Annotated in this window: 95 protein-coding genes (1 of these 95 cut by a window edge); 50 read left to right on the top strand and 45 right to left on the bottom strand. The window is 44.0% G+C overall.

The genetic code is table 11. From position 1 onward, the window contains the following. Positions 1 to 1,006 carry the 5' portion of an anaerobic sulfatase-maturation protein gene (locus tag I2F54_RS06890; protein ID WP_195500835.1) on the bottom strand. It extends 227 nt beyond the left edge of the window, so the window shows 1,006 of its 1,233 coding nt (coding positions 1-1,006); the start codon lies at positions 1,004 to 1,006; its stop codon lies beyond the left edge, outside the window. Positions 1,007 to 1,138: 132 nt separating this feature from the next. On the opposite strand from I2F54_RS06890, the gene I2F54_RS06885 reads away from it, so the two are divergent. The 27 genes from I2F54_RS06885 (at position 1,139) to I2F54_RS06755 (ending at position 32,793) form a co-directional block, all read left to right on the top strand. Next, the gene (locus I2F54_RS06885; protein WP_009120537.1) at positions 1,139 to 1,891 is read left to right on the top strand and encodes a DUF4369 domain-containing protein; all 753 of its coding nucleotides are present in this window, start codon (positions 1,139 to 1,141) and stop codon (positions 1,889 to 1,891) included. A 70-nt stretch (positions 1,892 to 1,961) separates the two neighbouring features. Further along, positions 1,962 to 2,876, top strand: coding sequence for a tyrosine-type recombinase/integrase (locus I2F54_RS06880; RefSeq protein WP_022219718.1), 915 nt, complete (start codon positions 1,962 to 1,964; stop codon positions 2,874 to 2,876). Positions 2,877 to 3,439: 563 nt separating this feature from the next. Beyond that, positions 3,440 to 3,982: a UpxY family transcription antiterminator gene (locus I2F54_RS06875; RefSeq protein WP_195500834.1), complete on the top strand. Its 543-nt coding sequence runs from the start codon at positions 3,440 to 3,442 to the stop codon at positions 3,980 to 3,982. Between the two features lie 27 nt (positions 3,983 to 4,009). Then, positions 4,010 to 4,588 (top strand): helix-turn-helix transcriptional regulator, encoded by a 579-nt coding sequence (locus I2F54_RS06870; protein ID WP_195500833.1) that lies wholly within the window; start codon positions 4,010 to 4,012, stop codon positions 4,586 to 4,588. A gap of 26 nt (positions 4,589 to 4,614) precedes the next feature. Continuing rightward, positions 4,615 to 5,484: a hypothetical protein gene (locus I2F54_RS06865; protein ID WP_195500832.1), complete on the top strand. Its 870-nt coding sequence runs from the start codon at positions 4,615 to 4,617 to the stop codon at positions 5,482 to 5,484. 6 nt (positions 5,485 to 5,490) lie between these two features. Continuing rightward, a complete protein-coding gene (locus I2F54_RS06860) occupies positions 5,491 to 5,916 on the top strand; it encodes a BT0820 family HAD-type phosphatase (RefSeq protein ID WP_129618941.1) in 426 nt (141 codons plus the stop codon). Positions 5,917 to 5,955: 39 nt separating this feature from the next. Beyond that, positions 5,956 to 6,750: a polysaccharide biosynthesis/export family protein gene (locus tag I2F54_RS06855; protein ID WP_087413474.1), complete on the top strand. Its 795-nt coding sequence runs from the start codon at positions 5,956 to 5,958 to the stop codon at positions 6,748 to 6,750. A 13-nt stretch (positions 6,751 to 6,763) separates the two neighbouring features. Continuing rightward, positions 6,764 to 9,196: a GumC family protein gene (locus I2F54_RS06850; protein WP_195500831.1), complete on the top strand. Its 2,433-nt coding sequence runs from the start codon at positions 6,764 to 6,766 to the stop codon at positions 9,194 to 9,196. 13 nt (positions 9,197 to 9,209) lie between these two features. Continuing rightward, a complete protein-coding gene (gmd, locus tag I2F54_RS06845) occupies positions 9,210 to 10,274 on the top strand; it encodes a GDP-mannose 4,6-dehydratase (protein WP_195500830.1) in 1,065 nt (354 codons plus the stop codon). 189 nt (positions 10,275 to 10,463) lie between these two features. Further along, complete coding sequence (locus I2F54_RS06840) at positions 10,464 to 12,011, top strand: lipopolysaccharide biosynthesis protein (RefSeq protein ID WP_195500829.1); 1,548 nt, start codon at positions 10,464 to 10,466, stop codon at positions 12,009 to 12,011. After that, complete coding sequence (locus tag I2F54_RS06835) at positions 12,008 to 12,907, top strand: acyltransferase (RefSeq protein WP_195500828.1); 900 nt, start codon at positions 12,008 to 12,010, stop codon at positions 12,905 to 12,907. Before I2F54_RS06840 ends, I2F54_RS06835 begins: the two co-directional genes overlap by 4 nt. Positions 12,908 to 13,424: 517 nt before the next feature. Then, a complete protein-coding gene (locus I2F54_RS06830; protein ID WP_195500827.1) occupies positions 13,425 to 14,690 on the top strand; it encodes a nucleotide sugar dehydrogenase in 1,266 nt (421 codons plus the stop codon). Positions 14,691 to 14,871: 181 nt separating this feature from the next. After that, positions 14,872 to 15,927: a glycosyltransferase family 4 protein gene (locus I2F54_RS06825; protein ID WP_195500826.1), complete on the top strand. Its 1,056-nt coding sequence runs from the start codon at positions 14,872 to 14,874 to the stop codon at positions 15,925 to 15,927. Then, a complete protein-coding gene (locus I2F54_RS06820; protein WP_229097148.1) occupies positions 15,848 to 17,155 on the top strand; it encodes a cytochrome P450 in 1,308 nt (435 codons plus the stop codon). Before I2F54_RS06825 ends, I2F54_RS06820 begins: the two co-directional genes overlap by 80 nt. Before the next feature lie 26 nt (positions 17,156 to 17,181). Further along, the gene (locus tag I2F54_RS06815) at positions 17,182 to 18,030 is read left to right on the top strand and encodes a glycosyltransferase (RefSeq protein ID WP_195500825.1); all 849 of its coding nucleotides are present in this window, start codon (positions 17,182 to 17,184) and stop codon (positions 18,028 to 18,030) included. Further along, positions 18,027 to 19,352 carry a hypothetical protein gene (locus tag I2F54_RS06810; RefSeq protein WP_195500824.1) on the top strand — a complete coding sequence of 442 codons (1,326 nt, stop codon included), beginning with the start codon at positions 18,027 to 18,029 and terminating at the stop codon, positions 19,350 to 19,352. Before I2F54_RS06815 ends, I2F54_RS06810 begins: the two co-directional genes overlap by 4 nt. Then, on the top strand, positions 19,349 to 20,419 hold the full coding sequence (locus I2F54_RS06805; RefSeq protein WP_195500823.1) for a glycosyltransferase: 1,071 nt from the start codon (positions 19,349 to 19,351) through the stop codon (positions 20,417 to 20,419). Before I2F54_RS06810 ends, I2F54_RS06805 begins: the two co-directional genes overlap by 4 nt. A 21-nt stretch (positions 20,420 to 20,440) precedes the next feature. Continuing rightward, positions 20,441 to 21,538 (top strand): glycosyltransferase, encoded by a 1,098-nt coding sequence (locus I2F54_RS06800; RefSeq protein WP_195500822.1) that lies wholly within the window; start codon positions 20,441 to 20,443, stop codon positions 21,536 to 21,538. A 29-nt stretch (positions 21,539 to 21,567) separates the two neighbouring features. Then, a complete protein-coding gene (locus I2F54_RS06795) occupies positions 21,568 to 22,101 on the top strand; it encodes an LbetaH domain-containing protein (protein ID WP_195500848.1) in 534 nt (177 codons plus the stop codon). Positions 22,102 to 22,105: 4 nt separating this feature from the next. Then, positions 22,106 to 23,026, top strand: coding sequence for a glycosyltransferase family 2 protein (locus I2F54_RS06790; RefSeq protein ID WP_195500821.1), 921 nt, complete (start codon positions 22,106 to 22,108; stop codon positions 23,024 to 23,026). A 179-nt stretch (positions 23,027 to 23,205) separates the two neighbouring features. Continuing rightward, positions 23,206 to 23,766: a WcaF family extracellular polysaccharide biosynthesis acetyltransferase gene (locus I2F54_RS06785; protein ID WP_195500820.1), complete on the top strand. Its 561-nt coding sequence runs from the start codon at positions 23,206 to 23,208 to the stop codon at positions 23,764 to 23,766. Positions 23,767 to 23,803: 37 nt separating this feature from the next. Then, the gene (locus I2F54_RS06780; RefSeq protein WP_195500819.1) at positions 23,804 to 24,853 is read left to right on the top strand and encodes an acyltransferase family protein; all 1,050 of its coding nucleotides are present in this window, start codon (positions 23,804 to 23,806) and stop codon (positions 24,851 to 24,853) included. A 31-nt stretch (positions 24,854 to 24,884) separates the two neighbouring features. After that, positions 24,885 to 25,562 carry a hypothetical protein gene (locus I2F54_RS06775; protein WP_195500818.1) on the top strand — a complete coding sequence of 226 codons (678 nt, stop codon included), beginning with the start codon at positions 24,885 to 24,887 and terminating at the stop codon, positions 25,560 to 25,562. A gap of 4 nt (positions 25,563 to 25,566) precedes the next feature. Further along, a complete protein-coding gene (locus I2F54_RS06770) occupies positions 25,567 to 28,515 on the top strand; it encodes a hypothetical protein (protein WP_195500817.1) in 2,949 nt (982 codons plus the stop codon). A 60-nt stretch (positions 28,516 to 28,575) separates the two neighbouring features. Further along, entirely contained in the window at positions 28,576 to 31,275 is a 2,700-nt protein-coding gene (locus I2F54_RS06765) for an amidohydrolase family protein (RefSeq protein WP_195500816.1), read from the top strand. Then, complete coding sequence (locus I2F54_RS06760) at positions 31,268 to 31,690, top strand: NUDIX domain-containing protein (protein WP_162609580.1); 423 nt, start codon at positions 31,268 to 31,270, stop codon at positions 31,688 to 31,690. The genes I2F54_RS06765 and I2F54_RS06760 overlap by 8 nt, the downstream gene beginning before the upstream one ends. Then, on the top strand, positions 31,666 to 32,793 hold the full coding sequence (locus tag I2F54_RS06755; protein ID WP_087413456.1) for an SDR family oxidoreductase: 1,128 nt from the start codon (positions 31,666 to 31,668) through the stop codon (positions 32,791 to 32,793). The genes I2F54_RS06760 and I2F54_RS06755 overlap by 25 nt, the downstream gene beginning before the upstream one ends. 7 nt (positions 32,794 to 32,800) lie before the next feature. Here I2F54_RS06755 and I2F54_RS06750 read toward each other — a convergent pair whose 3' ends face one another. From I2F54_RS06750 to I2F54_RS06740, 3 genes are all read right to left on the bottom strand, one after another. Next, positions 32,801 to 33,244 carry an N-acetylmuramoyl-L-alanine amidase gene (locus tag I2F54_RS06750; RefSeq protein ID WP_087413455.1) on the bottom strand — a complete coding sequence of 148 codons (444 nt, stop codon included), beginning with the start codon at positions 33,242 to 33,244 and terminating at the stop codon, positions 32,801 to 32,803. 4 nt (positions 33,245 to 33,248) lie between these two features. Then, positions 33,249 to 33,353 (bottom strand): smalltalk protein, encoded by a 105-nt coding sequence (locus tag I2F54_RS06745; RefSeq protein ID WP_022219745.1) that lies wholly within the window; start codon positions 33,351 to 33,353, stop codon positions 33,249 to 33,251. Between the two features lie 63 nt (positions 33,354 to 33,416). Next, complete coding sequence (locus tag I2F54_RS06740) at positions 33,417 to 33,950, bottom strand: HU family DNA-binding protein (protein WP_022219746.1); 534 nt, start codon at positions 33,948 to 33,950, stop codon at positions 33,417 to 33,419. Positions 33,951 to 34,139: 189 nt separating this feature from the next. Between I2F54_RS06740 and I2F54_RS06735 the strand changes: the two genes are divergently transcribed. Next, positions 34,140 to 34,382, top strand: coding sequence for a DUF4248 domain-containing protein (locus I2F54_RS06735; RefSeq protein WP_087413486.1), 243 nt, complete (start codon positions 34,140 to 34,142; stop codon positions 34,380 to 34,382). Between the two features lie 246 nt (positions 34,383 to 34,628). Here I2F54_RS06735 and I2F54_RS06730 read toward each other — a convergent pair whose 3' ends face one another. Next, positions 34,629 to 36,752: a BT4734/BF3469 family protein gene (locus I2F54_RS06730; protein WP_195500815.1), complete on the bottom strand. Its 2,124-nt coding sequence runs from the start codon at positions 36,750 to 36,752 to the stop codon at positions 34,629 to 34,631. A 482-nt stretch (positions 36,753 to 37,234) separates the two neighbouring features. Here I2F54_RS06730 and I2F54_RS06725 point away from each other — a divergent pair, with 482 nt between their 5' ends. The 6 genes from I2F54_RS06725 to I2F54_RS06700 all read left to right on the top strand — a co-directional run bounded on the left by I2F54_RS06725 (position 37,235) and on the right by I2F54_RS06700 (position 44,740). After that, positions 37,235 to 38,005 (top strand): glycosyltransferase family 2 protein, encoded by a 771-nt coding sequence (locus I2F54_RS06725; RefSeq protein ID WP_195500814.1) that lies wholly within the window; start codon positions 37,235 to 37,237, stop codon positions 38,003 to 38,005. Between the two features lie 11 nt (positions 38,006 to 38,016). Beyond that, positions 38,017 to 39,087 (top strand): nucleotidyltransferase family protein, encoded by a 1,071-nt coding sequence (locus I2F54_RS06720; protein ID WP_195500813.1) that lies wholly within the window; start codon positions 38,017 to 38,019, stop codon positions 39,085 to 39,087. A 97-nt stretch (positions 39,088 to 39,184) separates the two neighbouring features. Beyond that, positions 39,185 to 40,591 carry an undecaprenyl-phosphate glucose phosphotransferase gene (locus I2F54_RS06715; protein ID WP_195500812.1) on the top strand — a complete coding sequence of 469 codons (1,407 nt, stop codon included), beginning with the start codon at positions 39,185 to 39,187 and terminating at the stop codon, positions 40,589 to 40,591. A gap of 48 nt (positions 40,592 to 40,639) precedes the next feature. Next, positions 40,640 to 42,394: a hypothetical protein gene (locus tag I2F54_RS06710; protein WP_195500811.1), complete on the top strand. Its 1,755-nt coding sequence runs from the start codon at positions 40,640 to 40,642 to the stop codon at positions 42,392 to 42,394. Positions 42,395 to 42,585: 191 nt separating this feature from the next. Continuing rightward, positions 42,586 to 43,026, top strand: a complete 441-nt coding sequence (locus I2F54_RS06705; RefSeq protein WP_195500810.1) for a S24/S26 family peptidase — start codon at positions 42,586 to 42,588, stop codon at positions 43,024 to 43,026. 10 nt (positions 43,027 to 43,036) lie between these two features. Continuing rightward, positions 43,037 to 44,740: an ABC transporter ATP-binding protein gene (locus tag I2F54_RS06700; RefSeq protein ID WP_229097145.1), complete on the top strand. Its 1,704-nt coding sequence runs from the start codon at positions 43,037 to 43,039 to the stop codon at positions 44,738 to 44,740. On the opposite strand, the gene I2F54_RS06695 is transcribed toward I2F54_RS06700, so the two are convergent. From I2F54_RS06695 to I2F54_RS06640, 12 genes are all read right to left on the bottom strand, one after another. Then, positions 44,695 to 45,789, bottom strand: a complete 1,095-nt coding sequence (locus tag I2F54_RS06695) for an RloB family protein (RefSeq protein WP_195500809.1) — start codon at positions 45,787 to 45,789, stop codon at positions 44,695 to 44,697. The genes I2F54_RS06700 and I2F54_RS06695 overlap by 46 nt on opposite strands. Further along, positions 45,776 to 47,083, bottom strand: coding sequence for an AAA family ATPase (locus tag I2F54_RS06690; protein WP_087413448.1), 1,308 nt, complete (start codon positions 47,081 to 47,083; stop codon positions 45,776 to 45,778). The genes I2F54_RS06695 and I2F54_RS06690 overlap by 14 nt, the downstream gene beginning before the upstream one ends. A gap of 266 nt (positions 47,084 to 47,349) precedes the next feature. Beyond that, positions 47,350 to 47,628: a PqqD family protein gene (locus I2F54_RS06685; RefSeq protein ID WP_009120546.1), complete on the bottom strand. Its 279-nt coding sequence runs from the start codon at positions 47,626 to 47,628 to the stop codon at positions 47,350 to 47,352. Between the two features lie 99 nt (positions 47,629 to 47,727). Next, positions 47,728 to 49,305: a hypothetical protein gene (locus tag I2F54_RS06680; protein ID WP_195500808.1), complete on the bottom strand. Its 1,578-nt coding sequence runs from the start codon at positions 49,303 to 49,305 to the stop codon at positions 47,728 to 47,730. A 19-nt stretch (positions 49,306 to 49,324) separates the two neighbouring features. Continuing rightward, positions 49,325 to 49,552 carry a hypothetical protein gene (locus I2F54_RS06675; protein WP_195500807.1) on the bottom strand — a complete coding sequence of 76 codons (228 nt, stop codon included), beginning with the start codon at positions 49,550 to 49,552 and terminating at the stop codon, positions 49,325 to 49,327. 492 nt (positions 49,553 to 50,044) lie between these two features. Beyond that, the gene (locus tag I2F54_RS06670) at positions 50,045 to 50,806 is read right to left on the bottom strand and encodes a lysophospholipid acyltransferase family protein (RefSeq protein ID WP_195500806.1); all 762 of its coding nucleotides are present in this window, start codon (positions 50,804 to 50,806) and stop codon (positions 50,045 to 50,047) included. Positions 50,807 to 50,853: 47 nt separating this feature from the next. After that, on the bottom strand, positions 50,854 to 52,083 hold the full coding sequence (locus tag I2F54_RS06665) for a metallophosphoesterase (RefSeq protein ID WP_087413443.1): 1,230 nt from the start codon (positions 52,081 to 52,083) through the stop codon (positions 50,854 to 50,856). Next, positions 52,071 to 52,697: a hypothetical protein gene (locus I2F54_RS06660; protein ID WP_195500805.1), complete on the bottom strand. Its 627-nt coding sequence runs from the start codon at positions 52,695 to 52,697 to the stop codon at positions 52,071 to 52,073. The genes I2F54_RS06665 and I2F54_RS06660 overlap by 13 nt, the downstream gene beginning before the upstream one ends. A 3-nt stretch (positions 52,698 to 52,700) precedes the next feature. Further along, positions 52,701 to 53,186 (bottom strand): RNA polymerase sigma factor, encoded by a 486-nt coding sequence (locus I2F54_RS06655; protein WP_009120554.1) that lies wholly within the window; start codon positions 53,184 to 53,186, stop codon positions 52,701 to 52,703. 69 nt (positions 53,187 to 53,255) lie between these two features. Then, positions 53,256 to 54,149, bottom strand: a complete 894-nt coding sequence (locus I2F54_RS06650) for a vitamin B12 dependent-methionine synthase activation domain-containing protein (protein ID WP_195500804.1) — start codon at positions 54,147 to 54,149, stop codon at positions 53,256 to 53,258. Positions 54,150 to 54,590: 441 nt separating this feature from the next. After that, positions 54,591 to 55,952 carry a dihydroorotase gene (locus I2F54_RS06645; RefSeq protein WP_195500803.1) on the bottom strand — a complete coding sequence of 454 codons (1,362 nt, stop codon included), beginning with the start codon at positions 55,950 to 55,952 and terminating at the stop codon, positions 54,591 to 54,593. A gap of 4 nt (positions 55,953 to 55,956) precedes the next feature. Then, a complete protein-coding gene (locus I2F54_RS06640; protein ID WP_195500802.1) occupies positions 55,957 to 56,709 on the bottom strand; it encodes a polyprenol monophosphomannose synthase in 753 nt (250 codons plus the stop codon). Positions 56,710 to 56,818: 109 nt separating this feature from the next. On the opposite strand from I2F54_RS06640, the gene mfd reads away from it, so the two are divergent. After that, complete coding sequence (gene mfd, locus I2F54_RS06635) at positions 56,819 to 60,205, top strand: transcription-repair coupling factor (RefSeq protein WP_195500801.1); 3,387 nt, start codon at positions 56,819 to 56,821, stop codon at positions 60,203 to 60,205. A gap of 1 nt (position 60,206) precedes the next feature. On the opposite strand, the gene I2F54_RS06630 is transcribed toward mfd, so the two are convergent. From I2F54_RS06630 to nagA, 7 genes are all read right to left on the bottom strand, one after another. Further along, the gene (locus I2F54_RS06630) at positions 60,207 to 60,839 is read right to left on the bottom strand and encodes an HU family DNA-binding protein (protein ID WP_009120560.1); all 633 of its coding nucleotides are present in this window, start codon (positions 60,837 to 60,839) and stop codon (positions 60,207 to 60,209) included. A 374-nt stretch (positions 60,840 to 61,213) separates the two neighbouring features. Further along, positions 61,214 to 63,019, bottom strand: coding sequence for a YgiQ family radical SAM protein (locus I2F54_RS06625; RefSeq protein WP_195500800.1), 1,806 nt, complete (start codon positions 63,017 to 63,019; stop codon positions 61,214 to 61,216). 26 nt (positions 63,020 to 63,045) lie between these two features. Then, positions 63,046 to 63,258: a sulfurtransferase TusA family protein gene (locus I2F54_RS06620; protein WP_009120563.1), complete on the bottom strand. Its 213-nt coding sequence runs from the start codon at positions 63,256 to 63,258 to the stop codon at positions 63,046 to 63,048. Next, complete coding sequence (locus I2F54_RS06615) at positions 63,255 to 63,578, bottom strand: hypothetical protein (protein ID WP_009120564.1); 324 nt, start codon at positions 63,576 to 63,578, stop codon at positions 63,255 to 63,257. The genes I2F54_RS06620 and I2F54_RS06615 overlap by 4 nt, the downstream gene beginning before the upstream one ends. A gap of 117 nt (positions 63,579 to 63,695) precedes the next feature. Next, entirely contained in the window at positions 63,696 to 66,623 is a 2,928-nt protein-coding gene (locus I2F54_RS06610) for a golvesin C-terminal-like domain-containing protein (RefSeq protein ID WP_195500799.1), read from the bottom strand. Between the two features lie 89 nt (positions 66,624 to 66,712). After that, positions 66,713 to 68,704 (bottom strand): glucosamine-6-phosphate deaminase, encoded by a 1,992-nt coding sequence (locus I2F54_RS06605; RefSeq protein ID WP_009120567.1) that lies wholly within the window; start codon positions 68,702 to 68,704, stop codon positions 66,713 to 66,715. A gap of 101 nt (positions 68,705 to 68,805) precedes the next feature. Further along, entirely contained in the window at positions 68,806 to 69,972 is a 1,167-nt protein-coding gene (gene nagA / locus I2F54_RS06600) for an N-acetylglucosamine-6-phosphate deacetylase (protein ID WP_195500798.1), read from the bottom strand. Positions 69,973 to 70,618: 646 nt separating this feature from the next. Here nagA and I2F54_RS06595 point away from each other — a divergent pair. After that, entirely contained in the window at positions 70,619 to 71,320 is a 702-nt protein-coding gene (locus tag I2F54_RS06595; RefSeq protein ID WP_009120569.1) for an SIMPL domain-containing protein, read from the top strand. On the opposite strand, the gene I2F54_RS06590 is transcribed toward I2F54_RS06595, so the two are convergent. From I2F54_RS06590 to I2F54_RS06580, 3 genes are read right to left on the bottom strand one after another with little or no spacing between them, the layout of a single operon-like run. Then, a complete protein-coding gene (locus I2F54_RS06590; protein ID WP_195500797.1) occupies positions 71,292 to 72,131 on the bottom strand; it encodes an amidohydrolase in 840 nt (279 codons plus the stop codon). The genes I2F54_RS06595 and I2F54_RS06590 overlap by 29 nt on opposite strands. A gap of 30 nt (positions 72,132 to 72,161) precedes the next feature. Beyond that, a complete protein-coding gene (locus tag I2F54_RS06585) occupies positions 72,162 to 72,716 on the bottom strand; it encodes a 1-acyl-sn-glycerol-3-phosphate acyltransferase (RefSeq protein WP_009120571.1) in 555 nt (184 codons plus the stop codon). A 5-nt stretch (positions 72,717 to 72,721) separates the two neighbouring features. Then, positions 72,722 to 72,991 (bottom strand): hypothetical protein, encoded by a 270-nt coding sequence (locus I2F54_RS06580; protein ID WP_009120572.1) that lies wholly within the window; start codon positions 72,989 to 72,991, stop codon positions 72,722 to 72,724. A gap of 303 nt (positions 72,992 to 73,294) precedes the next feature. On the opposite strand from I2F54_RS06580, the gene I2F54_RS06575 reads away from it, so the two are divergent. The 6 genes from I2F54_RS06575 to I2F54_RS06550 all read left to right on the top strand — a co-directional run bounded on the left by I2F54_RS06575 (position 73,295) and on the right by I2F54_RS06550 (position 84,793). Continuing rightward, a complete protein-coding gene (locus I2F54_RS06575; RefSeq protein WP_195500796.1) occupies positions 73,295 to 74,545 on the top strand; it encodes an efflux RND transporter periplasmic adaptor subunit in 1,251 nt (416 codons plus the stop codon). A 7-nt stretch (positions 74,546 to 74,552) separates the two neighbouring features. After that, on the top strand, positions 74,553 to 77,663 hold the full coding sequence (locus I2F54_RS06570) for an efflux RND transporter permease subunit (protein ID WP_195500795.1): 3,111 nt from the start codon (positions 74,553 to 74,555) through the stop codon (positions 77,661 to 77,663). Between the two features lie 35 nt (positions 77,664 to 77,698). Further along, on the top strand, positions 77,699 to 79,078 hold the full coding sequence (locus I2F54_RS06565) for an efflux transporter outer membrane subunit (RefSeq protein WP_195500794.1): 1,380 nt from the start codon (positions 77,699 to 77,701) through the stop codon (positions 79,076 to 79,078). A gap of 179 nt (positions 79,079 to 79,257) precedes the next feature. Beyond that, on the top strand, positions 79,258 to 82,014 hold the full coding sequence (locus I2F54_RS06560) for an AAA domain-containing protein (RefSeq protein WP_195500793.1): 2,757 nt from the start codon (positions 79,258 to 79,260) through the stop codon (positions 82,012 to 82,014). A gap of 137 nt (positions 82,015 to 82,151) precedes the next feature. Further along, complete coding sequence (locus I2F54_RS06555; protein ID WP_009120576.1) at positions 82,152 to 83,798, top strand: diphosphate--fructose-6-phosphate 1-phosphotransferase; 1,647 nt, start codon at positions 82,152 to 82,154, stop codon at positions 83,796 to 83,798. 125 nt (positions 83,799 to 83,923) lie between these two features. Then, on the top strand, positions 83,924 to 84,793 hold the full coding sequence (locus I2F54_RS06550; RefSeq protein ID WP_129618869.1) for a glycoside hydrolase family 25 protein: 870 nt from the start codon (positions 83,924 to 83,926) through the stop codon (positions 84,791 to 84,793). A gap of 124 nt (positions 84,794 to 84,917) precedes the next feature. On the opposite strand, the gene prmA is transcribed toward I2F54_RS06550, so the two are convergent. Then, positions 84,918 to 85,760, bottom strand: a complete 843-nt coding sequence (gene prmA, locus I2F54_RS06545) for a 50S ribosomal protein L11 methyltransferase (protein ID WP_195500792.1) — start codon at positions 85,758 to 85,760, stop codon at positions 84,918 to 84,920. 204 nt (positions 85,761 to 85,964) lie between these two features. Here prmA and I2F54_RS06540 point away from each other — a divergent pair, with 204 nt between their 5' ends. Next, positions 85,965 to 87,302, top strand: a complete 1,338-nt coding sequence (locus I2F54_RS06540) for a hypothetical protein (RefSeq protein ID WP_195500791.1) — start codon at positions 85,965 to 85,967, stop codon at positions 87,300 to 87,302. A 32-nt stretch (positions 87,303 to 87,334) separates the two neighbouring features. Then, positions 87,335 to 88,999 carry an OmpP1/FadL family transporter gene (locus I2F54_RS06535; protein WP_009120581.1) on the top strand — a complete coding sequence of 555 codons (1,665 nt, stop codon included), beginning with the start codon at positions 87,335 to 87,337 and terminating at the stop codon, positions 88,997 to 88,999. 152 nt (positions 89,000 to 89,151) lie between these two features. On the opposite strand, the gene I2F54_RS06530 is transcribed toward I2F54_RS06535, so the two are convergent. After that, the gene (locus I2F54_RS06530; protein WP_009120582.1) at positions 89,152 to 89,709 is read right to left on the bottom strand and encodes an NADH peroxidase; all 558 of its coding nucleotides are present in this window, start codon (positions 89,707 to 89,709) and stop codon (positions 89,152 to 89,154) included. Positions 89,710 to 89,735: 26 nt separating this feature from the next. Then, entirely contained in the window at positions 89,736 to 90,170 is a 435-nt protein-coding gene (locus tag I2F54_RS06525; protein WP_195500790.1) for a Fur family transcriptional regulator, read from the bottom strand. A 194-nt stretch (positions 90,171 to 90,364) separates the two neighbouring features. Between I2F54_RS06525 and I2F54_RS06520 the strand changes: the two genes are divergently transcribed. After that, positions 90,365 to 92,296 carry an NAD(+) synthase gene (locus I2F54_RS06520; protein ID WP_195500789.1) on the top strand — a complete coding sequence of 644 codons (1,932 nt, stop codon included), beginning with the start codon at positions 90,365 to 90,367 and terminating at the stop codon, positions 92,294 to 92,296. Positions 92,297 to 92,370: 74 nt separating this feature from the next. Here I2F54_RS06520 and I2F54_RS06515 read toward each other — a convergent pair whose 3' ends face one another. After that, positions 92,371 to 93,186 carry a transporter substrate-binding domain-containing protein gene (locus tag I2F54_RS06515; RefSeq protein WP_129618867.1) on the bottom strand — a complete coding sequence of 272 codons (816 nt, stop codon included), beginning with the start codon at positions 93,184 to 93,186 and terminating at the stop codon, positions 92,371 to 92,373. A 14-nt stretch (positions 93,187 to 93,200) separates the two neighbouring features. After that, positions 93,201 to 95,285 (bottom strand): putative porin, encoded by a 2,085-nt coding sequence (locus tag I2F54_RS06510; protein ID WP_195500788.1) that lies wholly within the window; start codon positions 95,283 to 95,285, stop codon positions 93,201 to 93,203. Between the two features lie 185 nt (positions 95,286 to 95,470). Between I2F54_RS06510 and I2F54_RS06505 the strand changes: the two genes are divergently transcribed. From I2F54_RS06505 to I2F54_RS06485, 5 genes are all read left to right on the top strand, one after another. Beyond that, positions 95,471 to 97,372, top strand: coding sequence for a tetratricopeptide repeat-containing sensor histidine kinase (locus I2F54_RS06505; RefSeq protein ID WP_195500787.1), 1,902 nt, complete (start codon positions 95,471 to 95,473; stop codon positions 97,370 to 97,372). A gap of 104 nt (positions 97,373 to 97,476) precedes the next feature. Next, positions 97,477 to 98,130, top strand: a complete 654-nt coding sequence (locus I2F54_RS06500) for a response regulator (RefSeq protein WP_118046048.1) — start codon at positions 97,477 to 97,479, stop codon at positions 98,128 to 98,130. 28 nt (positions 98,131 to 98,158) lie between these two features. Further along, entirely contained in the window at positions 98,159 to 98,896 is a 738-nt protein-coding gene (locus I2F54_RS06495; RefSeq protein ID WP_009120589.1) for a hypothetical protein, read from the top strand. Between the two features lie 34 nt (positions 98,897 to 98,930). Then, positions 98,931 to 99,692 carry a hypothetical protein gene (locus tag I2F54_RS06490; RefSeq protein WP_022217794.1) on the top strand — a complete coding sequence of 254 codons (762 nt, stop codon included), beginning with the start codon at positions 98,931 to 98,933 and terminating at the stop codon, positions 99,690 to 99,692. Between the two features lie 14 nt (positions 99,693 to 99,706). Continuing rightward, positions 99,707 to 100,675, top strand: coding sequence for a hypothetical protein (locus I2F54_RS06485; protein ID WP_195500786.1), 969 nt, complete (start codon positions 99,707 to 99,709; stop codon positions 100,673 to 100,675). A gap of 118 nt (positions 100,676 to 100,793) precedes the next feature. Here I2F54_RS06485 and I2F54_RS06480 read toward each other — a convergent pair whose 3' ends face one another. The 13 genes from I2F54_RS06480 to I2F54_RS06420 all read right to left on the bottom strand — a co-directional run bounded on the left by I2F54_RS06480 (position 100,794) and on the right by I2F54_RS06420 (position 115,343). After that, positions 100,794 to 101,336, bottom strand: coding sequence for a 2-oxoacid:acceptor oxidoreductase family protein (locus I2F54_RS06480; protein ID WP_195500785.1), 543 nt, complete (start codon positions 101,334 to 101,336; stop codon positions 100,794 to 100,796). 22 nt (positions 101,337 to 101,358) lie between these two features. Beyond that, entirely contained in the window at positions 101,359 to 102,120 is a 762-nt protein-coding gene (locus I2F54_RS06475) for a thiamine pyrophosphate-dependent enzyme (RefSeq protein WP_009120593.1), read from the bottom strand. A gap of 12 nt (positions 102,121 to 102,132) precedes the next feature. Further along, positions 102,133 to 102,306 (bottom strand): hypothetical protein, encoded by a 174-nt coding sequence (locus tag I2F54_RS06470; RefSeq protein WP_009120594.1) that lies wholly within the window; start codon positions 102,304 to 102,306, stop codon positions 102,133 to 102,135. A 61-nt stretch (positions 102,307 to 102,367) separates the two neighbouring features. Then, a complete protein-coding gene (locus I2F54_RS06465) occupies positions 102,368 to 103,453 on the bottom strand; it encodes a 3-methyl-2-oxobutanoate dehydrogenase subunit VorB (RefSeq protein WP_009120595.1) in 1,086 nt (361 codons plus the stop codon). Positions 103,454 to 103,464: 11 nt separating this feature from the next. Continuing rightward, the gene (locus I2F54_RS06460) at positions 103,465 to 103,692 is read right to left on the bottom strand and encodes a 4Fe-4S dicluster domain-containing protein (RefSeq protein WP_009120596.1); all 228 of its coding nucleotides are present in this window, start codon (positions 103,690 to 103,692) and stop codon (positions 103,465 to 103,467) included. Between the two features lie 17 nt (positions 103,693 to 103,709). Further along, positions 103,710 to 103,985: a tetratricopeptide repeat protein gene (locus I2F54_RS06455; RefSeq protein WP_009120597.1), complete on the bottom strand. Its 276-nt coding sequence runs from the start codon at positions 103,983 to 103,985 to the stop codon at positions 103,710 to 103,712. Between the two features lie 171 nt (positions 103,986 to 104,156). Then, positions 104,157 to 105,560, bottom strand: a complete 1,404-nt coding sequence (locus tag I2F54_RS06450) for a glycoside hydrolase family 28 protein (protein ID WP_087425749.1) — start codon at positions 105,558 to 105,560, stop codon at positions 104,157 to 104,159. 141 nt (positions 105,561 to 105,701) lie between these two features. Then, the gene (locus I2F54_RS06445; protein WP_195500784.1) at positions 105,702 to 108,176 is read right to left on the bottom strand and encodes a glycosyl hydrolase 115 family protein; all 2,475 of its coding nucleotides are present in this window, start codon (positions 108,174 to 108,176) and stop codon (positions 105,702 to 105,704) included. A 409-nt stretch (positions 108,177 to 108,585) separates the two neighbouring features. After that, complete coding sequence (gene rpiB, locus I2F54_RS06440) at positions 108,586 to 109,023, bottom strand: ribose 5-phosphate isomerase B (protein WP_039950196.1); 438 nt, start codon at positions 109,021 to 109,023, stop codon at positions 108,586 to 108,588. 88 nt (positions 109,024 to 109,111) lie between these two features. After that, positions 109,112 to 111,121 carry a transketolase family protein gene (locus I2F54_RS06435; protein ID WP_195500783.1) on the bottom strand — a complete coding sequence of 670 codons (2,010 nt, stop codon included), beginning with the start codon at positions 111,119 to 111,121 and terminating at the stop codon, positions 109,112 to 109,114. 559 nt (positions 111,122 to 111,680) lie between these two features. Next, on the bottom strand, positions 111,681 to 112,835 hold the full coding sequence (galK, locus tag I2F54_RS06430) for a galactokinase (protein ID WP_087413060.1): 1,155 nt from the start codon (positions 112,833 to 112,835) through the stop codon (positions 111,681 to 111,683). A 47-nt stretch (positions 112,836 to 112,882) separates the two neighbouring features. Next, positions 112,883 to 114,193, bottom strand: a complete 1,311-nt coding sequence (locus tag I2F54_RS06425) for an MFS transporter (RefSeq protein WP_009120602.1) — start codon at positions 114,191 to 114,193, stop codon at positions 112,883 to 112,885. A gap of 52 nt (positions 114,194 to 114,245) precedes the next feature. Next, positions 114,246 to 115,343, bottom strand: a complete 1,098-nt coding sequence (locus I2F54_RS06420) for an aldose epimerase family protein (RefSeq protein WP_195500846.1) — start codon at positions 115,341 to 115,343, stop codon at positions 114,246 to 114,248.

The raw sequence follows: 115,343 nt of genomic DNA, 5'->3' as shown, positions 1-115,343 counted from the left end.
TAGGGAGTGATTTTTGTTTCATCAGTCCGAAAGCCTGCTGTTGCTCGCTGTACATCATTTCAACCAGTGTTTTCTGATAGATGTTTCCTAATTTATATTCCGGAAATACAAAGTGGTCGCAGGCATATACATCACCGTTGAACTCCATTACGCCGGCATGACCGCAGGTCTTTGCCATAGAGCATACGCCCGGTTGCTCACCCACCCAGTTGGCAAGGGTGGAGTCGAAGAGCTGGATATAATAAGTCCCCACATCTTGTTTCACCCATTCATCGAACAGGGCGCAGAGGAAGTTTCCCCATTGTTCCGGACTGACGGAGAAATCAGCCAGTTCGGCAGCCTTCTCCTTGTCGGCCAGTGAAGCCAGATGACGTCCGTCTTGATGCGGTGTAATCCGTTCTACGATAGGAGCGAACTGGATATAGCGGGAACCTATCTCTTTAAAGAAATTATAGAACTCACGGGGATAGTCGGCGTTGAAGTCGTTTACTACCGCCATCGCGTTCCATTCCACCCCATGTTTTTTCAGCAGGTTGATGCCTTGCATCACTTTGACGAAAGAAGGCTTTCCAAGCCTGTTTTTGCGGTACTCGTCGTGAAACTCCTGCGGACCGTCGATGGACACGCCTACCAGCCAATTGTTCTCTTTGAAGAACTCGCACCATTCGTCGGTAAGCAACGTACCGTTTGTCTGTATGCAGTTATCAATCGTCCGGCCGTTGGCGTACTTTTTTTGCAGTTCCATAGCCTTTTTGTAGAAGGCCAACGGGCGCATCAGGGTTTCTCCGCCATGCCAGGTGAATAATACTTGCGGCATCGTTTGCGAATTGATATATTCTTCAATGAACTTTTCCAGCAGTTCATCGCTCATCACATGTTTGGGATTGTTTACATACAGTTTGGACTTCTCCAGATAATAGCAATAATCGCATGCCAGGTTGCATACAGCCCCTACGGGTTTGAGCATTACATAAAGAGGTTTAGCGAAAGGAGCATAGGTTGACATGTATATTTCTCCGGTTTTATGATTTATGATTGTGCAAAAATACGTAAACCAAATGAAAATTCCTTTCTTTCTATCCGGTTTATAAGGAATATTAATACCTTTGCCGCGTGTAATTCATAAATCGTTTCCTGCATGATTAGAATGAATGTAAACTATATCTTGCCTTTTTTGTTGTTACTTGTGTCTTTCTCTTCTTGTAGTCGCAAATATAAGATTGAAGGAAATTCTTCGGTAACCAGTCTCGATGGTAAAATGTTATTTCTTAAAACACTGCAAAACGGGCAGTGGGTAACAATTGACTCGTCCGAGGTGGTTCATGGACTATTTTCGATGAAAGGCCCCGTAGATTCGGTAATGATGGTGACGCTGTATATGGATGACGAGGGTATTATGCCTTTGATTCTGGAGGATGGCAGGATTGAGATAATCATTTCCAATTCACAGCTGTCGGCTAAGGGAACCTTGTTGAACAACGCGTTGTATGAGTTTATAGAGAAGCGTAATGCAATGGAAGTTGAAATGGGAGAACTGGAGCGAAAAGAAGCGCGTATGGTGTTGGATGGCGCCAACTTGGAAGATGTACACGAACAATTGGCTAAGGAGGAAGAAACATTAGCCAAAGAGATGAATGATTATGTGAAAGACTTCATCATTGAAAATTATGAGAATGTGCTTGGTCCGGGAGTGTTTATGATGATGTGCAGTACACTGCCGTATCCTATAATGACACCCCAGATTGAAGATATAATGAGAACCGCTCCCCTGATTTTTAAGGAAAACGCTTTTGTAAAAGATTTCCTTTCCAAAGCCAAACAAAACATGCAGCTGCTGGAAGAACATAAGCGCTTGCAGCAGAGTTCGGAAACCACGGCCATGCAACATTAGTACTTTCACTCATCTTGCCGATATTCGAGAGATTTGTTACATTTATGTAACTAACAAATTAAGTAGAAGTATGGCAAGAATAAAAAGTACGAATGTTCTTTCGTTTTTTAAAGAACAGATTACACTGCTCGAATCGAGCAATAAATTGGGTACGGCAAGGAATTACCGTCGCACCCTCAGTAGCTTTTCCCTGTTTCTGGAAGGCAGGGATATTCCTTTTAGGCTGCTCGATGAGCCGCTGGTTATCCGGTATGAAAGCTGGCTCCGGTCAAGAGGCGTTTTACGTAACAGCTCTTCATTTTATATGAGGGTTTTGCGTTCCGTATATAATAAGGCGGTTACAAAGCGGCTGGTCAAGCAAACTTTCCCTTTTCAAAATGTATATACGGGAGTGGATAAAACCCGTAAACGGGCGATAGACGAACAGCACATACTGGATTTGTGTAAGTTGAGTTTACCGGCATTATCTCCATTGGCCTTGGCCCGCGACTTGTTTCTTTTCAGTTATTGTACACGGGGAATGGCATTTGTCGATATGGCGTTCCTGTGTAAAAAGAATATACACAACGGCTATATCTGCTATACCCGTAAAAAGACCGGGCAGCAACTTGTCATCCGTGTCGAGCCTCTTATCCAGAAAATCATCAGCCGGTATGCCGGACAAACGAAGCGTTCGCAATATCTTCTTCCCATCATTTCCTCGGAAGATCCGGTGATAGCGTTTTCCCAGTATCAGACGGCGCTGGGGTATTACAATAAGCTGTTGAAGAGGATTTCCAAGATTCTTGACCTTGATATATCGCTGTCTTCCTACACCGCGCGCCATTCATGGGCTACGGCGGCACGCAATCATAATGTGCCGATTTCGGTTATTAGTGCAGGAATGGGACATACTACGGAGAAAACAACACAAATTTATTTAGCCAGTTTGGAAAGTTCCGTTATCGATCAGGCTAATCAAAGCATATTATCAGCTTTGGTATAGGCTTGCGGCCTACATTGTATTGTTCGATATAATGTATAAATCTATATCGTTTCTATACAAGAGACGTTACAGATTTATCGGCAAAAGTAAACCTTTTCTGATAAAGATGAGAGTAATTGAAAGGTATTTTTTGATACATTAACAAACAAGATTGCTTGATAATTTGTTGTAGGTGGTTTTTGGACAAAATTTATAGGGCTGATTATTATTGATTAATAGAGATTTAGCTGGCAGAGGCGAGCTGAAAGCGTTAAGTAAAACACTCCTGTTTTATGATTTTCGGGAAGAGGGTTATAACTGCTTAGCCAATCTATGTCTTATTCTTTGACTTCTGTGTACAAAGCATGCGGAATTATCATTTATTAATAGTACAAAATACATCTACACGTTTTGTATAAGATTGATTATTAGTAATTTATTGACATGTGCTATTTCTTGTATAGAAATGGTATAACGGATGTATTGAATAAAAGTATCTCATAATCAATTGATATATAAAGTGTTAGTTCGATGTTGAGGAGCCAAGAGTATATCCGCTTTTCTTGTTTTGATAAATACTTTACATGAATAATGATGAAGAAAATATAGTATGGTTTGCTATGCGCGCTCCTTTTTGCAAGGAGCTGGAAGCAAAGCGGCTGTTGGATAAACAGGCTATAGAAAACTTTGTTCCCATGTGCTATAAAGTATTTGAGAAGAATAACAAGAAAAGGAGAGAACTGGTGCCCGCCGTTCACAATTTGATATTCGTTCGTACCACCCGGCGGATTATCAGGGAAACCAAAAGAACTGTTTCGTTTCTGCAATACATCACGATGCCGGATGCCGGTAAAAACTCTCCTATAATTGTGCCGGATATACAAATGCAGCAGTTTATTTCCGTATCCCGACTGCATAATGAACGTTTAATTTATCTAACTCCGGAAGAAATTAATTTGGCTAAAGGTACGCGGGTTCGTGTGTTGGGCGGTCCGTTTGACGGTGTAGAGGGAGTGTTTGTAAAGGTAAGAGGCTGCAGGAGCAAACGTGTTGTCATACTCATACAAGGTATTCTTGCTGTTGTCGTTGCGGAAGTGAAACCTGATCTTATAGAAGTCATTGGCTGATGACTGTTGTTTTAAAGAGATGAAACCATGACATTCATTACTTTGTTAGAAGCGGTTATTATTATTTATTTGGCGGTATACAATATTCGTATCATCCGTAAGATGGATCGCTTGAAGAAGCAACTCCGGAGTTCTTCACCGGATAAACCGAATCCAAAAGAAACTTTGGATACTCCTCTACCTGTTATCCAAGAGACGGAACCGGAGAATAAGAGTGCAGAACCGAAAGCCGATGGTGAAACTAAAGTAACGGATTCTACAAAGGACAAGAAACTCTTTGAGCGGATAAACCGTACTATTATTGATGAACAATTATTTCTCGACCCGGAATTCTCAAGGGAGAAGTTTATCAGGCTCGGACTCATCAATAAGAATAAAGTGGCGCAGTTGCTTCAGCAATACGCCAATACCAATCTCAACGGCTATATCAACAGCCTGCGTTTGGAATATGCTTCGAAGCTGATACAGACTCAACCGGACATACCTATCAAGGCTGTTGCCATAGATTCCGGTTTCAATAGTTCACGTACGTTTTACCGGCTTTTCCAGCAGAAGTATGGAATGACTCCGGCTGAATATAAAGAGTCTCTTCACGGAGTATCTTGATGTTGATTTTTATATACTAAGTTTATATGATATTACAAATAGCAGATTGGCTGATGGAGGTATCGTGTGGCAATGAAGTCGCAGACCGATTACAGAACCTGAAGCCGTTTCTCCTGCCGGAGATGCCCGTATGCTCCCGTTCCCATATATGCCGGTTGGAGTTGGGTTGCAAGTTTCCCATTAAAGAAACCGGTCCGGATGCAGTGCACCACCCGGACGGACGGACAATACGTATATGGCTTACCGCCGATTATTGCTACATTGCGTTAACTCCTTACGGGAGCCCTCATACCTATTGGCTGCGTACCGACCGCCGGTGGAGAAATGTACAAACCGATTTGCTTCCGGAAACTTCCGAGGATTATGCGCTCCTGAATGATTTTATCATGATTTCTTTTATTTATAGCGCAGCGTTTCATGGGGGAGCATTGATACACGCGTCTTGCATAGCCGTCGATGATAAGGGAGTGGCTTTTGTGGGACCATCGGGCATTGGCAAAAGTACCCACTCGCAGTTATGGCTGAAACATATACCCGGCGCGCGTTTGTTGAACGATGACCAACCTATACTGCGCCTGATGCCGGGAGGAGAAGTAATGCTGTTCGGCTCTCCCTGGAGTGGAAAGACTTCCTGCTATATCAATGAAGGTGTCAGACTGGAAACCATTTTCCGTATGGAGCAGGCCGAAGAGAACCGTGCGGTTCGCATGGACGGGATAGAAGCTTTCCGCATGCTGCTGAGTTCCACTTCCCTTATCGGGCGGGATAGTTTGAGCTTTGCCGTTATCAGCGGTACGCTTGCACAGATTGCAGGAAGTATCCCGACATTTACTCTATACAATAAGCCCGAACAAGAGGCTGCCTTGCTGAGCTATAATATCTTTAAAGATAAATAGGAATATATGATTATTGCTGTCGATTTTGACGGAACTATCGTCGAGCATCGCTATCCGGCTATAGGTAACGAAATACCTTTTGCCATCGAAACGTTGAAGCGCCTTTCCGAGGAGCGCCACCGGCTCATCCTGTGGAGCGTTCGCGAGGGCAAATTGCTGGAAGAGGCTGTCAGTTTTTGTAGCGACCGGGGGCTGAAATTCTATGCCGTCAACAGTAACTATCCGGAAGAGAACAAGAACCATGAGAACTTCTCCCGTAAGCTGAAAGCCGACCTCTTTATCGACGACCGTAATGTGGGCGGATTGCCCGATTGGGGACTTATCTACCGTATGATACACGAAAAACTGAACTATGAAGATATATATCGGGAAGCCTGCCGTTCGGCAGAGCATCCCAAACCCAAAAGTTTTATAAAACGACTCTTGGGGTAAGTAGGCCGAATCAAACGAAACATTAAACAAAACAAGTATATGAATATTAGAAGAATTCTTCTGTTACTGTTGCTCCCGCTGTTATTTTCAGCTTGTACGTCTTATAAAAAGTCATTGTATCTTCGAGACGACGAAGTCTTGGAGATGGTGCCTCAAAAGGGTATGCTTTACGAGTATCGTATTATGCCTAAGGATGAACTGACTATCTTGGTCAGTACTTCCACTCCCGAAGCTTCCGCACCGTTCTATCGGAAGATAGGGCAGACGAAAGACCAGCCTATACAGAATCAAGGCTTGGATAATGCGAAGCTGTTAGCTTACTTGGTAGACAATGACGGTTATATCGATTTTCCGGTATTAGGCATGATTAAGGTCGTAGGACTTACCAATCGCGAATGCGAGGCTTTGCTGCGTCAGAAACTTCGCCATTATCTCAATGAAGACCCTAACGTTACGGTACGTACTTCCAACTATCAAATCAGTGTATTGGGTGAAGTTGGCAAACCGGGTACTTATACTATCAGTGATGAAAAAGTTACAATTTTCCAGGCATTGGCACAGGCGGGAGATATGACTCTTTTTTCTGTCCGTGATGATGTGCAACTCCTGCGTGAAGATTCTGTGGGCAGACGCCGTGTCATTCACTTAGACCTTACTGCTGCCGACATCTCTCTCTCTCCTTATTATTATCTTCAGCAAAATGATGTGGTTTATGTAAAGCCCACTAAAGCAAAAGTACGTTCCAATACATTCAGCAATAATTCATCTATTTGGATTAGTCTGTTGAGTTTGGCTACTACTCTTGCCTCTCTAATTGTAGTAATTGTCAAATAAGTATTCTATTAAGATGAAAGAAGAACAATTTAATGAATTCCTTCAGGACGAAGATAAAAAAGTCGATTATAAAACTATTATTTTTGAATATCTGCTTTATTGGCCTGTTATCCTTGCTTTTCTTGTAGTTACTTTAGCGGGAGCCTATGTATATCTCCGTTATCAAGCACCGGTTTATAGTGTCAGTTCCACGGTTCTGATAAAGCAGGGAGATAAAACGAAGTACAGCGCATCTTCATCCTTGGCTTCCATGCAAGACTTGGGTATGCTTTCCATGGCCAATAATTTTGATAATGAGTTGGAAATACTCCAATCATATACATTGGCACGAAAGGTGGTGGATGCCTTGAATCTCTACATCACCTATAAGGAAGATGGCAATTTTGGTTACGACCATATTCTTTATAAGACTTCGCCGGTACAGGTATGGATGGCTCCCGATGAAGCGGAAAAACTTCTTTCCGCTCTGCAGGTAAAGCTGGATTGTACACCCGATGGTAAAGTAGGAGCTACGCTTACTTATTCTGTGGAAGAAGAAGAGCGAAGCATCGGTAAGTCATTCGATAAACTGCCGGCCGTATTCATTACTCCTATAGGAACGTTGAACTTCTCTGCTGCTTCGGACAGTGTTGTGGCTCATATATCTACTCCTCGTACACTGACTGCTACAATTATCCCCCCATCGGTAGCAGCCGATGGATATAAGAAACGTTTAAGTGCGGAACCTACAAGCGAGTATACTTCTATCGTACGCCTCACTTTCTATGACAGTAGTATCCGTCGCGGTATGGATTATCTTGATATGTTGGTAGCTCTCTATAATAGTGATGCCAACGATGATAAGAATCAGGTGGCAAGCCGCACCGCCCAGTTCATTGACGAGCGTATCCATATCATCAATACGGAACTCGGCACTACGGAAAGCGAACTGGCGGATTATAAGCAGCGTGCCGGTCTCACCAATCTGAGCGCCGATGCGCAGCTTGCTCTGCAGGGAAGCTCGGAATACGACCAGAAGCGTGCCGAGAACACCAATCAGCTACGCCTGATAAATTTCTTGCGAAGCTATATTGACAATCCGGACAATAAGTATGAAGTAATCCCCGCCAATGTCGGTTTGACAGATGCCGGACTGACTAATGTGATAGCCCAATACAATGAAATGCTCATTGAGCGTAAACGCTTGTTGCGCAGTTCCAATGAGAATAATCCGATGCTCATCAATCTGGACACTTCCATCTCCGCTACCCGTAACACTGTGCTCACTACTGTGGAAAGTGTAGAGAAAGGATTGCAGATAACCCGCAACAATCTGGATTTGGAAGCACGTAAGTATCAGGCCCGTATCAGCAATGCCCCGCAGCAGGAACGTGAACTTATTAGTATCACCCGTCAGCAGGAAATCAAAGCGAATCTTTACCTGATGCTTTTGCAGAAGCGCGAAGAAAATGCTATTACTTTAGCTGCTGTAGCCAATAACGGACGTATTGTCGAGGAGCCTCGGGCTAAAGGACCGGTTGCCCCCAATGGCCGGAAGATTTATATGATGGCGCTGGTTTTGGGCTTGGCGTTCCCCATAGGATGTATCTATCTTACTCGCCTGCTTCGGTTCAAAATAGAGGGACGTGCGGATGTGGAGCGTATCACCAATGTCACGATAGTAGGCGATGTGCCCCAAATCAAATATCCGGAAGGGCACCCCATTGTAGTGAATGAGAATAAGAATGGACTGATGGAAGAAGTATTCCGTAGCGTGCGTACCAATATTCAGTACATGCTGCAAGAAGGTCAAAAGGTTATTCTTTTCACCTCTACTACTCCCGGAGAAGGTAAAAGCTTCAATGCGGCAAATCTTGCTGTCAGTCTTGCTTTTATGGACTGTAAAACAGTTATTGTCGGTATGGATATCCGTAAACCGGGACTAAACCGCATGTTTGCCCTATCTCATAAAGAAAGGGGAATTACTCAATATTTGGCATCTCCCAAAGATACGGATTTGCTGTCACTTTGCCAGCAATCTTCCATTTCTCCCAATCTTTATATCCTGCCGGGTGGAGCGATACCGCCTAATCCTACAGAACTGGTGGCACGCCAATCCCTCGATCAAGCTATTGAGATATTGAAAGAACATTTCGATTATATCATTCTCGATACGGCGCCTATCGGTATGGTTACTGATACCCGATTGATAGCTCGTGTGGCAGATTTAAGTGTTTATGTCTGCCGTGCCGACTATACGCATAAGAGCGATTATGAGTTGATTAACGAACTGAAGCATAATGAAAAACTGCCTAATCTGTGTACACTGATTAATGGTATCAACATGGATAAACGCAAGAATGGCTACTATTATGGTTACGGCAAATATGGCAAGTATGGAAAATACGGTTATGGTAAGAAGTATGGTTACGGCTATGGCTACGGTTATGGAAAGGATAATAAATAATAAAAAGTAAAAAATGAAGAAAGTCGCATTAATTACAGGTATTACGGGGCAAGACGGTTCATTTCTTGCCGAGTTTTTGATTGATAAAGGATACGAAGTTCACGGTGTTCTCCGTCGTTCTTCTTCTTTCAATACAGGGCGTATCGAGCATCTTTATTTGGATGAATGGGTACGCGATATGAAAAAAGACCGTTTGGTAAACCTGCATTATGGAGATATGACGGACAGTAGTTCACTGATTCGTATTATCCAGCAGATACAACCGGACGAAATATACAATCTTGCCGCACAAAGCCATGTAAAAGTGTCATTTGACGTCCCTGAATATACGGCGGAAGCCGATGCGGTAGGTACGCTCCGTATGCTGGAAGCTGTTCGTATTCTCGGATTAACCCATAAGACTAAAATTTACCAAGCTTCCACATCAGAACTATATGGTAAAGTACAGGAAGTTCCCCAAAAGGAGAGCACTCCTTTTTATCCTCGTAGTCCTTATGGTGTGGCAAAGCAGTATGGCTTTTGGATAACAAAGAACTATCGTGAGAGCTACGGTATGTTTGCTGTCAATGGCATACTTTTTAATCATGAAAGTGAACGTCGTGGCGAAACTTTTGTCACAAGAAAAATTACCCTTGCAGCTGCGCGTATAGCACATGGTCAGCAGGATAAACTATACCTCGGTAATTTGGATGCCCGTCGTGATTGGGGTTATGCCCGCGACTATGTGGAGTGTATGTGGATGATTCTTCAGCACGATTCTCCGGAAGACTTTGTGATAGCTACAGGCGAGATGCATACAGTTCGTGAATTTGCAACATTAGCTTTTCGTGAAGCGGGTATGGAGCTTCGTTGGGAAGGAGAGGGTATTGAGGAAAAAGGTGTTGATGTAAATACTGGTAAAGTATTAGTAGAAGTTGATCCTAAGTATTTCCGTCCTTGCGAGGTAGAACAGTTGTTGGGAGATCCGACAAAGGCTAAAACATTGTTGGGCTGGAATCCAATAAAAACAAGTTTTGAAGAATTGATACATATAATGGTGGAACATGATATGCGGTGGACAGAGCGGAATCTTTTCTGAAGTTTGAACTATATGGTTGGTTAATGGTATATTAATATAAGGAATTTTTGATCACAATAGAATTGTCTTTTAAGACGACAGAATATAGTTCTATTTTGGCATTATGAAATTTTGTATCATATATGCTTGTTCTTGTTTTTTTAACATATACTGATGTTAAGTTAGTGTTTATGGATTTTGAGAATTTCAATGGTTGCAGAAAATAGTATTTCAAATAATAAACGGATAGCAAAAAACACAATCTTTTTATCAATTAGGATGTTATTCTCAATGGCTGTATCGTTATATACAACGAGAGCTATTTTGGAAATACTAGGAGTAACAGACTTTGGTATATATAATGTTGTTGGAGGCGTTATCGTTTTTCTTGGTTTTTTAAATCAAACAATGAGCACAACAACAGCAAGATTCATAACTACTGCTTTGGGCAAAGGCGACCAGGATTATTTACATGGAATATTCTGTATGTCTATGAATTTTCATATGATATTATCAATACTGACGCTGATAGTTGGAGAAACAATAGGATTGTGGATAGTTAGTGAGAAACTTATTATTCCGGCTGACAGAATGCCGGCAGCAATGTGGTTATATCAAGCCTCTATTCTAAGTGCTTGTATTGGAATCTTAAACGTCCCATATAATTCTACAATAATAGCTCACGAACGTATGGGAGCATTTGCTTATATCTCAATAATGCAGGTTATTGCTAAATTGTTAATAGTATTAGTTTTGCCTTTTTTTATGTGTGATAGACTAATTCTTTTTTCATTGTTGATGGTAATTGTTAGTATAATAATACAAGTGGCATATTGGCAATATTCGTATCGAACTTTTGAAGAGGTTAAGTATAAACCGATTTGGAATAATGCTATTTGGAAAGATATAATTGGTTTTACGTCATGGAATATTTCGTGTGATTTAGCTTTTATGTGTAATACACAAGGGTTGAATATATTATTAAATATATTTTTCGGTCCTATAGTTAATGTTGCAAGAGGTATTGCTGTTCAAATAGAAAGTATCATGCGGCAATTTGTGGGGAATTTTCAGACTGCTATTAATCCACAAATCACAAAAAAATATGCAGGGGGACAGATTGATGAATCACTATATTTAGTATTAAGGGTTAGCAGGTTTTGTTTCTACATTATTATGCTTATGGGAATCCCTTTGTACTTTGAAATAGAATATTTGCTTAAAGTATGGCTTGGTAATATTCCAGAATATACTATTTCCTTTGCGAAGATAACTATATTGATGGTAGTTATTGATGGTCTATCGAATCCTCTTCATCTATTAATATACGCATCGGGTAAGGTTAAAACATATCAAATAATTTTGTCTAGTATTTATCTTACATATTTACCGCTTTCTTATTGCTTGATAAAGTTCTATAGCGTATCTCCTGAAGTTATTCTCATTATGCTTCTACTGTTTAAGACAGTAATGGTGGGAGTGAGAATCAAACGTATAAATTCAATAGTAGGAATGAAAATTCAACAATATCTAACAGAAGTTTTGTTCCCCATAGTGTTATGTCTCTTTTTAGCAGTAATAGTTCCGATAATTATAACCGTATTATTTGAACAGTCATTTATTAGGTTGATGGGGACTACTGTATTTACAGTATTATCTTCATTACCAATAATCTATTTTGTCGGTCTGAGGATTAGTGAACAAGAACTTGTAAAACAATATATAAAAAGAATAGTATTTAAAGTAAACTGTTTATGAATAGATTAAGTGATTTATATAAGAGGTATTCGATATTAAAACTATTAAAGAAGGTTGATGATAGATATGGAGTGCAGGCTTTTGTTAGGGTGATGAACTCTCATTGGTTTAATCCCTTAGCTACTATTTATGTTAATTTACTAAGTTTTCCTTTTAGGAAGGCAGTCAAATTACCGATTTTTATTTATGGTAGTCCTAAAATATACACTTTAGTGGGTGATATGGATATAATTGGCAGTGTATCAATAGGTATGATATCTTTTAATAAAACAAAAAAATTAATGCCTGGTTTTCAGAATTTTGACAGTGAATTATCTAATGTCGGTTCTATAATCTTTCATGGTCCATGTTCTATAGGATGTGGTAATCGTATATTGGTACAGAAAAATGCTACTTTGGAAATAGGAGAAAAAGTTATTATTGCAGATAATGTTAATATAGGATGTCATCAATCTATATCCATCGGAAAGCAATCTCGAATAGCACATCGTTGTCAAATATTGGAGTCAAATCATCATTTTATGCTGAAAGTGAAAGATTTTACAATTTCTCCAGCAACACATCCTATTAAAATAGGTAAAGGTTGTTGGATTTGTAATAGTACAACTATTACAGGGGGGGTAACCATTCCGGATTTATGTATTGTAGCATCAAATAGTTTAGTGAATAGTAGTCTTGGAAATGAAGGCTTTAAAGCAGATCCGGGTTCCATAATAGGTGGAATCCCAGCAAGATTGATAGCTTCTAAAGTCGCTTTTCGAGTTTTTAATCATGAACTGGAAGGATTTTTATTCCAGTGGTTTGCTAAACATAAAGATGAGAAATATATTCTTCCTGAAGGTATGACAATTGAAGAAGTAACGACAATAAAAATGCAAGATGAAAGAAAGATGTAGCGAAATTGAATTATTGCGAATCTTTTCGATGATTTTAATTATTGTTACACATCTTATTGTGTAAGGATACTAGTGATGTGATTCTATTATTTATAATGGGAGGTGTTGTGTTTTTAATAGGGTTTATAATGGATATGTTATAGTCTAGATTATGTTCTCCGGTTTTATTATATTATTAGATAATAAGTTAAGAGGAAAATTTTGATAGCTACAGGCTAAATGTATACTGTTTGCAAATTTTCCATATTGGTTTTCTGTGAGGTAGATATGGAACTTCATTGGGAAGGAAAGGGTGTTGAAGAAAAGAGTATTGATGTGAAAACTAACAAAGCATTGGTGGAAGTCAATCTTAAATATTTCTGTCCATTCGCGGTAGAGTAGCTGTAGGCTAACTCAACAAAGGCTAAAACATTGTTTGGATAGAATCCTACTAAGATAAATTTTGAGAGATTAGCACATATTATGGTAGAGTGTGATATGAAGTAGACGGAACATTATTAAATAGAGATGTAATTATATGGCAGAGGTAGTAAAAATAGCAGTAGCCGGAACAGGTTATGTAGGATTAAGTATGGCGGTTTTGTTAAGTCAACATCATCAAGTAACCGCAGTAGATGTAATTGCTGAAAAAGTAGAGCTGATAAATAATCATAAGTCTCCTATACAGGATGAATATATAGAGAAATACTTGATTGAGAAAAAATTGAATTTGTATGCTACGCTGGATGGCGCAAGCGCATATAAAGATGCAAGTTTCATTATAATAGCAGCACCAACTAATTATGATCCGGTTAAAAATTATTTTAATACGAGTCATGTAGAAGAAGTAATTGATTTGGTACTGAAGGTAAATCCAAATGCAGTGATGATAATAAAAAGTACTATTCCTGTAGGCTATTGTCAATCGCTTTATGCAAAATATGCAGTTAAAGGTATAAAGAAAATGAATTTACTTTTTTCACCGGAATTTTTGCGTGAAAGTAAGGCTTTATATGATAATCTTTATCCTAGTCGTATCATTGTAGGGGTTGATATGAATAATTCTCATTTGGTAGAGGCTGCACATACATTTGCTGAATTATTGCAAGAGGGTGCTATTAAAAAAGATGTAGATACTTTATTTATGGGGCTTACAGAAGCTGAAGCTGTAAAATTATTTGCTAATACATATTTGGCTTTACGTGTTAGTTATTTCAATGAGCTTGATACGTATGCTGAAGTGAAGGGGCTTGATTCCTCTGCTATTATTAATGGGGTATGTTTGGATCCGCGTATTGGTGCGCATTATAATAATCCCTCTTTTGGATATGGAGGCTATTGTTTGCCAAAAGATACTAAACAGCTTTTGGCTAATTATTCAGATGTGCCTGAAAATTTGATTCAAGCTATCGTAGAAAGTAATCGTACTCGCAAGGATTTTGTTGCAGATCGTGTGCTTCGGCAGGCAGGCTATTACGATTATTATAATCGGGGGGATTTTAACTCTAATGAAGAACGACATTGTGTAGTAGGTGTGTATCGTTTGACTATGAAAAAGAATTCAGATAATTTTCGTCAGAGCAGTATTCAAGGCGTTATGAAGCGCATTAAGGCAAAAGGGGCAGAGGTGATTATTTATGAACCTACATTGGAAAATGGAAGTACATTCTTTGGGAGTCGTGTAGTAAATGATTTGGAAAAGTTGAAAGAACAAAGTGATGTGATTATTGCAAATCGGTGTGACACTTGTTTGGAAGATGTAAAGGAGAAGGTTTATACGAGAGATATTTTTAGGAGAGACTAATCTTATAAATGATATTTAATTAGAATAGTTATAGTTAGCGTTTAAGTTATTTATGTCCATTCAAAGAAGGTTATTTTATTTTTTCTTGTTTTCTCTCTTTTCTATTTACCATATTATGTATAACTTTTTGGGGATTGAATCATGAGGAGAAAAGAATTTTAATTTAAAAATTTACTCGATAATGAAGAAAGAAATATCTACAAAAATAATAATAGATGGTCGTAGTATGACTCGGCAATTAAGTGGTATTAGTAGGTATATTATGGAACTTACAAAAGGATATGTACAGCAATATGGTGAAAATAGTTTAGTAGTAATAGTGAATTATTATATTAAAGATTTACCTTTCCAGCAATTTGTTTGTCCCTATGGGAGGCATACTTTTGTGGACAATGTGAAATTTTCAATTTGGCTTTCTAAACAAAGCTATGAGATTTATCATTCAGGAGATTTGATAGGTCCATTTTGGCATAAAAAAAAATCTATGCATATAATTACATGTCATGATTTAATGTTCTTGATGGTCACTGGATTTTTTCAGATGAATTTTATTAAAGTAATGTTGCGTAAATTACGTATAAGGTTGTTTTTTAAATATGTAATTAGAGATGCCAATTTAATTATATCCGTATCTAAGACAACGCATGATGATTTGAAGAATATATACAATACTGAATCGGTTATACTACGTGAAGGTATTAATAAATTGGAGTTTAAGAATATTGAAGAGGAATATGCTGACTTAAAAAAGGATTCTTTTTTCTTGTATGTAGGTTTAGGAGCTGCACATAAAAATATAGATTTTATGGTGAGAGCTTTTCTTGCTACAAATACGGAAAAAAAGCTGGTGATTTGTGGTAAAGGGCATCATCTTATTAATTCGGATCGTATTATTTATACAGGTTACATAGAAGACAAATATTTGGATTATTTGTACCGCAATTGTTCAGCTTTCATTTTTCCTTCCAAATATGAAGGATTTGGACTTCCTATTTTGGAAGCATTATCATATCATTGCAAAGTGTTTTCATCGAATGCGGGGTCTTTAAGTGAATTTTCATCAAAGGTTGTATCTTTTTTTGATCCTCAAAAAGAGAGTGAGTTAGTTTCATTAATAAATAACTGTGATAATATAATTCTTGATAATGAGGCAATAGATGAATATCTTAAGCAGTTTGATTGGAAAATTATATGGCAAGAATTCCACAAAACTTTTGCAGAGCATGTATCTTATTAGTAAAAAGGAAACAATACTATTCATAGCCGCATTATTGTTTATGAATGTACGTATAGATTTAATAGGATCTATATCTTTGACTGAATTATTTGTATTAACTCAAATACCACATTTACTTAGATGGCTTAACGTTCAAGGAAAAAGAATTCCGAACTTGCATGACATATCAATAGGCTTTTATTTGCTTATAGGGGTTCAGATTTTTGCGGAATTTATGGTGCAGAATACTATCATAAATGCACTAAAAGGTGTATCTGTTACTTTTATGGCTTTTTTTTTGATGCTTTTCTTTTTAGAGAAACTGGTAAGAAATATATCATTAATAATATGGATACCTATATGTAGTATTTTAGGGTTAATAATCTTTGGAGATCAATTTGGATTTTCCGAGCAGGGAGATGATACTTATTTTAAGTTCTATATTGCACCGATCACCGTTTCATCTGTTTATGTAATTGTATTAACAAAATGGAAATGGATACAACGTTATTTGTTTTTATTATTATTTAGTACTTCTATCTTTATTATTATTGGTGGAGCTAGATCTTTAGGTTTCTCTATGTTTTTTACAACCTTTGCATTGCTGCTATATGATAAATATAAAACGATAAAATTTAAAAGGATTCTGCCAGGGATGATAGTGATAGTTATTATAGTACAACTATTTTTATCTTTAGTTTATATGCCTAAGGTTAAACGTGGAGAATGGGGAACAACTCAAAACCGGACTCAATTTGAAAAAATAAATTGGAATTCTAATATTTTTATGATATTATTATCTGCAAGAACGGATTTTTTTGTTTCTACTATTGCTTTCTTAGACAAACCTTTGTGGGGGCATGGTAGTTGGGCGATTGACTACACCGGAAAATATCATTTATTGCAATTAAGAATGTTGGATGATAAAAGTAAAGTAAAAACAGAAACTTTAAAATTGATTCCATGTCATTCCGTTGTGATGGGAAAGGGAGTTTCAAATGGTATAATTGCCTTTGTTGTTTTTTTATGGATTTTTATCAAAGTCTATAAGTTAGGATTGAAAGGTTTGTCTAGTAGAGAATCACCATATAATGTTTATCTTTTATGGACTATAATATCTTCATTTCAGCTTCTTTTATTTGGTCCTCCCGCTGTTTTAAAAAATAATGGAAGTATTGCATTTGCTGTTATGTTAGCACTATTTTATTTAAATTATTTGCAGTCGCGCAAGCCCTTTTCTATGAATTGATTTTAAATTATTATCGATTTATTCAAATGAAAAAATACAAGTTATTAATAGTTACGGTCACATATAAGCCTGACAAGAAAGAACTAACTCTCTTTTTGAATTCTTATCATAGATATAATGATTTAGGTGATAAAGCTAAATTGATTATTGTTGACAATTCTCCACAAAACTCTTGGGAATGGAGAACGTTTATACAAAAATATCATGATATAGATTTTATTTCTAATCCTTCTAATCCAGGTTTTGGTGCTTCTAATAATATTGGATTTGCAAGATATGAAAGTGATTACGTTCTTTTTATCAATAATGATGTAGAATTTATAGAACCTCTTTTTACATCTCTGCTGAAAGAGTTTGATAAGGATACTTCTATTGGTTGTATTGGTATTCACCAGAAAGGAGGTGCACCTTCATTTTTTCTCAAAATGACTGCTCCTGAAGGGGCGAAAGTGGATGAATTCAATCAAGAAACACACTTTATTAGTGGAGCATTCATGCTTTTTAGAAGTGATCTATTTGTAGAAATAGGAATGTTTGATCCTAATTTATTCATGTATTTTGAAGAGTTTGATTTGTCTGAACGTCTATTGCTTAAAGGATATAAGACTGTTTTTCTAGATAAATATCATTTTTTACATAAGGCAGGACATCGTACTAAACAAAACGAATTTGCAGCTCAAAAAGGGTCTGATTCTTTTTGTTATATATGTAAGAAATATGAATTAGACTACAAGGCTAAAAATGATGCCTATATAAAACGAATGCTGAAAATGATAATTTACAATTTACTTTTTTTGAATATAAAAGAAGTGTTAAAAATAAGAAGGATTATTTGTTATAGAAAAAAAGTTATAAAAGAAAATTTTGAATTATGAAATATGAAATAATTAAAGCTACATCAGGACCTAAACATCATCTTTTTGGTTTTCATGATATCGTTGCTTTTAATAAATCAGGAGATAAAATATTATCTGTAGAAACGGATGTGATTAACCGTCCTCCCTTAGCTAATGAGGAATTTGGAGTTGGGTATGCTCTGTGGGAAGAGCAACGTTTTATAGAATTAGGGAAAACAGTGGCTTTAAATTATCCGCAAGGTGCGCGGCAGCAGTGGTTAAGTGATACTGAATTTATTGTGAATAATCGTATTGGTAATCACTGGGGAGCTGATATTTATGACGTTACTGTTGGAAAGAAAATTGGTTCAATTGATAATACTGCACATTGTGTTACTAAGGATGGGAAATGGGCTTATGGAATAAATTATGCGCGATTATTTCGTTTAGGTGGATATGGATATAATGGTCTTCCTGATAAATTCATTTCTGAAGCAATACCCTTAAAAGATGGTATATACAAAACAGAAATAGCAACAAATCATTCTGATTTGTTAGTATCAATAGGAGATGTTGCTCAGTGTGATGCCGAGACTAGTGCAAATAATGGCTCACATCATTATGTAACACATTTGCTATTAAGCCCTAATAATAAACGTATAGCTTTTCTTCACCGTTTTTTCTTGGCAGATGGCGGTATTCGTACAAGGTTGATGACGGTAGGAACAGATGGCAGTGATTTGCGTTGCCTTGCTTACGGATTTCTTAGCCATTATGATTGGCGCGATGAGAATAATATCTTCATTTGGGGGCGTGCTGGTAGTAGCATTGATGTTATGCGTACTAATCCATTGTTTTCAAATCCTCTTGTAAGACCCTTATTGAGAGGTGTAAAATCGTTGGTGCGCATAGTACTAGGGCATTCCAAAAGCATTAGTAAACATTTTCTTATGGTAGGTGATACTGATGATAAAAGCATTATTCCTTTTGCTGAAGATATTCTTTTAGAAGATGGTCATCCAATGTGTTGCCCAACAAATCGGAATATAATGATTTGTGATACTTATCCTCATAAAGAAACTAACACAAGGACTTTGTTTTTTTATGATTTTACAAAGAATGCAAAGAATGAAATAGGTGAGTACTATATGGGTAAGGAACAGGTTGACATGACATTAGCAGAACAGTTTCTTGCAGGAATAGATGAAAGTGTTTTGTCGTTTGTTTCTATAGAACAAATGAGTTTTACGCGTAGTGGATTGCATTGCGATCTTCATCCGCGTTGGGATGCCTATGGTAAAATGGTCGCATTTGATTCTATACATGAAGGAACGCGGCAAATTTATATTGTAAAGAGATGAAAAAAATAGCATTACTTCAACCAGAAGTACCTCATTATCGTGATGATTTTTTTTCTTTATTACGTAAACAATGTGAGTGCATGGATATTTATATCTATAATTCGATGGATGATGCAAAGAAAAATGGATTTGACATACATGTAAAGAATTTGATATCTATATCCAATATAAAATTTCATGGTTTCTTGTACTATAATCCTCAAATAATATTGAGAAAAAAGTATGACACATTGGTTCTGATGTTGCATTTTGCTCATCTTACTACTTGGTTATTGTTGTTCACGAAATTTATTCATCGAAAGAAGATTATACTTTATGGGCAGGGAATTTCGGTGAAACGTTATATCCATGAAGAAAAATATCCGGATTGGAAATTAAAATGGATGATTGCATTAGCTGATGGAATATGGGTATATATGCCGAAAGAGGAAAGACAGTGGAAAGCTATTTTTCCTAAAAAGAAAATTGTTGCATTGAACAACACAGTTACTGGAATGAAGGATATTTTGAAGTATCGTCCTGATTGTGATATCTGTCTTTTGAAGAATAAGTACAATATCAGAGAAGAACGTGTACTCATTTTTTGTGCCCGTTTTACTTCGCCTCACCGTAGAGTAGATTTATTGTTGGAAACCATTCAGAAGTTAGATGCTAAACGTTTTGGTTTTATTATAATAGGTGATGGAATTAATAAACCGGACTTTTCAAAATATAGGAATGTACACGATTTTGGGGCTGTGTATGATGTGGATGTAAAGAGGGATCTTTTTGCAATTGCAGATATCTATTTTCAACCTGGTTGGGTTGGACTCTCAATAGTGGAAGCCATGGGATATGGTTTGCCTATTTTCACTTTTAAACGTTCTGAACATACACTACAATGTGTAGAGTATAGCTATATAGTGAGTGGAGAGAATGGGATGCTGTTTGAAGATATGAAGCAATGCATAGAAATACTTACTGATATTTCTCATGAAGAATTAGTATGTATGGGGAACAATGCAAGACAATTGGCAAAAACACTTTTACCTGAAAATATGGTTGAGAAAGCTTGTTCTGTGATATAGTTGCTATTTTTATAGGCAAAAATGAAGATAATACATTATATTCCCAGTATTGACCGCACTTCGGGTGGCACTACTGCGTATATGCAGTTATTAGCCAATGAACTTGGCAAGTTAGTGGAACTACATATTGTTTCGCATGTTAGTCTTAATCCAGTAGGTATTGAAAATAGCCAAATACACTACATATCTTCTTCTGTCTTGAATGGAATGAAGAAAGAGTGGCAGGCGCTGTTGAATAAAATTCAACCGGATGTTATTCATGTAAACTGTTGTTGGATGCCTCAATGTGCTTTTGCTCAAAAATGGGCACAACAGTTAGGGTATAAAGTTGTATTGACTCCTCATGGGATGTTGGAACCGTGGATTATAAAACGGCATTATTGGACTAAAAAAGTGCCTGCGCTTTTGTTGTATCAAAAGAATGCTGTAGTAAAGGCGGATTATCTCCATGCTACTGCTGAAAGTGAGAAAGAAAACTTATTAAAGTTGGGATATAATCGAAAGATTGAGGTGATAGCAAATGGTATAGATGTTGATAGTGTTGTAATGAAAACTTCATGGGAACGAAAGAAGGATATTCTTTTTCTTTCGCGGATACATGTCAAGAAAGGGATAAACTTTCTGATTGAAGCTGTTGCCGTAATGAAGGATGAGTTGAAAGGGTATAAAATTAATATTGCCGGCGAGGGGGAGGAGGATTATATTGGTGAATTGAGGCAGTTGGCTTCTCGGTTGGGAGTGACTGATAATATTCGGTTCATTGGTGGTATATATGGTGATAAAAAATGGGAATTATTCCGTAATGCAGATTTGTTTGTGCTTCCTACCCATAGTGAAAATTTTGGTATAGTAGTGGCAGAGGCATTGGCATGTGGCACTCCTGTAGTAACGACGAAAGGTACGCCTTGGCATGAGCTAAGAACAGAAAATTGTGGTTGGTGGACAGAAGTTGGTACAGAACCTACCATAAATGCATTAAGGGCATTCCTACAATTGACTGTTAATGATTTAGGCAAAATGGGACGTAATGGACGTCGGTTAGTTGAACGTAAGTATTCTTCAAAAAAAGTGGCAGAAGACATGGTTGCTCTATATAAAAAAGTAATAAACAATATATAACTAAAATGCAAAAAGAAAATATAGATTACATGCATTTTGTATCTCCATATACCACAACCAATCGTATTAAACGGATGCTATGGGAGGTATGTTGGACTCTATTGGCTCGTCCTTTTCCTAAAAGTACACTAATGCCTTGGAAGCGTTTTTTGCTTCGTATGTTTGGGGCGAAAATTGCAAGTACGGCAAATGTGTATACTTCTGCAAAAATCTTTATACCTTGGAATTTGGAAATGAAAGATTATGCTTGTATAGCATCGGGGGTAGACTGTTATAATGCGGCTCCTATCACTATTGGTATAAATGCTACTGTTTCACAGAGGGCTTATCTCTGTACAGCTTCACATAATATATCTTCATCTCGGCATGAACAAATAGAAAAACCTATTATCATAGAAGATAGGGCGTGGGTAGCGGCGGAAGCCTTTTTGGGACCTGGCGTTAAGGTGGGTGAGGGGGCAGTAGTTGGTGCACGTGCTTGTGTATTTAAGAATGTAGAACCATGGACTGTAGTAGGAGGCAATCCTGCAAAGTTTATAAAAAAGCGGATTATAAAAGAGTAAAGATATGCTTGATATTTCTGTTATAATTTTGACTTACAACGAAGAAATTCATGTTGAACGTTGTTTGAATAATGCGAAGAAGTTTGCAAAAGAGATTTTTATAGTAGATTCATTTTCTACGGATAAAACGGTGGAAATTGCGAAAAAACTGGGAGCCAAAGTTTATCAGAATCCATGGATAAATTATTCCAAGCAATTTAATTGGGGATTGGAAAATCTGCCAATAACTACAGAATGGGTTTGGCGTATGGATGCTGATGAATATCTTTCAGATAAGTTGATTAATGAATTACATCAGCGTTTACCTCAGATATCTTCTGATGTAAATGGTTTTACAGTACCATGTTTGCGTATATTCATGGGTAAACATATAAAGCATGGTATTATTCCACTTATCCTTTTACGTTTATTCAGAGTGAAATATGCAATGTGTGAAAATCGCTTTATGGATGAACATATTCAAATTTCAGATGGAATAGTAGAAAAACTCAATCATCCTTTTTACGATGATAATCTTAATGGATTGACTTGGTGGACAACAAAACATAATGGATACGCAACGAGGGAAGCTATTGATTTATTATTGACAGAATATGGAGTGTATGAGAATACTGTCGTTAATTCCGGGGAGCATTCAAGTGCTATTCGTAAGAAGAAGTTGAAGTATATTAAAATGCCATTATTTTGGCGAGCTTTTGCCTTTTTCTTTTTACGATATTTCATTAGATTGGGTTTTCTTGATGGAAAAGAGGGCTTTTTATGGCATTTTTTACAAGGATGGTGGTACAGAACTTTGGCTGATGCAAAAGTATATGAGATAAAGCAAATGTGTTATTATGATAAAGAGTTGATTATGAAATATTTAGAAGAAAAATATGATATACTAGCTAATGAAATGTTAACTAATATTAACGGGGGGGGGTAAAACAAGTATATAGAATCTCTGTTTCTCGCTCCATTGGAAATTTAGAGTGGAGAGGAGGGAGATGTGCATAATACTTCTACCGTAACCTTTATTTCTACTTGTAATGAAGAAAATCATATAGTTGGTTGCGTCATTTTATTGAAAAGCACTTGTAATATTTTTCATAAAATGACAAGCAAATGAACCGGATAAATTTGCAAGCTTTTACTGCAGGAGATTTTGACAAAGGGGCCGGTAAGTTGAAAATCACGGCATGGTATTTCGTGAATGCCTTATTGGTAAGAGCCTCATGGAATCCTTTTATGGGGATAAAGGTTGCATTACTTCGTACTTTTGGTGCCAAAATCGGAAAAGGATTAATTATAAAAAATAATGTGATAATAAAGTTTCCTTGGAAACTGACTATAGGTGATAATGTCTGGTTGGGTGAAAACTCTTGGATTGATAACTTGGATTATGTAACCATAGGTAGTAACGTCTGTATCTCGCAAGGAGCATTACTACTGACAGGAAATCATGATTATTCTGTGCCCTCTATGCCTTATCGCAATGCGCCAATTGTGATAGAAGAAGGTGTGTGGGTAGGAGCTGAAGTTGTGGTTTGCCCCGGTGTTACAATGCATATCAATTCAATAGCTACAGTAGGAAGTGTGATAACAAAAAATACTGAGGTAGATGGAATTTATCAAGGTAATCCGGCAGTTTTAGTTAGGAAAAGAAGAATTGGTATTACAGTTTAAAATACACTATATATTTCAAAGATTAAATATCCCATTTATGAATCAATATTTCAGTGAAAAGATAAAAGTAGTATCTTTCTTTTCTATAATCTTGGTCTTATATATTCATTCCGGTTTCCATGATTATCCCCATGAAATAGCAGGAATGCAATTCAATTTCTTGCTGCAAGATATTATATCGGGGGAAATAGGACGGTGTGCAGTGCCTATGTTTTATATGATATCTGGTTATTTGTTCTTTTTGAATGTGGGGAGTATCAATGATGTTTATCATAAGATGCGAAAAAGGGTGCATACTCTTTTAATTCCTTATGTGGTAGCATGCTTGTTCTTCCCATTATTTTATCTGCTTTTAGAAGTTGTTTTTGGAACCAAACAGTTTGTCAATAGTGCTTCTTTCTCAGAACAACTACAACAACCGATAGCAGATATTCTATGTTCTCTTTTTTATAAAGTAAAAGACGGCGGTTCTCCTTATGCTTTTCACCTTTGGTTTTTGCGGGATTTGATTCTGTTGGTTTGTATTTCTCCTATTTTGTATTATCTGCGTAAGCATATACATAAGGGATTGATTGTTGGGTGCTTATTTTTACTGACCTTAACAGAAATCAGACAATATGTTCCTGTTTTTGCTGCATTTTGGTTTATGGCAGGAGATGCTTTACTAATTGATTTGAAAAAGCATAAATCAATAATTATCTTATTTTTATTCCTTGGTTTTTCTATAGCGAAATTAAGTTATGATAGTGTGGCTTGGCGATGGTTGAATATACCGATTACGGCGTTAGGAGTTATAGGCTTATGGAATTTATATGATTGTTTGGTAGGAGTGAATTTCAAGTTGAAGGAACATTCTTTACTGAAAATGGTATGCGGTTTTACTTTTTTCATTTATCTGTTCCATGAACCTGCTCTGAATATTGTTAGAAAATTGCTGGTTGTTATATTGGGAAATTCTTCTTTTGGTTTTGCGGTTGCATATTTATTATCACCTTGGTTGTTCATCTTGATAGCAATACCGATAGCTGTATTACTGAAAAGATGGTTACCACGATTCTATATGCTTTTAGTAGGTAGTAGGAATTGAATGACTTTGTAAATAATTTGTTAGGTGAAATATGATTTCAAGTGTAACTAAAATAATTGATAAGATAGGTGAAATATTCACAGTCTTTGATTTCTCTTATATCGTTTCGGGCATAGCTTCGTTCTCCATTATTTGTTATGGGTTATGGCAGAATGATTTATTAGGTAGTTTTGGTAGCACTTCGTTGAATGTGATTGCTGCTATTATTTTTACTTATTTATGTGGTTTACTTTCGTTTACTATAGGTAAGACTATTAGAGCGACAGTCATAATGTATAGGCGGAAGCATTATGTGTTATTGGTGAAAGTGGAAGAAACAAGATTCATGACCTGCTTTAAAGAAGCGGTAAGGTATGCTAATAAAAAAGAGAAAATTTTGGCAGATTATACAGACGAAGATGATTGTAAAATGTATTATACGGAAATGTGGACCTACTTGCGGGAATGTGAAAATGCCGCTGCTACGATGGCATTTATCAATAAATATTGGGTAATGCAGGCGGTTTATGAAGGGCTGATAGCATCTTCCTTGATAGGATTGATAGTAGGATTCATATTGTATCAAAGTGGGTTCGGTCTTGTTTGTATCCTGCTTTTTTTAGCTTCAGGTTTTGCTTGTTGCTTTTGCTGCCACGAGGGAACCCGTTATGCGGAAGTACAAATAAAGGAAATTGTAATAGCATATAGATACTTTAAATTAAAAGAATAATATTATGGGAGAACAGAATGAAAAAAAGATGTATGATCATAGCTTTATTTTAGGAGAAGAGACTCGGCCTAAAATAGAAATTTTTACTCAAGAAGATAGCGACATAACAGTAAAGAATTCTATCTTTTACAAACAATATCGTCAGATCTTGTCTGCCATTGCTGAGCATCTCTTGCTTTGTAAGGAAGGAGAGAAGCAGGATGCCATTTATTCTTCTTGGGAATTTCCCAATAATATATTTGTTTTTGCAGGAGAAAGAGGTTCGGGTAAAACTTCGTGTATGTTGACAGCGAGGGAACTACTGTGTATGCAGAAACGGGATCATAAGGTTGTGCTTGATGATTTGTTTGAAATTGAAGATAGTGTAAAGAAAAACCAAGATAAAGCAAAAATAAAGGAAAAGGAGATAGATATTTATAAAGATATTTTGAAAGAAACTTCTTTTTATAGATGTGAGGTGATTGATCCGCTCTTCTTTGACAGTAACCATAATATCTTGGAATTGTTTATTGGGACTTTGTTCCGTGATTTGATGAAAAAGGAAGAAAAGGAACCACAATATAGACATGACAGGAAGTTGCTTTTGTCCCGTTTTGCAGAGATTAGACGGATATTTCCATTGTTGGGAAAAAAACTTGAATTTTCTGAATTTGGTGACCTTGAACAATTGAAAGATCTGAGTGCATCCCTTGAATTGAAAGAAGTTCTTAGAGAGCTGGTACGGGACTATCTGGAATATATTTATAAAGATACGAATGGCAAATTGGTGTTGTGCATTGACGATATAGATTTGGATATGAAAGATGGTTATGGATTAGTGGAGTGCATTCGTCGTTATCTCAATATGCCGGAGTTGATTATTTTGATGGCGGTTAAGCTGGAGCAGTTGGGGAATGTGATTCGGATTAAATATACAAAAGATTTTCGTCCATTGCTTGAGAGAGAGGAAAAATATATTGAAAATAAGACTGTTAAAGGGGATGATAATTATAATGAGGTGGTGAATCATATAGTAGAACGGTATATTACCAAACTGCTTCCTCTAAACCAACGTATTATAATGCCTTCTGTAAAGGATTTATTTGACAAAGATATTCAGGTTTGCCGTAAGCAAGGAGGGAAAGTAAGGAAAGTCAACATACTCTCTCCGATGAAAAACGGTATATTGGAGGAAATCTACAAAAAGACCCGTTTGTTATTTTATAATACAAAATCGCAAGTCAATTATATCATTCCCTATAATTTACGTGAGTTTTGTAACTTGCTGCATTTGCTGTATAATCTGGATGACGTGGAAAGTCATGAGGGAGCATTACCCAATCTTATTCCTTTTAAGGAATATTTCTATGGAGTATGGTGTACGAATAATTTGGATAAAGGCGGACTCTCAATTATACAAAAGCTGCGGGATATACAGGATTATGGGCTTATCAATCAGACGGTAATAAAGCATTTGAAACGGAGGTTTGAAGTCTTAAGGAATATAGAAATCAGTAATGACCCTAAAGATGCTGCAAAAGATAAAAAAGAGACCAAAGAAAGTAGATTGAGTGATAGCAGTATGAAAGAGTTGCAGAATATTCTTGATGAAGAGAATATGATGTATAATATATCATTGGGAGATGTACTGGCATGTTTGGATTGGCTGGGTAAAGTTTCATACCAAGAAGACGATCGGAAACTTTTCTTTGCTATGAAAACATTTTATACTTTTTCTTTATATGAGACTTTCCGGAAAAGAGAGGAGATAGCAGAAGAAAAGAAAAAATTGACTCAAAAGGAAGTTATAAATAAGGAGATATTGACTAATAATGAGATTGTCTATGGAGATATTGTTAATGGTAATTTTTTGAATTCTGAGTATTTGAATGTAGCTCCTTATGAGAAGATAGATAAGGATAAGGGAAGTGTTTCAAGATGTAGAAGAGTTATAGATAATGAGGCAATAAGTGATTTGATTAAGTACATTTCTGGTAGGGAACCCAAAACGGATATTTGTAGTAAAATTGTTAAAGAGAATTTTAAAGAAGAACTTCTAAGAAAGATTGTAGAGTTCTTTTTACTTACAACCTCTTTTGTGGTGGAGTCTAAGGAAAAAGAAAGCAATAGTTCTTTTTCTCAATATAGGAAACGTAATGAAGTGTACTATGAAAAGAACATAGCTCAATCCCGTAAATATATTTGTTTTGATGTGCTTTCCATATTTTATAATTTGGTGAATGTAGCTCAAAGCTATGGCCGTTTTGATAAATTAGTTTTGGAAAATAGTCGTGAGGTAAAAGCAAATGAGGAAAAAGAGCTAAATAAAGAACAGGATGCAGAACAGGGGCAAATAAAAGAACAAGAGCAAAGACAAGAGGGAGAACAGGTAGAGGAGCAGGAACAAAAACAGCAACAGAGTGGAGAACAAGAACAGAATTTAAATGAGGGGCAGCAACCTATTGAAGCTCAGAATTCTGGTGAAGTAGAAAAGGTAGATGAAAATCCAAAGAAAGATGAAGAAGATAGCGAACTGGAAAAGAGTGCAAAGCAGAAATTTAAAGATGAGATGTTGTCAAATAAAGCTAAATATCCGTTATATTTAGCAATGTTAGACTACATTATAGGTAATGAGCCTTTACAAGCATCTGCTAACGAGAAGCGTGATCATGAGTGGGCTAATAAGAGACTTGTTTATAAAGTGAGTTTAAGAAACATTGATTTGTTGGAGCAGATTTCTTATCGACTTCAGCGTCAAAGACCTGATAAAAGTGGTGATACTGTAAGACTATTCAAAAAAATGTTTGACAATCTTGCTGAGATTGAAATCTCAACTTATAGGAATGGACAAGGATTACAAGCTAATATAAAATATGAATTCTTCGGTGTTATTCGTGATTTTATGGCAGAGCTATTAAGTCCTGGAAATGAGGAGTATAAGGCGATTTTTGATAAAATATATACAGACTCTTAAAGACAATATCCCTTCTTGAGAATCAATAAAAGCAATAATATAGATTTTATTTAATAAGTCATGGATAATATTCGTGCGGTTATCGATACTTTGTTCTCTCAAATAAACAGTGCGGAGATCCTACATCACAAAAAAGACTGGGATGCCACTTTAGGAGTGACGGAGGATATGTTTTGCAGCAAGTTTATGATAGAGAACAAATGCTATACGATAGACCAGGTAAGGGAATTATATTATTTGCTGAGGTCGGATTGGATATCCTTTCCTACAGAGTGCTTGGAGTATAGACAGCCCGACTTCTTCTATGTGTTATTGCATTTCAGTCAAAAGGTACTGATTGAAAAAGATTTTCAGCCATGTTGCAGATTTCAGGAGTTATTGAGATGGCGCATGCTCACTTATAAGTTGGGGGAGGATTTGTTTACGACTTCCTATTTGGCTTTTAATAATTTCAATGCCAATATAAAACGGGATTCTTTTTTCTGGCCTGTGGTATTGATGCAAGATAATCCTTCCATTGCTCACATTTTGCGGAAAGGTGTGTGTGACCTGCATTTTCATCTGCGGGGTTCTTCCTTGAATTATGAATTGAATTGGCTCTCTTTGATGAATGATATGTCTGGTCGGCAGGCAGAGTTTGAAAAATTAAAGAAATGTCTTTCGCATAAAACAATTACGACAGATAATGAAAAGTGGGAAACAGCTCATTTGACTACTATAAAAGCGTATGCCATCCGCTATTATTTGTTTATGAGAATTACAAATAAAAAAAAGGCGGAAGCTTTTTTTCCGGTACTGTTAGTGATTTTACAATGCGAGGATGAGATGGCTATCCAAACAGTAGGGGCTATTATGGAAGTAAATGGCCTGATAGATAGTTATAAATTTACGGAAGGAAGCAAGTTGGAAATCGGCGATAAATCTTTTTATCCGGATTATGCGATTTTGGACAGTTTCGGAACTGTGGAACGTTGGAATCTTGCAGAGAAAATCTTATCGGGAGAACGTTGTCTTTTGTATAATATGTTCTATCTCATCTTTTCAGGAAATGCTTCCGCCGAAGATAAATGGTTATTTTACGCTTATTTATTACAGAAAGGACAAATTAGGAGAGAACTGATACAACTGAATGAAAAGGCGGGATTTAGTAACTTTTCCGATTATGAACGACGTAAGGAGATATTTATAGAAGGACGTTGGGGATATCAGGAACTCATACCGAAACTGGCGGTAGATATGGCTTTTTCCAAAGAGTATCTTAAGTATTTGGAATGTCGGATTACCCCTAAGGATACCAGTTCCCAGCTGATTCATTCTATTGAGCTACTTGAACGGCAGATTAACAGACGGTTGCCAGGAGAGAGAACAAGTGAAGAGAATAGAGAAAAGCAAAAGAAAGGTAGGAAGCATTATTACATACTGCATTTTATTAAACAACGTGATGCCGAATCGGACAATAGGTTGAATTCTTTGATCGAGTACCCGTGTGTGATGGTAGATTATAGGCATTATGGATTTCGTCGGAAAATAAAAAAACAGGGAGAGGCCATACTGGAAACGGTGAGAGAGAGACCGCGTATGGCAGAATTGATTGTAGGAGTGGATGCTGCTAACTCTGAATTGTATTGTCGTCCGGAAGTGTTCGGACCGGTTTATCGTTATATGAAATGTTTCTGTAATTATAGTCCGGATTTTCATGAGTTGGGATATGACCATTATAAAGGACTCCGTTCCTTGAATTTTACTTATCATGTCGGTGAGGACTTTTGGGATATTACGGATGGATTGCGAGCTATAGACGAGGCGGTGTTATTTTTGAATTTGAAGGCCGGAGATCGTATCGGACATGCTTTGGCTTTGGGAATTGATGTGGATTTATATTATAAACATCGTAATCATCGGGTGGTCATGTCTAAGCAGAATATGCTGGACAATGCGGCTTGGCTCCATCACAAGGCACGTGAATTGGGGATACAGCTTTCTGTTAATGTCGCTTTAGAACTGGAAAATATTTTTGAGAACTTTTATGATGAAATTTATTTAGGAAAAAAGGAGCGGGAAGGAGAAAATATATTTGTTGAAGATGAATTGTTGGATCCTGGCAGAAACCTTACTACTTATTACTATTCATGGCTGTTGCGTGGAGATGATCCTGCATATTACCTAAACCCGATAAGTCAACTTACTGAATATCAATATCACACTTGGTGGGAAATTACAGCCTTGAATACATTGACTGCTGATATGGCTCATGTGAGAAAGGACAAGATTGCTGTATGGTTATATCATTATTATCATTATGACAGCGGTGTTCGGCGAAGAGGAGAGGAAAGATGCGAAATATGTTTGTCATCGGAAATCATAGGCTTGATAAAGAAAGTGCAGCATGCCATGCGCAAGGAGATTGCTTCAAGGTATATAAGTGTTGAAGCCAATATAACTTCCAATCATCTGATTGGGAGTTTTAAACATTATGCGCAACACCCCATTACACAATTGTACCGCTTGGGATTACCCTCAATAGGTGAAGAAGAACTGTGTCCGCAAGTATCGGTTTCTGTCAATACGGACGACCGGGGTATTTTTGATACTTCCATCGAAGATGAATATGCCCTCTTGGCATTGGCTCTTGAAAAAGAAAGAGATTTGGAAGGAAAAAAGCGATATGCACCGAAGGAAGTTTATGAATGGTTGAACAATATTCGTAGACAAGGGTTTGAACAACAGTTCCGTAAACATAATGGAAGCAAATATGAATAGTGTAAGAGTAGGTGTAGGCGGGGTATTGCAAGACAACAAAGGCAGGCTTTTTTTGTTGAAAAGGAAGAAAGCGCCGGAAGTCGGCTGCTGGTCGATTCCGGGTGGGGCGGTGGAATATGGTGAGACAGTAGAGGAAGCGATAATTCGTGAATTTGGTGAAGAAACGGGACTTGCGGATTGTACAGCCAGGTTTATAGGGTACACTGACTATATCCTGCCTTCGGAAAATGCTCATTGGTGTTCTTTGTTTTTCGCTATGCATAGCTGTAATACAGAATGGGCAGTGAACCGGGAACCGGATAAGCATGAAAAAATCGGTTGGTTTGCTTGGGATGACTTGCCGGAAAACTTGTCACAAAATACGCAGAGAGCTTTAAATATATATAGAAAATGGTACGAAGAAAATTGTCCGTGATAGCAAAAGGTCGTCATTTTGACCATTGCTATATCTGTCATCGTCCATTAAAAAAGGAAGAAATTCCTTTTTCAATGTGCTCCGAATGTTATGCTGCCAATCAACGTAAGTTACAACAACTTCAGTGTAGGGACACTACTATGGCAGGAATGATGGTGCTGGTTACGGGAGCGCGCATAAAGATTGGGTATCAAGTCGGATTGTCCTTGTTGCGTAAAGGGGCAACGGTACTTATAACCACTCGTTTTCCTGCAAATGCAGCGGAAAAGTATAGTAAGGAAAATGACTTTGCGGAATGGTCCGATCGTCTGTTGATTTATGGGATAGACTTTCGGGACATTAGGAAAGTGGAAGAAATGATTGCTTGGATGAATGCAAAGCTTCCTTATTTGAATATTATTATTAATAATGCTGCTCAAACTATTGCACGTCCGGAAGAATATTACCGGCACTTGAGAGATTTGGAAAAGCATGAAAACCATAGATTGTCTCCCGTTCAGGGTAAATTGTTGCGGTATTATTTGGAACAGAAGCAAAACTGTGGGAATATTGAGAGGACTTTTATGCCGGATAAAGTCGATGAAGATGGTTTTTTGGAAGATTTGAGAACGCATAACAGTTGGATATCAAAAGCTTGGGATGTGTCGCTTAGAGAGTTTTTGGAAGTACAGTTAGTCAATGTGACAGCACCTTTCTTGCTCTGTTCGCGGTTGGTGGGATTATTGAAGAAAGCCCCTGTTAAAGAAAAATTCATAGTAAATGTTTCTGCAATGGAAGGTTGTTTTTCCAAAAAAAATAAAAATCCGTTTCATCCTCATACCAATATGGCCAAAGCTGCTTTGAATATGCTTACCAGAACTGTTGCAGAGGACTATCTGCGTTTGGGAATTTATGTGAATAGTGTTGATACCGGGTGGATTACGGATGAAAACCCTTATCCGATAGCAAAGAGAAATTTGGAAAGTGGTTTTACGCCCCCTCTTACTGTAGCTGACGGAGCGGCAAGAGTGTGCGATCCTTTTCTCTCTTATTTTTATTCCGGTAAAAAGGAGTTTTTGAAGTCCGGATTGTTTTTGAAAGATTATCATGGGATAAAATGGTAGTGGTTTTTCAGATGAATTTGTACTCTTCCTTTGCATCAAAGCAAGGACACGCTTTCTTGATATTCGGACTGACCTGATAATGCCCCAGTATCTTTGCCTGCGGATAATCTGCCTTCAATTGCCGTAGCAGGTCCAGCAACGAGCACTTTTGTGCATACGTACGTGTATCGGCGGGCACGCCTTTTTCCGAGAGCCCGCCCTCATAGCAAATGCCGATGCTTTTGTCGTTCCAGCCGGTGACATGTGCCCCGATTTGATGTGCGGGGCGGCAGATATGCACCTTGCCCTCGCGGGTAATGTAGAAATGATAACCTATACTGGCAAAACCGCGTGACAGATGGCTGCGGTGCAAGGCATCGAGCGGAAAGTCACGATTACAGCGTGTGGCGCTGCAATGAACTATCAGGAGGCGAACCTCCCGATAGTTTTGATAGAAACTGCCTGATTTCATACGTCTATTTGGTACAGGCGCTTAAACCGAATATACCAGCCAACGTGGTGCTGATGGCGATAACTACTTTGAGGATAACTCCCCAGATTGATTTTGATTCTTTCTTCATGATAATTGTTGATTTGAAATTTTAAATGTGATGATAAAAGGGAAATAGGTCCGTATGACGGTTTTATCCTAACGGATTTTCTTCCTCTTCACCGGAGCCGCCGCTATTGCCGCCACCACCTGTGGAACCGCCGCCGGAAGTGTCTTTTCCCGAAATATCTACCATTGTCTCCCCGGCCTTTTGGGCTTTGAGCACGGCACGGGCTGCCGCGCGTGTCGGCACAGGGGTGAAGCCCATACCTGCAAAGATGTTTCTTAAATCTTCACCGGGCACAAACTGAATATTGACCCCGGTGATGTTGGCTGCGGTGAATTTCTCGGCTGTTTCAGCTCCGCGGCTGGTGATTTGAAGACGGAACTTTCCCAGTTCTCCGAAATCCACCTGTTCTCCTGCACGCAGACTGTCTATCATGTTGTCCACGGTAGCAATCAGCACGGCAGATACATCGGCGCGGCTCACGGTGGTTTGACCGGCCACGAGGCGGCTCAGCTCTTTCAGCGTCAGTTCCTGACTGATTTGTGCCTTTGCATAGGCTTTTTTAGCTTCACCCGGTTTCATGGGGTTGGAAAGCATGGAAATACTGTAATTTAATGCCATAAAATAAATTATTAATTGGTTACGAAGCAAAGATACAACCTGCGGTAAGGGCGAAAATGAATATGGCGGAAAGAGCGTGAGCGGATAGGAAATAAGATGAAAAACAAGGACGGAAAGTGATGGTTGTGTAAGAATGTTTTTGTAACTTTATACTCTAAAAATCAAAAAGTTATGGACATGAAAACAACTATGGATACAGAGAGAACGGCTTTAGAGAAATGTTGGGAAATCAAACCTTATTCCAAGCAGGAACTGGCGCAGGCCTATGCTCCCGATATAGCGCCGACATCGGCGCTGAACCGCTTGGCACGCTGGATTAAACTGAACAAGGCACTCAGCGAGGCTTTACAAAATGCGGGATATTACTCCCGTCAGCACGTATTTACTTCATGGCAGGTAGAGCTGATTTTTGCACATTTGGGCAGGCCTTGAAGCGGGGACCGGCATTAGTAGTCTCGTGAACGGATGAGACTACTCTCACAGGGCTCCGAGGATAGTCTCGACAGGCAGTGAAAGTAGTCTCGATTTTGTCACCTTGACACCTTTGACACTTATATATGGAAGTTTTAGATATAATGGTTTGTTAATAAATGCATGATGGTGAAAACGGATTTTATATATATAAATTCTGCATACGACTTTAAAAAGTAAGTGTCAAAGGTGTCAAGGTGTCATTTGTTACGGTTGCTCGGCTGCGGTTGAAGAGTCGCTGCCGTAGCGGGCGGCGGCGCATTGATTGCGATAGATTTCTTCGGCATTGTATTCCACAGCTCTGTATCCTCGCTGACCGCCGCAACGGATGTTCTCAAACCCCAGTTGCTTCATGATGATGCCGATTTTAGTGGAGCTGAGCGGATGCTTGATAAGAGCGTTGATACGATTCAGGATATGGGCTGTAGTGATGAAAATACCGTTTTCTCCGGGCAGCGGCCGGCGGAAATGGGTTAATATCAGCTCTTTCTCCAGATTGGGAGTCTCAAAATTCCGGTTATGCTCATTTAGTACGTCTATTTCTTCCCGATTGAACCAATACCGGAAGCCGCTTTTCCAAAGGGCGAATGCCTGGCTGTATATCCCTTCATAGTTGAAAGGATAGAGATTGGGGTCTTTAATCTCCTCTACCTCAAAGGGCAGCCAACGGCGATTGCCGGTGGGGTCGTTCAGAAACTGAATGTTATTGCCTGTACCGCAAAAACTGGCGATGTGTGTGCGGTGTTCTTTGTTGCGTCCGTAAGCGGCGCGTTCATTGATGCCTTTCATGGTGACCAACGCCTTGAGCTGACTAAGCTCGGCAGGGCGCATCTCGTCGATTTCTTCCAGGCAGATTAACACGAATTCGGTCAGTGTAAACTGGTCGTCTTTGGTGATGCGGCCGCTGTTCATCTTGGTATAGAAATAACGTTGCAGTTCGGGCGGCAGCAGATGGTTGAACCAAGTGGTTTTGTAGCTGCCTTGCGGACCGATGAGTACCAGTATTTCATGATTGACAGAATGCTCCTCGAACAAGGTCGGGAGAATATTGACAAACCATTTCCGAAAATAGTGCTTGAAGCGCTGCTGATCTCCTTTGACACGGACGGTGTCGGCCAGTTCTCCAATATAGTCGGTGATGCCGTCCCATGGCTTCAGGCTGAACAGAAATTCCCGGAACGGATTGAACTGAAGCACGTATTCGGAGTGCAGCACATTATAAATATCGTTCAGACGGACACGGCTGATTTCTTTGTTCATGCGGCTCCACAGCGTGTTGACGTCTCGGCCGGTGAGCGAGGTATATGCAGGCTTGCCGGAAAAGTCGTCAAGGGTTTTGAAGGCCACTTCGCATTGCCGTGTGATGATATTCTGCCGGAAAAGGGCCTGTGAGGCCAGAAACTTTTCTATTTCTGCTACATTGGCGTATCCCTCTTCTTCGGATGGGGCGGAGCCGTTTCCTGTCAGCGGACATGTGTTGTGCTCGTCGGTGTGGCGGTAGCATGAGCGGATGATGCCTGCCGCATCGCCGTCGTAGTCGGCAAACTGCCGGGCGGCCCATTCCTCGGTTTCCTGCAGGGGGATGCCGTAGGTGTTGAGCAGATATCCCATTCGCATGATGTACTCGTTACGGTGATGGGCTTCGTAGGCGATGCCCTCTTTTTTCAGAATACGTCCGGCGGCTGTCAGGGCTTTCTTCAATAATCGTTTTCCGGCAGGTTTTACATTGCCGGGCGTGCGTTTCTGAGGGATGGTGATGTGGAACGGTGTTGCGTCGGGATTAAAATAGACACCGGTATCATGGGCGAGTCCGCTCAGGCGGGTGGCATTTTTGCATTTCAAGTCGCATGTACATCCCGTGAGGTCGGCATAATAACGGTTCCCTTGTTCAAAAGCCTTCTTGTAAAGTTTTATGTTTTGTTCGGTATCGTCGGTCAAGCCCTCTATCGGAAAAATGATGCGGATGCCCCTGCCGCTTATGGTAGTATAGCAAAGGAGAGTGTGAGGACTGCCGGTAATCTGTTCTCTTATTTCCGGCAGTTTCTCCGTGGGTACGTTGTCTATGTCTACAATGCCCAAAGAAGTCCAGCTTTGGATATGGGCTTGCTGCTTGCCGCCCGCAAAAGTGACGGCAACGGCAAAGCAGGGGCATGAGGACTTTTCGCGGGCAGCTGCAGACAGGCTTCCTTGCTCATGGTAGTAACGGTATTTCTCTGTATGGTCGCGTACGGACGGGTCGTTCTGAATCAGATTGATTATACCTTGTAGGGTGATGGTGTCCGGTACGGTATCCGGATAGCCTTTGAAAAGGCTGAGTTGAAGTTCTTTCATATAAAATTATTTCGTTGATAAATGAGAGCCTGCATCTTTTGGGGCAGGTTCTAAAAAGTGTCGAAGTTCACAATATTTTTTTGTTGCAACAAAATTTCATGACCGTCATGGCGGTCATGAACCGTACGTGATTTAACATTCTTAATAAATTTAAACTAAATGAAGAAAAGCAAGCAAGCTGCGGATTTCGGGCCTAACCTGGAATTGGGAGACCTTTTGGAACTATTTCGCTATAGCTATATGGTGGATGGTAAGTTTTTGACTATAAATGAGGTATGCAAAATGGCCTCTATGAGTACCCGCACTTACTATAAGGTAAAAAAGGAGTTAGCGTAGATATAAACCAGTATTACCGTATTCTACGTATCTACGTGCATGCCGCGGACCAAGAGGAACGATGGCATTTAATACGGAATGTGTTCGATAGATTGGAAAATGATTACTTCAATAATGTGTAAAGGAGCGCGTTGTTTTATTATCAGATGAAAGTATCCATTATAACTTCCTGCTTTAACAGAGAGGCGACCATAGGGCAGGCCATAGAAAGCGTGTTGTCGCAAGACTATCCGGATATAGAGTATATCGTTGTGGACGGAGCAAGCAAAGACGGCTCTTTGCAGGTGATAAACCGATATAGGGACCGGATTGCCAAAATTATTTCAGAGCCTGATAAAGGTATGTACGAAGGCATCAATAAAGGAGTGCAGGCCGCAACCGGAGATATCATAGGGCTGTTGCACTCGGATGATTTTCTGTTCGACAGGCATGTCATTTCGGATATTGTGCGAAAATTCAGTGAAACAGGAGCCGAACTGGTATATGGCAACGGATTGTTCGTGGATTTTGAGCACACGGACAGGCCTGTGCGCGACTGGATTAGCGGGAACTATCGGAAATGGAAAGTGAAGTGCGGCTGGCTGCCGCTGCATCCTACGGTGTACATCCGGCGCGAGGTGATGGGCAGGTGGGGATTGTATAACGAGAACTATAAGATAGCGGCGGACACGGACCTGCTGGTGAGGTATCTGTATGAGGCGGATTTGCGTGTGGAGTATCTGAACAAGTACATTGTGAGGATGCGTATGGGCGGTTTGTCTACCGACAGCGCCAGACGGAGGCAGATGTGGAAGGAAGATGTGGGCATATACAGGGCGCACGGTTTTCCGGGAGTACCTGCAAAGCTGATGAAGATGAGCTGGAAGGTGCCGCAGTTTATCGGAGCAAGGATTAAACGGATTGGTGCGGGAAGGTAAATACCAGGGATATGGAAAATATGGGGCGTGATGAGGAACTCTTCTTCCACTTTCTGAGACTGGGATTGTGGGGAGAGGAGCCGGATGAACCCGGATATGACATGACCGGACTGACACGGGATGATTGGTGCCGGATATACGATATGGGGCATCGGCAGGCAGTGTCGGGCATTGTGACGGACGGCATCGCGCATTGTGGCGTGCGTCCGGACGGAGAGTTGTGGGGGCAGTGGATTGCACAGTTGATATATATGGAACGGATGAACAGCCGCATAGCCAATGAGGGAACCTTTTGGCTGGAAAGTCTGGAAGAGGCAGGCATAGAGGCTGAGGTCTTTAAGGGGCCGTCGGTGGCGCATTGGTACAATAGGCCGATGTATCGCAGCTATGGCGATTTGGATATTGTAGTGCATGCGGGCTGGGAGAGGTTGGAAGAGGTGCTGCAAAAGTGGAAATTGCCTTATCGGGTGGAGCACGAAGATGTTGTGCTCCGGAACAGGGGAGTGTTCGTTGAATTCCATCGGCAGCGGGAATATCTGTATAATCCGGTGGTGCATAACAGGCTGACGCAGTTGTTGCATGAGGATAAAGAGGGGTATGAGCTGTATCTTGCCTGTCTGATTCTCCATTTACGTCGCCATGTGCTGACCTACGGGATTGGGTTGAAGCAGGTGTGTGATGTGGCGGTGATGCTGCGCAATGCCTCGCTCGATAGGAAAAAACTGGTGGGGATACTGCGTGAGCTGAATATGATAAGGTTCAGCAGGGTGCTTTTCGGGTTTATCGATGTCTATATCAAGGGCGTCAGGGAGTTTCCGCTACGACCTTTGCATGACAGGAATATGCAGTTATTGCGAAATATCATCTGGCGAGACGGCTATCTGTTGAAAATGGAGCGGGAGCAGTGCAGTGAGAACAAACGAACAGTTGCCGGCAGGGTGATGGGGAACGGATTCTTTTGGTTGAAACGCTGTTCCTTACTGTTTGGCCTGATGCCCGACGAAGCTTGCTGTTTCCCTCTCTATATGGTGTGGAGAAGGCTGAAAGGCAGTTCGGTGAAGTCTGTGAATGCTGCCTTGTAGACAATTTATCACATACTGGTGACCGAATGTCTATTTGCTTACCCGTTTTTTCTCTTTTTTTGCAGCTTGATAAAAAGAAACAAGCAGATAACGAAGAATGGTAAGAATACAATCATATAGTAAACTGATAAAGGCTACGGTAATTATTGGAGACACTTTATTATGTGGCATTATCTTTGAATTGTTCTGCTTCTTTCTGGCAGGTACGTATTGGGAGAAAATACTGAGCGCTCCGAAAGCTCAGATTATACTGACCTTGTTGCTGTGCTATGTGCTGTGCAGCATGAAGAGGTCGGTTATTCTGTATAAAAGAAAGGTGTATGCTTATCAGATTGTAACGCTTGTATTCCTTAACGTGTTTTACTTTGCCGTTTTGTCCGGGGCGATTCTTGCCATAGGGCAGTATATGGATGTGTGGTCTTATTTCTTTTTGGGCTATATCATCGTACTGTTTGTCTGTATCGTGTCTTTCAGATTACTTTTGCGTTTTTTCATCAAGAACTCCCGTCTGAAAGGTAATAACCTGCATTCGGTGGTATTGGTGGGAAGTACGGAGAATAATCTGCAATTGTATTATGAATTGACGGCACAGCCTTGGTCGGGATATAAAGTTGTGGGGTATTTCGATTATCAGCCCAATCCGGCTTTTCCTGAAGAGTGTACATATTTGGGCAAGCCGCAGGAGGTCGTCGGATTTCTGAAGAAACGTACTTATATACGCAGTCTTTTCTGCTGTTTGTCTTCGGAGCATAAGGATGTCATTGTGCCGATGATTAATTATTGCGAGAATAATCTGGTACATTTTTACAGTGTACCCGATGTGCATAATTATTTGCAGAATCAGATGTATCTTAATATGGTGGGCACTGTGCCTTATCTGAGCCTGCGGCAGGAACCGCTGAACCAATTAGGCAATAAGGCGCTTAAAAGAGGGTTTGACATTGTGTTCTCGCTTGTGTTCCTATGTACTTTGTTTCCTATTATTTATGTAGTGGTGGCCATTGTGACGTGGTGTACCATGCCGGGACCCGTATTCTTTAAACAGAAAAGGAACGGACTGAATGACAAGGAGTTTTATTGCTATAAGTTCAGGAGCATGAAAGTGAACAGTGATGCCGACCGGATGCAGGCCACCAAAGGGGATGCCCGCGTGACGCGTTGGGGAAGCATACTGCGCAAGACGAACCTTGACGAGACGCCGCAATTTGTCAATGTGTTGCTGGGGGATATGAGTATTGTGGGGCCCCGCCCTCATATGTTGAAGCATACGGAAGAGTATTCGCAACTGATAAATAAATACATGGTACGGCATTTTGTGAAGCCCGGCATTACGGGATGGAGCCAGGTGTCCGGTTTTCGTGGTGAGACAAAGCAGTTGAGTGATATGGAAAATCGCATCAAGAATGATATATGGTACATCGAGCATTGGAGTTTCGGGCTGGATGTATATATCATTTATAAAACGGTTGCCAACATTGTTCATGGTGAAAAAAACGCTTATTAGACGGAAAAGACAAATAACAATAATTAATATATTCAATACTAAGAGAAAATGAAAAAATTAGCATTTTGCATGATGCTCTTCTCCCTGCTTTGGAGCGGTAGTATCGGCGCACAAACGGTGGAGCAGGATTCCATCGACATGATTGAAAATCCGCAGCCTACCGATGATGAGTATCGTGTGGTGACCAACCGTTTCTGGGATAACTGGTTTGTACTGGGAAGTGTGGGCTATCATGCTTTCTTTGGTGACTATGGCAAGGTAGAAGATTTCGCAGGAAAACTTTCTCCCGACTTTAATGTGGGTGTGGGTAAGTGGTTTACTCCGGGCATCGGTGTGAAACTTCAGTTCGGTATGGGTAACTCCCGCGGATATAGCAAGGAACCGACTCCTTTTACATACGGACAGATTCTAATAAATAGTGACGGTGTTCCTTATTGGAAGACGAAGAACAAATGGTGGGATTTGAATGCCAATGTTATGTTCAACCTGTCCCGTCTTTTCTGCGGATACGAAGGCATCGATTCCGACAAGTTGATGAACCAGTTTATCTTTTCTGCGGGTATCGGCGCTTTGCATCACAGAGATATTCCTCAGCAGCGTAATGAGTGGAGCGGACACCTCGAAATGCAATACAGCCGTTTCTTTTCCAAAAAGAAAAATCTGTCTTTAGACCTGAAATTGTATACTACCCTGTTTCAGACTAATTTTGATGGTGTGACCAATAAGGCTGTTGCCGAAGGTAGCAAATGGTTCGACAGTAATACGGGTATCCGTATCGGTATGACTTACTACTTCAAGCAACGCGGTTGGGAGAGATGTGCGCCTTGTGCGAAACCGGTGTATATTACCCGTCCCGTCATCAATCAGATTATCAGCGATTGTCCTGAATATAAGTCAATGGTATTTTATGTGTTCTTCCCGAACAACTATTCAGGGCGGGATGATGCTCCGGTAGTGTTTGATGCTGCGGTGAACTCCATCGATTACTTGGCATCGGGTATTTTCACTCAGAAGAAGTTCGAGGACAATGATGCGGTAGCTGCACGTTTGGCATCAGGCGCTTCGCTGTCGACATTGCGTACTACGGATGTGGCTACGGATGAAGCCGGTGAGTCGTCCGGTATGGCAGGTGTTTCACGCGGTTATGAAATATCTTCCTCACCTATTTCACTGGATATGGATGCCGAAAGCATGAATGCCTTTAAAGAGAAAAACGGATATTACTATGCTCCTGTATACAGCGGGAACAAGGCTTGGTACTATCGTGTGGATAATGCTACCAAGAATCAAAGCCTGATGAGCGGAGACAATTATAAAGAGAGCACTTCTTACGGCTTGAATGCGCATGCCGGCCTCGGATTGGTGAAAGAAAACATGAAACCGGATACTGATGCCGAGTTGTTCAGCTTTGCCGATATATATGCAGCTATCGAGGGTAACGAAGGTTATACCGGACAGTTTGCCGACTCCGCTGCCGTGAGCGCTCTGAAGAGAATCTTTGAAGAGGGAAGAATACTGCACGTACAGGCTGAGGGATTGGCTACCAGCCAGGACAACTACACGGGTAAGGATGCTGCCAATGTTGGTTTGGAACGTAATAAGACATTGGCTCACAACCGCGCTTATTCGGTTATCAAATGGCTGAAGGAAAATGAGCGGTTCAAGAAAGTGGTGGGAAGCAATTTCTCTCTCAACACACTGACCGATCCTATTGCCACCGTGAATGATAAGAGTACACAGGGACTGAATGCAAAATTGAATCGCTGTGTGAAAGTTAAAATACATTATGTGGTTGACAAATAAATAGACATAACGTCCTATGTCGTCGTGAGACGAGTTCGCATTCCTGCTTAGCGAAGCGGGAATGCCTGAACGGAAAGTCATAAAAGACTTTCTTGTTTGTTTTGTTTGTTTGCGGGCCGCCTCAGGATTTAATGAGGCGGCCTTCTTTTTTCAACGGATACTCTTTTTTTAGAACTGAACGTGTACAGAGGATGAAAAAGGTTTTTGATAATGAAGTGATATTGCCGGAGGTGGCACGGCTGATTGAGCAAGGACATTCGGTGACTATTCCTGTGCGGGGAAACAGTATGAATCCTTTTTTGGCGGATGGTCGTGACTGTGTTACTTTGGGTGGTTTCGTTCCTGAGGAGCTGCAAACCGGGATTACCGTATTGGCAAAGGATGCGGAAGGGCGGTTTGTGTTGCATCGTATTATAGCCCGCAGGGATGATAGACTTATATTGCAAGGCGACGGCAATCTGCGACAAACCGAGGAAACAACTCCTGCACAAGTTGCAGGGAAGGTGATTGCCGTGATACGGAAAGGCAAGAGGTATGCTGCCGACGGTGTGTTGTGGCGCACGTATTCTTATTGTTGGGTGAGGCTGGCGCCTTGTCGCCGGTATTTGCTGGCATTGTATAGACGATTATAAATATTGAGTGATGAAAGACGACTTGATACCTGCTCTTACAGGGAAGAATCTGAAAGATAAAATCTGCTATTTGTGGAGAGTTTCTGCCGGACAGCGTTGGGCGGTTTTGGTGAGTTGTGCGCTGGGAGCATTGTCCGTATTGTTTTCCCTGGCCTTTATCGGGGTATCTAAATATGTGATAGATATTGCTACGGGGACGGTTACGGGCAGTTTGCCGGGGGCGGCTCTGTTGCTGGTCGCTTTGCTTGTATTGCAGTTGCTTTGTAATATTGTTGACAGTTGGGTGGGCATACGTATGCAGATTGAGCTGGGAAATACGCTGAGACACCGTCTTTTTACCCGCCTGCTGCATAGCCGCTGGAATGAACTGGAACGGTTCCATACCGGAGATATTGTGAATCGTGTGGAGCAGGATGTTTCATCGGTAGTGGGGTTGCTTACCGGGTCTTTTCCATCACTGGTGGTGACCGGAGTGCAGTTGCTGGCGGCCTTTTTATTCTTTTGTTATTTAGACCCGTTTCTGCCATGGATTGTGGTAGCCGTCTTTCCGCTGTTTCTGCTGGGTAGCCGTTATTATATGAAACGTATTCATCGCTATACGCATAAAATTCGCAGAAGTGACAGCCTGATACAGGCTGTTATTCAGGAGAGTTTGCAACATAGGACGGTTATAAAGACATTGGAACAGAGTGGTAACCGTGTCAGTAAGTTGGACGAATGGCAAGATACGCTACGCAATCAGGTTTTGGGGCGTACACGATTTTCGCTTGCCGCACGTTCTTTTGTATCGTTGGCTTTTTCTGGGGGGTATCTTACCGCTTTTCTGTGGGGTAGTGTCAGTCTCAGTACGGGGGCTATAACTTTCGGTACAATGGCCGCTTTTCTTCAGCTGGTGGGGAAAGTACAGCGTCCTGTGCTGGACCTTTCCCGGCTGATACCTTCCTTTGCACAGGTATTTACGGCCATAGACCGATTGGAAGAGCTGGAACGGTTGCCGGAAGAAAGCGATGAGGAAAGTATACGCTTTGCTGAAACTCCCGATGTGGAAATCGATAATATTACGTTTCGCTATGTGGGCGGCGAGGCACCTGTATTCAGCCATTTTTCCTGTAAGTTTCCGGCGGGTAGCTGTACGGCTGTAATGGGGGAAACCGGCAGAGGGAAAACGACCTTGGTGCGTATGTTGCTTGCTCTTGCACTGCCGGAAGAGGGGAGCATTGTGCTTCGCTCGCATTCGCAGTTGCAATCGTGTTCGTATGCGCAGCCGCAGTCGTTGCAGGAAGAGGCTTGCCTTGTTTCTCCGTCCACGCGCTGCAATTTTACTTATGTGCCCCAGGGGAATACTCTGTTTAGCGGTACTATCCGTGAAAACCTCTTGATGGGCAATCCTGAAGCTACGGAAGAAGACATGAACCATGCTTTACGTACGGCAGTAGCCGATTTTGTGTTCTCACTTCCGGATGGGATAGATACCCTGCTGACTGAACAAGGCGGCGGACTCAGTGAGGGACAGGCACAGCGTATTGCCATTGCCCGTGCACTGCTTCGTCCGGGCCATATTCTACTACTGGATGAAGCGACCTCTGCACTCGATTCGGAAACGGAGCGATTGCTGTTAGGGAATTTACGCCGGGATTGTGGGGGGAAGACGTTTGTCTTTATTACGCATCACCCGGCGGTGGCAGAGGAGTGCGATGGGGTAGTAAGAATATAACTCCAATCGTTTCCTGCTCTTAAATGCAGAAAATATTCGTTTTCCGCAAGTTGTATTTTTTTATTGCTTTTTGGTTCCAAAATATCTAAGGATAGCCTTCTTGTTACTTCAGCATATTCATTGCACAACATGCAGGTATCGGCTTTCAGAATCAATGCCCTGTTTCCTGTATTTTCGATAGTGATGGTACGATTGGCTATTGATACACGAATGGTGGTTCCGCATAATGCTATATTTTCGTTTGTGTGATACCAGTGGAATATACGGGTATCACCTGATAGCCGTTTCACCAATATGTCTATGTTTGTATACGGATTACATTCGTATGGGGGATTGTCGGATAATGTTCTGGTCCATGCCGCATTCAGATAACAGAGAGGAATATGTGGCAGGGTATATGTAGTGAATATGGATTCTTGGCTTTTGGCATAATCGGGTATATATCTTTTCTCGCGTATATATCCACCCAAGCATACTGTACCGTGGCAGTCCCCAGGTACATTTGTTCCGCATCCCCGGTCTTTATCATTATTTTTGCAGACGGAGGCGCTGAAAAGATGCGGATTCCTCTCAAAATGTAAAAGTAGCCATTCCTCGAAACAATGCGACGAGAATGCAATGTGAAGCCCTTCAATCTCTTCAGCCAGCTTAAAGGCTGTTTGGTGGTCGGTAAATGTATCCTTATCGAATACAGCCCAACCTTCTACATAACCGTCTTCTTCCATATACAGTTGGGTTTCACGTACATATCGGGTAGGTTGTGCTTTATACAGTTCATATTCTTCATCTGTATGCTCCCATTTGCACCAGTAGTGTTTATCTGAATGCAGACTTGGAATGGGTTGCCGTAATGTCTTCTTGCGTCTACTTCCTTTCTTTTCCCTGATAATCTCATCGGCTACCGGAAGTATTTTAATATCGGAGAAGCTGTCGGGATGCAGTTCTTCAACATAACTTTTCAGGTCGCAAAAATATTTTACTTCCGTGTCCGAGCCTTCGCATAGTATGACGATGTTGTTTTTGTGTGTTGTTCGTTTACAGCGTGCCATTATCTCCAAATATGTAGTCTATGTTACCGAATTTTGGTAAAGCTCCAAATCTGCCGGACTTGTACCATTTGTCAAACGGAATGTTGATGCTTATGTCATCGAAATCTTGTGCAGAATAAAGCTGGGAAGCTCCGTCTTCTTTTTCGGCAAACCATATTTGGTCGGCGCGCAACATCCCGTCTCCCGCAATGGAGGCATCGTGGGTGGTAAATAGCAACTGGGCGTTATGAGGATTGGATTTATTATTGTTGAACAACGATACTATCAATTTGAACAAGGCAGGATGAATGGCAATATTTATCTCGTCATAAGCAAGTAAACCTCCCGTTTCCAGGATGTCAAGTACCCGGGCACCTATGCCGAAGAAGTTTTTTGTTCCGGTAGATTCAAACTGCATCGGGAGCGTGACATTGAGTGCCTCTTCATCGTTCACTACTTTATGTACCATTCCAAATTCCCACTTGTTTTGTTTGATAAATGTTTGTCTGACATCGTCTGAAACCGAATCCGGGAATTTGAACTCGGTATCACTATGTTTTTGCATTGTAATGTCTTCAATCCCCATATCGGCAATATGTATCAATCGGCGTAGCCTTTGGAATAGCTTTGAATCGTTGCTTTTCAATATCCGTTCTGCAACGTCGAAACTGTTGAACTTCAGGTCGATGGCATCTCCTACCGGCTGCGCCTGCAATGTGGCGAGAAATGAATATACGTTTTGCAGTCCGTTTGCCTGTCTTGTTCCCAACATGGACAATAACAATTGGTTAGGCAGCAGTTGGGCGTTTGAAATATCCAATAAAGTGCTTTCCCAACTTGTTCCGATTGATACGTGCCTTTGTAGTGTTTCTTCGTTTACCTCGACATTGAATATATTTTCGGCTTTATTGCATTTCATTGTCGATAAAGTTTCTTGATGGATAACTTTATCGAACTTTATTGCATATCGGTACTGTTTTCTATCTACAATGAAGTTGATAGTAAATTCCGTAGGTTGATTTCTTGTTTTTGAGTTAAGAACGTAGGGGGTATAGGGTATAGGGGTGTTGACATCGTACTTCAAAGAACCTGCCACCATGTGGGACAAACTGTACAATGCCCAAATAAGGTTGCTTTTTCCGGAAGCGTTGGCACCGAACACTGCGGCTGTCTTCAACAAACGAATTGTTTCTCCGTTCTCCAGTTCGATAGCCGTGGTGTTTTCACTTCGGAAATCCATGTCCAATGCCTCGAATGAAAACTCGGTTTCGTCTTTGTATGACCTGAAGTTCTTTATCTTGAAATCTATTATCATTGCACTTTATCTTAGAATATTGCAAAGATAATGAAATGGTTGGAAAAATGTCGTCTTTCCAGTAGAATTATGTAGGGGCAATGATTCTGTCTCTGGGAAGCTTATTTTCTGTTACGAACAAAAAAGCTCTTTCCTGACTGAACTATTTTACTGTAAATTATTGTATGTTCTGTTTGTAAGGTAGGGGTGTATGCTTGTAAAGGTCTGCTTTGCGGGACTAAAGTAGACCTTTGGAAGAACGCTGTTTCAGCGATTGTGTTCTTGCTTTATTCTTCAATGATTACTATCCCTTGTTCTTCTAAATGACGGAGCAGTTCTTCTATGTCGTTTTGCGCTTTTTCTTGGCTGACATCGTATATTTCTGTTAATCTCAAAGTGAGTTCTTCCGGTGTGGCGGGCTGTTTTTGGAGCTCTGCGATAATCCATGCAGCGGTATCATTGAGCATTAGCATTTTGGAGAAGTCAATCTGCTGGCCTGCACCGATGAGTACTTTTTCGTTGGCGATGCTGTGTAGTATAAAGTCGGGTTTCAGGGTGGCTTTCATTATGTGGGATAGTCTACGTCTGTTGTTTGGGAATAAAATAAATGTTCAAAAGGCTGCAAACCGCTGTTGACGGATGTAGCCTTTTGAATATTATTTGGATTATTTGAAAATTAGTCTGTTTGAGGGCAACTCTAAGACAGGCTCTTCTAAGGCTGAACGGGTCGTAGGGGAAGGAGTGCCGACCGCATCGTTCATCTGTGCTTTTACCAACATTTGAACCATGTCTTTGATTGTGAACACAACATAAAGGTTATGGCTCTTATTGGGGGTCAGTTCCACATCGCTGCTTGGCGCAATCCTAACTTGCAATAAGTGTGAAGGTGGGTTATATGTCACTTCATCTGTGTCAGGTTTTGACATTCCCATGAATATTACTAATGCGTTTCTTGGCTTAAGCACCAACTTGCTACCGATGGGAAGAAATGGATAATTATCACAAGAACTACTAACACCATAAATAAATTGGCCTGAATTCTCAGATCCCCATTGATAACTTGATTTTTCATTCATAAAAGTAGGAAAGGATAGATTGCATAAATAGAGAGGCTCCTCATCGTTATTATACTCTACTTTTGCTTCAATGAAATTATATACAACAGGATAATTTTCCAATACTTTTTTACGAACGAAGTAGTCGTCTACACTATAGTTGCCATCAAATTTGTTACTTGATAAAAACTTCCTTAATTCGTTATCATTAGCATTGAGATCTGTTGTAGAGAAAAATTCTTCCGGGGATTCTTTTACTTTCTTAAGAGCAGTTTGCAAGGCATTGTTTGTCAATCTAATAGCTTCTGCTGTACTAGTCCCACCATCTATTCCGTCAATGTTTTTAGGGTCTCCATTACTGTCATAATCATCTACTACCATTGTATATATAGTAATAACTCCCGTCAATCTTCTCATTTTTATTTTGTTCTTGTCAGCAAGCGTTGGGTAGTTTGTCTCACTTTCTAGGTAATAGAGATCTATCTCCTCATTGTTCTCACTGTTCTTAACAAAATAATGTCCTTCTGTGGCAAATAATTTATCACCATATTCTACATAGCTATTCCCATCATAATATAAGTCTTCTTCTTTTTTAGTTCTTGGAAGTTTTATAATCGGTCTGTCTTTACCAGCTAAATTTTCAGTTGTAAAGTAAAAGAGTCTCTCTCCAGGAACTTCCTTTTGTGTTTCGCCAACTTCGAACCAAATAAACTTATCTTCTTCGAGATTAGGTTCTTTTGGCAACTCTTTATTAGAAATTAGTACAAACGGATTTCCGCTATTATCATAGTGAATAGCAGTGTAGTAAATAATCGCATCATTTTCAAATGTGAGTTCTAAATAGTCTGCTGGGTCTATTTTAAACTCTTCATCGGTTGCGTTACTATTATATACATTGATATAATACTTTATGCCATCCGGAAGCTTACTCGAAGGGTTTCCACCATGACCAATGTCAGCACTACTTCTTGTGCTAATATTCGTATTGCTGCCTGCTTCAATTTGAGAAGATATGGTTCTTTTAGTCCATGTCAGTTTGGAGAAATCAATGTCTGGCTTCTTATCTGTATTGTCATTGTTGTCATTATTGTCAATATTGTCAATAATGTCGTTTTCAGAGGAGCATCCTCCCAGTACTAATCCACTTGCTAAAAAAGCAAGTAAGAACATCCATTTTAACTTTGCCATTTGAGTATTATGCTTGTTATTAATTATTGCGGTTACGATTATTCCAACCAGTACCCCATGTTTCGCTTAAATCTTTGCCGCCAACTGTAATATCCTTATCTTGATATCCGTTCGTACCCCATGCTTCATTTGAGTTTTTACCTGTATAGGTTGACGCAGTGACAATGTTTGCGATAGAACTGCTCAAATCTATTTCTACGAATTTTATCATAGGCTTTTCATACCTTTGTTTTTCTCTTTTCATCATATTCAAATTATTGTCTTGTTATATTTTTAATATGCTTTCTTTTGCGCACAAAAGTACGGTTATAGAAGAAGACTGACTGAATAAATAGTCATGATGAAGTGACAAATAGTCCTTATGATATGTCTGCTAATGTTAGAAAATGGCAGTGAAATACTTTTTTTATATGATTTAATCAATGAAAAGTATGAAGAAGAAACGAGTTTGAAGAAAAATGTGAGCTATATATTCGTTTAAATTATTGATATATCGTCCTGAATTGTATTTGATGAAATTAGTAATGTCGTTTTCTTGTATCGGTGATAATTTTTTTCTTTCTTTTAATTCGGTAGATAAGACTTCATTGCTGGGTGTAAATTGCTGTTAAAAAAATTGCCATAATCCTTTTTCTCTTAAAACACATGCAGCTCCCTTTGCAAGGGATAATGTCCGGACCAAAGCATTTGGAATTAGGAATATAATGACTTTTGAGGGTATATATGGATGAATTATTGCTCATAATTTGTCTTGGTCTTCATTCTTCACCATTCCCCTATACTGTTCTGGCAATGCGCTTTCTACCGCTGCGTAAGCTTCCGCCATAGTCGCTTTGATATTCTCCGCCCCTTGTCCTTTGGGAGCAATCGGTTCATGAATCGTCAGTATCATGCGGTGACGGTGTATCCACTTGCCGGTACGGGGAAGTATCTCGAACGAACCGTCAATCGTGACAGGCACTACCGCTAATTGCAGTTCGTCTGCCAATTGGAAAGCCCCTCTCTTGAAATACCCCATATGTCCGGTGAATGTGCGTGCACCTTCGGGGAATACCACTAATGATACTCCGTCCTTTAAGGAAGCCTCTGCCTGATGCATGGTAGCCAGTACTTTCCGGGGGCTGGAACGGTCTACGAAAATGTGTCCGGCGCTTTCGCAAGCCTTGCCCACGAATGGAATCTTACGCAGGCTCTTCTTCATCATCCATTTAAAGTTTCTTCCCAGAAAACCATAAATCAGGAAAATATCGAAAGACCCCTGATGGTTGGGGACAAATACATAAGAAGTATGTTTATGGAGCTTCTCCCGTCCGTTTATTTTTACCGGAATAAGCAGGAGATAGCAAATCAGTTGTGACCATATTTTACCCGGATAATATCCCCAGAAATGAGCGCCACCCAATAAGGAACCGACAATTGTGACCAGTGCGGTAAGAATAGTCAGCACCAATAATATAGGCAGTGCAAAGCAAATCTGATAAATATTATAGAGTATCTTCATAGGTTTTGGATTTTATTGCCACAAAGATAGACCTTTTTTAGATTTTGTCACTCATTCTCGCTAACTAATTTTATAACGGTAATTTCGGGCCATGCACCGAAGCGGAAAGGCAGTCCCACATATCCTATGCCGACATTGACATACAAGGCTCGTTTGCCTTCGTAGTACATGCCTGCCCATTCCGGGTAGATGAGAGAAGCTAACGAATGTCCGAACATTTCCATCTGCATGGCGTGCGTATGTCCGGAAAGGGTTAACTCTATATCCGAGCCCGGCAGGACTTCGCGTCGCCAGTGCGTAGGGTTGTGGCTGAGCAGGATACGGAACATGCCTTCCGTGCCCTGCATGGCTTTGGGCAAATCGGCGAATTGTGAGAAAGGCGGCTCCCCATCGTTCTCGACACCTATCAATGCTATGCTGTCGCCCTTATGATATAAAATGTCATGTTCGTTATTCAGCATTTTCCAGCCCATCTCTTTTTGCTGTTCTATTAAATACTCCAAATTGGCCGCTTCCTCTTTTCGGTTACGCCAGCGGTAGTAAGTCCCGTAATCATGATTGCCGAGAATAGAATATACTCCATCGGGAGCATGGAGCCGGGAAAGTATCTCCTTGGAGCCGTCCAGCTCGTGGCTTTGCTGATTAACCAAATCACCGGTAAAGACAATAAGGTCTACTTTCTGCTCATTCACCAGACTCACCAAATGCCGGACAGCTTCCGGATTCCCCAGCCAGCTGCCTATATGTATATCCGACAGCTGAAGGATGCGATAACCGTCAAAGCCTTTGGGTATGTTGGCCGAGCGATATTCGACATCCTTTACCTCAAAGCGTGTGATACCCGCAATGGCTCCGTAAAGAATATTGGCAAAACTGATTACCCCCAATATCAATCCGAGCAGTGTGTAAGGAAGCCGGTGTGCGACGAAAGGAGAGCGGGGGCTTCTGAACGGCGTACGGAAAATGACGAGCGACAGAAGCCGGCTGATTCCCCGCATCAATATACCCAGCAGCGAGCAAAGCATGAACACCGTTTTCGGAACGGCAAACAGCATCACGGCCACTGCCAGCCTGCCGATGCCTTGCGGATGATGTGAAAGGGCATTATCCCCTGTCATATAGATATAATACATGTATATGGCCACCAACATAGCGGTAGGAAGCCAATACGTACTGCGCCAGACTATGTTACGCGTTTTCTTTACGATGTACACCAGGTAGATGTACATATCCGGCAGAAGCAGGAATAAAATGAGTATAAGAGTTATTCGGTGCATATATCTTCGAGTTCTTCTATATTCTTTTTAATACTGTCGAGATGCTTATAAACAACCTTTTTATAGATGAAATAAATAAGAATTACGTCCCAGATGACGCAGAATCCCAGCATGGCGGCTTGCGCTATGAGAGGCATCGTGTAGTAATCCATTACCCAGTAGAACAGTGCGGTGAAGATAACGGCCCAGACAGCTACTGCCCACACTTCGTAGTGAGTCCAGTAACGGAACGTGGCCATGCGCCGGCTTACTTCGGCTACGGACATCTCATCCACCCGGGTATTCCTGTTCCAAAGGTAAGTTTTACGGTCCCACCACATACCGCCGAGGATGGTGACGGTGATGAAAGCCAGAAATATGGCAGTCTTGTTTTGCAAGTGCTCATTGAAGCCGAAGGTAGGTAGCAAAAGCCATATCAGCAGGATGACGGCCAGCCCCACCGCACCTACTCCAAGCGAGAAGCGTTGCAGGACAACGAGCCGCCTCAGGCTGCGCCGGGTATTTGTTTTATAGCTCGCAAGCAGTTCCTTTATTTGTTTTTCATCGGCGATAGGTTCCTTTTGCAACTGTGCATCCAATGCATTCCATGATTTTTTCAGTTCGTCCAGTTCCATATATTATTCCTCCTTGTTCATCTTTTTCAGTTTGTCTTTAATACGGTTGAGTTTGGTAGCCACATTGGTTACGGTCAGTCCGGTGATTTCGGAAATCTCCTCATAACTTTTTTCTTCCAGATAAAGCAGGATGATAGACTTTTCCAGTTGCCCCAGCCGGTTTATCATCCGGTAGAGTTGCCGTAACATGGCTTGTGTCTCGTCGTCCTCTTCGCTGCGGTCGGCTTCCTGTGTGAGGGTTACAATCTCCGGAATGTTCTTTTCTTTCCGTATGAAGCTGATACAGGTATTCAAGGCGATACGGTAAATCCACGTCGAGACTTTACATTCCCTTCTGAATTTAGGAAAAGCTTTCCAGATGTTGAGTACTACTTCCTGGTACAGGTCGCTAAGAGTCGCGTTCGGAGTGGTGTACAGGTAACACACCTTATAGATGACGCGCTCGTATTCCCGTATGACGGACATAAACTCTTGTTCTATATTTTCCATTGTATTGTTTCTCGAATCGCTTTTTATTTGTTTGTCGTAACGGAAACCGGAAAATCACACTCCCGGCTCTTAACTCTTCAGGTTGGCTGCAAGAAACTTTCGCATTTCATCAATCGGCTTACCGCGTCGGCGGGCATAATCTTCCAGTTGGTCTTCACCAATCTTGCCTACGGCGAAATAGTGTGACCGGGGATGTGAAAACATAAGACCGCATACAGAAGCATGCGGATACATGGCCCCGTTTTCGGTGAGCGTGATACCTATCTGTTTCATATCCAGCAGTTCATCCAATATGAAGTTTACGGATTGGTCGGGTAGGGAAGGATAGCCTACCGCCGGACGGATACCCTGATATTTCTCAGCCAGCAAGTCCGGAATGGAAAACGATTCGTCGGGAGCATATCCCCAGACCACTTTGCGCACATGTTCGTGCATCTTTTCTGTCGCGGCTTCGGCAAGCCGGTCTGTCAGGGTCTGTACGAGGAGATGTTTGTAAGGGTCGTCTTTGTAGTACTTTTCACTCTCCGCATTGACGGAAGATGCGAAAAGGCCTATCGTGTCTGCCACCCCGGACGAGAGAGGCCGTATGAAATCGCTCAGGCAGAGAAACGGACTTCTGTCCGGATGAGGGGTCTGCTGACGGAGTAGAGGGAACACCGTATCCTCGATAAGGAGATTGTCCCCTTCCGCATTGGCGCTGCACAACCTGTAAATGCATTGCACCGTAATTACCTCATCCAATCGGTTGAGTACTCTGTTGGCTTCCTTAAACAGTTGCATGGCTTCGGCGGCTTTGGCACGCTCTTCTTGAGGAAAAGCCGCAAGCCACATGGCACGGCAGGAATCGCAACCGTGAATATCGGCTATTGCCGCAAACCTGGGTTGAAAGCCCCAGGCATGGAAGAAATAAATCCAGTTGATGTAGGGACTTACTTCATGGATTTTATAATTGATGGTTGACAATGGATAATGTATATATAATAAGTGTTGATAATGTATATATAATAAGTTAAGTAAATAAGTAAATGTTTAGATTTAATTTGTATCGGTAACAATGAGTGTATATCGGTAACAATAATGTAGCGTAACCTAAGGCTGAAAGCCTTTTTATCTTATAGCCCGGGGTAACACCCCGGGAATAAATGTTCCCGACATTCTGCGCCCTGAAAAGGCAAAAGATTAATCTGCAAATATATTGCCCTTACAGGGCGCAATGTTATTCATATTCACGCTCCCGGGGTGCTACCCCGGGCTATAAGATAAAAAGGCTTTCAGCCTTAGGTTACGCTACATTATTGTTACCGATATACACTCATCGTTACTGATATACATTCATTGCTACTGATATAAATTCAATTTCAATATTTCAACATTTATTTATTTATTCTCTGAATCGGTTATGTATTACGCTCCCGCCGACGGATAATCGAATCTCAGCTCTTCACCGCGATGAGAATCGTCTACCGTATCACCGTTATAAATAAGGTGTCCGTTGGCAAACGTTTTTTCTACTTTCCAGTTGAACGTATGTCCCTCTAAAGGGCTCCAGCCGCATTTGCTCAGAATCTTGTCGGCGGTAACTTCCCAGGGAGAGTCGGGGCGTACCAGCACTAAGTCCGCCTGATAGCCTTCACGGATATATCCGCGTTGGCAAATACCATATATTCGGGCAGGCGCATGACACATTTTCTGTACAACCGTTTCCAGTGAGAAAACGCCTTCATCCACCAGCCCTAACATGCTGACAAGAGAGAATTGTATCATAGGCATACCTGACATCGCTTTCAGCGCTCCGCCTTCTTTCTCGCTCAACAGATGAGGAGCGTGGTCGGTGGCGATAACGTCAATCAGCCCTGAGTTGACGGCAGCCCGCAGAGCTTCCCGGTCTGTTTTCCGTTTGACGGCGGGATTACATTTTACGCGTGCGCCCAGACTGTTATAGTGCGCCAGTGTAAAGAGCAAATGCGCCACGCATGCTTCGGATGTGATATTCTTGTCTTCCAGAGGCTCGTCACTGAACAGTTGCAGCTCTTTGGCCGTGGATACGTGCAGAATATGCAGGCGCGCTCCGGCAATTCTCGCCAGACGGACGGCCAGTTCGGAAGATGCGTAACAGGCCGGAACGGAACGGATACCGGGATGGGCGTTGACAGGAATGTCATCCGCTCCTTTGTATTTTTGCCTGTATTTCTCGATATTGGCTTTTATCGTTTCCTGATCTTCGCAATGAGCGGCAATCAGCATATCCGTACCATTGAATATTTTCAGCAGGCTGTTCATTTTGTCCACCAGCATATTACCGGTACTGGAACCCATAAACAGCTTGATGCCGCAAACGCGATGCTTGTCCAGCTTGTCAAATTCCGTATAGTTATCGTTGGTTGCGCCGAAATAGCAGGAGTGGTTGACGATACATTTCTCATTCAGCAGGTCGAACTTGGCATTCAGGGCATCCAGCGTTACGGTCAGAGGATTGGTGTTGGGCATATCCATAATGGAAGTCACCCCGCCGGCGGCAGCCGCACGGCTTTCCGTCAGGATATCCGCTTTGTGGGTAAGGCCCGGGTCGCGAAAATGCACGTGGTCGTCGATGATACCGGGCAGCAGGTAGCAGCCTGTTGCATCGATTACTTCTTCACAAGGGGCGGAGAGCGGTTTCCAGTTGGTAAGAACTTCGGCGATGCGTCCGTTTTCTATCACTACCGAACCTTGGATAGACTGTCCTTCGTTGACAATCGTCGCGTTGTGTATCAGCGTTCTTTTCATATCTTTAGTTTTTTAAGTTTGGATATTTATGAAACCAGCTGTCCCATTTCAGCCGGATTACTCCGAACACGGCTTCTCCGAAAATGCTGCTGTTCATCTTGGACGTTCCCAGTTCCCGGTTGATGAAGATAACCGGTACTTCCTTCACATTCGCTCCGCACTTGTAGGCGGTGAACTTCATCTCTATTTGGAAAGCATAGCCTTTAAAGCGGATGCCGTCCAGATTGATGGTCTGCAATACCCTGCGGCGGTAGCACACAAAGCCGGCGGTGGTATCGTGAATGGGTAGCCCCGTAATGATACGTACATATTTGGAAGCGAAATAAGACATGAGCACACGTCCCATAGGCCAGTTCACCACATTCACGCCGCTGACGTAGCGCGAGCCGATAGCCACATCCGCCCCTTCTTCGGCGCAGGCCCGGTAGAGGCGGGGCAGGTCTTTGGGGTTATGGCTGAAGTCGGCATCCATTTCGAATATATATTCATAGTCGCGTTGCAACGCCCATTTGAATCCGGCTATGTAGGCCGTACCCAGTCCCAGCTTTCCCTTACGCTCCACCATAAACAGGCGGTCGGGAAACTCCCGTTGCAAGTCTTTTACGATAGCGGCAGTACCGTCGGGCGAACCGTCTTCGATAATAAGTATGTGGAATCCGTGCTCCAAGGCAAAAACGGCACGGATGATATTCTCGATGTTTTCCCGTTCGTTGTAGGTAGGGATGATGACAATACTGTCTGATGTCTGCATATTCATTGAAAATATATGGGGCTTATTAATGGGAGCAAATGTAGTGCTTTTCTATTACTTACAGATAAAACTAAGGATTATTTATGTATTTTTGCAACGGAAATTCACCGTAACAATGATTATTACCGAACTGCAACAATTATACGCCGCCCATCCCAATGTAGAAGGCATGTGCAGGCTGCTAAAGGACAATTCCGTCCGTCACCTCTACTGCAGCGGCCTGTGCGCTTCTGCCGCTTCGCTGTTTTCGTCCGTGCTGGTACAGCGGGCTGAATGTCCGTTTGTCTTTATTCTCGGCGATTTGGAAGAAGCCGGGTATTTCTATCACGACCTGACACAGATTTTGGGAGCCGAACGGGTGTTGTTCTTCCCCTCTTCCTTCCGCCGTGCCATAAAGTACGGACAGAAAGATGCCGCCAACGAGATTCTCCGCACGGAAGTGCTGAGCCGCCTGCAGAAAGGCGAGGAAGGGCTTTGCGTGGTTACCTGCCCGGATGCGCTGGCGGAAAAGGTCGTTTCCCGTAAGGAACTGGGAGATAAAACCTTGAAACTCCATACGGGCGAAAAGGTGGATATGGACTTCGTGACGGAAGTGCTGCGCAGCTACGGCTTCGAGTACGTGGATTATGTGTACGAGCCGGGGCAATATGCCGTGCGCGGCAGTATCATCGATGTCTTTTCCTTTTCTTCCGAATGTCCTTTCCGTATCGATTTCTTCGGAGATGAGGTGGAGAGCATCCGTACGTTTGAGGTGGAGAGCCAGCTTTCCAAAGAGAAGAAAGAGGATATCGTCATTGTCCCCGATTTGAGCCGTAGCCTGGAGCAGGGCGGCAATGGCGGCATGGTATCTTTCCTGGACTTTCTCCGGCCGGACACCTTGCTGGCGATGCGTGATTTCCTCTGGCTGCGCGAGCGTATTCAGGCCGTTCACGACGAATCGCTGACCGCCGCGGCCATTGCCGCCCGCGAAGCCGAGGAAAACGGTGCGATATCTCTGGAAGGAAAGTTGATTGACGGGGGAGAGTTTACCTTGCGCGCCCTCGATTTCCGCCGCATGGAATTCGGAACGAAGCCTACCGGAACACCGGACGCGACAGTATCATTCAGTACCGCAGCGCAACCTATCTTCCATAAGAATTTCGACCTGGTGGCGGAAAGCTTCCAGGACTACCTGGCGCGCAACTATACCCTCTATATATGCAGTGACAGCCTGAAACAAACCGACCGTATCCGCGCTATCTTTGAAGACCGGGGAGATAACATCTCCTTTACCCCCGTTGAGCGTACCTTGCACGAGGGCTTTGCCGACGATACTCTGCGTCTCTGCATCTTTACCGACCACCAGTTGTTCGACCGTTTTCACAAATACAACCTGAAAAGCGATAAAGCCCGCAGCGGCAAGGTGGCTTTGAGCCTGAAAGAGTTGAATCAGTTTACTCCCGGAGATTACGTGGTGCATACCGACCACGGCGTGGGACGTTTTACGGGATTGGTGCGTATTCCCAACGGAGATACGACGCAGGAAGTGATGCGTCTGGTCTATCAGAATGACGATGTGGTCTTTGTCTCCATCCATTCTCTGCATAAGGTTTCCAAGTACAAAGGCAAAGAAGGCGAAGCTCCCCGTCTCAACAAGCTGGGTACCGGCGCATGGGAGAAACTGAAAGACCGTACCAAGACCAAGATTAAGGATATAGCCCGCGACCTGATAAAGCTCTATTCGCAACGGCGCGAGGAGAAAGGTTTTCAATACAGCCCCGACAGTTTCCTGCAACGGGAACTGGAAGCGTCTTTCATTTACGAGGATACCCCCGACCAAAGTAAGGCGACCGCCGACGTAAAGGCGGATATGGAAAGCGCCCGCCCCATGGACCGGCTGGTATGCGGCGACGTAGGCTTCGGCAAGACCGAGGTTGCCGTGCGTGCCGCTTTCAAGGCGGTGGCGGACAACAAGCAGGTGGCCGTCCTCGTTCCCACCACCGTTCTTGCCTATCAGCATTTCCAGACTTTCAAGGAGCGCCTGAAAGGCCTGCCCTGCCGTGTGGAATATCTGAGCCGCGCCCGGACGGCGGCACAGGCCAAGGCCGTTGTCAAGGGTCTTGCGGACGGTGAGGTGAATATCCTTATCGGTACCCACCGCATTTTGGGTAAAGACGTTAAGTTCAAAGACCTCGGCTTGCTGATTATCGACGAAGAACAGAAATTCGGTGTCTCCGTCAAGGAGAAGCTCCGCCAACTGAAAGTGAACGTGGACACCCTGACCATGACCGCCACGCCCATTCCCCGTACCTTGCAGTTCTCCCTGATGGGCGCGCGCGACTTGAGCGTCATCCAGACACCGCCGCCCAACCGTTATCCCATTCAGACGGAAGTGCATACTTTCAGCGACGATATCATCACCGATGCCATCAACTTCGAAATGAGCCGTAACGGGCAGGTGTTCTTTGTAAACAACCGCATCTCCAATCTCTCCGAACTGAAAGCGATGATAGAGCGCAACATCCCCGATTGCCGTGTCTGCATCGGTCACGGGCAAATGGAACCCGCCGAACTGGAAAAGATTATTCTCGACTTTGTCAACTATGATTATGACGTATTGCTCGCCACTACCATCATTGAGAGCGGTATCGACATACCGAACGCCAATACCATCATCATCAACCAGGCGCAGAATTTCGGCTTGAGCGACCTGCACCAGATGCGCGGCCGTGTGGGGCGCAGTAATAAAAAGGCTTTCTGCTATTTGCTGGCCCCCCCCTTGTCCTCGCTTACGCCGGAAGCCAAACGCCGCTTGCAGGCCATCGAGAACTTCTCCGACTTAGGCAGTGGCATCCACATCGCCATGCAGGACCTCGACATTCGCGGCGCGGGTAATATGCTCGGCGCAGAGCAAAGCGGCTTCATTGCCGACCTGGGTTACGAAACCTATCAGAAGATATTGTCCGAAGCCGTGCACGAGCTGAAGACCGATGAGTTTGCCGACCTCTATGCCGACGAGCTGAAAGGCGACGGTACTATCAGCGGCGAGCAATTTGTAGACGAATGCCAGGTGGAGAGCGACCTTGAGCTGTTGCTGCCCGCCACTTACGTCACCGGCAGCAGCGAGCGTATGTTGCTCTATCGCGAACTGGACGGCCTAACGCTGGACAAGGACGTGGATGCTTTCCGCGCCCGTCTTGAAGACCGTTTCGGACCTATCCCCCCCGAGACGGAAGAATTGCTCCGTATCGTTCCCCTGCGCCGTCTTGCGGCACGTCTGGGAACGGAAAAGGTGTTCCTCAAAGGCGGCCGCATGACGCTGTTCTTTGTTTCCAATCCGGACAGTCCTTACTATCAGAGTCAGGCTTTCGGCAAAGTCATTGCCTACATGATGAAATACACCCGCCGTTGCGACCTGCGGGAGCAGAATAACAAGCGGAGTATGGTGGTGAAAGACGTCACTACCGTGGAAGAGGCTGTGGCGGCGTTACAGGAGATTGTGGCGATGCAGGTGGAAGAATAGGTCAGTCTGTTGTTGCTTTGATATATATCTTGTGTGACCCTCTGCCCGTATGGCCGATTCCGCTTTCGGGCATTTCGCTCCACTGTTTCAGCTCTTGTGCGGCGGCGTTGCGCAGTAGTCCTGTCAGTTCGCAGTAGTCACCTACTTTCAGCAACGGATGCGACTCTAAATAGTCTTGCGCCAGTTTCAGCCGTTGTCCGGCGGTGTAGCGCGAGGAGGAGTGCCGGAACTTCCATTTAGAGCGGTCCAGTATGCAACTTCGTCCTGTCTCGTAGATGAAATCCTTGTCTGCGCGGAAGTTGATGTTGTCTACACAGATACTTCTTACGTTGCGTTTTTGTCCGCCCTGTTCGGCGCTTTCCCGTTCAAAACCTTCGCGCAACCCTAACGAGGGAGTGAATACACCCAGTCCGTCCACTTTCACCGAGTGTCCTTCGCCCATTTCACGGGCTATGGCCTGGGTGAGTGATTTTACCAGTCCGATGATGTCGCCGGGAGTAAAGGTACTGGCGTAGTTGATGCGTTGGGCAAGGTAGTCCAAATCTACCTGTCCCCAAATCTTGATACGGGGGAAGAGTATTTTTTCACCGTCTTCGTTGGGAAGATTAGAGGTCTGCATTTGATATTCTGCCATGATGTTTTTTGTTGTTTACGGGTTGATAATTCGGTGATGGATGTCCGTCCTGCATGGGGCTAAGGAAGAAGTGGCATGGGGTAGGGACGAAAGTAGGCGGACTTGCTTACCGGGGAGACTTAACCTATGCTTTAAACTGTATCTTCAGTTTAAAGATATGTATCTTTAGGCTGGAGATGGCGGTCTTTAACCTAAAGATGTTCATCTTGAGCGTAAAGATACGGCTTATTTCCTATATGAGCAAGCCTTTCTCCTAAGAAGTGAGTACTTGATACGGGGAGTGTGAGTGCTTCTTTATGAATGGTTGGCAATTCGCTGTTTGACAGCGGTTGTTGGGAAGATTGGGACGGAGTACTTTACTTGTCCGTATCTTCCTATTTCCCGTACAGTTTGTCAATCAAGTCCTTCCGTCCTATCCGCCGCAGTTCATTGATGATATTTCTCCGTTCTTCGGGTTTGTACCAGAAGAAGAACTGACGCTGCGCCAGTTTCTCGCGTTGTGTCTTGGCGCTGAACACGGGTTCCAGGGTATAGGGGTGGAAACCTGTGTACCACGCTTCGGTGGCGACGGTCATGGGAGTAGGAGTAAAGTCCTGTACCTGCTCCAGATGAAAGTCCAGACGCTTGGTGATGACGGCAAGTTCCGCCATGTCCTCTTCCTTGCAGCCGGGGTGGCTGGAGATGAAGTAGGGGATAAGCTGCTGCCGCAGGCCTTCTTCACGATTGATTCGGTCGAATATCTTTTTGAACTCTCCGAACTGGCTGAACGGCGGTTTGCGCATGATGTCGAGCACACGCTCCGAGGTGTGTTCCGGCGCGACTTTAAGGCGGCCGCTTACATGACGGGCTATGAGTTCGCGGGTATATTCCTGCGTGCTTTTGTTGGTTTTGGGGTCTTTGCTTTGGTGCAGCAGCAAGTCGTAGCGCACACCGCTGCCTATGAATGACTTTTTGATGCCCGGCAGACTGTCTACGGCATGATAAATATCGAGCAGCGGGCTGTGGTCTGTGTTCAGGTTAGGGCACACTTTGGGGTGGATGCACGACGGGCGTTTGCATTTCTTGCATACGGCTTCATCGCGTCCCCGCATCTTGTACATATTGGCGGAGGGGCCGCCCAAATCACTGAGATACCCTTTGAAGTCCGGTAATTCCATTACGGCCTTTACTTCCTTCAAGATGCTTTCCTTGCTGCGGCTGACGATAAACTTGCCCTGATGCGCCGAGATGGTACAGAAAGCGCAACCGCCGAAACATCCGCGATGGATGTTGACGGAGAACTTAATCATATCGTATGCGGGTATACGCTTTCCTTTGTATTTGGGATGTGGAAGGCGGGTATAGGGGAGGTCGAAAGAACGGTCGAGTTCCGCTTCCGTCAGGGGCGGGTAAGGCGGATTGACAACGACGGTTTGCCTGCCTACGGTCTGCAGGATGCGCGATGCGGCGTATTTATTGCTCTCTTCTTCGATATGGCGGAAATTGGCGGCCTGTTTCTTCTTGTCTTTCAGGCATTCTTCGTGCGAGAAAAGGGTGATGTCCCCTTCCTGCGGCTGCACTTCTTTAGTAAGATAAGCCAGTTGGGGGATGTCGAGAATAGGTTGCTGCCGCTTTAATCTTCTTACAAGCTCCACAATGGGTTTCTCACCCATACCGTACGTCAACGCATCGGCGCCGCTGTCCGTAAGAATGCTGGGACGCACGCGGTCTTGCCAATAGTCGTAATGCGTCAGCCGGCGCATGCTCGCTTCGATACCGCCCAATATGACGGGCACATCGGGATATAGTTTTTTAAGGATTTGGGTATAGACAATCGAGGGATATTCGGGGCGCATGTCCGGACGTGCGTCGGGAGTATAGGCATCATCGCTGCGCAGACGTTTGTTGGCGGTGTATTTATTGACCATACTGTCCATACAGCCTGCACTGACGCCGAAGAAGAGGCGGGGACGCCCCAGTTTCTTAAAATCCCGTAAGTCGTCTCGCCAGTTGGGTTGGGGAATAATCGCCACACGCAGTCCTTCCGCTTCGAGTATGCGCCCTATGACGGCTGCCCCGAACGATGGATGGTCTACATACGCGTCACCGCTGAACAAAATAACGTCCAGTTCATCCCACCCGCGAAGTTCCACTTCTTTCTTGGTTGTAGGCAACCAATCAGTCAGTCTGTATTCTTTCATGGGTGCAAAGATACGGAAAGTTTTAATTACTTACAGAACTGCACCAGCATTTCCTCTCCGTCATAAATCTCACGGAAGCCGATTTGCTGTTCGGCGAGATACTCCTTGAGGTCATTAAAGGCGGTTGCATCGTCCATAATGATTTCCAGTTTCTCGCCTTTCCCGGCTTCGCACATGGCCTTTACGGCGGGGATGAGAGGGCTGTAAAGCTTCTGTCCGCGTGTGTCGATGGTTTTCATTTATCTTCTTCCTCTTCTATGGTTTCTTGCCGGGAAAGCCATTGCAGGTAGAGCTTGATAAGCTGCTGCAGCCCGAAGGCTTTCATGTTGTTGTGATAGATAACGTCGATGCAGAGGTCGAGCAGGTCTTTACTGTCTTCTTCCTGAGCGGCGATGAGGGAACGGATATTCAGCTTGAGTTTGTCGAGCACGGTTTCGTCCACGATGCCGTTGCTGTCGATGAGATGACGGAAGAGGCCGTATTTCTCGATGGTGGCGAGATTCTCTTCCGATATTTCCAGGTTGCGGGTTCCGCTGGGATTGGCTTGTATAGTGTACATGGCGTTAATGTTTTAATGATTAATGTTTAGTAATCGATGTTTTCTGTAAAAGCAAAGATAAGTTTTTCACCACAGATTATGCATATTTCCACAGATTATTTATCAAGATTGTCGTTATTATCTGTTCATACCCGTATTATCTGCCGTAAAGAAGTGCAGTATGGATGCCATAACCGCCGTTCTGTTTGTTTCTTCCCGAATGCTTTCAAAGGGAAATGACATGACGAAAGTACGGTAGTCGTTACCTTTATAGGCTATGGCGGCCGGTTGGTTCCCGTCTGCATAGGTCATGACTGGAAAAGCGGTTGCCATAGGCAGGATACAGTCGGGGGCTGTTACGGGATAGGCCTGCTCGTTGGGCAGACGGGGGATGCTGAGGCTGCGCCCCAAGCCTTGTATGCCGATTTGCCCGCCGGATGTCTGTAAACTGTTACCGAAGCGGTATTTCAGGACGTTTTGGGTAAATTCCCGGTTGCCTTGCGAATCGTTCATGTCGCTGCCTATGTAGGCGCCGCTGACCAACAGGTTGCCGCCCGCCCGGCAGTAGGCTGCCAAGGCGCGCTGCATGGGCGAGGAGAAAGTTTTGTAATAGGCTGTCCGTGACAGGTTGCCGTCCGCTTTTTCCAATCCCAGAATATAGTCCGCTATCGGATAGTCTTCCAATGCCACACTACCGCTTTCCACAGCTTCGTCACTGCATGAAGTGAAGCTGTAGCCGCCTGTCGCCTGTATGGCTTTGCCATGCATAAAGGGGTAGTCGAAGGTGTTCCCGGCTATTTTCATGCCTTCATATTCATTGCCGCTTTCTCCCAAACGTTTTCCGGCTTCTTTACGGTTGAAGTTCTGCTGGATGCCGCAGAGGGATATATCGTATAGATAAGGTACGCCGGGGTCTTGAGCCACGTCAAATCCCGCTTCGTCGGGCGTGTTTACCACAGCGGGACCACTGATGCGGTCGAAGCCGTTGATGATAAGTACACGCGCCTTTTCGTGTTCGGACTTGTAGGCCGCGAGGGTTTCGGACGGGAAGCTTTCTCCACCCCGGTTCACTGCCGTTACTTTGAAAGAATAGACAATGCCCGGTTCTATCTTTACGGTATGGAACGGATTGTTTACACGTACGCCGTTGTCAAATCCGCCCCGTCCGATACGTGTGTAGACAATGTATTCGCGGGGTGTAGCGGTGGGCTCCAGTGGGTCGTTCACTCCTTTCCAGGAAAGCTCCAGCGTATTTTTCTTCTTGCCGAAGCGGATGGCGAAATTGCTGACGGGCAAGGGCTGCACAACGTATTCTTTGTTATGCTGCGTGCAGATATATTGCAGGATGGATTTGTACAGGGCGCGGCTGGCCGTGAACTTAAAATTGGGATCGTGTCCCAAACGCATGTCCGCAAAGTTCTGGTGCGAGAGAATCTCCACGATTGCGGAAGGAACGGCGGGCAGGCGGGTTTCGCTGTAATTGCGGTTCCACATGCTGCGGCGTGTCCAGTCCGTATTGAAAGTGGAACGGATGTCTTGCCGCAAGCGGGTGAGGAACAGGTCGGCAAGGTCGCGCGAGGCGTAACGGTCTGTTCCCGCCGCCAATTCGCCGTTATTGAAATCGGTGGTATAGATGCCGAGTGTTCCTACGATCCGGTCGTCGGTCTTGAAGCCGGCATCGCTGTGCAGTGCCATGCTCATTTCAAACGGTACTCCCAATCCCTGTTCGCCGGGATTGAATACGGAGCCGCCCGACAGATAGTTGATGGCACGCGAACGTACATTGATGTCGTCGGAGAGGTCGTCCTTGCCTTTGTATCCGGCATATACGGGATAGGGCATACCCGCCCATTGCGCGGAGTAACGGGCGCCTTCCAGATAGCGGGGCAGACCGCTGGTTTTGCCGCCGCGCGCAATGTTGCCCATGCCGCCGCCGAAACGTACGGCATCGGCGCATACCACTCCTTTCTCCCGGCTTTCATTGCTCAATACCACCATACCGTAGTCATTGCTTCCTTTGTCGAAAGTAAAAGTACCGAGGTATACCCATGTGCCGCCGCCAATGCGCTGGTTAACTTTAAACTCTGTGACACCGCCGTTGTGGAATACGAGGTATTTGGCATCGCTTACGCTGTTCGGCAGGCTTTGATAGGAAACGTATACGGCGTACTCTCCGGTTTCCGGAATATCGGGAACCCACTCGGCGAAGGCTTTGTTTTTCTTCTTTTCGGTCTGCGCGAAGCGTGCCGTGCCGTCAAGGAAAGGGTTTTCTCCTTCCGCATAGATGCGTTTCCGCTGTGCAAATCCCGGCAGAGAGGTCTTTTCCCAACGTGCTTTCCTGCTTTTCACTTCGAGATAGAGGGAGTTTGTACCGTTCCGGTTGCCGTCGTTGTCTACGATGATTTCCCGTTTCTGCGTGTCGCGTTCGCGAGGGGTGAATACGTTGGCTCCCGCATTCTCCAGCATCGGGATGAGGTAGGGGAGGATGAACGATTGCGTGAATTGGTCTTCGGAGGTACAGAACAGGCGGGGACGCTGCCAGCCCCATTTGTCCTTGCTGTTGATGTAGTACCTTCCGTGACTTTGCCACAGGGCGATGTGCCGTCCTTCCAGTCCCCGGGTTATTTCAAAGGGACGGGATGCGCGGGTCACCCAGGGGGCGCCTTTGTAATGTATGTCCGTAAACAGGCGGTTTTTATCTTTCTTTCCGTTTCTGTATGCGTTGGGGATAAGGTCGTCGATGGAACGTCCGCCGGTAAAGACGGTGATGTCGAAATAGGTAACGGGGCCGGGGAGTATCTTCTTGATGTCCCGGTAAGTCTTTTCCACCGTTTCAGGCCGGAAGGGCTGGTAGGAGAATTTATCATCGGCGTAGATGCTGATGGTTTTTCGGCGGAAGTCTACGCGTACGCTGTCGAGCCGGCATGTACCGATATTGACATCGGCAGGGGCATATGCTTGGAAGAAGGTTTGCAACCGCTCCCGGACGGCCTGTTCTATTTCTTGTGAAAAGAGGGAAGTAACTCCTACCGACAGGAGCAGTATGGATAAATATAGCTTTCTCATATTCAATAGTTAAGTACCGTACAAAAATACACAAAAAAAGAGTGGGAAGTTCATCGCTTCCCACTCTCTTATCGCTATTTAGTAAACATTTACAGCGGAATGTATTCTACGAATGCTTCCATGGCTTCGTAAGATGCCAGACCCAAGCTGTCGTACAGTGCGGCTGTACCGCGGTTGCGGTCTTCACTGCGCTGCCAGAACAGGCGCTCGTCGTTACCGAGGAACGGTGCGCTTTCCATCTGGCTTTGGTGCTTCAGGATGGAGTTACGTTTGGCGCGCAATTCTTCGGGGCTGATGGGCACCGCCATTTCGATGTTTTCAATTTCCCATTCTGCCCATGCGCCGCGGTACATCCAGATGCGGCAGTCTTTCAGCCATTTGGCGCCTTCTTCCTTTTCAAGGTCGATAGCTGCAAATACGGCATCCGTACAAACACGGTGTGTTCCGTGCGGGTCGGCAAGGTCACCGGCGACAAAGATTTGGTGGGGTTTCACTTCGCGCAACAGGTTGCGTACGATTTCCACGTCGGCTTCGCTGATAGGGTTCTTCTGAATCTTACCCGTTTCATAGAACGGCAGGTCAAGGAAGTGGCAGTGATCCAACGGGATATTGTTATAAGTACATGCCGTACGCGCTTCGCCGCGACGAATCAGCCCTTTGATGGTCAGGATATCGCGGGTATCCATATCGCCGTCTTTCTTATCTTTCAGATAGTTGCGGATTTCGGTGTATTTCTCGTTGATGACCTGGTCTTCGCTGTTGTTGAAGAGCTGGTTGAAGCCGTTGATGAAGTGCAGGAAGCGGATTACTTCTTCATCGCCTACGGCAATGTTACCGGAAGTCTCGTATGCCACATGCACGTCATGTTTCTGCTCTACCAGACGGCGGATAGTACCGCCCATAGAGATGACGTCATCATCCGGGTGCGGAGAGAATACAACGACACGTTTGGGATACGGTTTAGCGCGTTCGGGACGATAGGTGTCGTCTGCGTTCGGCTTGCCGCCCGGCCAACCGGTGATGGTATGCTGCAGGTCGTTGAAAATCTTGATATTTACGTTGTATGCAGAGCCGTAAAGGGCAAGCAGTTCACTCAAACCGTTTTCGTTGTAGTCTTTGTTGGTCAGCTTCAGAATCGGTTTTCCGGTCAGTTGGCACAACCAGACGATGGCGCTGCGAATCAGCTTGTCGTTCCATTCGCAGGAAGTTACCAGCCAGGGACGTTGGATACGTGTCAGGTTGGCGGCTGCCGAAAGGTCAATGGCGATATGGGCATTGTTGTGCGTTTGCAGGTAAGATGCGGGGATTGTATCTGTTACGTTGCCTTCTACACACTCTTTTACCATTTTGGCCTTTTCTTCACCCCATGCCAGCAAATATACTTTCTTGGCCGAGAGAATTGTGGCTACACCCATTGTAATGGAACTTACCGGAGTGCTTTCAATGCTTCCGAACATCTTGGACGCTTCGTTGCGTGAGTCGCTGTCCAGCAAAATCAAACGGGTGGTGGAGTTCAGGCGCGAACCCGGTTCGTTGAAACCGATGTTGCCGACACGTCCGATACCCAATACGGCTACGTCGATACCGCCGAAGCTTTCGATGCGTTGCTCGTACAAGCGGCAATATTCGAAAATGGTGTCTTTGGCGATAGTACCGTTGGGGCTGAATACGTTCTGCATGTCAATGTCCACGTGGTCGAGCAGCATTTCCTTCAATGCGTTGAGGTTGCTGTTGACTGCGTCCGAAGCCAGCGGATAATATTCGTACAGGTTGAATACCACTACATTGCGGAAACTCAGTCCTTCTTCCTTATGCATACGCACGAGGGCTGAATAGACATTGCGTGGCGAGTTACCGCCGGCCAGCGCCAATACGCAGAAACGTCCGGCTTTCTGCTTGTCACGAATCACTTGTGCGATATCCAAAGCAATCTGGTTGGCTCCTTCTTCGGGAGACTCGTAAATGTCTGTCGGAATTTTTTCGAGACGTGTCAGTACCGATCGCTCGAAAGCGTTCTCAGGTCGATAGTACCTGGGGGATACTCTGTTCAGAGTAATTTGAGAACTAAGATTGGTTTTCATACAATAATTGGTTATTAATAAATGATTAAAGCTGTTCGCTTGTTCAAAACTTAACAAAAATACGAAAAACAAAGTTCATTCGCATTATGTTGAAATAAATTTTATGATAAAGTATCGGTTTCAGGCACTAATTTGCCCATTGCCCATACCGCTCTGATTTTCAAATCTTCGTCCATTACGATAATGTCGGCGTCTTTTCCTTTCTGGAGCGAACCCTTACGGTCGTATACGCCCATAATGCGAGCCGGTGTTTCGGACACCATACGCACGGCGTCCGCCAATGGTATGTCGGCCTTCTGTACCATTGTGCGTATCAGGCGGTCCATCGTTGCCACGCTGCCGGCAAGGGCGGAGTGGTCGGCCAGCTTGCATACGCCGTCCTCGATGATGACACGCGGGTCGAAAGCTTCCTTGCTGTCGCTGACGGCACATGCCAGAGCATCGGTGATGGCGCACATCCGTTCCACGCCTTTTATCTTGTAGACCAGGCGCAGGATTGTGGGCGGTACGTGGATGCCGTCGGCCACTACTTCCACGGTCATGTCGTCCATGAGGTAGATGCTCTCCACGGTACCTTCGTATTTATATTCACGGCGTTTATGGAATCCGGGCATCGCGTTGTAGAAGTGCGTGGCATGCGTATATCCGGCTTCATAGGCGGTGCGTATATCTTCAAATTCGGCTTGGGTATGGGCTACCGAGGCCAAGATGCCTTTTCCGGTGATGTATTTACCGAACTGCATGGCTCCGGGTAATTCGGGAGCGGCGTCCCAACGCTTGATGCAGTGCCAGTTTTCTACGATGGGGATATATTCGTTGGGATCGGGGTTCTTGATGTTCTCGGGCATCTGTCCGCCGGCCATCGCCATGTTCAGATAGTGGCCTTCGAGGTGCAGACCCAGTATCGGGCTGTCTTTTTCCGCCATCATCTTCGTACAAGTCTCTGCCGCCTGTTCAATCATCGGTACGGTAGAAGAGGACAGGGTGGGGAATATGCTGGTGGTTCCGTATTTCATGTGAGTTTTGACCGCACCGCGAAAAGCGTCTTCGGTACATTCCATAAAGTCGCGTCCGCCGCCGCCATGTGCATGGATTTCTACACCGCCGGGCAGTACATACATTCCTTTTACATCAATCAGTTGTGCGCCGATAACGGCAAGGTCGCAATTGGTTACTTCTAAAATTTTCCCGTCTCTGATGAGTACGGAACCATCCTTGAGCCAACCTTGCGGGGTCAGGATGCGTGCGTTGATAAGTTGAGTCAACATAGGATTTAGGGGTTAGTGTTAATAAATTAATTGTTTCAGTCGTCAGACATCGTTTCAAAGGACAAAAATAACTACTTTTTGGGTAAGATGCACTCCATGCATTTAGGTATTTTCATTAAATACTCTAAAATTTGATGCGTAATGTTTAAAGAAATACCTATTTAATATCTTTTAATCGGGATGACGGTCAGCGAAAACTTTAATTTCGTTACTTTGAAGAAAATAGGAATTAAAGAGAGTTAGAGGGAGTTTCACTCCTTAATAAGACGAATCAGGAGTTTAAACAGCAAATAGCTAAGTATGATTGAGCAATTAAACCGATTAGATGATTAAATTGATTAGATAATTAAATTGATTAAACTGATTAGATGATTAACAGATTAGATAATTAACTGATTAGACAAATTCTAAGCCTGAAGGGCTTTTATCTCTCAGCCCGGGGTAACACCCCGGGAATGCGAATATGATTACCATTGCGCCCTGTAAGGGCAAAATTTGATATTCAAAGATTTTGCCATTATAAGGCGTGAGTGCAGAGAACATTTATTCCCGGGGTGTTACCTCGGGCTGAGAGATAAAAGCCTTTCAGCCTTAGGTTACTCTATTATTAACTCTTGATTCGCATTAATAATAAAAACGATTGATTATGAAAACATGGAAAGCAGAAGCCGCCATTATTGCTGTCGGTATGGTTTTGTTGGGAGTGGTAATAAAATGGGGTATAAACGATTTTATAGATAAGGAGCGTATTGTCAGCGTAAAAGGACTGGCTGAGATGGAAGTCCCCGCCGATAAGGTAATATGGCCTTTGATGTATAAGGATATCGGGAACGACCCGTCTTTGCTTTATGCCAATATGGAGCAGAAGAACAAAGTTATTGTGAAGTTTCTGGAAAGTAATGGCATCGCTAAAGAAGAAATCAGCATTGCCCCGCCCGAAGTGATAGACATGCAGGCCGAACGTTACGGGAACCGTGATATAGCTTATCGGTACAATGCCACATCGGTTATTACGGTCACTTCAAAGAATGTAGACAAGGTGCGGAAGTTGATGTCGGAACAAGCCGAGCTGCTGAAACAGGGTATTGCCATCAGCGGGGGCGATTACCGCTATAACGTGGTATACGAGTTTACGGGCTTGAATGACGTGAAACCGCAAATGATAGAAGAAGCTACGAAGAATGCCCGTGCCGCAGCCGAGAAGTTTGCAAAAGACTCGGACAGCAGTCTGGGTAAAATACGGAATGCTTCGCAGGGACAATTCTCCATTTCGGACAGAGATGCCAATACACCTTATATTAAGAGCATACGCGTAGTGACTACCGTGAACTATTATCTGAAACGATAGTGAAAGAATCCGCATCTTTCCATGCGGGAAACTTGTTTCTGAATGCTTGCAGCGCGGAAAGTTCGAGGGGTACGGTGGCTGTCCCTTCTTCATTGTCGGGTACTTGAGCCATCAGTTCGCCCTTGTATGAGTAGATTGCGCTGCCGCCGTCGTAAGGGAATCGATTACCGTCTTTACCGACACGGTTTACGCCGCAGACGTAACTTATGTTCTCCAGCGCACGCGCTTGCAAAAGAATGTCCCAGACTTTTCGCCGGGGTACAGGCCAGTTGGCGACGTAAATCAACAAGTCGTATCCGTTGTTTACATTCCTGCTCCATACCGGGAAACGAAGGTCGTAGCAGACAAGCAACAGTATGTTCCAGCCCCGGTAAGGGATTACGGTACGGCGATTGCCCGCCGTGAAATGTTCCGTTTCGTTGCCCATGCGGAACAAGTGCCGCTTGTCGTAAAAATAGGCTTCTCCTTCGGGAGTGAGGAAAAAGGCGCGGTTGTAATAGGCGGGATGTTCGCGGGATAATGGATTATCTTCGGATGAAACGGAGTTTTCTTCGCAGGAAATGTAGCTTCCGGCGATGGCTATCCGGTATTCAGACGCCCATTGGCGCAGCGTGGTGATGGTGTCGCCCGTTACCGGTTCCGCCAGTTTATCGGTATTCATGCTGAATCCGGTAGAGAAAGTCTCCGGCAAAACAACAATCTCCGCCGCTCCGCGAAGTGTTTCCAGCTTTTCGCGAAGACGACGGAGATTGTCTTGTTTATTTTCCCAAGCAATATCCGTTTGCAGGATACTGACACGTAGTCGGTTCATTGTGACGAACGGTTGTCGGAAACCGTTTTTTTAAATCGTTCCGATTGAGAAGTTCTCGGGAATCTTTCCATGAAAGTCCTTGAAATAGAGTTTTATCTCATGCATATCCTTTTCAAAATCTCCCGTCGGCATTATTGCCTTGGTGGAAGTTATGGTCTTGGAAGGATAATCTATACCGATGAGCATGATGGGAACTTGCGCTTTCAATGCAATGAAGTAAAATCCCTTTTTCCAGTTAGGGTTGGGTTTACGCGTTCCTTCCGGGGTGATGGCCAAATGGAACTGTTTGCTTTCGGCAAATTTGTTGGCCATCTGGTCTACCAAGGAAGTATTCCGGCTCCGGTCTACCGGTATGCCGCCGACGGCTTTGAATATCAATCCCAAAGGAAAGAAAAACCACTCTTTTTTCATCATGAAGCTGGTCTTCCGTCCGATGGCGCCGTAAAACAGTTTGCCGATAAATAAATCCCAGTTGGATGTATGCGGTGCCGCGCAGATGATGCATTTGTCATAGTTGGGCACTGTTACATTTGTTTTCCAGCCTAACAGGCGATAATAGATAAAACTATATAGTCTTTTCTTCATTCTTATTATTTAAGTTTGCCGATAGCTTCAATGATTTCGTCTACTTTTGCGTTAAAATCAGAACGGAATTTTTTGTAGTAACCTTTTACATTTCCCGGTTCGGTGTGGCTGATGCGGCTGATGAATTCATCTTGCATTTTCAGAATCTCACTCATTAGCTCGTCGGCTTTCTTCTTATCTGTTCCGGGTACATACAGGCTGTTCACAAGACATTCGGTGAATAACTCACCGGCGATATAGTTGACGTTCTTCTTCAATACTTTTCTACTTGCCATAATCTTTACTTTTTATGTGAATAAATTGAATTATTTTCGGTAAAGATAGTGTTTTTCTCAATGACTGGAGAGGAAAAATGGGATTTTATGTGTTTTTAATGAGAAGTAGTTCGTAGAATAATTCTACATTTGTGGAGATTTTCTACAATGCAAGTGTGGAAGATGAATGTGACGGGGATACTTTATGCGTATGCTTATAGCTGATAACTAAACTATTATATAACAAATATAGCCTTTGTTGTGTTTTGGCATCGCGTTTGCTTTGAAAAGAGAAACAGGGTTAATTTTAATAAACAAACAAGCATGAGACTATTTTTTACGAAAAGAGAATTAAAGCTGAGAAAGAAAAGGGTAATAATGATGATAGCCTGTATGGCGGCACTGCTTGCCGGTTATCTGATATTGACCTGGCCGAAGAAAGTTCAGCCGGAAGCGCCCACTGTGATTGTGGAGCCTGCCGAAGTTGGTGATGTGGAAATTTTTGGCGAATATGTAGGCCGTATTCGTGCGCAGCAGTTTGTAGAAGTTCGTGCGCGCGTAGAGGGATACCTGGAGAGTATGCTTTTCGCCGAAGGTAAGTATGTAACAAAGAATCAAGTCTTGTTTGTCATCAATCAGGACCAGTACCGTGCAAAGGCTGATAAGGCCCGCGCGCAGTTGAAGAAAGACGAGGCGCAGGCGTTGAAGGCCAAACGTGATCTGGAGCGTATTCGCCCTTTGTATGCGCAGAATGCCGCCAGCCAATTGGATTTGGATAATGCGCAGGCCGCTTATGAAACCGCCGAGGCTTCCGTTTCCATGAGCCAGGCCGATTTGGATCAGGCGGAACTGGAACTGGGGTATACAATCGTGCGTTCCCCCTTGTCAGGACATATCAGTGAAAGAAACGTGGACTTGGGAACATTGGTAGGTCCGGGAGCCAAATCGTTGCTCGCTACCGTGGTGAAGAGCGATACCGTATTGGTGGACTTCAGTATGACCGCATTGGATTACCTTAAAAGCAAGGAACGCAATATCGAGATAGGCCGTCAGGATTCTACCCGTTCCTGGCAGCCCAATATTACGATTACTTTGGCTGATAACACTGTCTATCCCTATAAAGGTTATGTAGACTTTGCCGAACCGCAAGTCGACCCGCAAACGGGTACATTCTCCGTTCGCGCCGAGATGCCCAATCCGAACAGGGTCTTGCTGCCGGGACAGTTTACGAAAGTGAAGCTGCTGCTGGATGTGCGCGAAGGTGCGGTAGCGGTTCCCCAAAAGGCGGTTACCATTGAAAAGGGCGGCGCTTATATCTATGTGATGCGCCGCGATTCTACGGTTGAGAAACGTTTCATCGAACTGGGACCGGAGTTTGGCAACAATATGGTTGTTGAGCGCGGACTGGTGGCGGGCGAGCAAGTAGTGACGGAAGGTTTCCACAAACTCACTCCGGGTATGAAAGTGCGTGCGCAGGCGGCGGTTCCAAAAGAGGAAGAAGAACAGCCGGCAGATTCCCTGAACAAGAAAGCCGTTTCCGAGAATAAAGCAAAGGATAACAACCTCTCAAAGTAATGACAGTATGAAAGTAAGTTTCTTTATAGACCGCCCGGTATTCTCGGCGGTGATATCGATTGTGATTGTAATTGTCGGTATCATCGGTCTGACGATGCTTCCGGTGGATCAATATCCGCAGATAACGCCGCCCGTCGTGAAAATCAGCGCATCCTATCCGGGAGCAAGCGCGCTGACCGTATCGCAAGCGGTGGCGACTCCTATCGAACAGGAAATAAACGGTACTCCGGGCATGTTGTACATGGAGTCCAACAGTTCAAACTCCGGCGGCTTTTCGGCAACGGTGACTTTTGATGTGTCTGCCGACCCCGATTTGGCTGCCGTAGAAATTCAGAACCGTGTGAAGCTGGCGGAAAACCGTCTGCCTGCCGAGGTTATCCAAAACGGTATCTCGGTGGAGAAGCAGGCGCCCAGCCAGTTAATGACCATCTGCCTGACTTCCAGTGACCCGAAGTTCGATGAAATCTATCTGAGTAATTTTGCTACCATCAACGTGCTCGACCTCTTGCGCCGTATTCCCGGTGTGGGTCGTGTGTCCAATATCGGAAGCCGTTACTATGCCATGCAGATTTGGGCTATGCCGGACAAGTTGGCGAACTTCGGTCTGACCGTGCAGGACTTGCAGAACGCATTGAAGGACCAGAACCGCGAGTCGGCTGCCGGCGTATTGGGACAACAGCCAGTACAAGGTCTGGACATCACCATTCCTATTACGACGCAAGGCCGTCTGAGTTCCGCTAAACAATTTGAGGATATTGTGGTCCGTGCCAATGCTAACGGGTCTATCATCCGTCTCCGCGATGTGGCGCGCGTATCGCTCGAAGCCTCTTCTTACAGTACGGAAAGCGGTATCAATGGCGAAAACGCAGCTGTTCTCGGCATCTATATGCTTCCGGGAGCCAATGCCATGGAAGTGGCGGATAACGTGAAGAAGGCTATGGAAGAAATCAGCGCGAATTTCCCCGAAGGAATGAGCTACGAGATACCGTTTGATATGACTACTTATATTTCGGAGTCTATTCACGAGGTATATAAAACATTGTTCGAGGCGTTGATTCTTGTGGTATTGGTGGTGTTCCTCTCGTTGCAGAGCTGGCGTGCCACTTTGATTCCCGTTGTCGCGGTGCCCATATCCTTGATCGGTACTTTCGGCTTCATGCTGATTTTCGGCTTCTCGCTGAATATCCTGACTTTGCTGGGATTGATTCTCGCTATCGGTATCGTGGTGGATGATGCCATTGTGGTGGTGGAGAATGTGGAACATTTAATGGAGACGGAAAAACTCTCGCCCTATGAGGCCACCAAGAAGGCTATGAGCGGTTTGACGGGCGCTTTGATTGCCACTTCATTGGTGCTCTGCGCCGTATTCGTTCCGGTGAGTTTCCTAAGCGGTATCACCGGACAGTTATATCGCCAGTTTACCATCACTATTGCGGTATCCGTATTGCTTTCTACGGTTGTGGCGCTGACGCTCAGTCCTGTGATGTGCTCGCTTATCCTGAAACCCGGTAGCGGAAAGAAAAAGAATATCGTGTTCCGTAAGATTAATGAATGGCTGAATATCAGCAATCATAAATACATAGGCGTCATCAGCCGTGTAATCAAACATCCCAGACGCTTGATGAGCGCATTCGGCATGGTGCTGATCGCTATCTTCATTATTCACCGTTTGATACCGACCAGCTTCTTGCCGGCCGAAGACCAGGGATACTTTAAGGTGGAGCTGGAACTGCCGGAAGGCGCTACACTGGAGCGTACCCGTATAGTGACCGATCGTGCGGTGAAGTATCTGGAAAAGAACCCGTATGTGGCTTATGTGCAGAACGTAACGGGTAGCAGCCCGCGTGTAGGAAGCAATCAGGCACGCAGTGAACTGACCGTTATCTTGAAACCTTGGGAAGACCGCAAGAATACTACCATTAACGAAATAATGGAGAAGGTGGAAAAGGACCTGACGGAATATCCCGAATGTAAAGTCTATCTTTCCACTCCGCCTGTGATTCCGGGATTAGGAACATCCGGCGGTTTTGAAATGCAACTCGAAGCTCGCGGTGAGGCTACCTTTGACAATCTGGTACAGGCAGCGGATACGTTGATGTATTATGCGCAGAAGCATAAGGAACTGACGGGACTTTCTTCTTCTCTGCAATCCGAGATTCCGCAACTCTATTTTGATGTGGACCGTGACAAGGTGAAGATGCTGGGTGTGCCGTTGGCGGATGTGTTCTCCACAATGAAAGCCTATACAGGTTCCGTATATGTAAACGACTTCAATATGTTCAACCGTATATATAAGGTGTATATCCAAGCGGAAGCTCCGTATCGTGAGCATAAGGAGAACATTAACCTGTTCTTTGTAAAGGCCGCCAACGGCGCAATGGTTCCGTTGACCTCGTTGGGTAATGCATCCTATACCACAGGCCCGGGTAGTATCAAACGTTTCAACATGTTTACCACTGCCGTTATTCGCGGTTCGGCTGCGCAGGGTTACAGTTCCGGCCAGGCGATGGAGATTATGGAACAGATAGCGCGTGAGCATTTGCCGGATAACATCGGTATCGAGTGGAGCGGACTTTCCTATCAGGAGAAGCAAGCCGGCGGACAAACCGGATTGGTACTGACGCTGGTGTTCCTTTTTGTGTTCCTTTTCCTCGCTGCGCAGTACGAAAGCTGGACAGTACCTATCGCAGTATTGCTTTCTTTGCCGGTAGCCGCTTTAGGAGCCTATTTGGGTGTTGCCGTCTGTGGGTTGGAGAATGATATCTACTTCCAGATTGGTTTGGTAATGCTCGTGGGACTTGCGGCGAAGAATGCCATCCTTATCGTAGAGTTTGCAAAGGTGCAGGTAGATAACGGGGGAGACTTGGTGCAGTCGGCCATTCATGCCGCCCAACTTCGTTTCCGTCCTATCTTGATGACTTCCCTTGCTTTCGTGCTGGGTATGCTTCCCATGGTACTGGCAAGCGGACCGGGGGCTGCAAGCCGTCAGGCAATCGGTACGGGAGTTTTCTTCGGAATGATTTTTGCCATTGTATTCGGTATTGTACTTGTACCGTTCTTCTTTGTCCTGATTTATAAGGCAAAGGCGAAAGTGCAGCACAAAATCAAGAAAGACTGATGATTATATTGTAAACGAATTCTGATTACATACTTATGAAGAGAAAAAATATATATATACTTCTGTTGCTCACTTCGGTTCTTTTTGCATCGTGTAAGGTAGGTAAGAGCTATGTACGCCCCGAAATGGCGTTGCCCGACAGTCTGGCGCAACAGCAGGACAGTATCAGCATTGCCGATGAGCAGTGGCAGGCGGTTTATACCGATCACACCTTACGCAGTTTGATAGCCCGTGCGCTGGAGTATAACAAGGATATGCTCATAGCTGCGGCCCGTGTAAAGGAAATGGCGGCGCAGAAACGTATCAGTGTAGCCAATCTGCTGCCTCAGTTGAATGGAAAGATAGGGGCGGAACGTGAAGTTGAGAACTATGGCGGTCATAGCCGTGATGTAGGAAACAGCTATGAGGCCAAGGCACTTTTGTCGTGGGAACTTGACCTTTGGGGGAATCTGCGTTGGAAGAAAGTCGCTGCGGTTGCCGACTATCTGCAAAGTGTGGAGGCACAGCGTGCCCTGCGAATGACGATTGTTTCCGAAGTGGCGCAGGCATATTATGAACTGGTGGCGCTTGATACCGAATTGGAGATTGTCCGTCAGACGCAGAAAGCCCGTGAGGAAGGCGTGCGTCTCGCAAGAATCCGTTTTGAGGGCGGACTGACTTCGGAGACTTCCTATCAACAGGCACAGGTGGAGTTGGCGCGTACCGCTACGCTTGTTCCGGATTTGGAACGCAAGATTTCCATAAAGGAGAATGACATCGCCTTTCTTGCCGGGGAGTTTCCTACGCGTATCGAACGTAGCCGTTTTTTACAGGAACTGGATGTACCGGAATCTTTGCCCGTAGGCTTGCCGTCAGATTTATTGGAGCGCCGTCCCGACATTCGTGCTGCAGAACAGCAACTTATAGCGGAACATGCCCGTGTAAAGGTAGCTTATACCAATATGTTTCCCCGTATTTCGCTTACCGGTCAGTTCGGTTTGGAAAGTGATGTCCTGTCCAACTTCCTTCAATCTCCTTATTCATTGCTGAATGGTGCGGTACTGACGCCGCTTTTCAATTGGGGAAAGAATCGGGCCGCGTTAAAAGCGCAGAAGGCTTCCTTTGAAGCCGAAGTACATAGCTATGAGAAGTCGGTGCTGAACGCTTTCAAGGAAGCTAAGAACGCGATAGTGGATTTCAACAAAATAAAGGAAGTGTATCAGTTGCGTCTCAAGTTGGAACGTTCAGCCAAAACGTACGTGGATTTAGCGCAGTTGCAATATATTAACGGTGTCATTAATTATATGGATGTTCTCGATGCCCAACGTGGATACTTTGATGCGCAAATCGGCGTCAGCAATGCCATCCGTGATGAACTGATAGCAGTAGTAAATGTTTATAAGGCGCTGGGCGGAGGCTGGCAGATAGAGGAATAAACCGTAAAGCTGTTTACAATAGAAACCAAGAGTGCTCTTGCTGGTTGCGGGAGTACTCTTGGTTTTTTAACGGGTATGTAAGATTTCGTTTTCAGAAAACACCTGTCATATTATAAATATCCGTAACTTTAACCGCGGGATTTATTCGAACTGATATTAGGTTAAAACACAAAAGAAGTATGATTGATGCTACTCAAAACCTTATTCTGATTAATGGAGAAAATAAGACCTTACAAATAGAAGAAATAGGTCGGGATGACGCGGGTCGCTTTAATGTGAAGTATCGCGGTTCTTCTAAGGTATATAGATATGGCAGTGAGAAAATTGTATGGCTGACGTGCGCAAAACAAATTGACATCGATCATAACCGAATATTCATTCGTCAGCGTAGAGTGTACGATTTAAAAGAAGTATTTTCTTTTGAATATAAGGGTAGTACTTATTGGTATGTAGTTTACACTTCCAATTACTCACAGTATCTCTTGGATGAAGAATTGATAATCAAGACTTCATGTTTGAGTGATGGTAAATCGCAAAGTGTATTTGAATATTTGAAGGCGGTGGCATCTACTAATATTCTCGGTAAAGAGGAAGAAAAAGATAATACCGGATTGCTTTCCAAACTTTATGAAAAGATTGATTTTATTGATGATAGCAGAGCTATCGCTCCATATTTAAATCCAAAGAAAGCATTGAAAAAGGATAAGAGCGGTCGGCTTATATACCCTTTTGGATGCAATGCCAGTCAGAAACGAGCTGTAGTTTGTGCTTTTGAACATCAGATAAGTATCATTCAAGGTCCGCCGGGAACGGGGAAGACACAAACTATCCTCAATATTATAGCTAATATTATACGAAAAGGAAAGACTGTTTTAGTCGTTTCAAACAACAATTCAGCTACGACCAATGTTCTTGAGAAGCTGGATAAGGCAGGACTTGGCTTTATAGTGGCGCCATTGGGCAGGAAAGGAAATAAAGAGGCGTTTATAGGTAATCAGCCTGCTGTACCCGATGAACTTCAAGACTGGGAGTGCAATGTAGAGGAAAAACTCCGGAAAGAGGAAGAGGCGGAGAATCTTTTGAGGAAGCTTGACAGGATTTTTACAGTACAAGAGGGGTTGGCTTTGTCCAAACAAGAGCTTCAGGCTGTAGAGTTAGAGTATAATCATTTCAAACGGAATCAAATATTTGAGTTTACTTCTTTCAATAGTGCTAACTCTCTATCTTCCATGCGTCTTTTAAATTTGTGGCTGCAGTTTCAGGCATATGCAGAGAAGGATGTCATTGCTCCCAAAGAATGGTGGAATAAGTGTTTGGCGGCTCTTCAATGGTGGTGGATGAATTTGATAGGACGATATGTATTAAAACTGAACTCTAAGTTTGATAAGCATGATCTATCTGCTATTATCACGGAACTGCAAACTTTGTATTACCATCGGAAGATTGAGGAATTAAACGAACGGATAACGAACTTGCAAGCCGAATTGAAAACCTATGATGCCAAAACTGAACTGAATAGATTAACAGAAGTATCTATGCAGCTATTCAAAGTATCCTTGTTTAAGAAATACGGCAAGGAAAAGCGTAAGGTATTTTCTTCTGTTAGGGATTTGCGAGTGGATTATCAGAGTGTACTGGAACAATATCCGGTAGTGCTGAGTACTACATTCTCTTCACGTATTTGCTTGTCCGATCAAGCGGAATTCGACTATCTGATTATGGATGAGGCATCGCAAGTTTCTATTGAAACGGGTGCTTTGGCGCTGACATGTGCAAAAAATGTTGTTATCGTGGGAGATACTTTGCAGCTACCTAATGTAGTGACAGGCGAGGATAAAGAAAAGCTTGATGCTATTGTCGCGGAATTCGATATCCCTTCCGGTTATGATTGTGCCGGAAACAGCTTTTTACAGTCGGTATGTACTCTTTTGCCCGATGCCCCGCAAACATTGCTTCGGGAACATTACCGTTGCCATCCTCGTATTATTGACTTTTGTAATCGTAAGTTTTATGGCGGTGGTTTGCTCATTATGACCGAGGATGATGGAAAACCTGATACATTGCGTGCAATCAAGACAGTGCCGGGACATCATGCGCGTAAACACTACAATCAGCGAGAAATTGATGTAATTCGTGATGAAGTGATAGCTCATTTACCCGAACAGACGGATATTGGAATTATCGCTCCTTATAATGTTCAAGTCGATGAATTGTCTCGGCAATTGCCTGAAATAGAATCTGCTACTGTTCATAAGTTTCAAGGACGGGAAAAGGATACTATTATTATGAGTGTGGTGGATGATCAGATAACCGAATTCAGCGATGATCCGAACCTGCTGAATGTTGCCATATCAAGGGCCAAAGAGCGGTTCTGTCTGGTTGTCTCGGGTAACGAACAGCTTTTGAAGGGTAATATCAGTGAATTGTTGTCTTATATTGAATACAATAACTTCACAGTCAGTGAAAGTAGGATACATTCTATTTTTGACTATCTGTATAGTCAATATACCCGTCAACGTTTGGCTTTTATTCAGGCACATCCGAAAATATCTGAGTATGATTCGGAAAATATTACTTTTGCTTTTATACAAACGGTTTTAAAAAAATATCGGGAGTTTCATCATTTGGGAGTATTATGTCATATTCCTTTACGTCATCTCATCAAAGATACTATCCTTTTAAATGAAGATGAACGGACATATGCCGCTAATTATAATACTCACGTGGATTTTCTTATAATTAACCATGTCAGCAAGAAACCAATATTGGTAGTGGAAACGGATGGCTATTCCTATCATAATGAGAAAACACAGCAGTATCAACGAGATATAAAGAAAGATCATATTCTTGCATTATATGAGATTCCTATTTTGCGGCTTTCAACCGTGGGGAGCGGCGAAGAAGAAAAATTGATGAAAGCGCTTCAAGAGATATAAGTGATATTCTCTCTTGTTTTGTTTTAGCGCTCACTTTTAATTATTTCCCTTTTCGGTTTGCATTTCTTGCGGAAAAGAGCGAAATTTGCGACGCTTTTAAACGAAACTTTATTAACACCTTTAAATATTGAAGAGAAATGACTAAAAGTGCATTGCAAATTGCAAGGGCTGCCTATCAGCCCAAACTTCCGAAAGGGCTGAAAGGTACTGTAAAAGCAGTGGCCGGCGCGGCTACTCAGTCGGTTGCCGATCAGGAAGATATCAAAAAATTGTTCCCTAACACTTACGGAATGCCTTTGATTAAGTTCGAAACTACCGATGAGGCTGCTAATTTCCCCGCTATGAATGTGGGCGTTATCCTCTCCGGCGGTCAGGCTCCCGGTGGTCACAATGTGATTTCCGGTATTTTTGACGGTATCAAGAAGTTGAACAAAGACAGTAAACTGTATGGTTTCATCCTCGGCCCCGGTGGTTTGGTAGACCATAATTATATGGAACTGACTGCTGATATCATTGATGAATATCGCAATACCGGTGGTTTTGATATTATCGGTTCAGGTCGTACAAAGTTGGAAAAAGAAGAGCAGTTTGAAAAAGGTTTGGAAATCTTGAAAGAACTGAACATTAAAGCGCTGGTTATCATCGGTGGTGACGACTCTAATACAAATGCCTGCGTATTGGCTGAGTATTATGCTGCCAAGAATTGCGGCGTACAGGTTATCGGCTGTCCGAAAACTATCGACGGTGACTTGAAGAACGAAATGATTGAAACTTCTTTCGGATTCGATACGGCTTGCAAGACGTATTCTGAAGTAATCGGTAACATCCAACGTGACTGTAATTCTGCACGCAAGTACTGGCACTTCATCAAACTGATGGGACGTTCCGCTTCTCATATCGCTTTGGAATGCGCATTGCAGGTACAGCCTAATATCTGTATTATCTCCGAAGAAGTGGAAGCTAAGGATATGTCTTTGGATGATATCGTAACCGGCATCGCTCAGGTAGTGGCTAATCGTGCCGCACAGGGCAATAACTTCGGTACGGTTCTTATCCCCGAAGGTCTGGTTGAGTTCATCCCGGCTATGAAACGTCTTATTGCCGAACTGAATGACTTCTTGGCTGCCAATGCTGAAGAATTCTCTCAAATTAAGAAATCACACCAACGCGATTATATCATCCGCAAACTGTCTCCGGAAAATGCCGCTATCTATGCAAGCCTTCCTGAAGGCGTTGCACGTCAGTTGTCATTAGACCGTGACCCGCATGGAAACGTACAGGTATCGCTCATCGAAACAGAGAAGTTGTTGTCTGAAATGGTAGCCGCTAAATTGGCTCAGTGGAAAGAAGAAGGTAAATATGTAGGTAAATTTGCTGCACAGCACCACTTCTTCGGTTACGAAGGACGTTGCGCCGCTCCGTCTAATTTCGATGCCGATTACTGCTACTCTTTGGGTTACGCGGCATCCGCACTGATTGCTAACGGCAAGACCGGTTATATGTCTTCCGTACGCAACACGACCGCTCCCGCCGAAGATTGGATTGCAGGCGGTGTACCTATCACAATGATGATGAACATGGAACGTCGTCATGGTGAAATGAAGCCTGTTATCCAAAAGGCTCTGGTGAAACTCGATGGCGCTCCTTTCAAGGCGTTCGCTGCTCAGCGTGACCGTTGGGCTGTGGAAACAGACTATGTTTATCCGGGTCCTATCCAGTACTTCGGTCCTACGGAAGTTTGTGACCAGCCTACCAAGACTTTGCAACTGGAACAAGGTAAATAATTGAAGTTCCTTAAGAACCCGATATTGATTTTTTAGGCACGGATTGCGCGGATTTCACGGAGAAAGAATAAAATATAATCCGTGATATCTGTGTAATCCGTGCCTGAATTTTATACAATACGCATATGCCTGCTAAAACCGATACTGTGGCTCGCCACAAACCTGCCTCTCGTCGTAAGCCTGCTTCTCGCGGCATCGCTTCTTCCCGGAAAAAGAAACAGGCGGTATCTCGTACCATGCCTGTATGGGTACGCAATTTGTTGGCTTTTTGTATTATTGCAATATTTTCCGCCGGATTTTATTGGTTCTTTATCCGTCCTTATGCTTATCGTTGGAAACCCTGTTACGGGCTGAAAGGCTATGGAGTATGTATGCCTTGCAATTACGAAGTGCATGGCATTGATATTTCTCACTATCAGGGTATTATAGACTGGGATAAGCTTTTCCATAATAAAGAAGCGAAATTTCCCATACACTTTATCTTTATGAAAGCCACCGAAGGCGGTGATTATGGCGATGAGAACTTTACCGAGAATTTTGGTCAGGCACGGAAACACGGTTTTATCCGGGGGGCTTATCACTATTTTCTGCCTAAGACGGATGCGCATAAGCAGGCTGATTTCTTTATTAGCACCGTACAATTGTCAAAGGGGGATCTTCCGCCTGTTCTTGATGTGGAAACTACGGGAAAGAAGTCACCGCAAGAACTAAAACTTGCCGTTAAAACATGGCTCGACAGGGTAGAGGCGCATTATGGCGTAAAGCCGATTCTTTACACTTCTTACAAATTCAAGAAACGTTACCTCAACGATTCCATATTTAATTCTTATCCTTACTGGATAGCCCACTATTACGTCGATTCTGTAAAATACGAGGGTAAATGGCATTTCTGGCAGCACACCGATGTGGGTGATGTCCCCGGTATTGAAGAAGAAGTCGATTTGAATGTATTTAACGGTACATTAGAAGAATTGCTTGGCATGACTTTGCGATAGTTAACTTCATGGATGCAAGAAGTTAACTTGTTATCGTTTACTAAGTTAACTTCCTTACATCTGCTTAGTTAACATCATGAGGCTTCTGAAGTTAACTTTCCGCTTTCTCCCGTTTACCTGTTTGTTATGATACAAACTTTACCGCAGCCCAACGATTCTTCTCCTTATGATGTACGAAATGCAGTCCGTTACGTTCCGCTTCGGCTTGTATTACAGGGATGTCGTCCACATAAAAACCGCTCATGTATAGTTCCGAACCCGGGTGCATGCAGCTAACATATTGCTTCATGTCGTTCAGCAGGATATTACGGTTGATGTTGGCGATAATTACATCAAAAGGTCCTTTGCCTTTCAGTGCGGAAGCGTCTCCTTGAAAAACGGAAATGCGGTCTACACCGTTTAATTCTATGTTCTCGAGTGAGTTGCGTACGCACCATTCGTCTATGTCGATAGCTGTACAGGGTACGGCGCCGCGCATACGTGCCAGTATGGCGAGAATGGATGTTCCGCATCCCATGTCAAGCAAGGATTTGCCTTGCAGATTGTTGTCCAGCAATTCACCGATAATGAGGCTGGTCGTTTCATGATGGCCTGTACCGAATGCCATTTGCGGGTTAATGACGATATCGTATTCTGCTTGAGGAATGTCGTGGTGAAAGGTGCTGTGAATGACACAGCGGTCGCCAATGATAATGGGTTGGAAGAAATTCTTCTCCCATTCCTCATTCCAGTCTTTGTCTTCCGCTTCCTGATAAGTATATTCCACCTGTGTATCGGGCAGAGGAAAATAGGCAAGAGCTTCTTTGAGGGCATTCTCACTGTATAAATCCTTTTGAATGTAGGCCGCGATGCCGTCAGCTTCCTCTACAAAACTCTCAAAGCCTACTTCACCCAACACTGCCGATAAAACATCGTTGACGACTTCCGTACAAGGAGTGGTATGAAAAGCAAATTCTAAATATTTCATTGGAATATGATTGTTTGTTAAATGCAAAAGGCAGACATAGGAGAGAAACCTATTTCTGCGTATATTTGTTTTGGATACAAAGATAGGTGCATTTAGGGAAATCCCTATAAATCTTTGGGGAAAATCTTCTGTATGGGGTAAATCCCTGCGTTATCTTTGTGACGTGGAAAAGTATGGAATTGTAAACCCGTAAACCAAATGAATATGAAAAAGATTGTTTTTTTATCGCTTTTTGCTTTGTGCCTTCCATGGGCGCTTTCGGCTCAAAGTATAGATGACGACCTTTACTACGTTCCTTCCAAGAAAAAAGAAGAAAAGACGGAGAAGAAAAAAACTCCGGCTGCCGATGCGGTTGTAGTAAAGACGAATGCGCCGACTACGGTTTATGCGTCGCCGGGCAACACGACAATTGTAGTGAAAGACCGTAAAGGGAATATCCGTGATGTAGACGAGTATAATCGCCGCTATGATTCTAAAGACTATGACTTTTCACAAGAGAATGATACGCTTTATGTAGACGAAAAGGAAGATGATGGTCTGGACGGAGAATGGGTAAACGGTTTTGACGGTTCGGAAGATGATTATGAATATGCTACGCGTATTATCCGTTTCCGCAATCCTCGTTATGCCATCAGTATCGGCAGTCCGCTTTATTGGGATGTGGTCTATGGCCTGAACTCATGGGACTGGAACGTATATACGGATGGATTGTATGCGTATGCATTCCCGACGTTTACCAACCGCCTGTGGTGGGATTGGCGCTATAACTCTTACGGTTGGGGTGGTTATCCCTATTATGGCTGGGGTTGGAACAGTTGGTATGGTCCAAGCTGGGGCTTTGGCTGGAGTGTAGGATGGGGCGGCTGGTATGGCGGCGGTTGGTGGGGACATCACCACCATTATCATCCCGGATATTATCCCGGTGGCGGACACTGGGGTGGGGGGTATTACCCGCGCAATACGTATACCTACCGTCGTTCTTCGGGAACAAGCAGTTATAGAAATCCTTCTTCCTCTTCTGCGGTCCGCAGGTCGGGTTCGAGCGTGACTCGTGGCGGTTCAAGCTCTACTGTCCGTTCTTCGGGTACTTCGTCTTACAGACGGAATGCGCAAAGCGGCGCAACGACAACAAGGCGTGTGGTAGGTACGCGTTCATCCGGGACACGTAGCGGAGTAACTACACGTACGGATGCCTCTTCTACAAGACGTAGCGCATATACCCGCCCAAGCAGTACACGTGTGGGTTCCTCTGCTTCTACAGGCGTATCTCGCGGCAGCAGTGTAAATTCTACCGGAGTAAGGCGTTCAAGCAACGGAAGTTCTTCCACTTATAATCGTGGCAGTTCCACATCGGCGCCCCGTAACTATTCTACGGGAAGCAGCAGTCGTCGTTCTTATACGCCCGTACAAAACAATTCTTCAACCCGGAGTTTTTCTTCGGGTAGCAGTAGCGGTTCACGCAGCTATTCCAGCGGCAGTAGCGGTGGCGGTTCCACTCGTTCGTCCGGTGGCGGAGGTGGCGGTTCTTCAAGAAGAAGATAGGTATAGTATTAATAGAAAAAGATTAAAAGGATATGAAGAAGATAATAACTTTGGCTGCTTGGGGGCTGTTGGCTGCAGCAGTCCCGGTGAGTGCGCAGACTGTGTACGATGCTGCTAAGATAGCGAATAAGGATTTGAATGGAACGGCGCGTTTTGTTGGTATGGGTGGTGCCATGGGAGCGTTGGGCGGTGATATTTCCACTATCGGGACAAACCCTGCGGGTATAGGCATTTACCGTAGTAATGATGCGATGATGTCATTCAGTTTTTCTTCTTATGGTACGGAAAGTAACTATATGGGAAGTAAAATAAATTCAGATAAAACAAGGGCTTCCTTTGATAATGCGGGCTTTGTACTCTCTTCAAAGATAGGTAATGCCACAGCCTTGCGTTATGTGAATTTCGGTTTTAATTACCATAAGGCTAAATCTTTTTATAAGAATATGTCAATGGGCGGTAACTTGGGAGCATACTCCCAAACCTTCCAAATGGCAGAACAAGCCAGAGGTATCGAAAGCTGGGGAAGTCATCCTTATAATGACGATAATGTAGGTTGGCTGTCCATTTTGGGCTATGACAGTTGGCTGATTTCTAATCTGACAACAGATAATACGGGTATGCCATATAAAGATGAAGATGGAAATCAGATAAAGAACAGCGACGGTACGCCGCTTTATGAGATGCCCGGTTTTTATTATGGGATGTATGAGAATGGCGATGCCACTTTCCGTTCGGAAGAACGTGGCGGTATCGAACAATACGATTTTAATGTTTCCTTTAATATAAACGACCGTGTATATCTGGGTTTGACTATCGGAGCTTATGCCATAGATTATAATAAATATACTTTCTATGATGAGAATTATACGGGAGATTACGCCGGTCAGGGATATAATCTGACTTCCTGGAATAGAATACAGGGTTCGGGATTCGATTTTAAATTCGGAGCCATTGTCCGCCCGTTCGAATATTCTCCGTTACGTATAGGTTTGGCTGTTCATACTCCTACTTTCTATAGCTTGGATTATAAGACAAGCGCTTTGGTACAGGCGGACGTACGTAATGAGGTAAGTGGAAATATCGAGCAGTATGATATTTATACTCCTGATATGATTAACGGTGATATGATTCGCCAATTCCGTCTTCAAACTCCGTGGACATACAATGTCAGTTTGGGATATACGATAGGCAATAGTTGGGCGTTGGGTGCGGAATATGAATACGAGGACTACTCGTCAATGAAGTTTAAGAATCCGGATGACGGTTTTTCCGATCTTTTCGAATACGAAAACAGTACCACGCCCATGATGAAAGGTGTAAGTACGATTCGCTTAGGCGCGGAGTATAAGGTGATTCCTCAATTTGCTTTGCGTGCGGGATATAATTATAGCACTGCCATTTTTAATAATGATGCTTATAAAGACCTGCCCTTAAATTCCATTCAGACCGATACGGATTTTGCCAATACAAAGGCGTTGAGCAACTATACTTTGGGTATAGGTTACCGTGGTTCTATGTTCTATGCGGATTTGGCATATAAGTTCTCTTCTTATAAAGAGAATTTCTATCCGTTCGTGGAAATGGAGCGCGAAGTGGAAAACGGAGTGGAGTATAGAGTACTTCAGGGTACTCCCGCTGTAACGAAAGTAAAGAACACCCGTAGTCAAGTATTGTTGACACTGGGCTTGCGTTTCTAAAAAAAACATTGTTTTTCAGAGCAAAATAACCTTTCATTGCAATACCTTAGGGTATGAAGAAATCCCCGCTATGATTCCGTAGCGGGGATTTCTGTGCATAAAAAAGGACTTGCAGATTCTGCAAGTCCTTTCCCATATATCTGTATTTCGGATTATTTCTTGAAATAGCGGTTGTACAGGCCTTCGAAACCTTTACCGTGACGAGCTTCGTCCTTAGCCATTTCATGAACAGTATCATGGATAGCATCCAGATTCAATGCTTTAGCGCGGGTAGCGATGCGTTTCTTGTCTTCGCAAGCGCCTGATTCGGCGTTCATTCTCTTTTCGAGGTTGGTTTTAGTATCCCATACGCAGTCGCCCAGCAATTCAGCAAACTTAGAAGCGTGTTCTGCTTCTTCCCATGCGTAACGCTTGAAAGCTTCAGCTACTTCGGGATAACCTTCACGGTCTGCCTGACGGCTCATAGCAAGATACATACCTACTTCGGTACATTCACCCATGAAGTGGTTGTTCAAATCCTTAATCATTTCATCGTCACATCCTTTGGCTACGCCGATAACGTGCTCGTCGGCAAAAACCAACGGACCGCCTTCCTGCGCTTCTTCTACTTCAACGAATTTGCTTGCAGGAGCTTTACACAAAGGACATTTCTCAGGAGCTGCGTCTCCTTCATATACGTAACCGCAGACAGTACATCTAAACTTTTTCATTTTACTTCAGATTTTAATTAGTTGAATTAGTTATTCGTTATTTTGGTTAATTGTTCGTTTTCTAAACAGCTTTTGCAAATACCTTTATAATAATAATGGATTTCTTGCACTTCATGCCCGCCCATATCCATGTCCTCTACCTGTCTGATGTTGGCGTTGCATTCCAAATCATATATTTTTCCGCAATGCTTGCACAAAAAATGGGCGTGAGGAGTGGTATCCGCATCATAGCAGGTATTTCGTTCGTCAATTGTCAATGTCTGTGCAGCACCTTGTTCGCTGAGTAACTTTAAAGTGTTGTAAACAGTTGTTTTAGACAATGTAGGAATGGAAGGGGAAAGCGCCGTATAAATCTCGTCCACCGTGGGATGCGTACAATGCTCCATCAGATAGTTCATAATGGCTATGCGCTGTACTGACGGTTTGATATTATGATTTTGCAATCGCTTTATTACATCCATATCATCTGTAATTCAAACTTGTAACAATTACATTTTTAATTCTCTTGCAAAGATAGGTACTTCTTTGATTTATCCAAAAGAAATTAGAGATTTTTTTTATACAGAATTGTAACAGTGTAAAGCGAAAAAGCTGATTATTTTGTGTTTATTGATAAATTGCCGTATTTTTGTGCCCTAATATTAATTGGATTCTTATGAATTACGGATATGTCAAAGTAGCGGCGGCTGTACCCCGTGTCAAGGTAGCGGACTGTAAGTTCAATGCCGGACAAATTGAAAAAGAGATAATCATTGCCGATGGGAAAGGAGTGCAGATAATAGCCTTTCCGGAGTTGTGCATTACCGGATATACATGTGCTGACCTTTTTGCTCAGCAACTTCTGCTTGAAGAGGCCGAAATGGGGCTGATACAAATCTTGAACAATACACGTCAGATGGATATAATATCCATTCTCGGTATGCCTGTACCCTTGAACGGTGTGCTGCTGAATACTGCGGTAGTTATACAGAAAGGCAAGATATTGGGAATCGTTCCTAAAACCTATCTTCCTAATTATAAGGAATTTTACGAGAAGCGTTGGTTTACTTCCGCGCGTGAGGTATCGGAAACCACCGCCCGTCTGTGCGGACAAGTAGTTCCCATGGGGCGAAATCTGCTTTTTGAGACGGCGGATACCACTTTCGGTATTGAGATTTGTGAAGACTTATGGGCTCCCATTCCGCCGAGTTCTTCTCTGTCATTACAGGGGGCGGAAATCCTTTTCAATCTGTCGGCGGATAATGAGGGAATAGGCAAGCACGCTTATCTCCGTTCGCTTATCAGCCAGCAGTCAGCTCGTTGTATTGCGGGATATGTGTTCAGTTCGTGCGGTTTTGGAGAGTCTACTACGGATGTGGTTTTTGCAGGCAACGGATTGATTTATGAGAACGGTACGTTGCTGGCAAGCAGCGAACGCTTCTCTTTTGGAGAGCAGGTGGTTATCAGTGAGATTGATGTGGAGCATATACGTACGGAACGCAGGGTAAATACTACATTTACAGCTTGTCACGCTAATTGCGCGCCGGAAGTGCCGGTACGTATCTCTACGGAATATGTTAATTCCGGAGATTTGAATCTGACACGTACTTTTGACCCTCATCCGTTTGTTCCTCAAGGCCCTGCTTTGAATGAACGTTGTGAGGAGATATTCTCTATACAAGTGTCAGGATTGGCGCAGCGGTTGGTGCATACCAATGCCAAGAGTGCAGTGGTAGGTATATCCGGCGGTTTGGACTCTACGCTGGCATTGTTGGTTTGCGTGAAAACTTTTGATAAGCTGGGCTGGGATCGTAAAGGGATTATCGGCGTGACTATGCCGGGATTCGGCACGACCGACCGTACGCATACCAATGCCGTCGACCTGATGACATCGTTGGGTGTTACCATGCGCGAAGTCAGTATAAAGGATGCCTGTATACAGCATTTTAAAGATATAGACCATGATATAAACGTACATGATGTGGTGTATGAAAATTCGCAGGCGCGTGAACGTACGCAGATATTGATGGATATAGCCAACCAGACTTGGGGAATGGTGATCGGTACGGGTGACCTTTCGGAGCTCGCTTTGGGATGGGCTACATACAATGGCGACCACATGTCTATGTACGGCGTTAACGGAAGTATTCCCAAAACATTGGTAAAACACTTGGTGAAGTGGGTGGCCGAGAATGATATGGACGAGACATCCCGGGCTACACTACTGGATATTGTAGATACTCCTATCAGCCCGGAATTGATACCGGCAGACGAAAATGGCAATATCAGGCAGATAACGGAAGACTTGGTAGGTCCGTATGAACTGCACGATTTTTTCCTTTATTATTTCCTTCGTTGCGGTTTCCGTCCTTCCAAGATTTTCTTCCTTGCCGCACGTACGTTTAAGGACGTTTATGATGAAGAAACCATAAAGAAATGGTTGCAGACTTTCTGCCGCCGCTTCTTTAACCAGCAGTTCAAACGTTCCTGTTTGCCGGACGGCCCTAAAGTGGGAAGTATTTCCATCAGTCCGCGCGGCGATTGGAGAATGCCGAGCGATGCATCTTCGGAGATATGGCTGAGGGAGATTGAAGCATTGAACGGTTGAAAACCGTGATAATGGATAGGACGCGTAAAGTGTATATATAGAGCGGTTACGCTTAATAATCGGCTTGCCGCTCTTTAGTAGTATCTCTTGTAGATTGTCTCGTACTCTTTTCCTTTCTTAAACTTCTCCAACCAAGTATTCAGGCTATCCAAAAGTGCCGGAGATTGTTTGCTTACGCCCCACGAGTAGAACTGGGTAAAGCTGATGGCAGTGTTTATATCTATTTGCGGCAGGCTGTCGGCGGCGGCACGGGCGATGCTTTCGTCGCATACTGCGTAATCAATGTCACCATGCGCAACGAGTGCGATAAGTTGTTCGGAACCATATTTCTCTATTTCCTTTATATAGATGGTGTCGCCGATTTCGTTTCCTAAGTTACGGATGCGCAGGATGGAAGGAGAACCTTTTACTACGTTCAGCGTCTTTCCCGCTAAATCCAGCTGACTTTTGATAAATAGGGAGTCATCGGGAGAGGCTGTTTTTCGCTGCACCAATACCTGCCTGTTCAGGACTATCGGAGAGGTAAGGAGCAAGGAGTCCTTTAATTCGCTGGTTACCAAGATGCCATAGGCTATGACATCAAACTTACCGTCTGCCAAACCTTCCAGACGTTCATTAAAACTCATTTCGGGAGTAATGGCGACCTTCAAACCGTGGTCGCGGGCAAAAGCCTCTATCAATTCATAATGAAATCCGGACAGAGTGTCTCCGTCCACATAAAAACTGATGGAATTATATTCCGTAGCCGCGCGGAGAGTACCGTCCGCTACTATTTCGGCATAATCACGCGGATGTCCTTTACGGATTTCTTTCTTGGGCAGCAGGAATGTGGCGACAAGTGCAGCTACTGCTCCCAAAATGATATACTTCAATAGTTTGGTCTTTTTCATATAAAAGAACGGTATTAGTCATAGAAATTCCATGAAACGCCAATCTTGAACAAGCGAGGGTTGATAGGGTAGTGCGGTACCAGGAAGTAATTGCCTTTACCCATTCCTGCATTGACGTGGTACATCATGGCAAAGATACGCGTCCGTTTCAGATGCAGATTGGCGTATACGTTTACAATCGGATAACCGCCAATCTCCACCTGGTCGTCTGCCGCCTGAAGATGGAACTGCTGGATGGCGGGAGTATAGGCGGGCGCATTATATTTAGTGAAATACCGAACGTCCGCTCCAAGCTGTACGGTTAGTACTTTCTTGGCTATTTTGGCAAGCAGATACAGATTATGATATAAGGAGAGTTGCGGCAGAGGCAGTACCGTTTCATTGCTCGATTTCTGCCAGGTCACTTCATTATCCAGGTGCAGGATGCCTAAACGAAAATCTTGTTTCAGAGTGGCGGAGAGTACCTGTATGTTACCGCTTTCTTGTGCAGGCATCGCGCTTTGGTTGAAATAAGTGTAGTTCTTTATATTTTCTACGCCGGCACGCAGGTTCGTTTTCCAGCGGTCTATATTCAATTCGCCTTCCACACGCGTACGGAACTCCTTATTCATATTCTCATTGTCCCAATAATAATGGTTGGAATGGTAATGACGCATATAGAAAGAGGGCAGCGTATTGCTTACATAACCTCTTGCATAGAAATTCACGGTATCTTTCCAAAAGCGGAAATTCAAATCGAGGTCGGCATTGACACGGAATTGTCCGAGCGCCTTGTCCATAATGCCTATTTCACCGTTTACGTTGTAGTGCAACGTTTTGCCCTGACGTTTGGCAAGTTCACCGCCTACGAATATCTCCTGTTCGTCAAAACGGGTGCGCGACAATGTATCCATTAATTCATAACGGCTGAATTTATGTGATATGTAGGCTGTCAGTCCGGCTTTGGCATATTTGTTGAAACCTTCGAGCAAGGCGAGGCCGAATACGTTCTTTACACTAAAAGCCGTAGTTGAGTCCCGGCTGGCCACTTCATCGAAATAAGCATTGGGATATTGTCCTTCCGTTTCTTTGGCGGATGAGAACTTGTGGCGCGCCCGTTCTACCTTTATGGTATGTATGAAACTGGTGACGGGAACGAACTCTTCGGTTATAATCGTATCCTTGGGCAGAGGTATGCTATCGTTGGCCGCCGCTATACCGGGAGTTTTGGCATCTTCTACGGTTGTTGTCTCACGTGTAAAACCAAGCCGGTAACGGTGTGTCAGATATACATAGAAATCTTTGTTTTTATTTGCCGTCTGTTCCAAATTAACGGGGATGGTGGTAGACTCGTATTCTTTCTTGCCTTCCGCCATATCTTCCGGACGTGTGATGTAACGGTCGTCCTGAATACCACCGTTTTCGTTCATTTTCATAATGAAGTTGTTGTACACCGCCTGCATCTGGTATTTATTGCCGATATAGCTGGCAAATATTCCGGCATTGAAGTTTGATGTGGACTGATTCTGGTAGTATCCCCGTCCGTACAGGTAGTCGATGTTGAAGCCGAAAGCCAGGCGTTTGTTGGCATTTACCGAGAAATAAGATTTGAAACGTTCTTCACCGTTGACTTTGTTTCCCGCTTTATAATAAGTAAGGTTGGTGAAAGGTACGTTACTATTGGTGAATTTTACTTCATCGGGACGGACAAAGAAGCTGGAAAAAGGTTCCATGAAGATGGTCGGCTCATTATCTCTGCGTTCGAAGAAGATACGTGAAAGGCGGGGAGAGCCCAGGTTACCCAAATAATTGTAATGTCCGTACATGCCTTCCACCAGGTTGGTGTTTTGGAAATTCAGATTGGCGGTATCGGCGGGAATAATGGTACGGTCACCCAGGGTCTCACTCAGACGCCACATATAAAGTTTGGGCGGAATACTTTGGATTTCCGTATTGGTGCTGTCTTCCAAGTTATCCGGCAGCGTGTTGGGGTCTACCTGATTGCCGAACTGGTCGCGTCCCGTTGTAGGATCCATACGGTTGAAAGGAGTCGTCTGCGCCACGGCGCCCAAGATACCTATAATAGATAGAAATATATATGTCAGTACGATTCGTCTCATAATTAGGCGCAAAGATACAATAAAAAATTATTCGCTTACGGAATTCAGTCTTTTTTGCTTCTTTTTCTTGTAAACAGAAGTGTCGTATGTTCCGAGTTTTTTATATTTGCACAGATAGTACAATCTGATTATGTGTATTGGCTTTATAATTGATTGTTGACAGCTTGATAAAATCCATTCGTTATATGAAAACACTGTTTATTCTTTTGGGAGTATTTGCCATTACTCCTTTTTTGTATGCCCAGGATGCGGAATTAGAAAAATATCAGGCAAAACTTATCAGTGCCGGGAAATTGAATAACAAAGACAGCATTGCCGCTGCATACAGCGAGTTGAGTGAATATTACTCGAACCGTTCGGTGGATAGTTGCCGTTATTATGCAGAAAAAGGGTTGGAAATTTTGCAGACCAAGAACTCCCCTTTGTATGCGTCGTTGCTATGTAATTTAGGCGACGCTTATTTCTCTTCGGGTAATCTGGATAAGGCGTTTCATTATTTTTCGATGGCTCACGATGAAGCGGCTCGCCAGAGGGATACTGCTCTTTGGGCAACGGTCAGTGCCAACCTTGGAGTGGTCTGTCGCCAAAAAGAAAGACTGGACTCCGCGCTTATTTATTATAACGAGGCTTTGGACTTACTTGAAGGGCGCGAATACTATTCCGAGCAGGCGCAGGTTTTGTGCGGTATTGCCCTTTTGTATGCCAATCAAAGTCGTTTGGATGAGGGAATCGCTTATGGTAAACGTGCTGTTGAGGCGGCGGCAAAAAGTCAGGATTTGGATATGATATTATATGCCAACTATTCCTGTGGCAGCATTTACTTTCTGCAAAGGCGTCATGACGAGGGAATAGGCATGTTGCGTGCCGTAGTGACGGAAGGCATCCGGCAGAAGAAACCCAGATATGTGCTGAAAGCCTATACGGTGATGCTTGAGATGTTTAAGGCGTTGGGCAATCGTGATTCGGTGGACGTATATATGGAAAAAGCGGAAGCCGTCATACCGCAATTACCTGAGGAGTCAACGGAAGTATTCGGATTCTTGGAAGAACAGTTCCTAATCTATATGTCTCAAGGCAGGTATCGCGAGAGCCTGAATATTCAGAAGAAATTGTTGAAGTATCGCGGAGCCGGATTGCATCTGCCTATGGACAAACTGTATTTGATGATGGCGCGCAACTATCGCGACCTGCAGGAACCCGAAAACTCCATGTATTACTACGATATGGCTTACCGGGTGTGTGACAGTCTGCATTCGGAGCATATCAGCAAAGAGCTGTCCGACCTGACCGTGAAATACGATACCAGGGAAAAGGAGCTTGAAATAGTCCGTTTGAATCAAGTTCAGTTGGAACAGAAAGCGCAGACCATGCGGTGGATTATGGCAACCGTTGTCGTGGTCTTTATATTGATACTCTTTCTGCTTTATTATGTTTTCCGCCGTAAGCGCATTAAGAAAGAGGAAGAATTGAAACTTGCCCAAAGTTATATAGAGGGATTGGAGCGTGAACGTACGCGCCTTGCCAAGGAGTTGCACGACGGCGTATGTAACGACCTGCTTGGCATTGGCATGAATATGCAATGCATGCAGCCCACAGACGAGTCGAAACAAGAACTCCTGGCTTTGCTGGAACAGGTACGTAGCGATGTCCGTTGTATTTCCCACGAATTGATGCCGCCTAAGTTCCGGTCTGCCACTCTTGCCGAGACGATAGAGGCTTATGTGGAACGGCTTGTCCTGCCTGCATCCGTACAACTCGCATTCAGTAAAGAGAGTGAAGAAACGCAGTGGAGCCAAGTACCCGAAGAAGTGTCTTATGAGGTGTACCGTATCATGCAGGAATTACTGTCCAATATCCTGAAGCATTCCGGAGCTACGGAGATAGATGTGATCCTCACATTGAAACGGAGACTGCTGACTCTGCAAGTTTCGGACAACGGTAAAAACTATCGTGGTAGTGAGGTGCAGGCAAAGGGTATCGGGCTTACTACCATCCAAGAACGCGCGAAGACCGTCGGCGGTTTGTTTACTGTAAATATTCAGGACGGAAGCCAAAAGTTCAGGCTTGAAATACCATTATCCATTTAATAGAAAACCGTTATGCCGGAGAGTAAAATCACTATTTTTGATGATGCCGCATATTAATAAATGCTATTTCTTTGCAACATAATTTAGAACACAAAGATAGGTTGATGAAAGAAAGAGATATACGCATTTTGTTGGTGGATGACCATGATTTGGTGCTTCAAGGTTTGAAGCGGATAGTGGAATGTTCGTTACCGGAAATAAAAAACGTATGTACTGCATCGTCGGGACAAGAGGCTTTGCTTCTTATCGCATCTCAACGTTTCAATCTTTTCGTGTTGGATATGGAGTTGCCCGACATATCAGGGATGGATATCATTGTGCGAATACGGGAGAAAGACCCGCAAGCGCGTATCATTGTGAATACCATGCACGAGGAAATCTGGTTTATCAAGAACTTGATACAGTGCTCGGTAGACGGTATTCTGTTTAAATCCATTGATTCTACAAAAATAGCCGAAGCCATTCGCCGTGTGCTGGATGGCGAAACGTACTATTGCCCTTATGCCGAGCATGTGCGCGCACAGATGAAGCGTTCGGACGAAGGGCGGCGTGAAGAGCTGACCTTGCGTGAACTCGATGTGCTGAAACGCATCTCCGAGGGTAAGAATACGCAGGAGATAGCCCAGGAACTTTGTGTCTCTACCAATACGGTCGATACACACCGGCGCCATCTGATGGATAAATTGGATGCCCGGAATGTGGCAGACCTGATTATGACGGCTATCTCCAAAGGGATTATCCCTATCCGTAAATGCTGACGACATTACTCATTTAAAATAGTTTGATATGATGAAAAAGTTTACGGTTATAACTTTGTCCGCAATGTTCTGCGGACTGGTTGTGTTGTCAGCGTGCGGTGGTGCCGCTTCGGGTTCGGCCGCAAGTAGTGATACGCCTTTGGGGCGTGTACCCGCCATATTCGTAGAGGTGGCAGCTAAGAAAAAAGCGTTGGATGAAAGCTTGCGCAAAGAGGATGATTTAGACCGTTATCAAAAGAAACTGAAAGAGTTTGATGAATATGCGGCCAGGAGTTATCAGAAGGCGGCGGAAGAGGGTGAGAAACTCGTGGGACGCGAAATCGTTTGTACCGGAGACGTATATCCCGACTTTCAGGTAACAGGTGCTAAAGTGGCGGAATATCATGCCGGCAGAGAGGCTGGCAGTATAATTGTACGGGTTACGGTAACTCCCAAACGGGATATTGTAGTACGCGAAACCAAACGTAAATGCGCCGAAGGCGAATATCCGTTGAAAGACACCCGTCTGTATTTCGCCTTGATGAAAGCCAATGACCATTTGATTGAACTCGGACAGTTGAACCCTTTCAACAGTAATTCTTATAACAGTTCCTTGAAGGCCGAGTATGCTCCCGGACAGATGATTCAAGCCGGTGTGCCCTGCCATAGTGAAGGCGCTCCCGTTTACATTAACTGCCATACTTACGACTTTACGGAGTTTGCCAAGATTGTGTTTCTGGCGGAGAAAGACTATATGGCGATACGTAAACAAGCCTATGGCTTCTAAACGTACGGTTACTTAATAAAAAAAGCAGGCAAATATGAACAGACTTTTAATGACGGCGGCAGCCATTGCGCTGACCGCTTGCGGTGGCGTATCTACACAAAACGGAAATAGTACGGGCCGGGAAGGACTGAACGGTAAGGTACATAAGGTTCAGACCTTGATTTACAACGCGAAGGCGCAAGGCGATAAAATAGTAAAGAACGGCAAACCGGACGTTTATCGGGAGACGGATTTTTTTCCGCAAGAAGATACCCGGATTTATAGCGCAGCCGGACAACTCGACTCTGTAATAAGCGTGGTGGATGCCGTTAAGTACATCACAGTCTATGATTACCAAGACGGAAATGTCAGCAACGAGAAACTCTTCCGGAACGGTGAAATGGTTACCGACCGTAAGTATATCTATCAGGGCGGTAATTTGGCGAATACAATCGAAGATATGTATATAGACGGTGATAAGATTACCAATGAGTATCCGGCGGATGCCTCAAAGATAGAGTATGCGGACGGTAATCGCATAGAGCATGGAGATACGGAACGTGATTATGTAGTGAAAGACGCTCGGGGACGCGTACTTAAAGAATCCGCTTACAGTGAGATGGATGAATACCTGACCGTTAAAGAGTACACCTATAATGAAAAAGGCTGGTTGGAAACCTGCGTATCGTCCGATGATAATGAAGTTTCCTATGACTATACGGAAACAGACGACCGGGGCAACTGGACACGCATGGTGATAACCCTTAACGGGCAGCCTTATGGTATTGCGGAACGTAGCATTACTTATTACGAATAATAGAATGAAGTAATATGGAAATTTTAATCGTATTGTTGGCTTTACTTTCCCAAATATTAGGGTTGTGCGGCTTTGTTTTTTCATGCCTCTTGTTTTTGAGGTTCGGTAAGATAAAAAGTTGGTTCAATAAGAAAGCGGGTACGGAGATTGTCTCTTCATTCAGCTTCCGTTCTCTTCGTACATTGATTATAACAGGTGTGCTGGGTTTTATGATGATGATGGCGGGTTTGCTTTCCGGCGCATTGCTTTTTATGGACGAGACTCCTGCGGATACGCAGCTTTATTGGGTTGCGGGGATATGTGTGGCGTTGACCCTGGTCTATCCCGTTTGGCGCATTGTACGCCGTATTCTGAGTTGCGGCCGGGCGGAAAATAAGAAAGCGGAAACCTGGCGTCTTTTTTATGACATAGCGGTAAATCTTGCTGCGCTGTGCGGCGGATTATTGGTACTTGTCGTTTTGTCTTTTGTTGCGGTAATCTTGTCATTCACCAAATGGAGTAATTTTGTTCCCAACCGTTTGTACGAAATGTCGGGAGTGGATGTCGTGCCGGAGTCAAAGGGTTATTACTGGGTAGGTGCCGTACTGGGCGTTGTCGCGGTCTTTTCGCAGTGGCTCGGTTCGGATAGCCAGGATATGATTGGCTGGCTGGTGGGGATTTCCGCCCTTGCATTGATTGGTTACGCTTTGTATCAAATACGTAGCGCGGTACCCGAGGACAGGAAGCGACTGATGTGGCGGTGGGGTTATATGATATTGACTACGTATGCCGTTTTCACCATTACCTGGATATTGATATTTGTGGCGATCGCGCTTCTTATTCTTTATGTAGTGCTTGCGGCTACCGGCAATACAGGTGGTAAGGACAAGTATAAAGTGACTTGCGATAATCTGACAGATGATGTAATTAACGGAAGAGGAATATGTAAGATTACAAACTCCAGATGCAAGATGCGTGATACGGGAGTTTGTCCTTATAACTGATGTTGGCCATTAACGTATCAGACTTGACTATTATTATAAAACTCCCCGAATAGGCGGGTAAGAAAAAACGGATGATGTTTCCTTTAAGAAAGCATCATCCGTTTATAGTTTAGGTACTTTATACCTCTTTAATCAGCTCCATACCACGCTTGATGGCCTCTTCATTCATCGGTATCAGGTGGTGATGACGTTCGGGGAGTGTCTTTTTCAATCCCTTGATAACGTTTTCCAAAGTCACGATCGGAGCAATCTTCAACAGACCGCCCAGTACAATCATGTTGAATGCTTTGGCGTTGTTCATCTCATTGGCGGCATCCATAGCGTCGATGCGGTAAATGTGGATATCCTTACGTGTGGGCGGGTTGATAATGCCGTAGCCGTCGTAGATAAGTACGCCGCCGGACTTTACCTTACTCTCGAACTTCTCCAGCGAGGGTTGGTTCAGAATGATAGCCGCGTCGTATTTGCTCAGAATAGGTGAGGAGATTTTCTCGTCACTTACAATCACGGTTACGTTTGCCGTACCTCCGCGTTGTTCCGGGCCGTATGCCGGCATCCAGGTAACCTCTTTGCCTTCCATCAGTCCGGAGTATGCCAAAATCTTGCCCATGGACAATACACCTTGTCCGCCGAAGCCTGCTATAATGATTTCTTCTTTCATTGTTCTTCTGTTTTTAGCATCATTATTTATCTTTCAAGTCACCTAACGGATAGAAGGGGAACATATTCTCCTGCATCCATTTGTTTGATTTTTCCGGAGACATTTTCCAGCCGGAGTTACAGGTGGAAACAATCTCTACGAGGTTGGAGCCTTTGCCTGCCATGGAGTTCTCGAATGCCTTGCGGATAGCTTTCTTCGCCTTGCGGATGGCGGGAACGGTTTCCACACTTTGGCGGGTGACGTAAGCCGTACCTTCCAGTTGGGCGGCAATGTCGGCTATCTTCAGAGGATAACCGTGCAAATGCACGTCGCGTCCGTAGGGGCTGGTAGAGGTCTTCATGCCCACAAGGGTAGTAGGAGCCATTTGTCCGCCGGTCATACCGTAAATGGCGTTGTTGATGAAAACAATGGTTATATTCTCGCCGCGGTTCAGCGCATGGATTGTTTCGGCGGTACCGATACAGGCCAAATCACCGTCGCCCTGGTAGGTAAATACCAGACGGTCCGGCCACAGGCGCTTGATAGCGGTGGCAAGTGCGGGAGCACGTCCGTGAGCGGCTTCCTGCCAATCGATATCTATATAGTTGTAGATAAATACGGCGCATCCCACAGGGGAGATACCTACGGCTTTATCTTCCAGTCCCATTTCTTCGATTACTTCGGCAATCAGTTTATGAACCACACCGTGGCTGCATCCCGGGCAGTAATGCATGGGATTATCGTTCATCAGAGTCGGTTTCTTGGCAACCAGGTTCTCAGGTTTGATAATATCTTCTTTTGTCATAATCACTTCTCCTTATCTGTTGGTGAACCGTATGAAAAACTCCATGAGCTTGACGAATATGGCAGCGCCGCAAACGTATATAAACAGCTTGAAGTCGTCTTTTGCCACGAAATATACGATGATGGCTGCCAGAGCAAGTACCATGAAGAGAATATTCAGTACGTTTCTTATTTTATCAGGATTCATTTCTTAAATTGAGAATTAAAAATTAAAAAATACAAATAGAGTTACTGAGATTTCTTACTTCTCAATTCTCATTTTTTAATTTGGCAAGTGCCGTAACAATCTCATCCGGATCGGGGACGATACCGCCGAGGCGTCCGAAATGTTCCACTTTCACTTTTCCGTTTACGGCCAGGCGGACATCCTCAATCATCTGTCCTGCATTCAACTCGGTGACCAGCATACCTTTTACTTTGTCGGCATAGGCGGCAATGGCTTTGGTCGGGAACGGCCACAGGGTGATAGGACGAAGCATTCCGACTTTGATACCCTCTTCACGAGCCAGTTCCATGGCCTTCTGGCCGATACGTGCCATAGAGCCGAACGCTACAATCAGGTATTCGGCATCGTCGCAGTGAATCTCTTCGAAACGTACTTCGTTTTCTTCGATTTCTTTGTATTTGGCTTGGAAACGGATATTGTTTTTCTCCATTTCTTCCGGTTTCAGTTCCAGAGAGGTAATGACATTGGGCTTGCGGCCGTTGGTTCTGCCGGTAGTGGCCCACGGGCATTGCTCGATAACTTCGGCATCCGTACGGCGAGGCTTCTGTACGGGGAGCACTACTTTTTCCATCATCTGACCGATTACACCGTCGGCAAGGATGATAGCCGGGTTACGGTACTTGAAGGCAAGTTCAAAACCCAAACTTACGAAGTCCGCCATTTCCTGCACGGAAGCAGGGGCAAGGGCGATGAGACGATAGTCACCGTGACCGCCGCCTTTTACGGTCTGGAAATAGTCGGCCTGACTCGGCTGAATGGTTCCGAGGCCGGGACCGCCGCGCATCACGTTTACAATCAGGCACGGCAATTCGGCTCCTGCAATGTAGGAAATTCCTTCCTGCTTGAGGCTGACGCCGGGGCTGGATGAAGAGGTCATTACCATTTTTCCGCTTCCGGCGCCACCGTATACCATATTAATAGCTGCCACTTCACTTTCTGCCTGGAGTACTACCATGCCGGTGGTTTCCCAGGGTTTCAGTTCGGCAAGTGTTTCCAATACTTCCGATTGGGGAGTAATAGGATAGCCGAAGTATCCGTCGGCACCACAGCGAATGGCTGCGTGGGCGATGGCTTCGTTTCCTTTCATTAATACAACTTCTTCTGCCATATTCTTCTTATTTATTCTACTTTTACTTTATAAACCGAGATACATCCGTCCGGACATACGGTTGCGCAAGAACTGCATCCGTTACAGGTATCTTCCAATATCTGGTGGGCATAGTTATACCCTTTTACATTCACCTCTTTGGTGAGGGCTATTACATTGAGCGGACAAGCCACGGCACACAGGTTGCAGCCTTTGCAACGTTCGGTGTCTACTACGATTGCTCCTTTGATTTTTGCCATAATTTACGTTCTTTTATTTATTGATTGTACATATCCTTATGAAAGAAGTTCAGAATATCCATCACCATGTTGCGGGCTTGCCGGGCGGGACTGTCCGGATTGAGGTCAATGGCATATTGGTAGTTATTCAGCGCCTGCTGCCAGTTGCTCTGCTTGCGGTAAGCATTCCCCCGGAGGTAATAGGCTTCGTCTTTTTCGGGAAAATCGGTTTGAAGTATTTCGTCAAGCTGGAGGATAGCCTGCTCTACATTTCCCTGATTGATAAGCTCTTTTATGGTATTTAATTGCTCCATATCATTCTGAGTTCCGGATTATTGAAGTACAAAGATAGTTTTTATTTAAAGACAATATGCAACTTATTTGCTAAAAATAAGAAAACAAGGGGAATAAATAGCCCGGAATCTTTATTGCTTTTTGTCACAATGTAAAGGTTCCGGGCTGAACTATATGAAAATGTGGTTGTCTTACTTTACAAGTTCTCCGTTTATATATAAATTCTTGAACGTAATGTCTTTTGCTCCTTTTATTTGATTACCGCCTTTTTCCACATTGTTAAAGCGGGAGTCTTCCACACTTACGTTATAAACGTGTTTATCATCGTCGAGTCCGATGATGAGGACACCGAGCTTACTCTTTTCGCAGGTTACATTTTTGAGGTGTACGTTGCGTACGGTAGGAGCATAGCCACGGTTACACTTTTCACGGTTTTCGTATTGCAGATTGATGCGGAGTACGGCTTCGCGACACTGGCCGACAGTGACGTTACGCACAAATACATTCTCTATCAGTCCGCCTCGGCAAGTACTGGTCTTGATGCGGATTACGCGATCCAAATCCGGACTGTCCATGCGGCAGTTCTCTACGAACAGGTTACGGTAACCACCGGATATTTCGCTGCCGATGACTACACCGCCATGACCGTTTTTCATGAAACAGCCGCGTACTATGATATTCTCGCTGGGGATGTTCCATTTGCGGCCGTCTTGGTTACGTCCGGATTTAATAGCTATACAGTCGTCACCCGTATCGAAAGTACAGTTTTCTATCAGCACGTTTTTGCAAGATTCCGGGTCGCAGCCGTCTCCGTTGGGACCACGGTTGAAAACGTGTACACCACGTACGATGAGGCTTTCGCAAAACAACGGGTGGATAACCCAGAACGGAGAGTTCAGCAGGGTTACATCTTCTATTAATACTGTATTGCAGGAATAGAGGTTGATGAGTTGCGGGCGCATACCGTCTTCGGGCTTCATGATGCGTTTGTATATGGGAGTAGAGGTCTCGCCATACATCAACAGACGTTCGCGTCCGCCGTTGCGTTGGGCAACCATCCCTTCTTTCCAGCCGTAGCGTGGAGCGCCGCACATAGACCACCAGGTTTCATTGGAACCTTGTCCGTCAATTGTACCTTTACCGGTAATGGCGATGTTGGTTTCGCCGTACGCATATATCAGCGGACGGGCATTATAGCAGTCCAAACCTTCCCAGCGGGTAATGACGGCGGGAAAGTAAAGGCTTTGGTCGGTGGAGAATTTCAATACGGCACCTTCTTCCACATGAAAATTCACATTGCTCTTTAAGGTGACAGGGCCGGTATGGAAAGTCCCTTTGGGTACTACGACTGTTCCGCCACCGTTCAGGCTGCATGTTACGATGGCCTGGTTGATAGCCTCATGACAAGGTTCATCCGGCGTATCGGGCTTTGCGCCAAAATCTGTGATGAGATAGGTGCGGTCGGGGAAAGACGTCCTCTTGATTTGTTTTTCGATGTTGGCGCTTTCCTTGAAAGCTTTGTCAAAATCTATCGGATTGGCAGTTGCCAAAGTTACCGATAGAAGCAGGGAGATGATTCCGATTACTTTCTTCATGCGTTTTTCTTTTATGTTCTTAAATGGTAATTAGATTACGTTGACAAAAGTAGGAAAACTCTCCAAATGACAAAGGTTAGTTTTTGATTGAAAGTGTGTAATAATTGACTGAAATGGTTCCCTCTATGATACATTGGAGATTCAGAGAGGTTTCAGCGTTTCCGGCGCACCCAGATAACTCGGTTTCAGTCCGCCTGCGTGAATCAGAATCTTTTCGATAACGATACCCGGATTCAACGGACGGATACGCAACGTGTGCATGCCTTTTTTAGTTAATTGATGGATTGAGCGGGATTCGATAATCGGATTGGACTGCCATTTGCCCAACTCTCCGGTATAATGACCGTTGAAATTGATGATTTGCTCTTTCCCGCCGTCAAAACTGACTGCATAACTCAATCCTTTGTTCTCGTTGAAGTTCAGGGTAGGAGCAAGTAAGAGTTCTACCCGTACGTTTCCGGTCTTTTCCATTTCTATGTCATACTCCAGATACATCTTCTCCGGTGTCAGGGTGACGGGAAGGGTGGTGATGCCCGATAGTGTCTTTCCGAATCCGGGAATGATGCTCCATGTGGTTTTACCTTCACTGACGGCGCGTGTGAAGTGCCCGGCTTCGATAGATACATATCCTTTCGTTTCTTTAAACGTATAAGGAACGGAACGTTCGGGTACACGGGTTATTTTGGGCATGGTTCGTTTTTCCGGATTGTTCCAGGAAGTATAGCCGATATGAATCTGGCTCATAAGGTGATTCCACTTTCCGTCGGCTATTGTCTTATGATAATAATCGGTCAAGATGGAGTCGCGTTGAAAGCAGGATGCCACTTTATCCGCCCAGTAATTTGCTTCCGGATCTTTTTTGGCTGCCAACGCTTGGTTCTTGGCTTGGGCATAATACATATTATATAGGTTTGAACATGCTTGAACCGGGAACGAAATAAGCTGGTCGTAAGCGTTTCTGTATTCTGATGGCAACAAGAAACCGAGGTTGTGCGCATCCAGCGCCAACGTATTGTATTCATTGACGACACGTTCCCATTCGCCGTAATTGAAGCTGTACGTTTTGGCATTCAGCATTTCGGGAGTGACCCGGCGGTTGTATTTGGCATAAAGAGAAAGAATGCGTGCCGCTTCTTTGGCATATGTGCGGCCGAATTGCCGGGCGCAGAATTCTTCTGCATGCTGTTGCAGGTTTTGGGCATTGAATTTGTCGGGGTTCCATGCCATGTCCAGGAAGAAGGTGATGGGGTATTCCATAGGTTTCAAATCACCTACGTTGACTATCCATAACTTGCGTACGCCATATTCGTAAGTCAGATGCATTTGCTCCCAGATACGGGGAATGGGGTTGATGTTAATCCATTTGGAATTTCGGGGGGCGCCCACATAGTCGAAATGGTAGTACATGCCGTATCCGCCGGTACGCGGCTTCTCATCCGGGCGTGGCAGTTTTCGTACATTGCCCCAGTTGTCATCGCACAACAGCAGGGTAACGTCGTCCGGAACACGCATTCCTTTGTCATAATAGTCTTGCACTTCTTTATAAAGCGCCCATACCTGTGGCGTTTTATCAGCCTTTTTACCTGTCACTTTCTCAATGATTTCGCGCTGATCTTTCACTATATTCTCCAATAATGAGATATTGGCGCCTTCGCTCATCGGTTCATCGCCGTCGCCGCGCATTCCTATGGTGATTACGGATTCCCAGTTTTTGGCGCGTTCTATGCCGTAAGTCCAGAAATCATTGAGACCTTTCTTGTTTTGTGTATAGTCCCATGCTCCTTTGCCGCGCCGTTTCCAATCTTGTTGCGCCAAGGCCATAGGCTCGTGATGAGAAGTTCCCATCACGACTCCCATGGTGTGGGCCAATACGCCGTTCTGCGGGTCATCGTCATAAAAAGCGCTTCCCCACATTGCAGGCCACATAAAATTACCCTTCAAACGTAATACCAATTCGAAAACATGCTTATAAAATGTGCTGTTGAAGTCGCCGAATTTTTCTTTTGCCCAGTTTCCCATGCACGGCCACTCGTCGTTAATGAAAATACCACGGTACTCTACTTTAGGTTCACCGTCTGTATATATACCCGGTTTTATATAGATATGTTTGTGTTTGTGTACAGGTACGTCCGCCCACCAATACCAGGGGGATACGCCTATTTGTCCGGATAGTTCGTAAATGCCGTAGATAGCTCCGCGTTTGTCGCTGCCGGCAATGACAAGTGCTTTTTCCACTCCGTCGCAAGGAGAAAATACGGTCTGCAGGAGATACTTTTCTCTCTTGCCTTCCAATTCTTTTTTCTCTAATTTGCCGGAAGACAAAAGGCGTTGTATCAGCGGAGACCGGTATGTTCCGACTAAAACGGCATATCGGCTATTTGCGTGTGTACTAATCTCGGGTTTAGTTCCGCATACGCTGAAGATATCCTGTTGCAGGTTGTCTACGGCCATTTTTACTCCCGGTTCTTCATCAGCATCGATGATAATGGGACAAGGCTTCCCATCGGTTGCTAACGGGAAACAGTCGCCGTCCGGTTTAAATACTATAAATCGGTCTGCCGAGAAAGCCATAAGGCTGATGAATGAGAGACAGAATGATAAAAAAATCTTTTTCATGGTTTACAAGTAAAATGGTTAATCACGATTCGTTTTTCTAATGGCAAAGGTAAGCCATCCTCGGCATAAACAGTGAATTATTTGATTCTATTCCATGATTGTACGTAACAACAGGTATTCCTGATGTTTCATATCGTGTTTTATATGTTACATTACTTTTCCTTTTACAGAAAACAATCTTTGGATATACATCATTGATATAAAAATCTTTCTATCGGTAAATCTTAGGGATTCAGAAGACTTTATTATGATTTAAGAATAATAGGAAATCCGTCCCCTAAGATGAAAAAAATCATCCTGTGAGAGGAAATAAATCGTCTCACAGGATGATTTTTTTCATTTCACGGGATGAATAATTCCGTCTCGCGAGATGAAAATAACAGGTTAAGGGCTTCCCTTATTCCGGAGATTATCCTTGTACCGGTATCTTGTCTATTCTCCGTTGGTGACGTCCACCCTCAAACGCGGTGTTGAAGAATTCGGTCATAATCATATCCGCCTCTTCCGTGCCGATGAAACGACCCGGCATGACAAGGACATTGGCATCATTATGCTGGCGTGCCAGATGAGCGATTTCCGCAGTCCAGCAAAGGGCGGCACGAACGCCTTGATGTTTGTTGAGTGTCATGTTGATGCCGTTTCCGCTACCGCAGATGGCAATTCCCGGATAACATTCGCCTGCCTCGACAGCTTGTGCCAATTGGTGGGCGAAGTCGGGATAATCGCAACTCTCGGCGGAGTAGGTTCCGTAATCTTTGTAAGGCCAGCCTTTTACTTCCAGCCAACCGCGAACGTACTCTTTCAGTTCGAATCCGGCGTGGTCGGAACAAAGTCCAATAGTTTTCATATAAAAATAAAGTGATAGAGTGATAAGTGATAAAACGGCAGGTGACAGTTTCATCGTTTTATCACCTTACCGTTTTATCGCCTGTTTATTAAATCATTGCTTTTACCTGCTTGTATACGTTCTCTGCCGTAAAGCCCAGTTTTTCGTCCAATACTTTGTAAGGAGCGGAGAAACCGAACGATTCCAGTCCCCAAACCTTACCGTGGGCACCTACCAAGCCTTCCAGCGTAACGGGCAGGCCGGCGGTCAGACCGAATACTTTTGCGTCTGCCGGAATAATGCTTTCCTGATAGCCCGGAGCCTGACTGCGGAACAGTCCTTCGGACGGAGCGGATACGATACGCAGTTTGATACCGTCTTTACGTAGCAGTTCCGCACCTGCCACCAGCGTAGCCACTTCGGAACCTGAAGCGACGAGGGTGATGTCCGGATTCTCGTCCGAGCCTGCTACGATGTAAGCGCCTTTGGCCGCCTGACTGTAATCGTTGCCTGCGGGCAGGTTGACGATGTTCTGGCGGGAGAATATCAAAGCTGTCGGAGTAGACATATTATCCATTGCGAGTTTCCATGCTATGGTTGTTTCTTCCGCATCGGCGGGACGAAGTACCAGCATAGAGTTATGTCCCTTGTGGTTCTTCAGTTTTTCCATCAGGCGGATTTGTGCTTCCTGTTCTACCGGTTCGTGAGTAGGACCGTCTTCTCCTACGCGGAATGCGTCGTGTGTCCAGATGAATTTTACGGGAATTTCCATCAGGGCAGCCATACGTACGGCAGGCTTCATATAGTCGGAGAATACGAAGAATGTTCCGCAAGCGGGGATGATACCGCCGTGCAGCGCCATACCGATACAGCAGCATGCCATTGTCAGTTCCGATACGCCTGCCTGGAAGAATGCGCCGCTGAAATCGCCTTTCTTAAAGGCGTGAGTCTTTTTCAAGAAACCGTCGGTCTTGTCGGAGTTGGACAAGTCGGCGGAAGCGACAACCATGTTCTCTACCTGAGTGGCAAGAGCGCCGAGCACGGTGGCCGATGCGGCACGTGTAGCCACGTTGGCTTTCTGCTCGATAGCAGCCCAGTTCACTTCGGGAGCCTTGCCGGAGAAGAACAGTTCCAGTTTGGCCGCTTTTTCAGGATTGGCTTTTGCCCATGCGGCTTTGACTGCATATTTCTTTGCCATGATGCTCTTCAATTCGGCAGCGCGTTTAGCGTAAAGTTCGGCCACTTCCGGGAAGACTGTGAACGGATTTTCCGGGTTACCACCCAGATTCTTGATTGTGTTTACGTAAGCGTCGCCGCCTAAAGGAGCGCCGTGGGTAGCGCAGTTGGCTTCATAGCTGCTGCCGTCCGCCTTGCGCGCGCCTTTACCCATAACGGTATGGCCGATAATCAGTGTAGGACGCTCTGCCTCGGCTTTAGCTTCGTTGAGTGCACCGCGGATGGCATCTGCGTCGTTACCGTCGATTTTGATGACTTTCCAGCCCCATGCCTCGTATTTCTTGGCGGTATCTTCGATGGTTACATCTTTCGTTTCGGTGGAAAGCTGGATGTCGTTGGCGTCATAGAACATGATGAGGTTGTCCAGACCCAGCGCACCGGCAATACGGCCTGCGCCCTGTGAAATTTCTTCCTGAATACCACCGTCGGAGATATATGCGTAAATAGTCTGGTTCATTACTTCTTCAAAACGAGCCTTCATGAACTTGGCGGCGATGGCTGCTCCGACGGCAAAGGTGTGTCCTTGTCCCAACGGGCCGGAGGTGTTTTCAATGCCGTGCATGATGTCGCGTTCGGGATGTCCCGGAGTGGGGCTGCCCCATTGACGGAACTCTTTCAGCTCATCCAGCGTGAACTTGCCTGCCAGCGCCAATGTGGAATAAAGCATCGGTGACATGTGTCCCGGGTCAAGGAAGAAGCGGTCGCGACCTTCCCAGGCGGGATTCTCAGGATCGTATACTAAGAACTCGGAGAAGAGTACATTCACAAAGTCGGCACCACCCATAGCGCCACCGGGATGTCCGGAGTTGGCTTTTTCGACCATAGAAGCAGCAAGGATACGGATGTTGTCCGCTGCAAGGTTCATAAGTTTCTTGTCGTTCATATTATTAAAATAATTATAATTTGAATACTCTTTAAGCGGGTTGATTTCTTGCTTGTTAATTTTAACAGGACAAAGATAACTCTTTATGTCTAATCCGCAACATAGAAAGTCGCTCTTTTTTCTTGCACCCGTCACCCGCTTCTTGTTTTAATTACAATAAGTCTTTGCGGTTGATTTACTGTAACTCAAGGGTAACAACCGATTGGGCGGGGAGTTTTATTTTCAGAACTTCTTTATTGATTTTTATCTCTTTGAGAGGTACTGATTTCACTTTGCCGGGGTTTTAAAAGGAATTAAGGCCTGTTATCCGTAAGGAAGTAATAATTTTTCCTACGGCCTTTCGGGCTTGTGCTTCCGGCGGATGTACAATAACTTTCCGCTTGTTATTTACATCAACGTTTTATTGTTAAAATGTGGGGTACGCTCTTTGGAAACTGTTGCACTGCATAAAAAAGGGCGTATAGTGATAAAGTAGCAGGATGGATGCAAGCGACAAAAATAGGGTGATACTGTGGAAAACCACTTTATCACCCTATCGCTTTATCGCTTTTTGATTTGTTTATTCTAATCTGCGTGCACCGTCGCTGATTACGACATCGTAAACCTTCGGGCTTCTGTTGAATTTCTTCTTGAATTCCTCTTTGGCTCTTTCGATAAAGGTGCTGTACAGTTCTTCTTTAACGAGGTTGATGGTGCAACCGCCGAAGCCGCCGCCCATAACACGCGAACCGGTTACGCCGCAATCAAAAGCAAGGTCATTCAGGAAGTCGAGTTCTTCGCAGCTTACTTCATACAGTTTACTCATGCCATGATGTGTTTCGTACATCTTCTGGCCTACCGTTTCGTAATCGCCTTTTTCCAAAGCATCGCAAACATCGAGCACGCGTTGGATTTCTTCAATCACGTATTCTGCGCGCATAAAGTCTTCCGCGCTGATTTCGGCTTTGGCTTCTTCGAGCATTTCCATGTTGCAGTCACGCAGGAATTCCACATGCGGGTGTTTTTTCTGGATAGCGGCAACGGCAGCCTCGCAGCTTTGACGACGCTTGTTGTATGCGGACGAAGCAAGTTCGTGTTTTACTACGGAGTCTACCAGTACCAAGCGGTAGCCTTTCGGCTCGAACGGGAAGTACTGATATTCCAGCGAGCGGCAATCCAGACGGATAAGGCTGCCTTTTTTACCGAATACGGAAGCAAACTGGTCCATGATGCCACAGTTAACGCCGCAGTAGTTGTGTTCCGTAGCCTGACCTATTTTAGCCAATTCGAATTTGTCGATTTTATTGTCGCCGAACAGGTCGTTCAATGCATAAGCATAAGTACTTTCCAATGCAGCGGAAGAGGACATACCTGCACCCAAAGGCACATCGCCTGCAAAAGCGGTATTGAATCCTTTCACTTCTACACCGCGTTTAATCATTTCGCGGCATACACCGAAAATATATCTTGCCCAGCTGGCGCGGGGAGCGTCTTCTTCGTTCAGACCGAATTCCACATAATCTTTCAAATCAATGGAATAAGCTTTGACTGTGTTTGTGCCATTGGGTTTCACTTCTGCAATCATACCTTTGTCGATTGCTCCGGGGAATACAAAACCACCGTTATAGTCGGTATGCTCACCGATTAAGTTGATGCGACCCGGAGAAGCATAAACAGCTCCTGTTGTTCCGTCAAAATGCTTGATGAAACGGCTTCTTACGTATTCTATATCCATGATATTGTTTTTTAAGGTGAATAAATCTAATTACCTGTATTTATCTATCAATCAACTTTAATATCCTTGTTTACGTTCTTGCAACCTATCAGTGCATAATAAAGCAGATAGGCGAGGGCCACTACAATCAGCCAATAACTTGTGAGGTAGCCGATTCCGTCATTCCAGTCAACAATGGCGTTTTGCAATAGAGGCAGGATACCACCGCCGCAAACAAGAACCATGAAGATTCCGGAAGCTTTTTCCGTATATTTACCTAATCCTTCTACGGCAAGGTTGAAGATTCCACCCCACATGATGGATGTACAAAGTCCGACTAACGCAAGGAACATCGCATTGACAGGCACATGTACGAGTCCGAACATTCCTTCGGAACTGTTTTTGAATACCGGCATATTTACCATTGAGTCTGTTGGCGCGAACATGGCGGAGATAACCAGGATAATTCCTATGGCAGAAGCCGTTCCCAACATCGCTTTGGCTGAAATCTTGCTACCGATACTTGCGCCGATAAGACGGCCTACCAACATCAGCAACCAGTATGTAGCGGTAACGGAACCTGCAATGGCTTCTGCTCCTGCTCCATTTACACCCAATACATCCAAATCCGGATTTTGTAACCATTTGTTCAATACGTTGGGTACTCCCACCTCTATTCCCACATAAACAAAGATACCGATGGCGCCGAATATGAAGTGGCGGAATGACAGAGGTCCGTATTGAGAATGAGTGGAATCGGTTTTTACCTCTGCTTTTTCTTTTTCAGGTATGGTGGAGAAGAAGATAACGATGAATGCGAATGCGAATATAGCCAAAGCTGCGTACATCAGAGGGAATACGTCGCTGATTTTGGCATTGGTAATGGAAGGTATCAGAATACCGGTCAGGATGATTACGGAAGTTCCTGCCAATGAGTTGAATGAGCCGCCGAGCTGGATAAGCTGGTTGCCTTTGTTTCCACCGCCGCCAAGGGAGTTAAGCATAGGGTTTACTACCGTATTGAGCAAACACATGGAAAAACCTGCAATGAATGCCCCCAACAAGTAAATACCGAAGCTGCCGGCCACACCGGAAAGCGTCTGGATACCTACTCCTACGAATCCTATCGTAATGGCAATGAGAGCCGTTTTCTTATATCCCATTTTTTGCAGCATATTGCCTGCCGGATATCCCATTACAGCATAGGCGATGAAGTTGGCAAATACGCCGAGAGTGCCCATCCAGTTGGGTACGCCAAATTGAAATTTCAAAATGTCACCCATCGGTGAAGCCAGGTTTGTTACGAATGAAATCATACCAAACAAGAAAATCATTACGATGATGGCAACGATGTTCCCGTTCTGTTTTTGTTGTGTCATGGTTTTGAAAAATTTATAAGTTTATAATTAGGTTAGTTATTTCATTGATGCGCTATTCTTGTACACCGAATTTATAGATGGTAATTTGCTGATATTCGTCTCCGGGAAGCAATACTGCCGATGGGAAATGCGCCTTGTTGGGAGTATCGGGGAAACATTGCGCTTCAAAGCACACGGCGCTTCTTGCGGGGAAAGTTGCTCCATGAGAGCCTGCAAATCCACCCAGCCAGTTTCCTGTATAGAGCTGCACGCCGTTTTCTGTGGTATACACTTCCATCGTACGTCCGCTTACGGGCTCTGTGCAAGTGGCGGCGAGGCTTAATTCACCGCTTTCCGTTTTATTCAATACATAGCAATGGTCATATCCGGCTCCGTTTACCAATTGTTGGAATTTATCATCGATACGCTCGCCGATGGCGTGAGGAGTACGGAAATCCATAGGAGTACCTTCCACTTTCAGAATCTCTCCGGTGGGAATGGACACTTCATCGATAGGAACGTAAAAATCGGCGTTGATAGTGAGGATGTTATTCAGAACGGTAGGCGAGGGATTGGAAATACCTGCGAGGTTGAAGAAACCGTGATTGGTTAAATTAACAACAGTAGCTTTATCGGTTGTAGCCCGGTATTCTATAACCAGGGCGTTTGTCTCATCTTCTAGACGATAAGTCATTTCTACTTCCAAAGTTCCGGGAAAGCCCTCTTCGCCGTCGGCGGATGTGTAATTGAAAATGACGGTCGATTCATTGGGCTGAACCGCATCCCATACACGGGCGTGAAAGCCGGTTGGTCCGCCGTGCAGTGAATTGGGGCCGTTGTTAACGGTCAATTGATGCTCCTCGCCGTATAAAGTGAATTTTCCATTGGCAATTCGGTTACCGTAACGGCCTACCGTGGTACTTAAGAAAGGTTCGGGACTGTTGATTACATGCTCTATACTGTCATGGCCTAAAATAACATTGGCATATTTTCCGTTTTTGTCGGGCACCATAATCGAAAGAATTGCACAACCGTAGTTGGTTACCGCCACTTCCATGCCCAAAGCGTTTTTGAGGATATATAAATCTGTTTTCTTGCTGTTTATATTCTTCTGAAAGTTTTTTCTGTCCAAACCGGACAAATTACTTTCTGTTGGAGCAGTGTCTATCAT

Origin of the sequence: Bacteroides clarus (assembly GCF_015555825.1) — a bacterium.
Lineage (GTDB): Bacteria > Bacteroidota > Bacteroidia > Bacteroidales > Bacteroidaceae > Bacteroides > Bacteroides clarus.
This window is presented reverse-complemented; position numbering and strand designations above follow the sequence as displayed.

Coding starts and splice junctions, on each gene's coding strand:
- I2F54_RS06885 (WP_009120537.1), top strand. CDS start 1,139: ATGATTAGAATGAATGTAAACTATATCTTGCCTTTTTTGTTGTTACTT.
- I2F54_RS06880 (WP_022219718.1), top strand. CDS start 1,962: ATGGCAAGAATAAAAAGTACGAATGTTCTTTCGTTTTTTAAAGAACAG.
- I2F54_RS06875 (WP_195500834.1), top strand. CDS start 3,440: ATGAATAATGATGAAGAAAATATAGTATGGTTTGCTATGCGCGCTCCT.
- I2F54_RS06870 (WP_195500833.1), top strand. CDS start 4,010: ATGACATTCATTACTTTGTTAGAAGCGGTTATTATTATTTATTTGGCG.
- I2F54_RS06865 (WP_195500832.1), top strand. CDS start 4,615: ATGATATTACAAATAGCAGATTGGCTGATGGAGGTATCGTGTGGCAAT.
- I2F54_RS06860 (WP_129618941.1), top strand. CDS start 5,491: ATGATTATTGCTGTCGATTTTGACGGAACTATCGTCGAGCATCGCTAT.
- I2F54_RS06855 (WP_087413474.1), top strand. CDS start 5,956: ATGAATATTAGAAGAATTCTTCTGTTACTGTTGCTCCCGCTGTTATTT.
- I2F54_RS06850 (WP_195500831.1), top strand. CDS start 6,764: ATGAAAGAAGAACAATTTAATGAATTCCTTCAGGACGAAGATAAAAAA.
- gmd (WP_195500830.1), top strand. CDS start 9,210: ATGAAGAAAGTCGCATTAATTACAGGTATTACGGGGCAAGACGGTTCA.
- I2F54_RS06840 (WP_195500829.1), top strand. CDS start 10,464: ATGGTTGCAGAAAATAGTATTTCAAATAATAAACGGATAGCAAAAAAC.
- I2F54_RS06835 (WP_195500828.1), top strand. CDS start 12,008: ATGAATAGATTAAGTGATTTATATAAGAGGTATTCGATATTAAAACTA.
- I2F54_RS06830 (WP_195500827.1), top strand. CDS start 13,425: ATGGCAGAGGTAGTAAAAATAGCAGTAGCCGGAACAGGTTATGTAGGA.
- I2F54_RS06825 (WP_195500826.1), top strand. CDS start 14,872: ATGAAGAAAGAAATATCTACAAAAATAATAATAGATGGTCGTAGTATG.
- I2F54_RS06820 (WP_229097148.1), top strand. CDS start 15,848: ATGAATATCTTAAGCAGTTTGATTGGAAAATTATATGGCAAGAATTCC.
- I2F54_RS06815 (WP_195500825.1), top strand. CDS start 17,182: ATGAAAAAATACAAGTTATTAATAGTTACGGTCACATATAAGCCTGAC.
- I2F54_RS06810 (WP_195500824.1), top strand. CDS start 18,027: ATGAAATATGAAATAATTAAAGCTACATCAGGACCTAAACATCATCTT.
- I2F54_RS06805 (WP_195500823.1), top strand. CDS start 19,349: ATGAAAAAAATAGCATTACTTCAACCAGAAGTACCTCATTATCGTGAT.
- I2F54_RS06800 (WP_195500822.1), top strand. CDS start 20,441: ATGAAGATAATACATTATATTCCCAGTATTGACCGCACTTCGGGTGGC.
- I2F54_RS06795 (WP_195500848.1), top strand. CDS start 21,568: ATGCATTTTGTATCTCCATATACCACAACCAATCGTATTAAACGGATG.
- I2F54_RS06790 (WP_195500821.1), top strand. CDS start 22,106: ATGCTTGATATTTCTGTTATAATTTTGACTTACAACGAAGAAATTCAT.
- I2F54_RS06785 (WP_195500820.1), top strand. CDS start 23,206: ATGAACCGGATAAATTTGCAAGCTTTTACTGCAGGAGATTTTGACAAA.
- I2F54_RS06780 (WP_195500819.1), top strand. CDS start 23,804: ATGAATCAATATTTCAGTGAAAAGATAAAAGTAGTATCTTTCTTTTCT.
- I2F54_RS06775 (WP_195500818.1), top strand. CDS start 24,885: ATGATTTCAAGTGTAACTAAAATAATTGATAAGATAGGTGAAATATTC.
- I2F54_RS06770 (WP_195500817.1), top strand. CDS start 25,567: ATGGGAGAACAGAATGAAAAAAAGATGTATGATCATAGCTTTATTTTA.
- I2F54_RS06765 (WP_195500816.1), top strand. CDS start 28,576: ATGGATAATATTCGTGCGGTTATCGATACTTTGTTCTCTCAAATAAAC.
- I2F54_RS06760 (WP_162609580.1), top strand. CDS start 31,268: ATGAATAGTGTAAGAGTAGGTGTAGGCGGGGTATTGCAAGACAACAAA.
- I2F54_RS06755 (WP_087413456.1), top strand. CDS start 31,666: ATGGTACGAAGAAAATTGTCCGTGATAGCAAAAGGTCGTCATTTTGAC.
- I2F54_RS06750 (WP_087413455.1), bottom strand. CDS start 33,244: ATGAAATCAGGCAGTTTCTATCAAAACTATCGGGAGGTTCGCCTCCTG.
- I2F54_RS06745 (WP_022219745.1), bottom strand. CDS start 33,353: ATGAAGAAAGAATCAAAATCAATCTGGGGAGTTATCCTCAAAGTAGTT.
- I2F54_RS06740 (WP_022219746.1), bottom strand. CDS start 33,950: ATGGCATTAAATTACAGTATTTCCATGCTTTCCAACCCCATGAAACCG.
- I2F54_RS06735 (WP_087413486.1), top strand. CDS start 34,140: ATGGATACAGAGAGAACGGCTTTAGAGAAATGTTGGGAAATCAAACCT.
- I2F54_RS06730 (WP_195500815.1), bottom strand. CDS start 36,752: ATGAAAGAACTTCAACTCAGCCTTTTCAAAGGCTATCCGGATACCGTA.
- I2F54_RS06725 (WP_195500814.1), top strand. CDS start 37,235: ATGAAAGTATCCATTATAACTTCCTGCTTTAACAGAGAGGCGACCATA.
- I2F54_RS06720 (WP_195500813.1), top strand. CDS start 38,017: ATGGAAAATATGGGGCGTGATGAGGAACTCTTCTTCCACTTTCTGAGA.
- I2F54_RS06715 (WP_195500812.1), top strand. CDS start 39,185: ATGGTAAGAATACAATCATATAGTAAACTGATAAAGGCTACGGTAATT.
- I2F54_RS06710 (WP_195500811.1), top strand. CDS start 40,640: ATGAAAAAATTAGCATTTTGCATGATGCTCTTCTCCCTGCTTTGGAGC.
- I2F54_RS06705 (WP_195500810.1), top strand. CDS start 42,586: ATGAAAAAGGTTTTTGATAATGAAGTGATATTGCCGGAGGTGGCACGG.
- I2F54_RS06700 (WP_229097145.1), top strand. CDS start 43,037: ATGAAAGACGACTTGATACCTGCTCTTACAGGGAAGAATCTGAAAGAT.
- I2F54_RS06695 (WP_195500809.1), bottom strand. CDS start 45,789: ATGGCACGCTGTAAACGAACAACACACAAAAACAACATCGTCATACTA.
- I2F54_RS06690 (WP_087413448.1), bottom strand. CDS start 47,083: ATGATAATAGATTTCAAGATAAAGAACTTCAGGTCATACAAAGACGAA.
- I2F54_RS06685 (WP_009120546.1), bottom strand. CDS start 47,628: ATGAAAGCCACCCTGAAACCCGACTTTATACTACACAGCATCGCCAAC.
- I2F54_RS06680 (WP_195500808.1), bottom strand. CDS start 49,305: ATGGCAAAGTTAAAATGGATGTTCTTACTTGCTTTTTTAGCAAGTGGA.
- I2F54_RS06675 (WP_195500807.1), bottom strand. CDS start 49,552: ATGATGAAAAGAGAAAAACAAAGGTATGAAAAGCCTATGATAAAATTC.
- I2F54_RS06670 (WP_195500806.1), bottom strand. CDS start 50,806: ATGAAGATACTCTATAATATTTATCAGATTTGCTTTGCACTGCCTATA.
- I2F54_RS06665 (WP_087413443.1), bottom strand. CDS start 52,083: ATGCACCGAATAACTCTTATACTCATTTTATTCCTGCTTCTGCCGGAT.
- I2F54_RS06660 (WP_195500805.1), bottom strand. CDS start 52,697: ATGGAACTGGACGAACTGAAAAAATCATGGAATGCATTGGATGCACAG.
- I2F54_RS06655 (WP_009120554.1), bottom strand. CDS start 53,186: ATGGAAAATATAGAACAAGAGTTTATGTCCGTCATACGGGAATACGAG.
- I2F54_RS06645 (WP_195500803.1), bottom strand. CDS start 55,952: ATGAAAAGAACGCTGATACACAACGCGACGATTGTCAACGAAGGACAG.
- I2F54_RS06640 (WP_195500802.1), bottom strand. CDS start 56,709: ATGAATATGCAGACATCAGACAGTATTGTCATCATCCCTACCTACAAC.
- mfd (WP_195500801.1), top strand. CDS start 56,819: ATGATTATTACCGAACTGCAACAATTATACGCCGCCCATCCCAATGTA.
- I2F54_RS06630 (WP_009120560.1), bottom strand. CDS start 60,839: ATGGCAGAATATCAAATGCAGACCTCTAATCTTCCCAACGAAGACGGT.
- I2F54_RS06625 (WP_195500800.1), bottom strand. CDS start 63,019: ATGAAAGAATACAGACTGACTGATTGGTTGCCTACAACCAAGAAAGAA.
- I2F54_RS06620 (WP_009120563.1), bottom strand. CDS start 63,258: ATGAAAACCATCGACACACGCGGACAGAAGCTTTACAGCCCTCTCATC.
- I2F54_RS06615 (WP_009120564.1), bottom strand. CDS start 63,578: ATGTACACTATACAAGCCAATCCCAGCGGAACCCGCAACCTGGAAATA.
- I2F54_RS06610 (WP_195500799.1), bottom strand. CDS start 66,623: ATGAGAAAGCTATATTTATCCATACTGCTCCTGTCGGTAGGAGTTACT.
- I2F54_RS06605 (WP_009120567.1), bottom strand. CDS start 68,704: ATGAAAACCAATCTTAGTTCTCAAATTACTCTGAACAGAGTATCCCCC.
- nagA (WP_195500798.1), bottom strand. CDS start 69,972: ATGTTGACTCAACTTATCAACGCACGCATCCTGACCCCGCAAGGTTGG.
- I2F54_RS06595 (WP_009120569.1), top strand. CDS start 70,619: ATGAAAACATGGAAAGCAGAAGCCGCCATTATTGCTGTCGGTATGGTT.
- I2F54_RS06590 (WP_195500797.1), bottom strand. CDS start 72,131: ATGAACCGACTACGTGTCAGTATCCTGCAAACGGATATTGCTTGGGAA.
- I2F54_RS06585 (WP_009120571.1), bottom strand. CDS start 72,716: ATGAAGAAAAGACTATATAGTTTTATCTATTATCGCCTGTTAGGCTGG.
- I2F54_RS06580 (WP_009120572.1), bottom strand. CDS start 72,991: ATGGCAAGTAGAAAAGTATTGAAGAAGAACGTCAACTATATCGCCGGT.
- I2F54_RS06575 (WP_195500796.1), top strand. CDS start 73,295: ATGAGACTATTTTTTACGAAAAGAGAATTAAAGCTGAGAAAGAAAAGG.
- I2F54_RS06570 (WP_195500795.1), top strand. CDS start 74,553: ATGAAAGTAAGTTTCTTTATAGACCGCCCGGTATTCTCGGCGGTGATA.
- I2F54_RS06565 (WP_195500794.1), top strand. CDS start 77,699: ATGAAGAGAAAAAATATATATATACTTCTGTTGCTCACTTCGGTTCTT.
- I2F54_RS06560 (WP_195500793.1), top strand. CDS start 79,258: ATGATTGATGCTACTCAAAACCTTATTCTGATTAATGGAGAAAATAAG.
- I2F54_RS06555 (WP_009120576.1), top strand. CDS start 82,152: ATGACTAAAAGTGCATTGCAAATTGCAAGGGCTGCCTATCAGCCCAAA.
- I2F54_RS06550 (WP_129618869.1), top strand. CDS start 83,924: ATGCCTGCTAAAACCGATACTGTGGCTCGCCACAAACCTGCCTCTCGT.
- prmA (WP_195500792.1), bottom strand. CDS start 85,760: ATGAAATATTTAGAATTTGCTTTTCATACCACTCCTTGTACGGAAGTC.
- I2F54_RS06540 (WP_195500791.1), top strand. CDS start 85,965: ATGAAAAAGATTGTTTTTTTATCGCTTTTTGCTTTGTGCCTTCCATGG.
- I2F54_RS06535 (WP_009120581.1), top strand. CDS start 87,335: ATGAAGAAGATAATAACTTTGGCTGCTTGGGGGCTGTTGGCTGCAGCA.
- I2F54_RS06530 (WP_009120582.1), bottom strand. CDS start 89,709: ATGAAAAAGTTTAGATGTACTGTCTGCGGTTACGTATATGAAGGAGAC.
- I2F54_RS06525 (WP_195500790.1), bottom strand. CDS start 90,170: ATGGATGTAATAAAGCGATTGCAAAATCATAATATCAAACCGTCAGTA.
- I2F54_RS06520 (WP_195500789.1), top strand. CDS start 90,365: ATGAATTACGGATATGTCAAAGTAGCGGCGGCTGTACCCCGTGTCAAG.
- I2F54_RS06515 (WP_129618867.1), bottom strand. CDS start 93,186: ATGAAAAAGACCAAACTATTGAAGTATATCATTTTGGGAGCAGTAGCT.
- I2F54_RS06510 (WP_195500788.1), bottom strand. CDS start 95,285: ATGAGACGAATCGTACTGACATATATATTTCTATCTATTATAGGTATC.
- I2F54_RS06505 (WP_195500787.1), top strand. CDS start 95,471: ATGAAAACACTGTTTATTCTTTTGGGAGTATTTGCCATTACTCCTTTT.
- I2F54_RS06500 (WP_118046048.1), top strand. CDS start 97,477: ATGAAAGAAAGAGATATACGCATTTTGTTGGTGGATGACCATGATTTG.
- I2F54_RS06495 (WP_009120589.1), top strand. CDS start 98,159: ATGATGAAAAAGTTTACGGTTATAACTTTGTCCGCAATGTTCTGCGGA.
- I2F54_RS06490 (WP_022217794.1), top strand. CDS start 98,931: ATGAACAGACTTTTAATGACGGCGGCAGCCATTGCGCTGACCGCTTGC.
- I2F54_RS06485 (WP_195500786.1), top strand. CDS start 99,707: ATGGAAATTTTAATCGTATTGTTGGCTTTACTTTCCCAAATATTAGGG.
- I2F54_RS06480 (WP_195500785.1), bottom strand. CDS start 101,336: ATGAAAGAAGAAATCATTATAGCAGGCTTCGGCGGACAAGGTGTATTG.
- I2F54_RS06475 (WP_009120593.1), bottom strand. CDS start 102,120: ATGACAAAAGAAGATATTATCAAACCTGAGAACCTGGTTGCCAAGAAA.
- I2F54_RS06470 (WP_009120594.1), bottom strand. CDS start 102,306: ATGAATCCTGATAAAATAAGAAACGTACTGAATATTCTCTTCATGGTA.
- I2F54_RS06465 (WP_009120595.1), bottom strand. CDS start 103,453: ATGGCAGAAGAAGTTGTATTAATGAAAGGAAACGAAGCCATCGCCCAC.
- I2F54_RS06460 (WP_009120596.1), bottom strand. CDS start 103,692: ATGGCAAAAATCAAAGGAGCAATCGTAGTAGACACCGAACGTTGCAAA.
- I2F54_RS06455 (WP_009120597.1), bottom strand. CDS start 103,985: ATGGAGCAATTAAATACCATAAAAGAGCTTATCAATCAGGGAAATGTA.
- I2F54_RS06450 (WP_087425749.1), bottom strand. CDS start 105,560: ATGAAGAAAGTAATCGGAATCATCTCCCTGCTTCTATCGGTAACTTTG.
- I2F54_RS06445 (WP_195500784.1), bottom strand. CDS start 108,176: ATGAAAAAGATTTTTTTATCATTCTGTCTCTCATTCATCAGCCTTATG.
- rpiB (WP_039950196.1), bottom strand. CDS start 109,023: ATGAAAACTATTGGACTTTGTTCCGACCACGCCGGATTCGAACTGAAA.
- I2F54_RS06435 (WP_195500783.1), bottom strand. CDS start 111,121: ATGAACGACAAGAAACTTATGAACCTTGCAGCGGACAACATCCGTATC.
- galK (WP_087413060.1), bottom strand. CDS start 112,835: ATGGATATAGAATACGTAAGAAGCCGTTTCATCAAGCATTTTGACGGA.
- I2F54_RS06425 (WP_009120602.1), bottom strand. CDS start 114,193: ATGACACAACAAAAACAGAACGGGAACATCGTTGCCATCATCGTAATG.
- I2F54_RS06420 (WP_195500846.1), bottom strand. CDS start 115,343: ATGATAGACACTGCTCCAACAGAAAGTAATTTGTCCGGTTTGGACAGA.